This window comes from Paracoccaceae bacterium (genome assembly GCA_019454225.1).
GTDB lineage: Bacteria > Pseudomonadota > Alphaproteobacteria > Rhodobacterales > Rhodobacteraceae.
Genome location: CP075370.1, coordinates 1 through 110,082, shown reverse-complemented (window position 1 = coordinate 110,082; position 110,082 = coordinate 1). Strand labels below are relative to the sequence as shown.

The window sequence follows — 110,082 nt, the reverse complement described above, 5'->3', positions numbered from 1 at the left end:
CGTCTGCGCGCCATCGAGGTCAGGCTGCCGCCTGCGGCGCCTGTCTCCGGGCCACTCGGACCGCCGGCGCAGGCGGACCTGCCCGGGATTGCATCTGATGACGCGCCCGTGATCGGGGACAAGACCGTTTGAGCTTTGCCAAACCGGCGAACCGGTCTATCGGCTTGGAAAAAGATCGGGCAGGCGGATGCGGGTGATACGGTTTCTGATCGGGTTGTGGCTCGTGGCGCTGCTGGCGTCCTGCGGGCCGCCCTCCAAGTTTCGCAGCTACTCCGGCCCCGAGGTCACGCGCGTCGTCGTCTACAAGGCCGACCGCCGGATGCAGCTTTTCCACCACCATGACGTGCTGCGCACCTATCGCATCGGTCTCGGCTTCGCGCCGACGGGCCACAAGCAGTTCGAAGGCGACGGCAAGACGCCGGAGGGCTGGTACACCATCGACCGCCGGAACCCCAACAGCCGCTTCCACCTGTCCATCGGCATCTCCTATCCGAACGCAGATGACCGCGCCTATGCCAAGGCGCAGGGCAAGAACCCGGGCGGCGACATCTTCATCCATGGCAAGGGTCAGCGTCACGCCCGCCATCGCGGCGACTGGACGGAAGGCTGCATCTGGGTGACCGACCGCGAGATGGAAGACATCTACGCCATGGTGAAGGATGGCACGCCCATCCTGATCCGCCCCTGACGTCCGGGCGGGCGGCCCTTCAGCCGCCCGTCACCATCGTCCACCAGATCTTGCCGTTCGCTTCCTGGAACCAGGCAAACCCCATCTCGCGCGCCGCAGGGTCAAGCACGATGGCCCGCGTGTCGGGCTGCGCCATCCAGGCCGACAGCGTCTGCAACTCGGTCTCGAAGGTTTCCGACAGCAGCTCGCCCCGCAACTGCCCCGGATAGCCCACGCGACGCACCCGGTCGAAGGGCGACGACCCGTCCGACCCGAAGTGCCAGGGGCGGTTCTGCACCGACATGTCGCGGGCATGCGTGGCGGCGGCGGCGTTCAGTTGCGCGTTCAGTGACAGCGGCGGAGCCCCCCCGGCCGACCGCAGCGCGTTGACCGAATCGAGCATCCGGAAGGGGATGCGCGCGTTCTGGTCGGCTGTGATCCGGTAGACCTGCGGCAGAGGCTTGCCGTCCGGGCCGATCCTGACTGCCGGCGCGGTGGCACACCCCGCAAGCAAGACCGTCACCGTCAACGCTGCCCAGACACCCTGCATGATGGCCCCACCTGCTGCGGAACCTGTCCGGCTCCCGGTTTTCCGCTGCATATCCCGGCAGGGCGGGTGATTCAAATGCCCTTCGCGGGAATTGGCCCAAGGGGTCTGCTGACGGGCGCGTGTGTTGCCGCGCCGCTGCGGCACGGGTAGAATGCAGCCAAAAGAGCAGAAGGAAACACCCGAATGTCATCCAGTCCGGTTCCGCGGATCACGCGGCGCGGCGTCATACTCGGATCGGCCGCGACGGCTGCGGTGGGGCTTGCCGCACCCGCGCTGGCGATGGACGGCTCGACCGAGTTCGTTCCCGGCGCCTCGTCCAGCGTCCGCAACAACGTGTCGAGCTTCCGGATGCTCGACTGGCGGCAGTATTTCGACAGCACGCGCGGCGGCGCCGTCCTTGTCGACCTGACCTCGCGCGCCCTGCATTTCTGGTCCGAGGACCAGTCGATCTATCGGCTTTATCCGACCTCCGTGCCGCTCAGCGAGGATCTGACGCGGCGCGGCCGGACCGAGGTGGTGCAGAAGGTGGTGAACCCGCCGTGGCGTCCGACGCCCGCGATGCGCGAACGCAACCCCGAATGGCCCGACATGGTGCCGGGCGGGGCGCCGGACAACCCGCTGGGCGTGCGCGCGCTGTACCTGTCGTGGACCTACTACCGGATTCACGGCACCCACGACACGCGCAAGATCGGGCGCCGGTCATCGAACGGCTGCATCGGGCTCTACAACGAGCATATCGTCGAACTGTTCGACCTGACGCGCGTCGGAACGCAGGTTCTGCTGATCTGACTCCGGCCGATCCGCAAGGTCCCGCCAAAGCGCCGCGATTCCCTCGCGCGGCGTGCCTTTGCCCATCGGTTGGGCAGTCGTGCAGCCATTCGCGTTCCACCCGGGCACATAGTCGGGCCAAATGTCCGAAAAATCGGCGGCTCGCATCCAGACTGCGCAAAGGTGTTGCGGATTTGACGACAGCTTGCGCGCGCCCGCCTGCCGTCCATCTGGCGCATTGCTTTCTGCGCAAACCTCTGGTTACACACCACTTACGAGGTATTCACTTGGGAGCGCGCAGCCGCCTCTGAAACCACCGGCTGCGTGCGAAAACTGGAGGTTACTATGAAGAAACTCGCGCTCGCCGCCGTTCTGGCCGCTGCCGCCACCACCGCCTTCGCCGGCGGCCTGACCGAGCCGGTCATGGAAGCTCCCGTGATCGCGGCGGAAACCGCCGGTTCGTCGGGCGGCATCCTGATCCCGCTGCTGCTCCTGCTGCTCGTTGCCGCCGCTGTGGCTTCGAACTGATTTCCTGCGCGTCAAGCGCCTGGAATGCGAAAAGGCGGCAGGTTTCCTGCCGCCTTTTTCGTTTTTTCCGGCAAGGGGATGGTGCCCGGCCGCAGGGCCACTGACGGGCCCGCCGGTCAGCGCAGCCAGCCCGCCAGATTCTCCTCGATCACCGCCGACAGGGCGGCGACATGCGCCGCGTCGTCGTTCAGGCAGGGAATGTAGGTAAAGCTCTCGCCACCTGCATGTTCAAAGGCCTCGCGGATCTCTCCGTTGATCTCTTCGAGGGTCTCGATGCAATCGGCGCTGAAGGCGGGCGCGATCACCGCGATTCGCTTCTTCCCGGCCTTCGCAAGCTCGGCGACATGTTCCACCGTATAGGGCCGCAGCCATTCCTCGGGGCCGAACACCGACTGGAACGTGGTGTCGATCGTCCCCTGCGCCCACCCCATCCGCTCGCGCAGCAGGCGCGAGGTCTTGGCGCACTGGCAGTGATAGGGATCGCCCGACATCAGATACCGCCTGGGCATCCCGTGATAGCTGGCGACCAGCACGTCGGGCCTGTGGTCAAGCCCCGCATAGGCGCGTTCGACCGACTGGGCGAGCGCGTCGATGTACAGCGGATGGTCGAAGTATTCCGGCACCGTCCGGGCGGCAGGCTGCCGCTTTTCCTTCATCAGCGCCCGGAAGAACGCATCGTTCGCGGTGGCCGAGGTGGCGCCCGCGTAATGCGGATACAGCGGAAAGAACAGGATCTTCTCGCATCCCGACTCGACCATCGCGCGGACCTTCGATTCGGTCGACGGATTGCCGTAGCGCATGCAGAAATCGACCATGACGCGGTTGCCGAACCGGTCGGCCATCGCCTGCGCCACCCCGGCGGTCTGGTCCCGGGTGATCGTCATCAGCGGGCTCTCGCCCTTCTCGTGGTTCCAGATCAGCTTGTAGTTGGCGCCCGAACTGAAGGGCCGCTTGGTCAGGATCACGAGCTGCAGCAGCGGCTGCCACAGCCAGGCGGAATAGTCGATCACCCGCTTGTCCGACAGGAACTCGTTCAGGTAGCGGCGCATCGACCAGTAGTCGTAGTTGTCGGGCGTCCCGAGGTTGGCCAGCAGGATGCCCACCTTCGCCTCGCGCACGGCGGGGTGGTCGGCGGGGGCATGGGCAAGCCTGCCCTGTCCGGCAGGCAGGGTGCGGGCGGCTTCGGCGGGAATTTCGGCGCGGGTCATCGCGGTGGCATGGGCCACGCCCGGCTTGGCGTCAAGCATCGCGGTCATTCCGTTCCTGGGGTTCCTGCCCCGTCAGATAACCCCGGATGCCGCGCGGTCAACCGTGCGGCGGTGTCGCAGGGGTGGCCGGGCCGGGCAGGGGGCGTTCCGCCGTGCCCAGCACATCCGCCAGCCGGGCCGCGGCCGACCCGGGGCGCAGCGGCCTCGGCTGGTCCGGATGGGCCGCCCAGCCGGTCAGCCAGACAAGCTCGAACGTCGCCGGAATCCGGCCCTCCGCATCGCCATGCGCGGCGCCATAGCGCGCGGCCGTCTCGCCCACCACCGCGCGCCGCGTCGGTCGGCGCAGCCGTGCGGCAAGCGCGTTGCCCTCGCCCATCGCGCGCAGGTCCGCCATCAGGTGCCCGGCATCCCGATACAGCACGCGCCGCGTCGTGGCGTCAGCCACCGGCAGCGCCAGTCCCGCCCGCCCCGGCAGCGCGCCCAGATCGCGGATCTCCGCCATCGGCAGCACGCGCGGCGACAGGCCCCCGGTCACCGCAACCTCGGCTTCCGCCATGCAGGCGCGCAGCTCGTGCAGCGTCTGGCCGCCGAACAGCACCGCCAGGAACAGCCCGTCGGGCCGCAGCGCCCGCGCGCATTGCACCACCTGCCCCACCGGGTCGTCCGCCCAGTGCAGGCACAGCGCATGGATCACCAGGTCATGCGACCCGGGCGCCAGATCCAGCACCGGGTCGTCCCCGACGATGCGCGCCTGCGGCATCGCGGCCTGCCACAACCCCGGAAAAGGCGTCACCACGGCGGGGGCCGTAAAGGTTCTGTTAACCTCAGCCAGTCTCTCCTGCACCTCGGCGATCACCTCGTCCTGCAGGAAGGTCGCCAGGCCCTGACGCGCTGCCCGCGCGCGGTTGCGGGCAAGCGCCGTGCGGTCGGTCAGGCGGGGTGGCGTGCTCATGGCGCGGACCATAGGGGGGCCGGATGGGTTTGCAAGCGGTGCTTCGCGCGGTCTATCCGCCGCAATGCCTGACATGCGACGCGATGGTGACCGAAGATTTCGCGCTCTGCCCCGCCTGCTGGCGCGACACGCCCTTCATCGGCGGCCTTGTCTGCGATCTCTGTGGCGTGCCGCTGCCGGGCACCGACCCCGGGCATCCCGTGCATTGCGACGACTGCCTGACCATCGCGCGTCCCTGGTCGCGTGGCCGCGCCGCCGTCCTGTACCGCGACAACGGGCGCAAGCTCGTGCTGGCGCTCAAGCACGGCGACCGGCTGGACCTTGCCGCGCCTGCCGCCCGCTGGATGCTGCGCGCGGCGGCCCCCGTCATCGAACCCGGCATGATCGCGGCGCCGGTCCCGTTGCACTGGTTCCGCCTGCTGCGGCGGCGCTACAACCAGTCGGCGCTGCTGTCGGCGGCGCTGGCGCGGACCGCGGGCATCGACCACTGCCCCGACCTTCTGCTGCGGTCCCGCGGCACCCCCACGCAGGATGGCCGCAACCGCGACGGCCGATTCGCCAATGTGCGGGGGGCCATGCGCATCCATCCCCGCCGGGCGCATCTGCTGCGCGACCGGCCGGTGCTGCTGGTCGATGACGTGATGACCTCGGGCGCGACGCTGGCGGCGGCGGCGGATGCCTGCCTGGCCGCCGGGGCGACGCATGTTGCCGTTGCCGTACTGGCGCGCGTTGCGAAGGACCGCTGAAAGCCTGTAGGGTCTGGCCGAACCGCCAGAGGCCCGTCCCGTGAAGCCCGTCGAAATCTACACCACCCCCTTCTGCGGCTATTGCCATGCCGCCAAGCGCCTGCTGTCGCGCAAGGGCGTCGCCTTCACCGAAATCGACGTCAGCGCCGATCCCGCGCAGCGCGCGGCGATGCTGGCACGGTCGAACGGGCGGCGCACCGTGCCGCAGATCTTCATCGGCGGGCAGCATGTCGGCGGATCGGATGACCTGCACGGACTGGACGCGGCGGGCCGGCTTGATCCGCTGCTGGCCGGCTGATGCGGGCCGCGCTGATCCAGCTTTCGGTGACCGACGATCCGGCGGCGAACCTGCCCCTGACGGTGGCGGCCGTGCGGCAGGCTGCGGCCGGCGGGGCCGACCTGATCCTGACCCCCGAATGCACCAACATCCTGTCCTCGGTGCGCGACCATCAGCGCGCCACCCTGCGCCACGAGGCGGATGATCCCACCCTCGCCGCCCTGCGGGCCGAGGCGGCGCGCGCCGGGCGCTGGCTGCTGATCGGATCGCTCGGCGTGCTGACGGGCGATGCCGACGGACGGTTTGCCAACCGGTCCTTCCTGATCGCGCCCGACGGCGCCATCGCCGCCCGCTACGACAAGATCCACATGTTCGACGTCGACGTGACCGAGACCGAGCGCTACCGCGAATCGGCCGCCTACCGCCCGGGCGCCCGGGCGGTTCTGGCCGACACGCCGCTGGCCTGCATCGGCCTGACCGTCTGCTACGACATCCGCTTTCCCCACCTCTACCGCCGCCTGGCGCAGGCCGGCGCGCAGGTGATCACCGTTCCCGCCGCCTTCAACCACCTCACCGGGGCCGCGCATTGGGAAACCCTGCTGCGTGCCCGCGCGATCGAGACGGGGTGCTTCATCCTCGCCCCCGCCCAGACCGGCCACCACCCGGAACCCGCGGGCGGCGGCAAGGGGCGCCAGACCCACGGGCACAGTCTGGCCGTGGCCCCCTGGGGCGAGGTTCTGGCCGATGCCGGAACCGCCCCCGGCGTCACCCTTGTCGAGATCGACCTCGCCCAGGTCGACCGCGCCCGTGGCCGCGTTCCCTCGCTGCTGCACGACCGCGCGTTCGAGGGTCCGTGATGGCCGAGAAATCCGAGGATATTGCCGTCGCCCTGTTCGGTGAACTGTTCATGGCCGACCAGCTTGCCCGCAACCGCATCTCCAGGGTGCTGCCGAAGGGGATGGAACTGTCGCATTTCGGCGTGCTGAACCACCTCGCCCGCCTGAACGAGGAACGCACCCCCGCGCAGCTTGCCCGCAGCTTTCATGTCACGCGCGGGGCGATGACCAACACGCTTGCCCGGCTGGAATGGGCCGGGCACATCCACATCCGCCCCGACTGGGACGATGCGCGCCGCAAGTTCGTCGCGATCAGCCCCGCCGGACGCGCCGCGCGCGATGCGGCCGTGCAGGCCGTGGCCCCGCTGATCGGCGATCTGGTCGACGATCTCGGGGCCGAACGGGTGCGCTCGGTGCTGCCCGTGCTGCGCGCACTGCGCATCCGGCTGGAGGGGGGCGAATAGGTGCCGCCGCTTCTGGTCCTCGGCGCCACGGGCCGGATCGGCACCGCCCTGCGCCGCTTCTGGCCGGATGGCGGGCCGCTGGCGCCGGTCTGGCAGGCCCGCGACACCCGCCCCGGCTTCGTGCCGTGGAACATCCTTGCGGCACCCTGCCCGGTGCCCCTGTCGCAGGGCGTGGTCCTGTGTCTTGCCGGGGGCCGGGCCGACGATCTGGACGCCAACACGCACCTCGCGCTGGCCGCGCTCGACGCCGCCCGTGACGGCGGCGCCCGGCATGTGTTCCTGGCCTCGTCGGCTGCGGTCTACGCCCCGGGCGAAGACCTGGACGAGGATGCGCCCCTGCGGCCGCCCTCGGCCTATGGCGCGGCCAAGCTGGCGATGGAATCCGCCGCTGCCGAACGCATGGCGCGCGGTGGCGGGCCGGGGCTGACCTTCCTGCGCATCGGCAATGTCGCGGGCTGCGACGCGCTGCTCGGCCGTGCCCGCCCGCCGGGTCAGCCCGTCACGCTCGATCCGGTTCCGGGCACGTCGGGCGGGCCATTGCGGTCCTACATCGGCCCGCGGTCGCTGGCCGCGGTGCTGGCCGCCCTTGCGGCCCGGGCGGCGGCGGGCAAGGCCCTGCCCCGGGCGCTCAACATCGCGGCACCGCGCCCCCTTGCGATGGCCGATCTGTTGCGGGCGGCCGGTCTGCCCTGGGCCTTCGGCCCGCCCGATCCCGCGGTCATTCCCGCCGTCACCTTCGACACCGCGCGCCTGCGGGCGCTGGTGCCGCTTCCCGGTGATGCCTCCGACCCTGCGGCCATGGTGCGCGAGTGGCGCGACCTGACCGGGGCCCCGCCATGACCCCCGCCAAGCGCGCCCTCGATCTGGCCAGCGCACTGCTGCTGGCGGCCGTGCTGGCGCTGCCGTTCTCGCTGGTCCTGCTTTGGCTTGTGATCACGCAGGGCCGCCCGCTGTTCTACGTGGCCGAACGGATGCACGCCCCGGGCCGGCCGTTCCGCCTGTGGAAACTGCGGACCATGACGCTGGCCCCCGACGAACGCGGCGTGACCGGCGCCGACAAGTCCGCGCGCATCACCCCCGCAGGCCGCTTCCTGCGCCGCACCCGGCTCGACGAGGTGCCGCAGCTGTGGAACGTGATCCGGGGCGACATGTCCTTTGTCGGTCCGCGCCCGCCGCTGCGGGAATATGTCGAACGCTTCCCCGATCTCTACGCACAGGTCCTGCGGTCCCGGCCCGGCATCACCGGTCTGGCCACCCTGCGCTATCACCGGCATGAAGAGATGCTGCTGGCCCGCTGCCGCACGGCCGCCGAAACCGATGCGGTCTATGCCCGGGCCTGCGTGCCCCGCAAGGCCCGGCTCGACCTGATCTACCAGCGGCGGCGCAATCTCTGCCTCGACATCTGGCTGATGCTGCAAACCGGAATTCCGGCACTGCGGCGCCACCGGCGGACCGGGGCGGCCCGGCACCGCTGACCGGGGCAGGGCCGGTCGCGCTGCCGCCCCGCGATGGACAATCGCCACCCCTTCCCCTAGCGATGGCGGCATGACGTGGGATGCCGAACTCGATGCCTCGGGGCTGCTTTGCCCGCTGCCGGTGCTCAAGGCGCGCAAGCGCCTGCTGGGCATGGCCCCGGGCCAGGTATTGCGGCTGATCGCCACCGACCCTGCGGCGCTGGTCGATGTTCCGCATTTCTGCCGCGAGGCCGGGCACGACCTGCTGTCGACCGAGGAAACGCCCACCCACCGGTCATGGCTGATCCGCCGGGGCTGATCCGACGGGGCTGACCGGTCCCCCGACCACCGCGCGTTGCGTTGACACCCCCGCCCCCGCGCGCCCTGTCGGGACGGAAGCCATACGCAGACCAGACGCGAACCGGACGGATGCCGGACACGGAAAATCCAGCCGTTTCCGGCATTAACCCCGATTCGAATCACCCCCGTGGCGGATGTCCTCCGCCACGCCGCGCAACAGCGCCTCGGCGCCCACCCCCAGGATCCAGCCTTCCTCGGCCAGCACCCCCGGCGCGGCCCCGGGTTGCAGCAACCGGCCCATCCGGCCCTGCCGCCCCAGCCGGAACAGGCATTCGGCCAGCAGCCGCACCTGAACCTCGTCCGGCACGCTGTCCGGCCCCGACGCCGCCCGGACCTCCCGGGCCAGCAGTGACGGATAGACCTCGGCCAGCACCACCTGCGCTTGCCCGCAGGGCTCGAAGGGCCAGACCGCCACCCGTCCCGCATGCCGGTTCCGCAGCCGCCACAGCACCGGAATCCCCGTCAGCGCCTGCGCCCCCACCGCCCCGGCCCCGGCCAGTTGCCACACCGATTTCGGCTGGGCCCCGCCGGCCCGCGCCGCGATCTCGGTCACCCGATGCGGGGCCAGACCGGCAGGAACCGGCGGGCGGGTGCGCGGCAGCCCGGGCGTGTCCGCCCGCTCGCCATTGCCCCAGAACGGCCCGGCCGCCGCCAGCGAACGATTGGCAAGCGCCGCTATATCCCTGAAATTGCTGCCGTCTCCGGGCAGCTCCTGCACCCGCGCCGCCAGCCAGCCCCACAGCGCAAGCGCCTGGTCCTGCCCGGTCAGCGCCCGGGCGAACCCCGCCGGATAGCCAAAGGCGAAATCCGCTCCGATCAGCATCCGTCCGCCGCCTCCGGCAATCATGGCGTCCAGCCGGGCCTCGGCTGCGCTGCGCGTCGGCAGGTTCTCGGCGCTCACCCCCGCCGCGTCGGCCACCCCGATCCAGATCGAATCCCGACCGCGCCGCCGTCCCCGCGCCGCCGACCAGTCAACCACCGCCACCCGGTCGAAGGTCACAGCCCCAGCTCGCGCAGGATGAATCCGGCGACCCCGGCGACATCGTCCAGATCGAACCGCGGAACCCCTGCATCCGGCGTTCCGTTCGACGCGACCGCGCGAATGCTGGGATGGTCGGGGGCCAGCAGGGGCTGGCCGGTTTCCACGCGGTGTGTCTCGACCTTGGGATGCGCCGCGTGCTTGTAGCCCTCCACCAGCACCAGATCGACGGGCGCCAGCCGTGCCAGCAGTTCCGCCAGCGGCGGCTCGCCACCTGCCCGCAGCTCGGTCATCAGCGCCCAGCGGACTGGCGAGGACAGGATCACCTGCGCTGCCCCCGCCTGCCGGTGCCGGAAACTGTCATGGCCCGGATGGTCCACCTCCGCCGCATGGTGGGTGTGCTTCACCGTCGAAACGGTCAGACCCCGCGCCACCATCTCGGCCACCAGCCGCACCGTCAGCGTGGTCTTGCCCGAGTTCTTCCATCCGACGATCCCGAAGACCTTCATGACCGTGCCATTTCCTCTGCCAGAACAAGGTCTTCCGGTGTATTGACATTGAAGAACGGGTCATGGGGCAGGGCCGGGAACACCGCTGTTCCCGCCCCGTGGCCATCCGCCCAGTCCATCACCTTGCGCAATCCGCCGCGCAGCGCCGCCCGAAGGTCATCGCGCAGCGCGACCGGCCACAGGCCGAAGGTCGGATGCCGCTGCACCCGCGCCCCGACGTCCGCGCTGGCCGCAAGGCACAGGCCCGAGGGCCCGGCAAAGGCCCGCAGCCGTTCCGCCAGGTCGCGCGGCAGGAACGGCGTGTCGGCCGCCGCCGTCACGATCGCCCCGGCACCCCGCGCAAAGGCCCAGTCCATCCCCGCCAGCACCCCGGCAAGCGGCCCGGGGTGGCCGGGCAGGCTGTCGGCCAGCACCGGCAGCCGCAGGTCCGAGAACCGCGCCGGATCGCCGTTGGCGCTGATTGCCAGGGGCGCGCACTGGCCTGCCATGCGCTCCGCCACATGCTCGATCAGCCGCCGCCCGGCCACCACGCGAAAGCCCTTGTCGCCCCCGCCCATCCGCGTGGCACGTCCCCCCGCCAGGATCACCCCGGGCAGCATCGCCGGACCCCTTCCGTCAACCGCACCCGCCAAGGCTAGCGCCAAGGCCCGCCGCCCGCCACCCGCGTTCCGGCGCCGGGTTGCGCTTGGGCGCCACCCGTGAAACGCTGATGCTGCACCGCCGCGCGCCAGGGGCCCTCATGCTGCCGATCCTTCTGAAAACCCTGCCCTTCTTCGCGCTGATCGGGCTTGGGTATTGGGCGGGCCGGGTGCGGTTCTTCACGCCCGAGGCCACGGCCTACCTGACCAAGTTCGTGTTCTACTTTGCACTTTCGGCCATGCTGTTCCGCTTTGCCGCGAACCTGTCGCTGGCCGAGATCTGGGATACCCGCTTTGCGCTGGCCTATCTGTGGGGCTGCGGGGTTGTCTATGCCATCGCGATGGGTGTCGCGTTCTGGCGCGGCATCACCACCGAGGAGGCGGCGGTCGAGGCGCAGGTGGCGGTCATCGGCAACACCGGGTTCCTGGGCGTGCCGATGCTGGTGGTCCTGCTGGGGCCGCAGGCGGCGGGGCCGGTGCTGCTGGTCCTGGCCATCGACCTGATCGTGTTCTCCTCGATCATCACGCTGGTGATGACCGCCCGGCGCGAGGGGCGGATGTCGCTGGCGATCATCCGGGTTCTGGGGGTCGGGCTGCTGAAGAACCCGATGATCGTGTCGATGTCGCTGGGCCTGTTCTGGGCCGCAACCGGGTTTCCGGTTCCCGGCCCGCTGAACGATTTCCTGGGCATTCTGGGTGCCGCAGCGACCCCGGGCGCGCTGTTCGCCATCGGTGCATCGCTGGCCACGAAGTCGGCCGAACGGATGCAGGTGGCGGCCTGGCTGTCGTTCTGCAAGCTGGTCCTGCATCCCGCCGCCGTTGCCTTTGGTGCCTTCGTGCTGTTCAACGTCGATCGGGAACGCGCGGGCGTCATGGTGGCCGCGGCAGCGCTGCCGGTTGCAGGGAATGTCTACATCCTGGCGCAGCACTATGGCGTGGCGCCGCAGCGCGTCTCGGCCAGTATCCTGATATCTACGGCGGTCAGCATCGTGACCGTCTCAGCCGTGATTGCCTGGGTGACAGGGAGTGAACCATGAAAACCATCAGCGAAAACCGTGCCTTCGGGGGCGTTCAGGGGGTCTATTCGCACCGCAGCGAGGCCACGGGCTGTGACATGACCTTCGGCCTGTTCCTGCCCGAGCAGGCCGAGGATGGCGCCGTGCCGGTGCTGTGGTACCTGTCCGGCCTGACCTGCACGCATGAGAACGCGATGGTCAAGGCGGGCGCGCAGGCCCACGCGGCGGAACTGGGTGTCGCGCTCGTGTTTCCCGACACCTCGCCCCGGGGCGAGGGCGTGGCGGACGATCCGGCCTTCGACCTGGGGCAGGGCGCAGGCTTCTACGTGAACGCGACCGAGCGGCCCTGGGCGCCGCATTACCGCATGTGGGACTATGTGACCGAGGAACTGCCCTCAGCGATCTTTTCGGCCTTTCCCGTCGACGAGGCGCGGCAGGGCATCACCGGGCATTCGATGGGCGGCCACGGCGCGCTGACCGTGGCCATGTCGTTCCCCGGCCGGTTCCGCTCGGTGTCCGCCTTCGCCCCGATCGCGCATCCCACCGCGTCCGACTGGGGCCGCAAGCAGTTCGCGGCCTATCTGGGCCAGGATGACGGGAAATGGGCGGTCCACGATGCCACGCTTCTGATGCGCCGGCGCGGCTTTGACGGGCCGGTGCTGATCGACCAGGGTGCCAAGGACCAGTTCCTTGACCTGCTGAAGCCCGAGGCGCTGGCCGAGGCCATGGCTGCCAGGCGCCAGCAGGGCGTGTTCCGCATGCAGCGCGGCTATGACCACAGCTATTTCTTTGTCTCGACCTTCATGCAGGATCACGTCGGCTTTCATGCCGAGGCGCTCTATGCCTGAGAGCCGACTGTTCCTCGATGCCGACGCGTGCCCGGTCAAGGCCGAGGCCGAGCGCGTGGCGTCCCGATTGGGGGTGCGGGTGCTGGTCGTGTCGAACGGCGGCATCCGGCCCTCGGCGAATCCGCTGGTGGAAAGCGTGTTCGTGCCCGATGGCCCGGACGAGGCCGACAAGTGGATTGCGGAGCGTGCGGGACCCGGAGACGTGGTGGTGACCGCCGACATCCCGCTTGCCGCGCGATGCGTGGCGGCCGGGGCGCGGGTGGTCCGGCATGGCGGTGACCTGCTGGACGGGCGCAACATCGGCCAGGTGCTGGCCACGCGCGACCTGATGGCCGACCTGCGGGCCGCCGATCCGTTCCGGCAGGGTGGCGGACGCCCTTATTCAAAGGCCGACCGGTCACGGTTTCTCGACACCCTGGATCGCGTGTTGCGGGCGGCCATCGCGACGCCGCGCTGATCCCCCCCCGGTGCAGCGCGTCGGGCGGTCGGTCGTGGTGGCGCAAACCCCGCGCGGTGTCGCCTTCGGAACAGACGCGCGCCGCACGCCGGGGTGTTCTGCCCGCATGACCACTGTTCCTGCCCCCGACATATCGCGCCAGACCCGCATCGGCATCCTTTGCGCCATTGGCGCCTCGGTTGCCTTCTCGGTCAATGACACGGCCATCAAGTTCCTGTCGGGCGACTATGCCCTGCATCAGGTGGTGATGACCCGCACGGTCGTCGGCCTGGTGTTCATGCTGCTGTTCATCCTGCCTTTTCACGGGGGGTGGCGTGCGCTGCACAGCCGCCATCTGGGGCGGCAGTTCCTGCGCGGCGGCTTCGTGGTCTTTTCGAACCTGTGCTACTTCCTGGGGCTTGCGGCGCTGCCGCTGGCGGACACCGTGGCGATCTTCTTTGTCGCGCCGCTGCTGATCACTGCGCTTTCCGTGCCGCTGCTGGGCGAAAGGGTCGGCCCCCGCCGGTGGGCGGCGGTGACCATCGGCCTTCTGGGGGTGGTGGTGATGCTGCGCCCGGGCGGGGCTTTCGCCTGGGCGGTCATCCTGCCGCTGGTTTCTGCGCTGGCCTATGCCCTGATGCACATGATGACACGTCTGATGAAGGGATCGGAAAGCGCGGTCTCGATGACCTTCTACACCCAGATCACCTTCCTGATCGCGTCGGGGGCGATGGGACTTGCCTTTGGCGACGGGCGGCTTGCCGGGTCGTCGGACCCCTCGCTGGCCTTCCTGTTCCGCGCCTGGATCTGGCCTGCAACAGCCGACTGGCCGATCTTCATCGCCACAGGCCTGGGTTCCGCCATCGGCGGCCTGCTGATCGCCCAGGCCTACCGGCTGTGCGAGGCCGGGCTGGCCGCGCCGTTCGAGTATGTGGCGATCCCGCTGTCGATCGGCTGGGGCCTTGCCGTGTTCGGGGAATGGCCCGACGGCACGGCCTGGGCCGGCATCGCCCTGATCTGCGGGTCCGGGCTGTATGTCTTCTGGCGCGAGACGCGCCGCTAGAGCGTCAGCGCCAGTTCGTCCAGTTGCGCCGCCGCCGCCCCCCAGCCGTCATGGAAGCCCATCGCCTCGTGCGCGGTCTTTCCCTCCGGTGTCGCGTGCAGGGCGCGGGCGTGATAGATCGTGCCGCCTTCGGGCGCGTCGCGGAAGGTCATGATCGCGGTCATCGCAAAGCCTTCGGGCGGTGTCAGGACCGGCCGCCAGCCAGGGCCGAGCGCACTTGTCCAGGCCAGGCGGTCCATCGGCTGCACGTCCAGGAAACACCCGGGCGCGTTGTCGAACACCTCGCCCTCGGGTCCGCGGATGATGCTGCGGAACCTGCCGCCGGGGCGCAGGTCGATCTCGATGTCGGTCGCGCGCCAGGGTCGCGGGCAAAACCACTGCTCCATCAGCGCAGGTTCGGTCCAGCACCGCCAGACCGCTGCCCGGCGGGCCTTGAGGTGGCGGGTGATTTCCAGATCGTAGGGGCCGAGCGGTTCCATCAGCGTCTCCATCGTGTCGAGTGTCGCGGCCAGCCGGTCCATGCGGTCCAGCCGGGCCTCCCATTCCGCCGCCCGCGCGGCGATCCAGCCCTCGGTGTCGCGCAGGGCCTGCGCGTTCAGCCGGCAGAGGCGCTGTCGCCCTGCCTTGCCGGTCGTCACCAGCCCTGCATCCTCGAGCACCCGCAGGTGCCGCAGCACCGTCGGCAGCCGAAGGCCGGTTGGTGCCGCCAGTGCCCCCACCGGTGCGTCGCCCGCCGCAAGCTGCGCCACGATGGCGGCCCGCGTGGGATCGGCAAGGGCATGAAAGCGGGAGGCGGGCGAATGGTTAGTCATTTTGCTAAGTAATATGATCTGCGGCGTCCCGTCAACCCTTGCCTCGGCGCGCGTGGGGCGCCAAGGTCGGCCCGGCATCGGCGGAGCGGGGGCAGGCATGCGGCACGGCGGACAGATCCTGGTGGACCAGCTGCGCCTGCGCGGCGTGTCGCGGGTGTTCTCGGTTCCGGGCGAGAGTTTCCTCGCGGCGCTCGACGGTCTGCATGACAGCGGCATCGCCAACATCGTGTGCCGACACGAGGGGGGTGCCGCCATGATGGCCGAGGCGACCGGAAAGCTGACCGGGCAGCCCGGAATCCTGTTCGTCACGCGCGGCCCCGGCGCCACCAATGCGGCATCGGGCCTGCATGTGGCACGGCAGGACAGCACACCGCTGATCGCCTTTGTCGGGCAGATCGCGCGGGGCCACCGCGACCGCGAGGCGTTCCAGGAACTCGATTACCGGGCTGCATTCGGCCCTGTGGTGAAATGGGCGGCCGAGGTGGACGACACCGCCCGCCTGCCCGAATACATCGCCCGCGCCTTTGCCGTGGCGACCTCGGGGCGCCCCGGCCCGGTGTTGCTGGCCCTGCCCGAGGACATGCTGTCGGCGCAAGCCGATGTGCCCGACATTCCGCCTGTGGTGCGGATCCCCGATGCCGCCACCCCGGCGCAGGTCGCGGCTGTCACGCGGGCGATGGCCGAAGCCAGCCGGCCGCTGGTGGTGGTGGGCGGTCCGGACTGGTCATCGCAGGCGGCGCGCGATCTTGCACGGTTTGCCGAACACTGGGATGTGCCCGTCGCGGTCTCGTTCCGGCGGCAGGACCGGATGGACAATGCGCATCCGAACTATGCGGGCGACCTTGGCGTGGGCATGAACCCGGCGCTTGGGCGGCGGCTGGCCGCAGCGGATCTGATTCTGGCACTTGGCACCCGGATGGGGGACATCGTGACAGGCGGGTACGAGATCATGGATCCGGCACGCCCCCATCCCCGCCTGATTCACGTCCATGCCGACGCGGGCGAGATCGGCCGCGTTTTCCGGGCCGATCCCGGAATCGTCCTGCCGGCCCCTGCCATGGTGGCGGCGCTGTCGCAGACCGCGCCGCCCGCCCGGCCCTGGGCCGACTGGACCCGCGCCGCGCGCGCCGAGTACGAGGCCTGGCAGAGACCCGTCCCCACGCCCGGAGAGGTTCGGCTGGAACGGGTGATCGGTTGGCTGGCCGCAAACCTGCCCGAGGATGCCATCCTGACGAACGGCGCGGGCAACTATGCCGCCTTCCTGCACCGCTACCACCGGTTCCGCCGCCATGGCACGCAGCTGGCGCCCACATCGGGCTCGATGGGCTATGGCTTTCCGGCTGCGGTCGCGGCCAGCCTGCATCATCCGCAGCGCACCGTCGTCTGCCTTGCAGGGGACGGCTGTTTCCAGATGACGCTGAACGAGATGTCCACCGCGATCCAGCATGGCGCCACCCCCATCGTGATCGTCGCGAACAACGGGCGCTATGGCACGATCCGCATGCATCAGGAACGCCATTTCCCGGGCCGCGTATCGGGCACCGACCTTGCCAACCCGGATTTTGCCGCCCTTGCACGTGCCTATGGCGGGCATGGCGAAACCGTTCTGCACGACGACGAATTCGGACCCGCATTCGCGCGCGCGCAGGCCGCGGGCTGCCTTGCCGTCATCGAACTGCGCCTCGATCCGCAGATGCTGACCACCGGCGCCACCCTGGACCAGGTACGCGCGCAGGGGATCGCGGCACGGCAGGCTTGATTTTCGGGCGATTGCGCGGCCCAATTCACCGATGGACCCCGACCTGAACGCCGCCTACGCCCTGCAGACACCCGAGGACAACCGGCGCCTCTATGCCGAATGGGCGGCAACCTATGACAGCGACTTTGCCGCCCGCATGGCCTATCGCCTGCCCGATCTGGTCGCAGGCGCCTATGCGGCCGCAGGGGGCGAGGGGCCGGTGCTCGATGCAGGTGCGGGCACGGGCCTGCTGGGCCTTGCCCTGGCTGCGCGCGGCATCGGCCCGGTGGACGGCCTGGACCTGTCGCCCGAGATGCTTGCGGCGGCGCGGGCCAAGGGCGCCTATCGCCACCTCGCCGAGGCAGACCTGACCCGCGCCCTGCCCGTCCCCGTCACGCCCTATGCGGGTGTGGCAAGCTCGGGCACCTTCACCCATGGCCATGTCGGGCCGCAGGCCATCGGGCATCTGATGGCGGTGATGCGGCCGGGCGGCGTGTTTGCCGCATCAATCAATGCGCAGGTCTGGAAGGCCGCGGGTTTCGCCGCCGCCATCGACGGGCTGACGGATCGCATCGCCGATCTGCGACTGACCGAGGAACTGATCTACGCCGACGCGCCGGACCCCGCGCACCGCGCCGACACTGCGATGATCCTGACCTTCCGCCGCCGCTGATACCGCCCTGTCATGCCGATCGGGCAGGAACATGCGACCCCGGGGCTTGCGGCCCCGCCCCCCGGCTGTCTAGATGCCGGATCACCTTGCGAGATACCGATGCACGACGAAACGCACGCCCCCCTGACCCCTGGCCATGCCGCCCCCGAGGCGTTCACCGACGCGACGGCCGCCGTCGACAGGCTGGAGGCGCTTTATGCCGAGGCGACGGGGTTTCTGCTGGACCATTTCCGGGCCATCGTGGCGGGGCGCCGGCCCCCGGCCCGTATCCGCGCCTTCTATCCCGAGGTGCGGATCGCGGTGACCAGCTTCCGCAAGGCCGATTCGCGGCTGAGCTTTGGCCATGTGGCGCATCCGGGCGTCTATGCCACCACCATCACCCGCCCCGACCTGTTCCGGCAGTACCTGATCCAGCAACTGGGCCTGCTGATCGAGAACCATGGCGTTCCGGTCGTGGTTGGCCCGTCGGATACACCGATTCCGGTGCATTTCGCGGTGGCTGGCAACCCCGGCGTATCCGTGCCGCAGGAAGGGGTGCTGGATTTCTCGCTGCGCGACCTGTTCGACGTGCCGGACCTTGCCACCACGAACGACGACATCGTGAACGGCCAGCGGATCATCAACGCCGACGGGTCATACCCGCTGGCCCCTTTCACGGCGCAGCGGGTCGACTATTCGCTGGCACGGCTGTCGCACTATACGGCGACCGACGCGGGGCATTTCCAGAACCATGTCCTGTTCACCAACTACCAGTTCTATGTCGACGAGTTCGAGGCCTATGCCCGGATTGCCCTGGCCGACCCCGCGCTTGGCTACACCGCGTTTGTCGCACCGGGGAACCAGGCCATCAGCACCCCGGACCAGGATCTGCCGATCCTGCCCAAGATGCCGCAGATGCCAGCCTACCACCTCAAGCGGGCGGACGGGCAGGGCGTGACCCTGGTCAACATCGGGGTCGGCCCATCGAACGCCAAGACGGCGACAGACCATATCGCCGTGCTGCGCCCGCATGCGTGGCTGATGGTCGGCCACTGCGCGGGTCTGCGCAACTCGCAAAGCCTGGGCGACTTCGTGCTGGCCCATGCCTATCTGCGCGAGGATCACGTGCTGGACGACGACCTGCCGGTCTGGGTGCCGATCCCCGCGCTCGCCGAGATCCAGATCGCGCTGCAGGAATCGGTGGCCGACGTGACGCAGCTTGACGGGTATGAGCTCAAGCGGATCATGCGGACCGGGACGGTGGCGACCATCGACAACCGCAACTGGGAACTGCGCGACCAGTCCGGCCCGGTCAAGCGCCTGTCGCAATCCCGCGCCATCGCGCTGGACATGGAATCTGCGACGATTGCGGCCAACGGGTTCCGGTTCCGTGTGCCCTACGGCACGCTTCTGTGTGTTTCCGACAAGCCGCTGCATGGCGAGCTGAAGCTGCCCGGCATGGCGTCCGAATTCTACCGCACGCAGGTCAGCCGCCACCTGCAGATCGGAATCCGGGCGATGGAGCGGCTGCGCGAGATGCCGCTGGAACGCATACACAGCCGCAAGCTGCGCAGTTTTGACGAAACGGCGTTCCTTTGAACCCGAAGGAAACCGCGGGCCTCTTCGTTTTTCGGCTTGATCGCGCGCGGAAAAACCTGTGTAGCAAGCGAATCCGTCCGTGCGCCATCGCGCAGGGCGAACCCCATCCGCCGACGGCGCACAGGCGCCGCCCGGCCCCGCGCACAGGAGATGACGCATGACCGACAAACCGATGACCAAGGCACAGCTTGTGGCCGAACTGGCCGAGACGATGGGCGCAGACAAGAAGACCGCCGCTGCGGCGCTTGATGCCATCGCGGCCGTCGCCGCGCGTACCGTGGCCGCCGGCGGCACGCTGAACCTGCCGGGCCTGGGCAAGCTGGCCTGCCGCGCCCGTCCTGAACGCCAGGTCCGCAACCCGGCGACGGGCGAGACCATCACCAAACCCGCCGACCGCCAGGTGAAATTTGCCCTGGCCAAGGCGCTGAAGGACAGCGTCAACGCCTGACCATCGCTGCCATCGCCCCCGTCGCAGGGGGCGGTGGCTATTCCTCGCCGACGCCGAGGTTGTCGATCAGCCGCACGCCGTCCAGCCAGGCCGCCGCAAAGATCCGGGCAGGGCCCGGCCCCGGCGGACCCAGCGACGCTGCATCGCGCAGGTCCAGATAGTCGATCTCTGAAAACCCTGCAGCCAGCACCATTCCGCGTGCGGCCTCCATCGCCGCGCCGGGGGGGGTTCCGTCGCGGATCGCCGACGCAGCCTGCCGCATGGCGCGGTGCAGCGCCGGGGCGATGGTGCGCGCCGCCGGCGACAGCCGGGCATTCCGTGAACTCATCGCCAATCCGTCGGGATCGCGCAGGGTGGGGCAGCCGATGACCTCGACCGCAAGATCCAGGTCGGTGGCCATCCGGCGGATCACCTGCAACTGCTGCCAGTCCTTCTCGCCGAAATAGGCGCGATCGGCCTGCGTCATGCCGAACAGCTTGGCGACCACGGTCGCAACGCCGGCGAAGTGGCCCGGCCGGTGCGCACCTTCCAGCGGGTCGGACACGCCCGCCACCGCGACGGTCGTGGCAAAGCCGGACGGATAGACCTCATCCACCGGGGGGGACAGCACAGCATCAACGCCGCATGGCGACAGCAGCGCAAGGTCGGCCTGCTCGGTTCGCGGGTACTTCAGCAGGTCTTCGGGGTTGTTGAACTGGGCGGGGTTCACGAAGATCGTCACGATCACGCGGTCGCATCCGCGCCGTGCTGCCCGGACAAGGCTGAGATGGCCCGCGTGAAGCGCGCCCATGGTGGGCACGACCCCGACGCGCGCGCCTGCCGCCCGCCACCCCGCCACCGCAGCGCGCAGGTCTGCGACGCGGCGGAACACCGGCGGTGTCATGCCGCGCCCTTGGGTTTCGGGGCCTCGTCGCCAAAGGCGTGTTCCGGCCCGGGAAAGCTGCGGGCCCGCACCTCGGCCGCGAAAGCCGCGATGGCCTGGCCTGCGGCTTGTCCGAGGTCGGCATAGCGTTTCACGAACTTCGGGCGAAAATCGGTGAACATGCCCAGCATGTCATCCACCACGAGAACCTGCCCGTCGCAATCGGCCCCGGCACCTATGCCGATGGTCGGAATGGGAATTTCTGCGGTGATCCGGCCTGCGAGCGTGCCCGGCACCTTTTCCAGCACGATCGCGAAGGCGCCCGCGTCCGAAACCGCCCTCGCATCGGCCAGCATCGAGTCAGCCTCGGCCCCCCGGCCCACGACACGATAGCCGCCCAGCGTGTTCACCGCCTGCGGGGTCAGTCCGATATGGGCCATCACCGGAATCCCCCGGGCGGTCAGGAAGGCGATGGTCCCGGCCATGGCGCGGCCGCCTTCCAGCTTCACGGCCGGGGCGCCGGTTTCGGCAACGATCCGGGCGGCATTGCGGAATGCCTGTTCCGGGCTTTCCTCGTAGCTGCCGAACGGCATGTCGATCACTGCCATCGCACGCGACAGGCCGCGCGTCACGGCGCGGCCATGCAGGATCATCATCTCCATCGTCACGCCGATGGTCGAGGGCAGTCCGTGAACCACCATGCCAAGGCTGTCACCCACGAGCGCCACGTCGCAATGCGCATCCACGAGGCGGGCCATCGGTGTGGTGTATGCGGTCAGCACGACCAGCGGGGTGGTGCCCTTGCGGGCGCGGATGTCGGGGGGCAGCACGGCGCGGGTGGCGGCGGAGGCGCTCATGGTCCGGGTCTCCCTCGGGCATTGTCGATGCGGTTATATCGGCGGCCCGGGCGGGGCACCAGACACTTTGCCCCGCGCGGGCCGGGGCTTGACCTGCGCGGGGCAACCGGGGCGAATGGGCGGGAACAGAAACCGAGAGGCCCGCCATGACCGACCATCCGCTGATCCTGCGCGTCACCCGCGACGGCACCGCACCCGAGGTCGAACGCCCGGATCCCGCAAAGGTCGTCGCCGGCGATCCCGTTCATTCCACGTGGAATCTCGAAGATGACGGCGGGCTCTACTGCGGTCTGTGGCAGTCCACCCCAGGCGCCTGGCGGGTGGACTATGCGGAATGGGAGTATGTCCACATCCTGCAGGGACATTCGATCCTGACCGGAGAGGATGGCAGCGTCACGCATCTGCGGGCCGGGGATGGCTGGATCATCCGACCCGGGTTCCGCGGCACATGGGAGGTCGTCGAGACCACACTGAAGGAATACGTGATCCGCAGCTGATCGGCGGCGGCGGCAGGGATCTGACGCGCCTAGATCGGAACGTTGTCGCCCGCCGTCACCGGCATGCCATCGCGGGGGTCGTCGAACACCGGCGGCGGATCGTTCGCCACGGCCTCAGCCCCGTAGATCAGTGCAGGGTCGACCGGACGCGCCGGTATCTCGACGCCGCGTCCGAAGTTTTCCGGATCGACGCGCAGCGATTCCGCCTCGCCCCGGACATGGACGGGTGCACCGAGCGGGATCAGTTCATACAGGTGGATGATGTCATGGTTGAACATCCGGATGCAGCCGGCCGAGCTGGAATTGCCGATGGATTCCATGTCGTTGGTGCCATGGATGCGGTAGAATGTGTCGCGACCGCCGCGATAGAGGTACAGCGCCCGTGCCCCCAGCGGGCTGCGCTTGCCCCCCGGGATCCCGCGTGAGAACGGGCCGTAGATATGCGGCTCGGACCGCAGCATGTTGCGGGTCGGCGTCCAGCCGGGCCATTTGCGCTTGACCTGGATCGTGCCTCGACCGGAGAACGACCGCCCCGCCCGTCCCACACCGATGGGATAGCGCAGCGTCTCGGCCCCTTCGCGCACGAAGTACAGGAACTTGGCATAGGGATCGACGTCGATCGTGCCGACCGGCTGTTCGCCCAGATAGGTGCCGGTCATGCGGCGGTTCACACCCTCGGTGAACTGTGCCGGAACGGCGGGTAGCGCATAGCCGCTGTCATAGATCGGGGCGTATATCGCCAGATGGCCGCCCCCGCCTGCCGGCGCGTCAGAGGTCGGCACGGGCGCGGCGCAGGCCGTCAGCGCGGCGGAACCCGACATGGTGAGGAAGAGGCGGCGGGAGATCGGCTCGAACGACATGTGCACTCCGTCAGACGGTGGTCGCGCCTGCGTAGCACGATGATCAGCACGGCGGAAAGGTCCGGGCGGCGACATTCCGCCCGGACGTTGACCTGCCTGTGACCCGTCAGCCGGTCAGGCCGACGCCACGTCGCGCAGCCGGGCCACCCGATGCAGGATCAGCGCATAGGTCGCGGCGTAGACACCCACGACGACAAGCCCGACCCACTGGATCTCGAACGGCGTGTAGAAATACGCCCCCACGAGCGCCAGCTGCAGCAGGAAGTGCAGCGGATAGTAGACTTGCGACCCGAGCCTCTCCCGTGACCAACCGAGGTTGGCGGAATAGAGCCGGATCAGGCTGTCGAGCGAGTTGATGACAAAGACGATGCCCACGAAGATCATCAGCCAGTTCAGCCAGCCCGGGATCACGATGGCGTTCTGGTGATAGAGGAACAGCACGCAGAACCACAGCCCGAGCGGAATCGCGGGCAGCACGACCATCGCCACCGCCAGCTTCCAGGCCCGCATCCCGCCGACGAAGCGCGCGACGAACTGGCCGATCATGATCGACCAGGCGAACCACCAGAACAGATAGAACTCATGGTAGTCCGAAATCGGTGTGGCAAAGCGGTGCAGGTGGGCGAAATACTCCAGCAGCAGGCCGATGTTCGCCATGAACCCGCCCAGCCCCACCCCGGCATAGGTGAATGCCACGACCGCAAGCGCCGTGAAGGCCAGCATCCCGAATCCATAGGTCGACACGATGGCCAGCCATTTCATGATGTGAAGGTCGCCCGAGGAGACCACCGAAAAGCCGATCACCGCGATCGCAAGCGCCCAGATCGACCAGCCGGGCAGGTCTGGCGCATAGGCTGGAAGGTTGATCATGAACAGATAGCAGGTGAATGAACAGGTGGCGATCACGGTCAGGTTGTAGACCCATTTGACGGCCGGCACCTCGAATATGCGCAGACGCGGCTCAAGCGCCACGAAGTAGAAGGTGGTGACGAAATACATCAGCCAGACCAGCGGCCCCCACATGCCGAATTCCACCGCAAGTGCGTTGGTGAAACCGAAGGCCGGGTCGCCCTCGTAGACCGGGAACTCGGTGAGCGGCAGCATGATCAGCCCCATGTCGAGCCCCGCAGTGAACAGCAGCGCGACCAGCGTCAGCGTGCCGACCGGCGTATCGCCGGTGCAGCGCAGCATGGGCCAGCGGATCAGGACGAAAAGCGCGCAGGCCAGCACGCTCAGATAGGCGACGGTGATGATGGGTGTCATGGGAACCTCGCTGTGGCGGCCGAACAGGGTATGTCCGTGGGCAAACAGGGGTCCGCCACGGCCGACGTTCTGGCGCGTCGTGCTGCGAGGGTAACAGAAGTGTGAAGGACCAGCCAAGGCTGGCCGGTCCTTCGTGGTCGGAAAACGACATCCGGCAGGCGCCGGAGGCCGGATCAGTTCTGGGCGTCGACCGCACCGACCGACCAGAAAAGCGTCTCGCCCGAGGCATCGTCGATGCCGTCGTTGTCGGTGACGATCCAGCCGATGCCCGCCGCGTCGATGGCGAAGCCCTCGACCTTGTCCATCGTATAGCCGTTCAGCACCATCAGGTCGGGCAGAAGGTCGCGCACCTCTTCCTTGGTCACGACCGGCAACGGCCCACCAAGCGGTGCGGGCTGCATCGCCGCAGCCGGCACACGATAGAGTTTCTTCGTGCGGGCGGCGGCAGCGATCTGGTTGTCACGCTCGATGATATAGACCCAGTCGCCACGGGCGGTGATCTCGGACAGGCCCATCCAGGCACCCTCGGCCGGGGTGTCGAGCGGATAGTGCACCGCACCCCAGGTCTTTTCGGCCGTGTTGTAGCCCAGCAGCTTCACCATCCCCTTGGGATCGTCCTTCCACTCGCGCTGCACCGCCATCCACAGCCAGTCGCCCGCAACGGTGATGCCTTCAAAGCCGAAGCGGATTTCATGCGCCAGCAGTTCGGGCGGCAGGGCGATTTCCTGCCGGATCAGGCCCTTGTCGTTGACCTGATAGATCGCATGCGGGATCAGACGGTCGCTGCGCCCTTCCGAGGCCAGCCAGAACCCGCCTTTGCCGTCGGGTGCGATCCCCTCGATGTCGAGCTTCTGCGCGGCATCGCCGAAGCGGTTGATGATGCGCTTTTCGGTGATGCGCGCCGGGGTCTGCGTCGCGTCGATGCTGTAGATCGCGGGCGCCATGCCGTAGATCGAGTCCGACACGGCGTAGAGCATGCCGGGCGTTTCCGCATCGGCGGTCAGGCCCGACAGCGCACCCCAGCCGATCAGAGGATCGGACCCTTCCGAGGTGATCATCGGATAGGCGGCGGAACCCTCGGCGCGCTCGTAGATCATGACATGGGCCGGTGCCAGGCCGTCCTCGCGCAGGTCGACCTCGTTGGCCGAGGCGATGAGGTTGCGCGACGGGATCGCGACCATGCCCTCGGGGCTGACGCCCGACGGCAGCAGCTGCTTCAGGACCGGGCTTGCCGGGTCCGTCAGGTCGTAGACGGCAATGATCGAGGCGCGCTCCGAGGCGACGAAGGCCATGGGCGTTCCGTCGAACGTGGCGATCTCCACCGACTCCAGCTCGATGCCCTTGGTATGGCTGCGGTGTTCGGGATAGTGGCCGATGGCGACGATGGCGCGTTCAAGCGTGTTGCCCGAATCCCAGACCAGCGTGCCGTCCTTGCGGAAGATCGACCAGGTGCGGGTGCCGCCCTTCCAGTCGCCTTCGTTGGCCATGGCGAAATGGTCGCCATCAATCCATTTCACCGCATCGGGTTCGCGCGGCACGGCGGGCTTGGTGTCCACCGGGTTGATGCGGCCGTCGCGCTTCGTGTCGATGCCCGACACCTCGACGCTGCCCGCGCTGAAATGGCTGGCGATGGTGTTGTCGGCGCCGATCACCACGATGTGGTTGTTTTCCTGCAGCGTCACGACGATCTCGCCCGCCGCGTTCACGTCGAGGTATTCGGGTTCGGGGTCTTCGGGGAAAACTTCGGCAAGGCCCGTCATCTCGATGCGCACCTGGCCCGCGCAGTCGGCCGCGCCGCCCGTCACCGGCACCTTGACCACAAAGCCCGCGGGCATCTGCGGCAGGCCACCGTCGCCCGCACCCTCATCGCGTTCGTTCTCGATGGCGATCGCCACGAAACTTCCGTCACGCGCCCGCGCCACGGCGTCGGGCTGACCGCCGATGTCGCATTCCGCGATCACCGCCTTCGTGCCCGGGTCCACGGTGACCAGCTTGCCCGAGGGGTTGGTATAGCTTTCCGACGTATTGACGCCGACAAAGATGCGGTCGCCGATGTAGACCGCCGTCGTGGGTTCGCCGCCCATGTCGATGTTGCCCATGGCCACCGGCGCACGCGGATCGGTGATGTCGATCATCCCGATCACGCCCAGCGGGCTGTCGGTGTAGACCAGCGTCATGCCGTCCTCGGAGGCCGAGATGATCTCGGCCGAGGTCTCGCGCGACCGGTCCTCGCCCTCGGCCATGTTCTCGGGCACGGGGAAGGTCGCGATCCGGTTGAAGTTCGCCTCGGCAAGGGCGGGAAGCGCAGCGCAAAGCGCAAGGGCCGACGTCAGGCCGGTCAAGCGAAGGGACATGGGCGACATCCTTTGTGGTTCGGGATGTCGCCGGACATGGCGGGCTATCGTGTCGGTCAGGTAATGGCTGCGTGAAACTTAGATGAACCGCTCGCGACGTCGTGCGTCGGCGTCGGCGTCGCCCTGGCGACCTCACGCGAAGGCCGTCGGCACGTGGGCCTGGCGGGCAATACCGCTGGCCTCCGCGATGGTTGCGCCGTTGCCACCCATGCCCGGGGTTTCCTTCCCGACCTGACGCCGGAACGCGGCGCGCTTGCCCGCCGCGCCGCCCGCTGTCGCGTCGGTCTACCGGCCGACGATGTTATGCGCCGGGCCGTAGGGGAAGCCCGTGATGTTCTCGGCGCCGTCCTCGGTAATCACCAGGATGTCGTGTTCGCGGTAGCCCCCCGCGCCGGGCTGGCCTTCTGGAATGGTGAGCATGGGTTCCATGCTGATCACCATCCCGGGCTCCAGCACGGTGTCGATGTCCTCCCGCAGTTCCAGCCCCGCCTCACGGCCGTAGTAGTGGCTGAGGATGCCGAAGGAATGGCCATAGCCGAAGGTGCGGTATTGCAGCAGGTCGCGGGCTTCGAGGAAGGCGTTCAGTTCGGCGGTCACACCCGAACAGGTGGCGCCGGGTTTCAACAGGGACAGGCCCAGTTCATGCGTGGCCACGTTCGCCTCCCATACCCCGAGGCTGGCGGCGTCCGGGGAGCCCAGGAACAGCGTGCGTTCAAGCGCGGTGTAATAGCCGTGGATCATCGGAAAGCAGTTGAGCGACAGGATATCGCCCCGTTGCAGGCGACGCCCCGTGACCGGGTTGTGCGCACCGTCGGTGTTCAGCCCCGACTGGAACCAGACCCAGGTGTCGCGGTATTCGGCGTCGGGGAAACGTCTGGCGATTTCCAGTTCCATGGCATCGCGGCCCGCCATGGCCACGTCGATCTCGCGCGTGCCTTCGCGGATCGCGTCGCGGATCGCGCCGCCCCCGATGTCGGCGACCTGGGCACCGTGACGGATCAGGTCGATCTCGGCGGGTGATTTCACCATGCGCTGCGCCATGGTGCCGGGCGCGATGTCCATGCCCCGTTTCGGCTTCAGGAAGTGGTTCAGCTTCTCGGCCTGCACCATGGTCAGATGATCGGCCTCGCATCCCACGGCCCGGCCGGTGCCGGTGATCGAGGCCACCGCACGCCAGAAGTTGTCGCGCGTCCAGTCGGTGTAGGTGATGGCCTCGCCATGGCTGCGGCGCCAGGGTTGTCCGGCGTCGATCCCCGCACCGACTACCACGCAGTCCGCTGCGGTGACGACGCAGGCATAGGGGCGACCGAAGGAACAGTACAGGAAGCCAGAGTAATAGGCGACGTTGTGCATTGACGTCAGCACGACGGCATCGAGCGCATGCAACTCCATCAGGTCGCGCAGGCCCGACAGGCGGTCGGCGTATTCTTCGGCGGCAAACGGCAGGGGTGCCCGGGCGCCGTTCGGGAAGGCATAGCGTTCGGGGCGGGAGGTGGTGTTCATGTCAGACCTCACAGGGGGGTCCGCCATGCGGATGGGGACCCCTAAAGGTCCCGGCGTTCAGGACGGAGGGGCCTTGCGTTGCAGCGACGCCATCGCCGCGGCCCGCGGCAGGATGCCAGAGACACTCGCCGTCGGCAAGGCGCCCCGGCGCAGGCGGCGCCTCGACAGTCCGACGTCGCGCGGTCAAGGTGATCGGGGCACCCGAGCGGAGGGAAGGATGCGTCTGGCAGGCAAATGTGCGGTGGTCACCGGTGGCGGATCGGGGTTCGGCGCGGGGATCGCGCGCCGCTTCGCGCGCGAAGGGGCGCGGGTTGTCGTGGCCGACATCGACGCCGACGCGGCCCGTGCCGTCGCGGCCGAGATCGCCGGAACCGCCGTGCAGGTCGATGTCAGCAGGGGTGACAGCGTGGCGGCGATGGCGGCGGCGGTGCTGGCCGGGGGCGGCATCGACATTCTCGTGAACAACGCGGGCATCACCCACCTGCCGCAGCCGATGGAAGACGTGACCGAGGACGAGTTCGACCGTGTGCTTGCGGTGAATGCCAAGTCGGTCTACCTGACGGCCCGCCATGTCGTGCCCGCGATGAAGGCTGCAAGGCACGGCACGATCCTGAACATCGCGTCCACGGCCGGGGTCAGCCCGCGCCCGCGGCTGAACTGGTACAATGCCTCGAAGGGCTGGATGATTACCGCCACCAAGGCGATGGCGGTCGAACTGGCGCCCTGGGGCATCCGGGTGAACGCGCTGAACCCCGTCGCGGGCGAGACGCCCCTGCTGAAGCGCTTTCTGGGCGAGGACACGCCCGAGATGCGCGCGAAGTTCCTTGCGACGATCCCGCTGGGGCGTTTCTCGACGCCCGACGACATGGGCAACGCCGCGCTGTTCCTGTGTTCCGACGAGGCCGCGATGGTCACAGGTGCCGCGCTCGAGGTCGATGGCGGACGCTGCATCTGAACGTCCGGCAACATGGCAGGTCAGAAAAAGGTGGACACGAAGGGGATACCAAAGGAAGTTTGTGTCGTTGTTCAAGCAATTGAGGGCCGACCATGGCAAACTTCTTTATCACGGGTACCAGCACGACCACACAGTCGCTGACCGGTTCGGAATCTGGCTTCGTCACACTGGGTTCGACGCTCTACAGCATCGCGTCCTCGCCCGTGACGATGACGGATACCGCAACCCTTCAGGTGTTCGGTTCGGTGGCCAGCGGAAACGCCGTCGGCGTGACAGTCGCCGGCGGTTCGAACAACTCGATCACGGTCGGTGCCGCAGGCAGCATTACCTCCGGTTCCAGCATTGCGATCTCGGGCAACTTCTTCAACGTCTTTACACTGCACAATGCCGGGTTCATCTCGGGGCGTTCGGGCGGCGTGTTCCTGGCCAACACCGCTGGCAACACATCCAATTCGGCGGCGCTCATCCACAACTCGGGCACGATCGAAACCTCGTCCGTGCAGCCCGCCATCCGCACTGGCACCGGCGCCAACATAACCCTGTTTCTCACAAACACCGGCATGATCGGCTCGCAGGGGGGGGTTGCCGCCGTTCAGGTGGGACAGGGTTCGCTGGACATGGCGAACACCGGCGCTGTGTTCGGCAACGTGCTCGGCGGCGGCCTGATCGATACGGTCGACAACATCGGCAGCATTGTCGGCACCGTGAACCTGTCGACGGGCGATGACATCCTGATCAACAGCGGCACGATTCATGGCCTTGTCGACCTGGGGGGCGGAAACGATACCCTGCAGAACACCGGCGAGATCATCGGCATCGTCCGTGGCGGAAACACCGAGACCGCAGGACAGGGCAACGATACCATCCTGAACGACGGCCGGATCCTCGGCGATATTGTCGCCGGTGCCGGAGACGATGTGATCCGCAATACCGCCACGATCATCGGCAGTGTCGACATGGGATCCGGAAACGACACGCTGCGCAACAGCGGCACCATCAGCGGTTCCGTATCGATGGGCGTCGCCGAATCCGGAAGCCTTGGTCACGACGTCATCATCAACACTGGCCTGATCGATGGTGACGTGCTGATGGGGCCGGGCAACGACCTCTTCGACGGTCGGGGCGGGCAGGTCACCGGAATTGTCTATGGCGGTGCAGGCGACGACACCTATTACATTGATGATGCCGCCATCACGATTTCCGAGAGTTCGAACCAAGGGTTCGACACGGTCTATTCCTCGGTCAGCTACTCCCTGACGGGCAATGTCGAACGTCTGATCCTGACAGGCGCGGCAGCGGGGCTGGTCGGGACGGGCAATGGCAGCTCGAATTCGATCACCAGCGAGGCATTCGTGGGTGTCACGCTCAGAGGCCTCGGCGGAGATGACAACGTCATCGGCAACTCCAGTGGTGACCTGCTTTTCGGGGGTGCGGGCAACGACCTGATCCTCAGCGGAAGCAACGGCAGCGCAACGCTCTATGGCGGCGCGGGCAATGATACGATCTACGGCAACGCAGAGGATGGCATCCTGACCTATGGCGGGGCCGGGAACGATGTGTTGGTGGGCGGCGCCGGCGATGACGTGCTGGATGGCGGCGCCGGAAGTGACGTGATCTATGCCAACTCCGGCAATGACTCGGCCTTCGGCGGCGCGGGGGATGACGTCATCTACTACGACACCACCTTTGGGTCGGGCTCGGGCGCCAAACTGTTCAACGGAGGCAGCGGTTTCGACATGGTCGAACTGTTCGGCCATGTCGCGCCGTTCGTTGCGAACCTTCAGACCGGGACCGGCCTTGACGGTGCGGGCAATGTGCAGACCTTCGTGTCGATCGAGGGCTTGCGCGGCTACACCGCGAACGACACGCTGACTGGCGACAACGGTGCCAACTATCTGGATGGCAGCTACGGTGATGACGTGTTGTCGGGGGGCAATGGCGCCGACACGATCGTCGGCGGCTTTGGCCAGGATACCATGACCGGTGGTGGCAACCCCGACGTCTTCGTGTTCAACGCGATCGGCGAGAGTATTGCCGAGGCGCCCGACCGCATCACCGATTTCAACCGCAATCAGGATTTCATCGACCTGTCGCAGATCGACGCCGATCCACTGACCGGCGGGGATCAGGCGTTCGTCTTCATCGGGATCAATCCGTTCAGCGGCGCCGGTGGCGAGGTGCGTGCGGTCCGCAGCAACCAGACCGGGCTGACCACCATCGAGGTGCAGCTGGTCGGCAGCGAAGCGAGCGACATGGTCATCGTGCTGGACGGTGTGATCGCGATGCTCGAATCGAACTTCATCCTCTGAGCGCGTCGGGCCGGTGGCAGCCGGCCGGCGGGCCGATGCGGGTGACCGCCTCGGCCAGCGGCTCGACGACGACGGCCATGTGGTGGCCGTTGGCGTGGATGATCGTCGCCTCGTCGACGGCAATCGCGACATGGCCCTTCCAGAACAGCAGGTCGCCGCGCCGGACTGTGCCAGAGACCGCGGGAAACGCGGCCCTCTGAAGATCGCTGTCGCCGGGGCAGGGCCATCCGCAGGCCAGCAGGGCTGCCTGCACGAGGCCCGAGCAATCCAACCCGTCGCGGCTGTTGCCACCCCAGAGATAGGGCACCCCCAGGAACATCGCCGCCACCTCGACCGGATCGGAGTGCCATGACCCGAGCGGGCAGAGATGCGCGGCGGGTACGTGCCCGTGCGGGGTTTCGGCGAAGGCGCCAGTCTGTCCGGTCACCCGCAGCCGCGCGCCCATCGTCAGGCTGCCCAGCACCGGCGCCTGCACCCGCGCCGCCGCATAAAGATGCGTGCCCAGCGTCGCCACCCAGTGCGAGACACCGGTTGGCGTGCCAAGCGCGCCCTCGGCCAGCCAGCCGCAATAGCCGTCCCTTGCCACCTGCCCGAAGGCAAAGCCCGCCATCCGGTCGATCACCGTCACGCCTTCGCCCAGCAGGACCTGTCGGTCGATCGCCCCCCCGGGCGACGCCAGAAGATCGGCCAGGGGCACCCGCACCTCGAACCGCTCACCCGCCGTGAAGACGGGGGCATCGACCTGCCCGCGCAGCAACTCATGCGCGACGCGGGCGGTGGCCGGGGTCAGCCGCCGGTCGGTCATGTCCGTGCAAGCCCCGGCAACGCGGCAAACAGCGCCCGCGCCCCTTGGCCGACACCGCCCTTCGGGCGGCCGGGCGCGTCGGCGGGCTGATGGGCGTAGATGTCGAAATGCAGATAGCGGCGGCAGGTCACGAAGCGGCGCAGAAACAGTGCCGCCGTGATCGACCCCGCCATCCCGCCCGATGGCGCATTGTCGAGATCGGCAATGCCCGGCTCGATCAGCGGTTCATAGGCGTCCCAGAACGGCATCCGCCAGACAGGGTCGCGCACCTGCGCGGCGGCCCGTTCCAGGCCGTCGGCAAGGGTATCGTCGGTCGCGTAGAACGGCGCCAGATCCGGCCCGAGCGCCACCCGCGCCGCGCCGGTCAGCGTGGCCATGGAAACCACGATGTCGGGCGTCTCCTCGCAGGCCAGGGCCAGTGCGTCGGCCAGCACCAGACGCCCTTCGGCATCCGTGTTGTTGATCTCGACCGTCAGGCCCTTGCGCGAGGTCAGGATGTCGCGCGGGCGCATCGCGTTGCCGGACACCGCATTCTCGACCGCCGGGATCAGCACCCGCAGGCGTATCGCCATGCCCGTTGCCATGATCATGTGCGCGAGGCCCATGACCGTCGCCGCGCCGCCCATGTCCTTCTTCATCAGAAGCATCCCGGCCGACGGCTTGAGATCGAGCCCTCCGGTGTCGAAGCAGACACCCTTTCCGACCAGCGTGACGGCGGGTCCGGCGGCGCCCCACCGAAGGTCCAGGAGCCTGGGCGCGCGCGGGCTGGCGCGACCGACCGCATGGATCATCGGCAGGTTCTCGGTCAGCAGGTCGTCCCCGCGGATCGCCGTCACCTGCGCCCCGTGGCGCCGCGCCAGATCGCGCAGCGCGATTTCCAGCTCGTCCGGCCCCATGTCGGCGGCGGGGGTGTTCACCAGGTCGCGGGTCAGCGCCTCACCCGTCGCGATGGCGATCAGACGTTCCGTATCGACCGCCGGCGGCGGCACCAGCAGCGCCGGTTCGCGGGGTTCCTTCGGCATGCGGTAACGGTCGAACCCGTAGCCCGCCAGCAGCCAGGCCAGTGCGGCCTCTGCCAGGTCGTCGGCGTCGCCGAGTCCTTCGATGCGCCACGGCCCTGCCGGCAGACCGCCCGCCGCGCGGGCCATCAGGAAGCGATGGCGGGGTCGGGCGGCGGCGGCGCCAAGGCCCATCACCGCGCCCGCCGGTATCCCGTCGGGCCCCGGCAGCACCCGCAGATCGCCCGCCGCCGCCGTCCAGCCGGTGGCCGAGAGCCAGGCGGATTGCGCGGGCGGCAGCGAGGCCAGAACCTCTGCAAGCTTGTCCGACCCCGCCACATGCAGGGTCAGGGCGTTGGCATCGGGCGGGGCGAAGCGGAGAGTGGAGAGGGGCATGGATGAACCTGATCGGGCAAGGCGGCCAGTGCCGCGCCCCACGACCCTATCCTGTGCCGTCCGCGCCGCAACCCCCTCAGGGCCGCTGGTCGAGCCATCCCTTGTCGGCCGCGAGCGAGCATTCCGCCACCCGCATCAGCCGGGCCCAGACGGCGGCGAAGGCGGTCGGGTCGCCCTGGTCGAGGCAGCGGCGGATGTCGGCCGCCACATGGCCCAGGCTGACCATGCCCAGCTGTTCCGCCATCCGCTGCAGCCGCCGCAGCTGGCGCGACAGGTCCTGCCGTTCGCGGGCCCGCACCTGGTCGGCCAGGCCCGCCATGGTCATGGCCAGTTCGGCGAGGGCCCGCGTGACCACCTCTTCCGCCGCCGATGTGCCCATGTTGCGATACATCAGCGCGATCGGCTCGCTGTCCTGACGCACGCGTTCGATTGGCCGGAAGGCCAGAATTTCAGCCGCCATGTCACCCGCACCTTCGCATCGCACCCCGGGGGCCAGACTGTGCCCGCCGTGCTGAAGAAATGGTTGCGGCGGCGCGGCGAAACGTCTCGAATTCTCGGCAAAGCCCGCGTATCTGGGGGCAAGCTGCGAAGGACCAATGGCATGGATCACGTCAGACCGCTTCCCGCCTATCTGGTCGGCCGCTTCCACGGCTGGCATGCGACGACCTATCAGGAGAACCGCGCCTGGTATCGACGTCTGGCCTCGGGCGGGCAGCATCCGCGCGCCATGGTGATTTCCTGCTGCGACAGCCGGGTGCATGTGACCTCGATCTTCGGGGCGGACGAGGGCGAGTTCTTCATCCACCGCAACGTCGCCAACCTGGTGCCGCCCTACAACCCGGACGGCGAGTACCACGGCACCTCGGCGGCGGTGGAGTATGCGGTAACGGCGCTCAGGGTGGCGCATGTGATCGTGCTGGGGCATTCGAACTGCGGCGGGGTGAAGGGCTGCCACGACATGTGTTCGGGCGCCGCGCCGCATCTGGAGGAGCGGTCGAGCTTTGTCGGCCGCTGGATGGACATCCTGCGGCCGGGCTACCGGCGGGTCGAGGGGCTGCCCGGCGGGGAACGGCTGGCGGCGCTGGAGCGGCAGGCGGTGCTGGTCAGCCTGGAGAACCTGATGACCTTTCCCTTCGTGGCCTCCGAAGTCGCCTCGGGCAACCTGACGCTGCACGGGCTGTGGACCGACACGGGCGAGGGCGGGCTGGAACAGTACGACCCGGCCAGGGGCGGCTTCGTGCCGGTCTAGCCGGGGGCGTCCCACCGTGGGACGCTTTTTGAATCCAATGATTTCAAGGGTTTGACCCTTTGGGATTCATCCTTTGTTAGGGATTGGGGGGTGGGTCAGGTGGGAATGTCGCGTCATACCAGCGGTCGATCCAGCCCAGCCGATTGGGAAAGCGACGCGACAGGCGCCGAAGCGGTGCTTCCATTCTTTTCATGACGTGCAGCGGCAGACCGAGCGGGGCGACGAAGTTGCGGTCGACGTAGTCGCCGCCCTTGCGTGCAAGATCGGCATTGCGGCGCTTGCGCGCGATGTCTTCTGTGCCGCGTTCGGCCAGGGCGCGGGCGACTTCGCCGGTCGAGGCGATGACGGCCTTCGCGGCGGCTTCGTCCGGCCGATCACCGATCGCGGCTTCCACCTCGGACCGGTATTCCTGCTTCACGTCCTCTGCGGCTTCGGGCGTCCTGGCCAGGATGCCCTCGATTTCGCGCAGGTCGGCCCTGGCCGCCCTGGCTGCTTCGGGTGACAGGTCATCCGGGTCAGCCTCGTCGCGGTAGGCCACCCAGTCAGGGAAGCGCCGCACGTAGAGGTCGATGGCAGCGGCGAAGGCGACAAAGTCGGTGTCGGCGCCGATGGGCAGCATGCCGCAGAATGACGCGTTCCGTGACAGCGCGAGCAAACGCTGGCCCTGCACACCAATCGCGATGACACGCGCGGGGTCATAGGCATCGCCCATGGCGGCGTCGAAATCCTGCAGATAGGCAGGAAGCGGCTGATAGTTGTGAACCGAGAAGGCACGGGAAAATCCCTGCCGGTGATCCCGAAGCGCGGCCCAACCGAGGGCGGCGCGGGCGTTCGCATCGCTTTGTGGCAGCCCTGCCGCACCGGCGCGGCGGATCGCCGTGTCGGTGACGACAATCTCAAGCGGTGCGGGACGACGGGGGGGAACCGGGTCGGGGTCGGGCGCACCGGCATCCCCGCCCACCGGCATCGCCAGATAATCGAACAGCGCCCGCGCCCGTTCGCCGGGTTCCTCGATGTCCGCAATCTCGGCGATGCGGCGGTCTTCGCGGGCGGCGGCGCAATAGGCGATGCGCAGACCCTTGTGCTTGGGTCGGCGGTCGGCTGGCCCCGGGTGGGTCACCAGCCGTTGCAGCCGCGCCAGATGGCGCAATCCGTCACGGGTGACGGGGGTTCCGGCAAGATCGAGCCGGGTTAGTCCGGTGAGCCCGGAGATCGGGGAGAGGTCGGTGACCCGCGTGCCCGAGAGGAAGAGCGTGGTGAGGGCGAGGAGGGTGGCGAGGGGGGAAAGGTCGGTGACCTTCGTGCCCGCGAGGGAGAGCGTGGCGAGGGCGGGGAGGGTGGCGAGGGGGGAAAGGTCGGTGACCTGCGTGCCCGAGAGGGTGAGCGTGGTGAGGGCGGGGAGATTGCCGAGGGGAGAGAGGTCGGTGACCTGCGTGCGCGAGAGGTCGAGCGTGGCGAGCGCGGGCAGGGTGGCGAGGGGAGAGAGGTCGGTGACCTGCGTGCCCGAGAGGTCCAGCGAGGCGAGCGCGGGCAGGGTGGCGAGGGGGGAGAGGTCGGTGACCTGCGTGCCCAAGAGGATGAGCGTGGCGAGGGCGGGGAGGGTGGCGAGGGGGGAGAGGTCGGTGACCTGCGCGTGCGAGAGGTCGAGCGTGGCGAGGGCGGGGAGGGTGGCGAGGGGGGAAAGGTCGGTGACCCGCGTGTCCGGGAGGGAGAGCGTGGTGAGGGCGGAGAGGGTGGCGAGGGGGGAGAGGTCGGTGACCCGCGTGAACGAGAGGTCGAGCGCGGCGAGCGCGGGGAGGGTGGCGATGCTGTCGGGGATACGGTCGAGGGGGTACAGCGCGTCTGTCGAGTGACCAGACAGGGTGAGACGGGTTGCCCCGCGCTCGCGCGCCTGCGCGATCAGGCGTTCGGCCTCGGCGTGGGCTTGGTCTGCGGGGGTCATCGGCGGCTCCGTTCGGCGGGGGCAGGATGCCCGGGGGGCGGCGGCGCGGCAAGCGGAATGGCGGGCGCGGGGGCTTGCCATGCCGGAGCGCGCGGCACATATCGCGGCGCGGGGCCGCAACCGGAGGCGCATCTTGCAGGACATCCTTGCCCTGGCGCAGGCCAACCTTCTGACGCCGATGATCCTGTGCTTTGCGCTGGGCCTGGCGGCGGCGCTGGCGCGGTCGGACCTTTCGGTGCCCGAGGCGGTGGCCAAGGGCATGGCGCTGTACCTGCTGTTCGCGATCGGGTTCAAGGGCGGGGTGGCGGTGGCGGGCCACGGCGCCGACCTGCGGCTGATCGCGGCGCTGGCGCTGGGGGTGGCGCTGTCGGCGGCGCTGCCGGTGGTGGCCTTCGTGCTGCTGGGGGCGATGACGCGGCTGTCGGTGACCGACCGGGCGGCGGTGGCCGCGCATTACGGGTCGATCAGCATCGTCACCTTCGTGACCGCGACCTCGGTGCTGGAGGCGCAGGGGATGGCGTTCGAGGGCTACATGGTCGCGGTGGCGGCGGCGATGGAGGCGCCCGCCATCGTCTCGGCACTGTGGCTGGTGGCGCGCGGCGGCGGCGGCGCCCGGATGGACGGGCACCTGTGGCGCGAGATCCTGCTGAACGGGTCGATCGTGCTGCTGGTGGGGGCCTTCCTGATCGGGATGGCCACGGGCGAGCCGGGCAAGGCGCGGATCGACGCCTTCATCACCGCGCCCTTCCAGGGGGTGCTGTGCCTGTTCCTGCTCGACATGGGGCTGGTGGCGGGGCGGGGCCTGCGCGGGGTGCGGGGGTCGCTGGGCGCCGGGGCGGTGGGGTTCGGCCTGCTGATGCCGGTGGCCGGGGCGGCCGCGGGGCTGGCGGGGGGGCTGGTGCTGGGCCTGTCGGCGGGGGGCGTGGCGCTGATGATGACGCTCTGCGCCAGCGCGAGCTATATCGCGGTGCCCGCGGCGATGCGCGTGGCGCTGCCCGAGGCGAACCCGTCCGTCTACCTGACGCTGAGCCTGGGGGTGACCTTTCCGTTCAACCTGATCGCCGGGATACCGGCCTATGCGGCGGTCGCGGCGGCGACCGCGGGGGGATGAGATGCGGACGCATGACGCCAAGCGCGTGGAGATCATCATCGAGGCGCCGATGGAGGGGCGGCTGACCGGGGCGCTGACGGCGGCCGGGGTGACCGGATTCACCGTGCTGCCGGTGCTGGGCGGTTCGGGGCGGTCGGGCACCTGGAGCCGCGAGGGGCAGGTGGGCCGCGCCGGGATGGTGGCGGTGGTCTGCCTGATCCGGCCGGAGCGGCTGGAAGGGCTGCTGGAGGCCGCCTTCGCGGTTGTCGAGCGGCATATCGGCGTGGTCAGCGTGACCGATGCGCAGGTGCTGCGGGCGGAGCGGTTCTGAGGCCGGGCATCCCGGCCCCCAGCGGGGCCGGGCGGGATGCGGCGGTCAGGCGCGGTCGGTGTGGCCGGTATTCGGCCGGGCGGCGAGTGCGATCAGCCGGTTCTGGCGGGCCTTGGCGAGAAGCGTCATGGTCATGTCCTCCGGCGTCAGGCGGCGCGGATGGCCGCGAGCGGCGCGTGGTTCAGGTTGTCGGCGGTGCGGCGCGACTTGAACGCGGGGACGGCTTCGGCGGCGCGGCGCTTGCGCAGTTCGGCGGCGACGGCGATCGCGGTGAGGCGGTTCTGGCGGGCCTTGGCGAGCAGGGTCATGGCGGTGTTCCTTCGGTCTGTGCTGGGATGAGGGTTCTGCGGCGCGATCAGACGGCGGCGTAGAGATCGGCGGCGAACAGCGCGGCGATCTCGTCGCGGGTCACGCGGTCGGTGCGGCGGGCGGCGCCCGAGGGGCGGCGCGGCGCGGCATTCGCGGCCGTGAGCGTGGCGCAGAATTCCGGCGAGGCACGGAAGGCCGAGGGGAAAGCCGGGCGGCAGGCAGCAGCGATGGTCATCTTGTGTCACTCCGTCGTTGTCTGTTTCAGCCCACCCGAGCCCAAGAACGGACGGATTGCAGACAGAGTTTCGCCCCAGCAAAATTTTTCTCGACTTTTTTCGACTTTCTTTGAGCCATGATCGCGAGAGCGTTCAGGCGGTTCACATGTATATGAAATATAATGATAATTTGTCTTCGCAGCCGGGATGACGGCCGGCGGTGGGGCGGTTTTCCGGCGCGGGCGCCCCGCGCCAGCCACATTTTCCGTGCCTGTCGGTCCGGCGTGGCCGGTGCGCCCGGCCGCTAGCCGCGGCCGACAAAGGGCATCTTGGTGGCCATGATCGTCATGAACTGCGTGTTCACGTCGAGCGGCAGGTCGGCCATCTGGACCACCGCCCGGGCAACGAGCGCGACATCCATCACGGGCTCGGGGCGCAGCGATCCGTCGGCCTGCGGCACGCCCTTGACCATGGCCTGCGTCATGTCCGAGGCGGCGTTGCCGATGTCGATCTGGCAGCAGGCAATGTCATGGGCGCGTCCGTCGAGCGAGATCGACTTGGTCAGGCCGGTGATCGCGTGCTTCGAGGCGGTATAGGCCGCCGAGCCCGGCCGGGGCGCATGGGCCGAGATCGAGCCGTTGTTGATGATGCGCCCGCCCTGCGGGCTCTGGTCGCGCATCATCCGGAACGCGCCGCGCGCGATCAGGAACGCGCCATCAAGGTTCACCCCGACGACGCGCCGCCAGTCGGCAAAGCCGATGTCGCCCAGCGGCGTCGACAAGAGCGCGGCACCCGCGTTGTTGAACACCACGTCCAGCCTGCCGAACCGTGCGGCGATCTGCGCGAACATCGCATCGACCTGCGCCTCGTCGGTCACGTCGCAGGCGCAGGCCATCGCGGCAGCGCCGTAGGGGGCCGCAATCTCGGCCAGACGGTCGGCCCTGCGGGCGACAAGGACGACCCTGGCACCGGCCTGCAGGAAGGCCAGCGCCGTGGCGCGTCCGATGCCCTGGCTTGCGCCCGTGACCAGAACCACGTTGTCCGTCAATGCCATGCGGTTACTCCCCTTCGATCCGGCCGCCATGCGGCGGCGCGCGAGTTTGACCATGACCGCCCGGGTGGTGCAATCCCCGCGGGCAGCGCGGTTTCAGGGGGTGGTGGTGATCACGGCCTCGACCCGCCGGTTTGCCTGGCGGCCCTCATCGGTCGCGTTGCTGGCGCGGGGCGACAGATAGCCCACGCCTTCGGCGCTGACCTGGGAGGCCGGAATGCCATGGGTGCCGATCAGTTCGGCGCGAACCGCGTCCGCCCGGCGGCGCGAGATCACGATGTTCGTGTCCAGCCCGCCGGAGGCGTCGGTGTGCCCCACAAGCGCGACGTGGCGGGACGGATCGGCACGCAGCCAGTCGGCCAGCGCGGCGAGCGAGCCATAGTCGCCGTCGGCGAGCCGCGTTGCGCCGCTGTCGAAGACCAGATCGTCAAGCACCGCGCGCCCATGCGTTTCCAGATCGGCCATGACGCGGGCGGGCATGTCCGAGGGTGCGTTCGAACCGGACAGCGACACCGCAGCCCCGGGTGCGGCCTGTGGACCGGCGGGGGTGCCGCCCGGGTCGGGCGCGAACCGGGGCGTCCCCGCGTCGGCCAGGAGAAGGGTGGTATCCGGGGCCGCATCGGCGCCCCGTGGCCGGACCCGCGTGACCTGCACGAACCCGGCCAGAGCCGAGCGGCTGACGATCAGCGCCAGCATCTCGGGGCCGCGTTCGGCGGCGAGATAGCGGAAATCGCCCAGGTCGACGTGCATCTCGGGTTCCGGCAGCAGGTCGGCCGCGTAGCGGAAATCGAACCCGCCGCAGGCCCGGGTGTCGCATTCATAGATCGCGGTGAAACCGGCGGCGGCGATCTGGTCGCGCAGCGGTGCCATCAGCGCCAGCGTGGACAGGCCGGGCGTCTCGACCCGCCAGGCCCGGCGTTCGACGCGCCCCTCGGCGGCGCGGGTGGGCAGGGCGCCCGCGATCCAGGGACCGACGGGGACATCGACGCTGCCCGCCGGTTCCTGCGCAAGGGCGGTGATCCGGGCCGGGCCGGGAAAGGCGAGATCGATTGCATGCGCCGGACCCGCCTGCCCGCAGGCAAGAGCGAGAATCGCGATCCGCGCCGCTGATCTGATCCGTCGTGTCAACTGCTCTGGCCTCTGCGGGCTCACTTCGTGCGATAGTGATACATTCCCACAACTTCCATGCCCTGTGAAGCGTAGAGCGCGCGGGCCCCGGCATTCGCGCGGGTTACCGCCAGCGCCAGACGGGGTGCCCCTACCGATCGTGCCCAGTTGCCTGCCGCCCACAGGATATCGCGGGCGCAGCCCTGGCGGCGCAGGGCTGGCACAACGGCAAGGCCGTGCAGGAAGGCGGTATCGTCGGCCACGGCAACAAAGGCGGCGCCCGCGGCCCGGTCCGACACGCGGCCGAGAATCGCCACCTTGGGCCCGCGCACGCGATCCATCACGGCGATACGGGCGGGGCCGATGCCGCCGTCGGCCCAGATCTGCGTCTGCACGGCCAGTGGCGGCCAGATGGCGAAGGTGGCCATCGGCGGCGCTTCGGGGAAGGTCTCGGAGGGCGCGAGGTACAGCACGGTCTCGTCCTGCATGTGCCAGCCCGCCTCGGCCAGCAGCGCGTCCACCGCGCCGTCGCCCGGGCGCAGCATCACGATGGGTTTCTGGCCCAGCCGGGCGGCGGCCTGCTCCAGGAGGGGCAGGTCGGCCGGACCCACCGGCCCCTCGGCGATCGCCGAGGACACGCGGCTGCCGCCGCCGCCGCCCTCGCGCAGGCGCCAGGGGCCGACACGGTGCTCGGCCAGCGGCGGCCAGCTGTCGCCCATCGCGGCGATCAATCCCAGGGCGAGGTCGGTCATTGCGGGGGGAACAGCGCCGCAAGACGTGTCATCGCCGCATCAAGCCGCGCGGGTTCGGTGCCCCGGATGACAAGGTTGGTGCCATGCGCGCCGTTGCGGATGAACGGATAGGACCCCATCGACAGATCGGGGAACTCGGCCGCGAGCGCACCGAAGGCGCCCGCGATCTCGCCCTCGCCGCGGTGGACGGTCAGCGACTGCGACAACAGCGGCGAACCGCCGGTAATGCCCGGCAGCACACCGGCCAGCATCGCCTGGAAGATGTTGGGGACGCCGGCCATGACATGCACGTTGCCCAGCGTGAAGCCGGGCGCGGCGCTGACCGGGTTGTCGATCAGGCTGGCGCCATCGGGAATCCGCGCCATGCGCTGACGCGCCTCGTTGAAGGGCAGGCCCGCGCGGTCGTAATGCGCCGCAAGGATCGCCATCGCATCGGCGCGGCAGGAGATCGGCACGCCGAAGGCGGCGGCGATGGCGTCGGCGGTGATGTCGTCATGCGTGGGGCCGATGCCGCCCGAGGTGAACACATGGTCCCAGTTCGCGCGCAGGGCGTTCACCGCGGCGACGATGGCGCCGTGATCGTCGGCGACGACGCGCGCCTCCATCAGGCGGACCCCGTGGCGGGTGAGTTCGCCCGCCAGGTGGTGCATGTTCGAATCGCGGGTGCGGCCCGACAGGATTTCGTCGCCGATCACCAGCATGGCGGCTGTCGGATTGGTCATCGCGGTCACTCCCCCTCGCGGCGATGCGACATTGGCACCGACGCGGGCGGGTTCCAAGCCCCCCGGGGCCGCGTGGCCCTGCCCCGGGGGCGGCCTCTGGCAAATCCATTTCAGCCTCATTATGTTGCGGACATGGACGAAACGCGCGGCAGGATCACGAGAGACGGGATCCGCATCCACGAGGATGCGGATTTCGCGGGCATGCACGGCGCTGGCCGCGTCGCCGCCGAGATTCTGGATGCCGTGGCGCCGCTGGTGGTGCCGGGGGCCACGACCGAGGCCATCGACCGCTTCATCACCGACGAGATCGCACGGCGCGGCGTCACCTCGGCCACCATCGGCTACAAGGGGTATCGCCACGCGTCCTGCATCAGCGTGAACCATGTGGTCTGCCACGGCATCCCCGGCCCCAAGGTGCTGAAGGACGGCGACATCCTGAACATCGACGTCACGGTGATCGTCGACGGGTGGTTCGGCGACACCAGCCGGATGTATGTGGCGGGCACTGTTCCGGTGAAGGCCAGGCGGCTGGTGCAGGTGACGCATGACGCGCTGATGAAGGGGATCGAGGCGGTGCGCCCCGGCGCGACCTTCGGCGACATCGGCCATGCCATCCAGAGCCATGTCGAAGCGAACCGCATGTCGGTGGTGCGCGACTTCTGCGGCCATGGGCTTGGCCGCGTGTTCCACGCGCCGCCGAACGTGCTGCACTACGGCCGCCCCGGCACCGGCGCGGTGCTGGAGGAAGGCATGTTCTTTACCATCGAGCCGATGGTGAACCTTGGCCGCCCCGAGACCAAGGTGCTGGCCGACGACTGGACGGCCGTGACGCGCGACAAGTCGCTGTCGGCGCAGTTCGAGCATTCGGTGGGCGTGACGGCGACGGGGGCCGAGATATTCACCCTGTCGCCCGCCGGGCTGTTCCACCCCACATGGGGATGACGCGGCCTGCCCCGCCACGGCCGGCAGGCGGGCACCCCCCTGCCGCCGCCTTCCCGAACCCGCCGCAGAACCGGCAGAATGCCCACGGGATTTCCGGGCCGCGATGACATGAGCAGGCGGCGCTGGCTGATCCTGTCGTTCGCCTTTGCGATGATCGCGCTTGCGATCTTCCGGCTGGAGGCGGCGCGCGAGGGGATCGAGCGCACGGACTTCGCCGTGGGCGGGACACCCGCGACGGCGTGGCGCCTGCCGGGGGCCGAGCCGGCGCCTGCGGTGGTCATCGCGCATGGCTTTGCCGGATCGCGGCAGCTGATGGAGGGGTTTGCGGTCACGCTGGCCCGGGCGGGCTATGTGGCGGTGGCCTATGACCTGGCAGGCCACGGCCGCAACCCCGTTCCGATGTCGGGCGACCCCACGGTGATCGAGGGCACGACGCAGGTTCTGATGGACGAACTGGCGCGGGTGGCGGACGCGGCGCTGGCACTGCCCGGCGTGGACGGGCGGCTGGCACTGGTGGGGCATTCGATGGCCTCGGACATCGTGGTGCGGCAGGCGATCCGTGACCCGCGCGTGGGCGCGGTGGTGGCGGTGTCGATGTTCAGCGCCGCGGTGACGCCCGAGATGCCGCGCAACCTTCTGGTCGTGGCCGGGGCCTGGGAGCGGTTCCTTTCTGCCCAGGCGCTGGCGGCGGTGACGATGCGCGATCCCGCCGCGGCCTTTGGCCAGACCCTGGGTGAACCGGTGTCGGGCAGCGGACGGCGGGCGGTGCAGGCCCCGGGCGTCGAGCATGTGGGCGTGCTGTATTCCGCAACCACGCTCGGCGAGACGCGGGGCTGGCTGGACGCGGCCTTTGGCCGGGAAAGCCGGGGCGCGGTGGCGCTGCGCGGCGGCTGGATCGTGCTGCTGCTGGGGGCGGTGATGACGGTGTGCTGGATCGGGTTCGGCGCGATGGACCGGCGGGGGCCCGCGCCACAGCCCGTGGGCCAGCTGTCACCGCAACGCTTTGCGGGGTTGCTGGCGGCGGCGGGCATCGCGGTGCCGGTCGCCCTGCGCGGGGTCGAGGTCGGGTTTCTTCCGGTGCTGGTGGCGGATTACCTGATGCTGCACATGTCCCTTTACGGCTTTGTCGTGGTGGCGGGCACCTGGCGGCTGGGCCTGTGGCGGGCGGTCTGGCCGTCGCGCGAGGGGCTGCGCGTGGCGGCATTGGTCGCGCTTTTCGGGATCGGGATGTTCGGCTGGGTGCTGGAAACCTATGTCGCGTCCTTCTGGTCGGTGGACGCGCGCGGGCCGGTGGTCGTGGCGATGATTGCGGGGGCCGTGCCCTTCATGATCGCCGACGCCATCCTGACCGAGGGCGGGCGCGCGCCGCTGGCGCGGCGGATCGTGGCGCGGTCGGTCGCGATCCTGTCGCTGGGGCTGGCGGTGGCGCTGGATTTCGAGCGGCTGATGTTCCTGGTGATCGTGCTGCCGGTGATCCTGCTGTTCTTCCTGCTGTTCGGGGCGCTGGGGTCAAGGGTGGCGCGGGCCACCGGGCGGGTGCTGCCGGCGGGTGCGGGGCTTGGCCTGTATCTGGGCTGGGCGCTGGGGGTGACGTTCCCGCTGTTTCAGGGCTGAAGGCCGATGCGTCCGGGCACCTGATCCAGCCGATGGATCACCTCGGCCCCCACGGCGGCCAGCCGCGCGCCGTCGCCGTGTTCGGCGAGGCCGAGGCAGCGGATGCCCGCGCGCGCGGCGCCAAGGCAACCCGTCGGGCTGTCGTCGATCACCACGCAATCGGCGGGCGGCACACCCAGATGCGCCGCGCAATGCAGCCATAGCCCCGGATCGGGCTTCGGGCAGCCGAGCGTCTGGCCCGAGAACAGCCGCCCCTCCAGCCGCGCCCACATCGCGGGATGCTGGCCCAGGGTGACCTGCATCTTGCGGGGCGCCCCGTTCGAGCCGACGGCATAGCGGATGCCTGCGGCGTCCAGCCGGTCGAGCAGCGCCTCGGCCCCGGCGATCAGGGCGCAGCCCTGCGCCAGACGCGCGTAGAGCCGGGCGTAGAAATCATCCACCCAGTCGTCCGGCAGGTTGGTGCCCAGATCGCGGGCGGCCTGCCACAGGCCGCGAATCGTGCCACCGAGGAACCGCGCCTCCATCTCGGCCTGCGACAGGTGCAGGCCGTGGCGCGACAGATCGCCCGCCAGCAGGTCGAAGGCTTCGGGCTCGCTGTCCACCAGCACGCCGTCGCAGTCGAACAGGATGGCGCGGGGGGGCGTCATGCGGGGCCTCGCAGCAGGGTGATCCAGGTGTCGCCATAGCGGCGCTGGTCCACCAGTTCCAGCCCGGGCGGCGGCAGGGGGCGGGTGCCTTCCTCCCAGACCACCACGGCGCCGGGGGCCAGCCAGCCGCCGGCCAGCGCCGAGGCCAGCGCGGCCTCGCCCAGGCCCTTGCCATAGGGCGGGTCGAGGAAGACCAGCCCGTAGCCGGGCCCCCGGTTCTGCCCCAGGCTGGTCGCATCGCGCCGCCACACGTCGGTTTCGCCCATGCTGCGGGTGATCTCGATGTTGCGCCGCAACAGCGCGCGGGCCGCCGTGCCGTCATCCACGAAGGCCACACGCGCCGCGCCGCGCGACAGCGCCTCGAGCCCGAGCGCGCCGGTGCCGGCAAAGAGGTCGAGCACACGGGTGCCGTCGAACCGCAGGTGCAGGCTGTTTTCCAGCAGGTTGAACACCGCCTCGCGCACCCTGTCGCCGGTGGGGCGCAGATGCGCGGCGGGGTCGCCCGCGCCGACCGGGGCCAGATGGGTGCCCCGGAACCGCCCGCCGATGATCCTCATGCCTTCAGCAGCGCCTTGAGATCGGTCGCGGGATCGGACAGCAGGGCGGGCGCGGGGCTTATCCCGGTCTCGATCAGCCGCTTGCCCACCATGTAGGCGCGCGCGTCGTTCATCGCGTCGACCGAGATCAGCCGGTCGCCCGCGAAATACCAGTGCGACCGCCCGTCGCCCGAATTCCGCACCGCCACATCGGTGTATCCGGTGTTCAGGCCGGCGATCTGCAGCTTGACGTCATACTGATCCGACCAGAACCAGGGTTTCGGCTCGTAGGGCTGGGCGGCGCCCATGATGTTGGCGGCGACCGCCTCGGCCATGTCGATCGCGTTCTGCACCGATTCCAGCCGAAGCCTGCCATCCGGACCCGGGAACGAGGCGCAGTCGCCCGCCGCCCAGATGTCGGGTTCGCTGGTCCGGCCAAGCGCATCGGTCGCGATTCCGTTCGAGATCCGCAGGCCCGCCGCCTCGGCAAGGTCGGTTGCGGGTGTCACGCCCACGCCCGCGATCACCAGGTCCGCCGCGATGTCGCGTCCGTCGGGCAGGATGGCGCCGCGCACCCGGTCGGCGCCCCGAAGCCGCGCAAGACCCTGGCCCTCCATGATCGTGACGCCGTGCCCGCGGTGCAGGTCGCGGAACCAGGCCGAGGTTTCGGGCGCTGCCACCCGTTTCAGGATGCGGTCCGCCAGTTCGATCAGCGTGACCTCGAGCCCGAGCTTGCGCGCCACCGCGGCCGCCTCGAGCCCGATGTACCCGCCACCGACCACCAGAAGCCGCGCGCCGCGCCGGAAGGCCGGGCGCATCGCCTCGACATCCGCGATGCCGCGCAGGGTGAAGACGCCGGGCAGCTCGCCCCCGATGGCGCCCGCCAGGCGGCGCGGCACCGCCCCGGTGGCCAGCACGAGCACGTCATAGGGCACCGGGCCGCCGGTGGTGTCGACCACCCGCGCAACCCGGTCGATGGCGGTGGCGCGCGTGCCGGTCCGCAGCAGGATGTCGGCCTGCGCATAGAACTCCAGCGGGCGCAGATACAGCCGATCCTCGGCGATCTCGCCCATCAGGAAGGCCTTGGACAGCGGCGGGCGCTGATAGGGCGGGGACGGTTCGTCGCCGATCAGAGTGATCGGGCCGGCATGGCCCAGGCTGCGCAGCCTTGCAGCCAGCGCCGCCGCCGCCTGCCCCGCCCCGATCACCACGACCCTTGTCATGCGCCCCGTCTTTCTGCCGCCGCCACTGGCCGCAGCCCCGGCGCTACCCTATAACCCGGCGCAACCCCTACGCAACGCAGGAGCGTGACAAGATGACGATTTCACCCGGCGACCGCCTGCCCGATGCCAGCCTGCTGCGCCTTGGCGCCGAGGGGCCCGAGGCCGTGACGCTTTCGTCGATGATCGCGGGGCGCAAGGCGGTGATCTTCGCGCTGCCCGGCGCCTATACGCGCACCTGCACCGCCGCCCATGTCCCGAGCTTCATCCGCACCCGCGCGGGCTTTGCCGCGAAGGGTGTCGATGCGGTGATCTGCATCGCCGTGAACGATCCGTTCGTGATGGCGGCATGGGGCGAATCCACCGGGGCGACCGCTGCCGGAATCACCATGCTGGCGGATGCCGATGCCGGGTTCACCAAATCGGTCGGCATGGCCTTCAGCGCGCCGCCCGCCGGGTTCTACGACCGTTCGATGCGCTATGCGCTCTATGCCGAGGATGGTGTGGTGAAGGTGCTGCATGTCGAGGAAAGCCGCGGCAGTTGCGACATCTCGGGCGGCGAGGCGCTGCTCGCCGCAATCTGAGGCCGGCGCCCCGCGGCGCGCCGTGTCACGCCCCGAGGTGCCGCGTGCCGCGCGCGGCCGCCAGGGCCATTTGCCGGTGGCGCTCGCGGAAACGCGCGCGGTCTGCGGCGCCGTATTCCGCCGCGCAGGCCGGGCAGGCGACGCCTTCCTCGAAGGCCGGGTTCGCGCGGTCGGCTGCCGACAGCGGGCGGCGGCAGGCGCCGCAGGTCGTGGCGCTGCCGGGGGTCAGGCCGTGGCCCAGCGTCACCCGGCCGTCGAACACGAAACACTCACCCTGCCAGCGCGAGTCTTCCGGGGCGATCTCGTCCAGATAGCGCAGGATGCCGCCCTGCAGGTGGTAGACCTCGGGCACACCCTGGGCGACCAGCCAGGCGGTGGCCTTCTCGCAGCGGATGCCGCCGGTGCAGAACATCGCGATCCGGCGCCCCGCCAGCCGGTCGCGGTTGGCCTGCCACCAGAGGGGAAAGTCGCGGAAACGGTCGGTGGCGGGGTCGAGTGCGCCGGGAAAGGTGCCGACCGACACTTCATAGGCGTTGCGGGTGTCGATCAGAACCGTCGCGGGGTCGTCGACAAGCCGGTTCCAGTCGGCCGGGGGCACATGGGTGCCGGTGCCGCGCAGCGGATCGGCGGCGGGCTGGCCCATGGTCACGATCTCGCGCTTCAGCCGCACCTTGAAGCGTCCGAAGGGCGGGGTTTCCGCGCCGGACAGGCGCGGCGCGATGCCCTCCATGCCAGGCTCGGCGGCAAGGCGGCGCAGGATTTCCGCAACATCCTCCGCCGGACCGGCGATGGTGCCGTTCACCCCCTCGGGCGCGACAAGGATCGTGCCGGAAAGGCCAAGGGGCCCGCCCGTCTCGCGCAGTGCGGCGACGATGGCGGCAGGGTCCGGAACGGGTGCGAAGCGATAGAAGGCGGCAACGGTCAGCATGGCTGGCAGGTGCGCGCGGCGGCGGCAAAGATCAAGGGCTTTCCATCGGCCCGCATGCCATGCCAAGCTTGGCGCCGGACCGCAGGAGGAACCCGATGCAGGCCGATGGCAGCGCCCTGATCGTGATCGACGTGCAACTGGATTTCTGCCCCGGCGGTGCGCTGGCGGTGGCCGATGGCGATGCGGTGGTGGGGCCGGTCAACGCGCTGATGCAGGATGCGGGCGCGGTGATCCTGACGCAGGACTGGCACCCGGCGGGCCACCTGAGCTTTGCGGCGAATCATCCGGGCGCTGCCCCCTTCAGCCTGACCCGGATGCCCTACGGCCCGCAGGTGCTGTGGCCGGTGCACTGCGTGCAGGGCACGGCCGGGGCGGGGTTCCACCCCGGGCTTGCCACCGACCGCGCCGATCTGGTGATCCGCAAGGGGTTCCGGCCCGGCATCGACAGCTATTCCGCCTTCTTCGAGAACGATCGCACGACGCCCACGGGGCTGGAGGGGTATCTGCGCAGCCGTGGCATCACGCGGCTGGTGCTGGCGGGGCTGGCCACCGATTTCTGCGTGGCCTATTCGGCGCAGGATGCCGCGCGGCTGGGGTTCGACGTGACGGTGGTGATGGACGCCTGCCGCGCCATCGACCTTGATGGATCGCTGGCGGCGGCGATGACGGCGATGCGGGGGGCGGGCGTGACGCTCGCCTGATCCGCGACGGCGCGGCGGCTGCCGCGATTGCGACGCAATCCTTTGCGAAGGTTTCTGCCGGATTCTTCGCGCAGCAGGATGACGGCGGACAGCACATGACCAGGGCTGAAGACAACGGTGTATCGCGGGACGCGCTGGAACGGTTCGAGCGGCGTTCCAGCCGGAACGGCCTGTTCCTGCGCTATGCGGCCGGGCGGATCAGGGGATTCGCCGCGCGCCAGGTTCTGACCGTGGTCGGCGCCGGTGCCCTGGCGGTGATCGAGGCCCCGTGGATCGGCGTTCTGGCCTTCCTGCTGGGTTTCGTGGGCGATGCCGTCGATTCGCTGTTCCTGCGGGCACTGCTGGCGCGGTTCCGCGACCGCGAGGTGCCCCGGCGCTGGCGCCGCGCGGCCCTGGTGATCGGCACCGCGCAGGGGGTGACCATCGCCGCCTCGGTCGTGCTGGCCTGGACGCAGTCGGCCGATCCGGCGATCGCGTTCTTTGCCACGGCCTTCCTGATCGGCGCCACGATCAACGCGGGCCTTGCGCGCCCCTATTGCGCACGGATGGCGGATCTGCGGCTGGCGCTGTTCGCCGTGACGCTGGCAGGGCTTCTCGCGCGCGATGCGCTGGCCGCGCCGGACCTTTCGGTCTGGCTGATGGGCGACGCCTATCACCTGATCGCCACGATCATGCTGTGCTATGCCAGCTGGAATTTCCTGCGGATCGCCGGGCGGGGGTTCCATCGCGGCATGGCGATGGAGCGGCAGCTGCTGGAGGATCAGCACGCGCTGGCGGTATCCACCGCCGCGCTGGCGCAGCGCGAGGCGCAGGCAAGAAAGCTGGCGCTGGTGGCCGAACAGGCGAATGACAGCATCATCATCTGCGATGCCGACGGCCGGATCGAATGGGTCAATCCCACCTTCACCCGGATCACCGGCTTTTCGGCGGAAGACGTGATCGGCCGCACCCCGGGCCAGGTGCTGACGTCCAACAGCAGCGCCCCGGAGGCGGTGAACGCCATCGTCGAGGCGCGCGCGGCCGGGCAGCCGTGGCGCGTGGAAATCCTGAACACCACCCGCGACGGACGGACCGTGTGGATCGAGACCAGCGGCACCCATGTGCTTGATGCCAACGGGCGCCCGCTGATGACGATCCAGGTCGAACGTGACATCACCGTGGCCAAGGAACATGCCGCCGCGCTGGCCGAGGCAAGCGCCCGCGCCGCCGCCGCGGCCGAGGCGCGGTCGCGGTTCCTGGCCACCATGAGCCACGAGATCCGGACGCCGATGAACGGTGTCATCGGCATGGCAGGGCTGCTGGCCGATACCGGGATCAATGACGAGCAGCGCGGTTACGTCAGCGCCATCATGGAATCGGGCCGGTCGCTGCTGGCGCTGATCAACGACATCCTCGACCTTTCCCGGCTCGAGGCCGGGGGGATGCAGATCGACGCGAAGCCGATGAACGCCACCGCCCTGGTGCAGGGCGTCGCGCGGCTGCTGCGGCCGCTGGCCGAGGGGAAGGGCCTTCAGTTCATCGCGCCCGGCCCCGAGGCGCCGGCGGTCTGGGTCAAGGGTGATGCCGGACGCATCCAGCAAGTGCTGACGAACCTGATCGGCAATGCCGTGCGGTTCACCCGCGAAGGGCAGGTCAGCATCGACCTGCGGGCACTGCCGGCGACCGGCGGCAGGGTCGCCCTGTCGATCGAGATCACGGATACCGGCGTCGGCATCCGGCAGGACCGGCAGGAGGCGATCTTTGAAAGCTTCACCCAGTCCGACAACTCGACCAGCCGCGAATTCGGCGGCACCGGTCTTGGCCTGGCCATTGCCCGGCAGCTCGCCCGGCTGATGGGGGGGGACATCACCCTGCGTTCGATCCCCGGCGTCGGATCGGTGTTCGTGCTGTCGCTTGTCCTTGCCAGGGCCGCCGCTCCGGGCGCGACGGCACCCGAGGTGGCGCCGGCGATCCCCCGGCTTGCGGGCCGCCGCATTCTGGTCGCCGAGGACAACGGCACCAACCGGCTGATCCTGCGCAAGCTGATCGAGCGCACCGGCGCGACGCTGGAAGAGGCGGTGAACGGCGCCGAGGCGGTCGAGGCCTATGCCCGGCAGCGGCCCGATTTCGTATTCCTCGACATGCAGATGCCGGTGATGGACGGGCTGGCCGCCGCCCGGGCGATCCGCGCCCACGAGGCCGGGGATGGCGGCGATCCGCTGCCGCGCTGCCCCATGGTGATGCTGACCGCGAACGCCTTTGCCGAGGATGCGACCGCCAGCCTCGGGGTCGGATGCGATGCCTTCCTGACCAAGCCCGTCATGCCCGCCGACATCTATGCCACACTCGACCGCTTCATCGGGCCGGACGTCATGCCGGTGCGCGGCGCTGCCTGAGGGCTTTTGACGCCGCCCGCTTCCATGGCTTATCACCGGTCATCCGAGGGAGAGGCCGAAGATGGATATCGCCGCGCGCGTCTGGAACCACCGCTGGAAGATCGACCCGATCGTCCGGTCGCTGATCGACACCGATTTCTACAAGCTCCTGATGTGCCAGTCGATCTATCGCAACCGGCCGGATACCACGGTGACCTTCAGCCTGATCAACCGCACCTCGGCGGTGCGCCTGGCCGATCTGGTGGACGAGGGCGAACTGCGCGAGCAGCTTGACCATGTCCGGTCGCTGCGCCTGACCCGCGGCGAAAGCACATGGCTGCGCGGCAACACCTTCTATGGCAAGCGCCAGATGTTCCGCCCCGATTTCATGGAGTGGTTCGAGGGCCTGCGCCTGCCGCCCTATCACCTGGAACGCCGCGACGGGCAGTACGAACTGACCTTCGAGGGCGCCTGGCCCGAGGTGATGATGTGGGAGATCCCGGCGCTTGCCGTGCTGATGGAATTGCGCGGCCGGGCCGTTCTGGAACGCATGGGCCGGTTCGAGCTGCAGGTTCTCTATGCCCGCGCGATGACCAAGCTCTGGGAAAAGGTCGAGCGCCTGCGCCGCATTCCCGGCCTGCGGATCGCCGATTTCGGCACGAGGCGGCGGCATTCCTTCCTGTGGCAGGACTGGTGCGTCCAGGCGATGATCGAGGGGCTGGAAGGGGCCTTCATCGGCACCTCGAACTGCCTGATCGCGCAGCGCCGCGACATCGAGGCGATCGGCACCAATGCCCACGAACTGCCCATGGTCTATTCGGCGCTGGCACGGGATGATGCGGAACTGGCGCAGGCGCCCTATCAGGTGCTGGCCGACTGGCACGAGGAACACGACGGCAACCTGCGCATCATCCTGCCCGATACCTATGGCACGGCCGGCTTCCTTGCCCGCGCGCCGGAATGGCTGGCGAAATGGACCGGAATCCGCATCGATTCCGGCGACCCGGCGGAAGGCGCGGAAACCGCGATCCGCTGGTGGCGCGACCGGGGCGAGGACCCGGCCACGAAGCTCGTGATCTTTTCCGACGGGCTCGACGTCGACCGGATCGAGGCACTGCACCGGCAGTTCGCCGGGCGGGTGAAGGTGTCGTTCGGCTGGGGCACCATGCTGACCAACGATTTCCGCGATCTGGTGGCGGGCGATGCGCTGGCGCCCTTCAGCCTGGTGTGCAAGGCCATCGCGGCCGACGGGCGGCCCACGGTCAAGCTGTCGGACAACCCCAACAAGGCGATGGGCCCGGCGGATGAGGTGGCGCGCTACAAGCGGGTGTTCGGGGTGGGCCCGCAGGTCGCGCGCGCCGTGGTGGTCTGACCGGGGGCAGGCGCGCACTGTCTTTCCCCGCCCGGACGGCGGCGGCAGGTCGTCCGGCTACCCGGCCGAGAGCGCGCGCCGGGCTGCCGCGAGCCCGGCATGCCGCCCGGTCGCCAGGCTGGCGGTCAGCAGATAGCCGCCTGTCGGCGCCTCCCAGTCCAGCATCTCGCCCGCGGCAAAGACGCCGGGCAGGGCGTGCAGGTCCAGCCCCGCGCCCAGACCCTGCGCCATGATCCCTCCGGCGGTCGAAATCGCCTCGTCCATCGGGCGTGGCGGTCCAAGCGGCACCGGCAGCGCCTTGATCCGTGCCGCCAGCGCGGCCGGGTCGGCGGGCAGCGGCCCGCCCCATTCGCGCAGCAGGGCGGCGGCAACCGGGCCGAGCCCCGCCTTGCGCAGGCGGTTGGCCAGGCTGTCGCCCGGCTTTGCCCGTGCCAGCCGCGCCGCGACGCCCGCCTCGGGCAGGTCCGCCATCAGGTCGACCGCAAGGCGCGCGCCATCGCGCAGGGCCCGCGATGCGGCATAGACGGCGCCACCCTCGATCCCCCGGGACGAGATCACGAATTCGCCGCGGTGGCGCATGCCGCCGGACACCACCAGGGCCGCACCCTTCACCGGCTGGCCGGCAAGCGCGGCCATATGCGGGGACCAGTCGATCCTGAACCCCATGTTCGCCGGCCGGAACGGTGCCAGCGGCACGCCGAGGCCGGCCAGCAGCGGCGCCCAGGCCCCGTCCGACCCCAGCCGCGCCCAGCTTGCCCCGCCCAGGGCCAGCACCGTGACGCGCGGCGCCAGCCGCGCGGGACCGGCGGGCGTGTCGAACCGGGCGGCGGTGCCGTCGAAACCGGTCCATCGCCAGCGCCGGTGCAGCACCACCCCCAGCCCGTCCAGCCGCGCGAGCCAGGCGCGCAGCAGCGGCGACGCCTTCATCGCCACGGGAAACACCCGGCCCGAACTGCCGGTGAAGACCGGCTGGCCAAGACCCCGGCACCACGCGGCGACGGCATCGGGTCCGAAGGAATCAAGGATCGGCGTCAGCCAGCCGGGCGGGTGATAGGCGGCGGCAAAGGCCGCCATCGGTTCGTCCCTGGTGATGTTCAGCCCCGACTTGCCCGCCATCAGGAACTTGCGCGCGGGCGAAGGCTTGGCCTCGGCCACCGTCACCGAAAGGCCGGCACCGGCCATCGCCTCGGCGGCCATCAGCCCGGCAGGGCCCGCGCCGATCACCACTGCCTCGGGCCTGCCCATCCGTCCTCCGCCGCGACGCTAGAGCGCCAGCGCCACCCGCCGCCCTTCATGAAAGGCGTATGGGGCCTGCCGGGGGGCGACGCAATCGCCGATCCGGTGCAGCCGCTTGCCCGGCAGGGTTTCGGGAAAGGGATCGAAGGCACGGTTCGTCGTGGCCACGACAAGGCCCGACGCGGCCACCGTCTCCTCCTCGCCGGTCAGCAGGCTGCGCAGCGTGGCGCCGTTGCCATGCCAGCGGGCGATCACGCTTTCGGTGCGGAAGCTCACCCCCAACCGGGCCAGCCGCGCCCGCGCCGGTCCGTCCGCCGAGGTGCGGACGATCTCGCGCCCGACGAACGGGTCGGGCGTGACCAGCGTGACGCGGTGCCCGCGTTCGGCCAGAGCCCAGGCTGTGCCCACCCCGCGCCAGTTGCCGCCCTCGTCCAGCACGACCACCGCATCGCCCAGCCGCGCCTCGCGCCGCATCGCATCCTCGGCCGACCATACGCCGCCCGCCTCGATCCCCGGCATCGGCCCGGCCCCCGGCAGCCAGCGCTGCCGCGCCTCGGGATCGGGCAGCGACCCGGTGGCGAGTATCACCTCGGTTGCCGGATGCGCCGCGATGTCGCTGTCCTCCAGGTAGGAATTCAGCCGCAGATCGACACCCAGCCGGGCAAGCTCGGCCTCGTACCAGCCCAGAAGGTCGATGATCTGGCCCCGGCGCGGCTGCATCCCGGCCAGCCGGAACTGCCCGCCGACGCGGGCGCCCGCCTCATGCAGTTCCACCCGGTGCCCCCGTTCTGCCGCGGCCCGCGCCGCCTCCAGCCCGGCGGGGCCGGCGCCCACCACCAGGATGTCGCGCGGGGTTGCGGCGGGGCTGAACCGGTCGCCGCCCCATTCCCATTCGCGCCCCGCAGACGGATTGATCAGGCAGGAAATCCAGTAGTCACGCGACCGCCGCCCCCAGCACATCTGGTTGCAGGAAATGCAGCCGCGCACCCGTTCGGCCCGTCCCGCCGCCACCTTGGCCGCCCAGTGCGGATCGGCGATCTGCCCCCGCACCACCGACACCAGGTCGGCCTGGCCCGCCGCAATCACCGCCTCGGCATTCTCGGGCGTGCGCACATGCGCCTCGGAGGTCACAAGCGCATGTGTCACCGCGCCCTTCAGCACCGCCGTCACCGGCGCCGTCAGCTTTTCTGCGAACAGGAAGGTCGGCATCAGCCGCTCGAAATCCAGATAGCCGCCATGGCCGCAGGTTACATAGTCGATGTGCCCGGTCGCATCATGCAGCGCCACGATCTCGGCCAGCGCCTCGACCCCCAGCGTGACGTCATGCGCGTCCGAGGTGGATACCGCCAGTCCGATCACGAAATCCTCGCCGCAGGCCCGGCGGATCCCCTCGACGATCCGGCGCGAGAACCGCGTGCGGTTCTCCAGGCTTCCGCCCCATTCGTCGTCGCGCGTGTTGCTCCAGGGTGTCCAGAACTGGTCAAGCAGCGAATGATAGGCCGCCCAGACCTCGACCCCCTGAAAGCCCCCGGCCTTGCAGCGGACCGCCGCCGCCACATGCGCCGCGATCAGTTCCTCGATCTCGGTCACGGTCATGGCGTGGCTGCCGTCGCTGTCGTGATAGCTGGGGTGGCCCGAGGGCGACCAGTGCGGCGCAAAGCTCAGGTCCGAATCGCCATGCGCCCCGATGTGGTAGAGCTGCTGCAGGATCACCGCGCCCGCGTCCCTGACCGGTTCGGTGACGGCCCGGAAATGCGGGATCACCGCATCGCTGGAATGCCGGAAGTTGCCGCGCGTCAGGACGCCCGTGCGGTGCACCGGCATCGGTTCGGCCACGATCATCGCGGCACCGCCCAGGGCCCGCTCCAGCAGGTAGGCCCCGAACTGCCGCCCGGGCAGGCCATCCACCGCCATGTTCGCGGTATGCGCGCCGAACACCACGCGGTTGCGCAGCGTGTGGCCCCGCAGGCGGACCGGCGACAGAAGGCGGGAATGCTGGGTCATGGCGGGCCTCGCGTTTGCATCATGATCGCCGGGGCGCCGCGCCGGGCTTGCCCGAAAGCGTCACGACAGGCGGCGATTGCGCGGTCTCAGAACGGCACCGGGCTGTCGAACACCACCGCCGCGCCGGTCGCGGGATGGGCAAATCCCAGCCGCGCGGCATGCAGCATCAGCCGGGGCTGGTCTGCCGCCGCCCCGCGCGCGTAAAGCGGGTCGCCCAGGATCGGATGGCCAAGTTCCAGGCAATGCACCCGCAGCTGGTGGCTGCGCCCGGTGCGTGGCCGCAACTCCAGCCGGGTCTCGCCGGGGGCCCGCCCGATCACCCGCCAGTCGGTCACGGCGGGGCGGCCCGTCTCGTGGTTCACATGCTGGCGGGGGCGGTTGGGCCAGTCGACGATCAGCGGCAGGTCGATGGTGCCGCCCTCGCCCGCCACGTCGCCCCAGACCCGGGCGACATAGACCTTTGCGGTCTCGCGCCGCTCGAACTGTCCGGCCAGCGCCACCTGCGCCGCGCTCGTCCGGGCAAAGACCATCACGCCGGACGTATCGGTATCCAGCCGGTGCACCAGCAGCACGCGCGGATAGGCCCGCATCAGCCGCGCGATCAGGCAGTCCGCCTTGTCCGGCCCCTTGCCCGGAACCGACAGAAGCCCCTCGGGCTTGTCCACCACAAGGACATGGTCATCGGCATGGATGATGACCGGATCGCCCGGCGGCGGGGCATAGCGATAGGTCATGCGATCTCGTGCCCGGCCGCGCGCAAGGCCCGGGCCAGCGTCGCGATATGCGCGGGCCCGACCTCGCAGCAGCCGCCGACGATGGTCGCCCCCTGCGCCACCCAGCCCATCGCCATCTCGGCATAACGCTCTGGCGTCAGGTCGTGGCGGGCGGTCAGGGCATCGACGGTCGGGCTGTTCTGCAGGAACGCCGGCGATATGTGGGTGAATCCGTTGGCATAGGCGCCGAAGGGCAGGCCCAGCACCGACAGCGCGTCCAGCGCCGCCGCCATCGCCTCGGGGACCGAGCAGTTGGCCAGAACCGCCGCCGGGCGGTGCGCGGCCACCAGCGGCGCCAGCTCGGCCACCGCCTCGCCCGACCGCAGGCGCGTGCCGTCGGCATCGTCCACCGTGACCGACAGCCACACCGGCCGTCCCGCCGCCACCGCCCCGCGCAATGCGCCCTCGGCCTGCGCGACCGAGGCCATCGTCTCGCACAGGATCAGGTCGACATGCGGCCCCAGCAGGCGGGCGATCTCGGCATATTTCGGCGCGGCAACCTCGGGGGGCGGGCAGGTTTCGGGCCGGTAGCTGGCGACCAGCGGCCCGAAGGACGCCGCCAGCCGCCCCGACCCGTGCGCGTCGCGCGCCGCCTGCGCCTCGGCCAGCGCGGCCATGTGCAGCTCGGCAAAGCGGTCGTCCAGACCGAAGCGTTCCAGCCGGTCGTGGTGGATCGCATAGGTGTTCAGCGTGGCCACCGTTGCCCCGGCGGCGAAATAGTCGGCATGGATCGCCCGCACCAGCCCCGGGTGATCCAGCATCACCCGCGTCGCCCACAGCGGCGTCGGCGCATCGCCCGATCGCGCCACCAGTTCCTGCCCCATGCCGCCGTCCAGAAGCGTGATCGCCGCCATGCCGCCCTCCCATGCCTGTCCGTGCTGCCTAACCCCGCGCGGCCCCGGGCTGCAACCGGCTTTCCCCACCGGGCCGACATCGCTGCCGCGCGGGGGTGCCGGCCGCGGGGGTTTGACAGGCGCGATCCGGCCCGCCACGGTCGCGGCATGGACTATGAAACCGCCCCCGCCCCCGTGTTCGGCCGGTCGCTGACCGGCATCACCCTGAACCTGCTGGTGCCCGATGCCGCACTGCATGCCGGGTTTCTGGCACGGGTGTTCGGCATGACCGTGCATCGCGCCAGCCGGGATTTCGCCATCGTGCTGCACGCGGGCCAGCCGCTGCAACTGCACGCCGACGCCACCTTCGCGGCGCATCCGCTGCATGCGCTCCTGCCCGAGGCGGGTCCGCGCGGCGCGGGCGCCGAACTGCGCCTGCACGAGGCCGATCCCGACGCGGCCTGCGCCCGTGCCGCGTCCGAGCCGGGCGCCATGGTGCTGGACGCGCCGCGCGACAAGGCGGCGCATGGCCTGCGCGAGGCGGTGATCCTCTGCCCGGCGGGCTATGCCTGGGTGCCCAGCCGCCGGTTGTAGGGTCAGGCGGCGTCGCGGAACAGCCGGTCCAGAATCGCCTGCAACGCAGCCGCGTCCGCCGCGTCAAAGGCGGCGGGCGTGTCGCTGTCCAGGTCCAGCACCGCGATCAGGTCGCCCCGGCCGTTGCGGACCGGCAGCACCAGTTCCGACCGGGTCGAGGCCGCGCAGGCGATGTGGTCGGGAAATGCCTCGACATCGGGCACGATCTGCGCCGTCCCGGTCCGCGCGCAGGCGCCGCAGACCCCGCGCGCGAAGGGGATGACCAGACAGCCGTGGCCACCCTGGTAGGGCCCGATCTTCAGCAGCTCCGGCGCTACCACACGGTAGAACCCCGTCCAGTCGGCCAGCGGATGTGCGTGGTGCAGTTCGCAGGCCACGGTCGCCATGATCGCCACCGCATCCGTCTCGTTGTGGCACAATGCGTCCAGCGTATCGGACAATCCCTTGTAATCCATATCCATTCCCCGTGTCAGCCGCGCCCGCCCGCGGTCATGGCCAGCCGCAGCAGCGCCCGTTCGACAAGCGCATGGCCCGGCGCCCGCGACGCCGATCGCAGCGTCAGGTCGGTCTCGATCAGCACCGACAGCGCCGCCTCAAGCCGCCGCGCGCCCCAGCGGCCCGCCTGCGCGACCATCGCATCGCGGGCCTTGAACGGCACGCCGCGCATCCGCGCGATGGCCTGCGCCGCGCCACCCGCGTCCGCCGCCGCCGCGTGCAGCATGCGGAAATACCGCAGCGCGCCGATGCAGATGGTTACCGGGGCCACGCCCTGTCCTTCCAGCCGCCGCATCAGCGGGCCCACCGCGCCGGCCTGTCCCTCGGCCGCCGCGCGGATCACCTCGTCCACCTCCGCCTCGACCGTCGCGGGCGCCAGTGCCGCGATCTCGTCCGGCGTCAGCGGCGTCGCGTCGCCCAGCTTGTACAGCGCGATCTTCTCCAGCGTCTGCCGGAAATCCCCGGGCTCCAGCGCACGCGCCAGCACCTCCAGTTCCGCCAGCGCCGCGGGGGCGATGGTGCGCAGTCCCGCGCGGGCCAGTTCGGCCTCGATCTCCTCGCGGCCCGGCGGATCGTCCCACAGCGCGATGAACACACAGTCGCGGCGGCCCTCGAACACCGCCTTCAGCGCCGACTTCGGCGTCAGCGCCCCGGCCGTCACCACCATCTGCGCATCGCCGGGGCGCCAGTCGGCCAGCGCCGCGCCAACCACATCCGCCAACCCGTCGCCCGCATCCTCGACCAGCACCGCCCGCCGCCCCGGAAAGAACCCCTGCGCCCGCAGCCCGTCCGACAGCAGCGCCGGATCGCGCCGCAACTCGGCGGCCGCAATCCGCGTCAGCCGCATCTCGGCCTCGCCCGACGGCCCGACGATGGCGGCCACGGCCTCCTGCCGCTTCAGCGCCACCCGCATCGGATCGGCCCCCGACAGCAGCAGCCCCGCATGGGCGGGGTCGGGCGCCGCGCAGTAGCGCGCGGCGGCGGCGCCCTTCAGGTTCACGGCGTCCCCGTCAGGCGTCGCGCATCGGCGATGATTCGCGTCACGATCTGGTCCGCCAGAATCCGCATCAGCCGCGCCTGGGCGTCCTCCTCGGCCGCCAGCGCGGCCACGGTGGACCCGGTCGTCGAATAGCTGGTGAAGCTTTCGGCGCGGCCCGAAAGCCGTTCCACCCCGGTCGCCTGCTCGACCAGCCGCCAGTCCACCCCCCCGGTCAGCGTATAGCGCGTCACCGCGCCCTCGGGGGTGATGCCCACGCCCAGCGGTTTCGTGCGGATGGCATAGTCGATCCGGAACAGCGGCGCCTCCGGGCTGCCCAGCCGGTCCTCCAGCCGCGCCACAAGGTCAAAGGCCGCCTTGTCGCCGGGGTCCGCGGTGCCGATGCGGCCCTGCAGCGCGGCCGCCCCGCCCTGCGGCGCATAGGCGGGCGCAAAGCCGCAGCCCGCGGCCGCCAGACACAGCAGCAGGGTGCGGCGGTCAGACCACGACATTGACGATGCGCCCCGGTACCACGATCAGTTTCCTCACCGGCTGTCCCGCCAGGAACCGGATCACCTGCTCGTCGGCCAGCGCCATCCGTTCCACATCGGCGGCGGCCATGTCGCGGGGCACGCGGATCTCGCCGCGCCGCTTGCCGTTGATCTGTACCGGCAGGACGATCTCGTCCTCGACCAGAAGCGCCGGGTCGGCCTTGGGCCAGGGGGCCATCGCCACCAGCCCCTCTCCCCCCGCCATCGCCCAGACATCCTCGGCCAGATGCGGCACCATCGGCTGCATCAGCTGCGCCATCACCCGCAGGCTGTCCCGCCGCGCCGCGGGGCCCGCGTCCGAACGCGCCACGGCGTTGGTGAAGGTATAGAGCGCCGCGACCGCCTTGTTGAAGGCAAACCCCTCGATCCCGGCCGTGACATCCACGATGGCGCGGGCGGTGGCGCGGGCCAGGTCCTGGTCGGCGGGCATCGCCGGGCCCTCGGCGCGCGATGCCTCGTCCGCCAGCCGCCACACCCGCGACAGATGCTTGGCGGCCGCCTCGGCCCCGGCCGAGGTCCATTCGACATCGCGTTCGGGCGGGCTGTCCGACATCACGAACCAGCGGGCGGTGTCGGCGCCGAAACTGGCGATGATGTTCATCGGATCGACGACATTCTTCTTCGATTTCGACATCTTGGCCGAGGGGATCACCTCGACCGCGGTGCCGTCCCGCAGCGTCGCGCCCTCCTCGCCGCGGATCACGTCCTCGGGCAGATGGTACACCGGGCGGCCCGCCGCGTCGGTCGTGCGGTAGATCTCGTGCGTCACCATGCCCTGCGTGAACAGCGCATTGAACGGTTCGGCGGCCGAGGCCGGCAGGTGGCCGGTCCTGACCATGGCCCGGGCAAAGAACCGCGAATACAGCAGGTGCAGGATCGCATGCTCGATGCCGCCGATATACTGGTCCACGTTCATCCAGTAGGCGGCTTCCTGCGGGTCGGTCGGCGTGGTCGCGCGGGGCGCGGTGAACCGGGCGAAGTACCAGGACGAATCGACGAACGTGTCCATCGTGTCGGTTTCGCGCTGCGCGGCCCCGCCGCATTGCGGGCAGGCGCAGTTGCGCCAGGTCGGGTGCCGGTCCAGCGGGTTGCCCGGCACGTCGAACGACACGTCATAGGGCAGTTCGACCGGCAGGTTCTCCTTCCGCTCGGGCACCACGCCGCAGGCCGGGCAATGCACCACGGGAATCGGGCAGCCCCAATAGCGCTGGCGGCTGATTCCCCAGTCGCGCAGCCGGTACTTGGTGACGCCCCGGCCATAGCCATGCGCCTCGGCATGGGCGATGGCGGCATCGACCGCCTGCTCGCCGGTCTGGCATTCCTGCCCGGCAAAGCCGCGCACATACTGCACGAGAAAGTCCTTGGCCGGCACCAGGGCGCAGGTGAAGGGGTTCATCGCGGCCTGCGGCGGTGTCAGGTCCATCGGCACGAAGACCGGGATGATCGGCAGGCCGTACTTCGTGGCAAAGTCGAAGTCGCGCTGGTCATGCGCCGGGCAGCCGAAGATGGCGCCGGTGCCATAGTCCATCAGGATGAAGTTGGCGATCCAGACCGGCAATTCCCAGTCGGGGTCCAGCGGGTGCTTCACCCGGATGCCGGTGTCGAATCCGATCTTCTCGGCCGTCTCGATCTCCTCGGCGCTGGTGCCGCCCCTGCGGCACTCGGCGATGAACGCCGCCACGCGGGGGTCTGCCTCCAGCGCCTTGGCCAGCGGGTGATCCGGGCTGATCGCGGCAAAGGCCGCGCCCATCAGCGTGTCGGGCCGGGTGGTATAGACCTCAAGACGTTCAAAGCCTTCCGGCGCCCCCACGGTGTCAAAGGCAAACTGCAGCCCGCGCGACTTGCCGATCCAGTTCGCCTGCATCAGCCGCACCTTCTCGGGCCAGGCGGTCAGCCCCTCCAGCGCGTTCAGCAGCTCCTCCGAATAGTCCGAGATGCGGAAGAACCACTGCGTCAGTTCCCGGCGCTCGACCGCCGCGCCCGACCGCCAGCCCTTGCCGTCGATCACCTGCTCGTTGGCCAGAACGGTCATGTCCACCGGGTCCCAGTTGACCACGGCGGCCTTGCGATAGATCAGCCCGGCCTCCAGCATGTCGAGGAACATCGCCTGCTGCTGGCCATAGTATTCCGGGTCGCAGGTGGCGAATTCGCGGCTCCAGTCGATCGACAGTCCCAGCGGCTTCATCTGCGCGCGCATGTCGGCGATGTTGCCCCAGGTCCAGTCCTTGGGGTGGCCGCCCCGTTCCATCGCGGCATTCTCGGCGGGCATCCCGAAGGCGTCCCAGCCCATCGGGTGCAGCACGCTGAACCCCTGCGCGGCCTTGGTGCGCGCCACCACGTCGCCCATCGTGTAGTTGCGCACGTGCCCCATGTGGATGCGCCCCGAGGGATAGGGGAACATCTCCAGCACATAGTACTTGGCCCGGGCCGGGTCGGCCTTGGCGCGGAACACGCCCGCCTGTTCCCAGGCTGCCTGCCATTTCGGTTCGGTGACGGCGGGATCGTAGCGCGACATCGGGCGTCCTTCGGTGCGGTTCCGGGGCGGAATTACACCCCCGGCCCGGCCCGGTCCACCCCTGCCGGCTGCGTGTCAGAGGCGGCTGTCCGCCACCCGCAACTGCCGGGCGCGCGTCAGGATCGCATCCTCGACCGCGCGATGCGTCTCGCGCGACACCGCGCCGCCGCCCCGCGCCTGCAACGCCACGCGCAGCGACCGCGCATCCAGCGCGGGGTCCTGGATGTAGATCGTCGCGCGATAGGCGCGGCCGCCGCCGGGCGGGGCGCCATAGCCGGTGACGATCACGCCGGTGAACGGATCGACGGCCTCGATCGGCAGGAAGTTCAGGATGTCGAGCGAGGCGCGCCAAAGGTACTTGTTGACCCCGACCGTCACGTTCGGGTCGGCATTGCCCGCGAACAGCTGGCCAAGCGTCGTGCGGCTGTCCAGGTGGCTCAGGCGTTCGTCACGGGGCACCGCCGATCCGGAACGGTCGTTCGGGTCGCGCGGGGTGCCGCCGATCCCGCCCAGGCTGCCGAATCCGCTGCCGATGCTGCCGCGCCCGCAGGCCGCGAGGGGAATCAGCACCAGCAAGACCAGGGCCATGCGCCCAGCGCGCGCAAATGTCATGCCTTCGACCCCGCAATTCCGCCGTGGCGCCCTGTCTAACGCGCGCCCGTCCGGGTGACAAGCGGTTGCGGGACAGACCGGATTCCGATGCCCGGCAATGCGGCGGCGGCGCGGCGGCGCCGTGCCCCCTCTGCGGCGGAAACATGGTGTTGCGTGACTGCACCATCGGGGGCCGGTTTTTGCGGAAGCTGCCGAGTTAACTTGCAATGACGGGTGCGCGGGATGAAACAGCGATCATTCCTGGCCCAATCTTCCAGGGTTGGGTGCACCTTTCTGACCATGAGGGAAAACATGAAAAAGGTACTCCTCGCCACCACAGCGCTGATGCTGTCGGCCGGCGTCGCCGCGGCGGACTTCAAGATCGGCGGGACGGCCCGCGCCGGTATCGTCTACAACAGCGACCCGGGCACCGGCGCGACCAAGACCCGCGTCAACATGCGCCTGCGCTTCAACATCGACGCGTCGAAAGAGCTGGACTCGGGCGTGACCCTCGGTGGCCGGATCCGGATGCAGTACGACCAGTCGCGCATCAACGACTCGGACGACATCTTCGGCAACCGTTCGGGCGCCGCGCTGAACGCCGCCTACCTCTACGCCACGGCCGGCGGCCTGCGCGTCGAAGTCGGTAACGTGAACACCGCCTTTGACTCGGCCGCGCTGCTGTACGCTGCGGAACTCGGCTATGTCGGCACCACCCAGGGCGGCTACAACCTGTCGTCCTACACCGCCTACGTGACCGGCCCGTACACCTACGGCACCCAGATCAACCGCATGGGCCTGTTCGCCTCCTACTCGGTGGGCGACCTGGTGGCGCGGATCTCGTATGTGAACCCGAACCAGAACGTGACCGACCTGCCGGTCGGCGTCGCTGAGGAAATCTCGATCTCGGCGAACTACAAGGCCGGCGCGTTCACCGTTTCGGCGGCCTTCGCTGCCAACGGCAACTTCATCGACGGCAACGACATCGGCTTCATCGGCGCCGAATACGAAATCCAGCCCGGCACCGCGATCGGTCTGCAGCTGTTCGACCACGGCAAGACCGGGGCCGGCGCTGACAAGGGTTCGTCGGTTTCGCTCTACGGCCGCACCAAGCTGGCCAACGGCCTGGGCCTCGGCGCCTTCGTGTCGAGCGCGAACAGCAAGACCGGCGTCGCCGAAAAGACTGCCTACGGCATCGGCTTCGACTACGACCTGGGCGGCGCGACCCTCGCGGGCACCATCCAGAAGTCGCACTCGGACACCACCTACGCCGACCTGGGTATCCGCTTCTCGTTCTGATCGGAACGACAGCACCCTCTGGAAGAGCGGGCCTCGCGCCCGCTCTTTCTATTCCCGGCGGCCCGTTCCCGGCTGCCGGTCTTTCCTTTCTGCCCGGCCGCGCATCGCTTTTCCCGGCACTGCCGAAAGCCTGTGCAGCGCGGCGGCGCGGCGATTTTCCCACCCCCGTCACATCCCCGTGGCATGATCCTGTTGTTGCGGCGGTGCCGCAGTGCCGCATGATCTGCCGTGCAGCAGGCACGCATCCTTGCGTCGCGGAATGCAAAGTATGAAGACTGTACGACAACGCGGGTTGCGCAGCGGCGACCTGCCCTCTGATAGAACAATGGGGCTCCAGATGAAGAAAATCCTCCTCGCCACCTCGGCGCTCGTGCTCTCGGCCGGTGTCGCGGCCGCTGACTTCTCGATCGGCGGCTCGGCCCGCGCCGGTATCGTCTACAGCGATCCCGTCGGCGCCGGTGAATCCAAGGCCACCGTCAACATGCGCCTGCGCTTCAACTTCGACGCATCCAAGGAGCTCGACTCGGGCGTGACGCTCGGCGGCCGGATCCGGATGCAGTATGACCAGTCGCGCATCAATGACACCGACGACATCTTCGGCGACCGTTCGGGCGCTACGCTCAGCGCGGCCTATCTCTATGCCGAAACCGGTGGCCTCTACGTGCAGATCGGTAACGTCGACACCGCGCTCGACTCGATGGCGCTGCTCTACAACTCCGAACTCGGCTATATCGGGTCCACCTTCGGCAGCTATGCCTTCGCGAACTACGCCGCCTATGAGACCTCGCCCTACGGCGCGGATCAGATCAACCGCATGGGTGTGTTCGCGTCCTACACGGTGGGCGACCTGACGGCGCGCCTGTCCTATGTGACGCCGAACCAGAACGTGCGTGCGCTGCCCGCGGGCGTGGAAGACGAGGTCTCGATCTCGTTCGACTACACGGCCGGCCAGTTCTCGATCGGTGTCGGTGCCTCGTTCAACGGCGGCTTCGAGGACGGCAACGACGTCTATGCGATCACCGGCGAATACGCGATCAACGACGATACCGCGATCGGCCTGCACTACATGGACAACGGCTCGGCCAACTCGGCCACCACCACGCTCTATGGCCGCACCAAGCTGGCCAACGGGCTCGGTCTGGGCGCCTACATCGCCGGGAACGATGACAACACGCTCGCCAAGGATTTCGCGATCGGCATCGGCTTCGACTACGATCTGGGCGGCGCGACGCTGGCCGGCACGATCCAGCGCGGCTTCAGCGACGAAACCTATGCCGACCTCGGCATCCGCTTCTCGTTCTGATCGCGTCGGAACAGTCTGACGGGGGGCGGGCCATCGGCCCGCCCTTTCCTTTTCGGCCGGGATGTCTAGGTTGCCCCCGGTTCCGGACCGGAGGCTTGCATGTCGCTTGACACCATCGTTGCACGGCTGGCCAGCGCGGTTTCGGCCGCGGGCAGGGCGCCCGGTTCGGTCACGCTGATCGCCGTTTCCAAGGTCCAGCCCGCGGACCGCGTCGAGGCCGTGCTGGCGCAGGGCCACCGCATCTTTGGCGAGAACTACGTGCAAGAGGCGCAGGCCAAGTGGCCCGCCTGGAAGGCGCGCTTCCAGGCTGTCGCGCTGCACATGATCGGGCCGCTGCAGACGAACAAAGCCAAGGCCGCCGTCGAGTTGTTCGATGCCATCCATACCGTCGACCGGCCCAGCCTCGCGGAAAAGCTCGCACGCCTCGCGCAGTCACGCGGGGCCTGCCCCGCGCTTTTCGTGCAGGTGAACACCGGGGCCGAACCGCAAAAGGCCGGGATCGCGCCCGAGGATGTGGATGCCTTCGTCGCATCGCTGCGCGGCATGGACCTGCCGGTGGCGGGCCTGATGTGCATCCCCCCGGACGAGGCCGACAGCACGCCGCATTTCGCCATGCTGGCCGGCCTCGCATCGCGCAACGGCCTGTCCGGCCTGTCGATGGGCATGTCGGGCGACTTCGAGGCCGCGGTGGCCCACGGCGCGACCCATGTGCGCGTCGGCAGCGCGATCTTTGGCGCGCGGGCGGCCAAAGGTTAACAGGTGATGAATCCGGACGGGTCAAGCCTTTGATATTGCTTGGCTTGCAAAGCGTCCCACGGTGGGACGCTCCGCTCAGGGGTCCAGATCGAAGCTGGCAAAGACCGGCGCATGGTCGGACGGCTGGTCCCATCCCCGCGCCGCCCGCAGAATCCGGCTGCCATGCGCCGCCCCCGCGATGTCCGGCGTGGCCCACACATGATCCAGCCGCCGCCCCTTGTCGGCCGTGTCCCAGTCGGCCGCGCGGTAGGACCACCAGGAATACAGCAGCCCCTCCGGGATGTCCCGCCGCGTAACATCCACCCAGCGCCCCGCCTCCTGCGCCTGGGCCAGATGGTCAACCTCGATCGGAGTGTGGCTCACGATCTTCAGCAGCGCCTTGTGATTCCAGACGTCATCCTCGCGCGGCGCGATGTTCAGGTCGCCCACCAGGATCGCCCGCCCCGGCCGCTCGGCCCGCGCCCAGTCCCGCATGTGGGTCAGGTAGTCCAGCTTCTGCCCGAACTTCACATTCTCCACCCGGTCCGGAATGTCGCCGCCCGCAGGCACATAGCAGTTGTGGATCACCACGCCCGACGGCAGCCGCGCCGCCACATGGCGCGCATGCCCCAGCCCCGCAAAGTCGCTCGACCCGGCATCCTGCAACGGTACCCGGCTCAGGATCGCGACGCCGTTGTAGCCCTTCTGTCCCCGCGCCACGAGATGCGGATAGCCAAGCGCCGCGAACTGCTCCATCGGAAACTTCTCGACCGGCGTCTTGCATTCCTGCAGGCACAGGATGTCGGGCGCCTCGTCCGCCAGGAAACGGGCGACCAGCCCCTCCCGCAGTCGGACCGAATTGATGTTCCAGGTGGCAAGGGTGAAGGGCATGTGCGGTCTCCGTCAGGCGACGCCACCCTAGGGGGGCAGCGCCCGACGCTCAACCGTCCCCGTCCCGGCACCACAAAAAAGGCCGGGCGTCGCCGCCCGGCCAGGTCCAACAGGGAGGTGCCACGCCATAACCCCGACGCGACAAGGGGAACTCTCAGATGCAACAGTAACGCACGCTAAAGATGATTGCATCCGATTGGGGCAACAATTTGTCGCTATGCGACCAATCGGTAACCACCCGATTCCGTCACCAGCAGCCGGGCGTTCGAGGGATCGGGTTCGATCTTCTGGCGCAGCCGGTAGATGTGGGTCTCGAGCGTGTGGGTGGTCACCCCGGCATTGTAGCCCCAGACCTCGTGCAGCAGCACATCGCGCGCCACCACGCCCGACTGCGCCCGGTACAGGAACTTCAGGATGTTGGTTTCCTTCTCGGTCAGCCGGATCTTCTTTTCCTTCTCGTCCAGCAGCATCTTCTGCGCGGGCTTGAAGGTATAGGGACCAAGCTGGAAGATCGCATCCTCGGACTGTTCGTGCTGCCGCAACTGGGCGCGGATCCGGGCCAGCAGGACGGGGAACTTGAACGGCTTGGTCACGTAGTCGTTCGCCCCGGCATCAAGCCCCAGGATCGTGTCGGCGTCCGAATCGTGGCCCGTCAGCATCAGGATGGGGCACTTGACCCCCGCCTTGCGCATCCGGCGGCAGAGCTCGCGCCCGTCGGTGTCCGGAAGCCCCACGTCCAGGATCACAAGGTCATAGAGCCCGGCCTTCGCCTTCTCCATGCCTTCGGCGCCGTTGGCGGCCTCGAACACGTCGAAGTCTTCGGTCATGACCAGCTGTTCCGACAGCGCCTCGCGCAGATCGTCGTCGTCATCGACCAGCAGGATTTTCCGCAAGGATGCCATGGCTTTGCCCTCCATCTTGCGGGTCAGATGCGATCAGGGCCGGGGCTGGGCAAGCATTCTTGCAGATCCTTCACGCGGACGTGTCGGCTGCGGGGGCAATGTTTCAATTTCCTGCGCGCGGCGCTAGGGAGAGATCGGAGGGGCCGCTGATGACGCTTTCGCTTTCGCTGACGGAAAGGCTGGCCCGCGCGCGTGGCGACCTGCGCATGGGCGTGCCCGTCGTGCTGACCGATGCGGGTGCCGGGGTGCTGGCCGTCGCGGCCGAGGCGGCGGGCGCCGCCCGCCTGGCCGACCTGCGCGCGCTTGGTCCCGTCGAACTGGCCATCACCGCACGGCGGGCGGAAACGCTGAAGGCGCGCGCCTATCATGGCGATGTGGCACGGCTTCTGGTGCCGGGCGATGCCGGGGCGCCCTGGGTGGCCGCCGTGGCCGACCCGGTGGCCGACCTGTCGGTTCCGATGAAGGGACCGTTCCGGTCGGTGCGCGAAGGGGGCGCCGAGCTTCACCGCGCGGCGCTGCTGCTGGCGAAATCGGCGCATCTGCTGCCGGCGGCGCTGGTGGTGGCGGTGGATGCGCCGCTTGCGGTGGCGGCGGCGCATGGGCTGACCGTGCTTGCCCTGGCCGAGGCGATGCCGGAACTCGCGCGCTTCGCGCCGCTGCATGCGGTGGTCTCGGCACGCCTGCCGATGGCGGCCTCCGACGCCGGACGGGTGCATGTGTTCCGCCCCGACGATGGCGGCGAGGATCACTATGCGATCGAGATCGGGCGCCCCGACCGGGCCCGCCCGGTGCTGGCGCGGCTGCATTCGGCCTGCTTCACCGGCGATGTGCTGGGCAGCCTGAAATGCGACTGCGGGCCGCAACTGCGCGCGGCGCTTGCGCAGATGGGCGCGGAAGGCGCGGGTGTCCTGCTGTATCTGAACCAGGAGGGGCGGGGCATCGGGCTGGCCAACAAGATGCGTGCCTATGCCCTGCAGGACCAGGGCTTTGACACCGTCGAGGCCAATCACCGGCTTGGGTTCGAGGATGACGAGCGCGATTTCCGCATCGGGGCGGCGATCCTGCGACGCATGGGATTTTCCGCGGTGCGGTTGCTGACGAACAACCCCCGCAAGATCGCGATGATGGAATCCTGCGGCGTGGCCGTGGCCGAACGGGTGCCGCTGCGGGTGGGGCAGACGGCCGAGAACGCCGGCTATCTGGCGACCAAGGCGGCAAAGTCGGGGCATCTGCTGTGAACCGGCTGGACATCGTCGTGACACGCTGGGGCGCCCGGTTCATGGGGCGCCGCTTTCCGGTCAGCATCGGGCGGGGCGGCATCGTGCCCGCCCGCGCCAAGCGCGAGGGCGACGGTGCCACCCCCGCCGGAACCCATCGTCTGGTCGGGATGCTGTACCGCGCCGACCGCATGGCCCGCCCGGCCGACTGGGCGCTGCCGGTGACGCCGGGGGATCTGTGGTCCGACGATCCGCGCGATCCCCGCTACAACCTGCCGGTGCGGGTGCCGCACGGGTATTCGCACGAACGCCTGATGCGCCCCGATCCGGTCTATGACCTGCTGCTGCTGACCGACTGGAACTGGCCGCAGGCCGAACCCGGGCGAGGCTCGGCGATCTTCGTGCATGTGTGGCGGCGACCGCGCTTTCCGACCGCCGGTTGCGTGGCCTTCGACCGCGCCGACCTTGGCTGGATCGCGCCGCGCATCCGCCCGGAAACGCGGCTGGTGGTGCAGGGCTAGAGCCTGCGAATCCCTTTCCAAACCGCTTTGGAACCCCTATCGTCGGCACAGGTCGAAGGGGGGATACCATGGCCAAGGCAACCCGCGCGGCGCGACCCGCCGATGATCACGACATCTTCGACCTGCGCCTTGCCCGGTCCGCCCCCGATCTGTGGCCGATGCTCGACGCGCTCTACGCCATGCGGGCGGACTATCCGGCGTTCCGCAAGCGTCTGCTCGGTGCGATGCGCAAGGCCTGGGACGGCCGCGCGGCCGACCTGAGGCGGCTGGACCTGCAGCGCGACCTGGAGCCCGACTGGTTCCAGCGGTCCGACCGGGCGGGCTATGTGTTCTACATCGACCGCTTCGCGGGCAGCCTGAAGGGGGTGCTGGACCGGCTTCCCTATCTCGAGGATCTGGGCGTCACCTATGTCCATCTGATGCCCTGCCTGAAGCCCCGCCCCGACGACAGCGACGGCGGCTATTCGGTGATGGACTACCGCAAGGTGAACCCCGCCTATGGCACGATGGACGATCTGGAGGACGTGGCGCGCGCCTTCCGCGCACGCGGCATCAACCTGTGCGTCGATCTCGTGCTGAACCACACCGCCAAGGAACATGCCTGGGCACGGAAGGCGGCCAGGGGCGACGCGGCCTATCAGGACTATTACCTGATGTTCCCCGACGACACCCTGCCCAGGCAGTACGAACGGACGCTGGTCGAGGTGTTTCCCGACAACGCGCCGGGCAACTTCACCTTCTACCCTGCGTTCGGCAAATGGGTCTGGACCACGTTCAACGAACATCAGTGGGATCTGAACTGGGCCAACCCGCAGGTGTTCCTCGAGGTGGCCGAGATCATGCTGTTCCTCGCCAACCGGGGGGTGGATGTGCTGCGGCTGGATGCCGTGGCCTTCATGTGGAAGCGGATGGGCACCCGCTGCCAGTCCGAGCCCGAGGTTCACATGCTGCTGCGGGCGCTGCGCGCGGTGTGCCGGATCGTCTGCCCGGCGGTGATCCATCTGGAAGAGGCGATCGTCGCGCCCGCCGAGATGCTGCCCTACCTGGGCCGCGGCGAGCATGACGGGAAAGAGGGCAATCTGGCCTATCACAACAGCCTGATGGTGCAGTTCTGGTCGTCGCTGGCCACACGCGACACGCGGCTGATGACGCATGTGCTGGGAACGCATTTCCCGGATCGGCTGACGAATGCCACCTATGCGACCTATCTGCGCTGCCATGACGACATCGGCTGGGCGATCACCGACGAGGATGCGGCCGCGATGGGCCTGACCGGGCAGGGCCACCGGGCCTTCCTGTCGGATTTCTACGAAGGCGTGTTTCCCGGCAGTTTCGCCCGGGGCGCGCTGTTCCAGGTGAACGAGGCAACGGGCGACAAGCGCATCTCGGGCAGTTTCGCCTCGCTCGCCGGGCTGGAGCGGGCAGAGGCGGCGGGCGATGCAGGCGCCGCCGAACTGGCGGTGCAGCGCATCCTGATGGGTCATGCGCTGATCGCGGCCTGGGGCGGCATCCCCCTGGTCTACATGGGCGACGAACTCGCCCTGCCGAACGACCACGGCTATCTCGGCGTGCCGGAACACGCGCATGACAGCCGCTGGGTGCACCGCCCGCGGATGGACTGGGCCACGGCAGAGGACCGCGAGACCGGCCAGTCGCCCGCCGCCCGCGTGTTCCGGGGGGTGCGGCACATCCTGGCCCGTCGCCGGGCGACGCCCGGCCTGCACGCGGGCCATCCGACGGTCGTCTGCGACACCGGCAACCCCGCGCTGTTCGCGGTGGCGCGCCGGGCACCCACCGGCACGATCCTGTGCCTGTTCAACTTCACCGAGGGGTGGCAGCACCTGCCCGCCACCTTCGCCCGGACGCTGGGCGCGGCCCGGATGCATGACGCCCTGTCGGATGCCGCCGTGGCCACCTTCCACGACAACATCGCCCTGCCACCCTATGCCCGGCTGTGGCTGACCTGACCCGCCCGCCCGGTGCCGCGCTCAGCCCAGGGCGCGTTCGGCTGCCGCAGCCAGCCGCAGCAGGCGTTCCTCGTGCCCCGGACCGGCCATCATCATCAGACCGCAGCTTGGCTGGCCGGTCGGCAGGGTGACGGCCGCCGACCCCATCAGGTTGCCGATGCGGGTATTGCGCAGCGCCAGCAGGTTCTCGGTGACATAATAGCCGTCATCCTCAAGCAGCCGCTTGGCGTCGGGCGGCAGGATCGGGGCGGTGGGCAGGATCACCGCGTCATAGCCCGCCACGCGGGCCGCCCATGCGGCGCGCAGTTCCTCCAGCCGCCGCCAGCCCGATACGTAATCCGCCGCGCTGACCGCGCCACCCGCGCGGAACCGATCGAGGATGCGGGGAAACATCAGTCCGGGGGCAAACTCGATGCGGTCGCGCCACAGCCCGTAGGCCTCGGCGGTGAACAGGGCGCCTGCAAGGCCCATCGCCTCGGCCACTTCGGGCGCGGCCAGCCGGTCGATCCGCGCACCCGCCCGCGACAGCCGGTCGGATGCCGTGTCGAACCCGGTGCCCGGTGCGTCGCGCAGGTCGTCCATCGCAACGGTATCCAGGACCGCAAGGCGCGCACCGCGCAGCGACGCGCCGGTCAGGTCAGGGGCAACGCGCCCCTCAAGTGCGGCAAGGATCAGTGCGCAATCCTCGACCGACCGCGCCAGCGGCCCGGGCGCGTCGAACCGCAGGCACAGCGGCACGATCCCGGTCAGCGGCAGGCGCCCATGCCCGGGCTTGAACCCCACCAGATCATTCCACGCCGCCGGAATGCGCACCGAACCGCCGGTATCGGTGCCGACAGCCGCCGGCGCCAGGCCATGCGCCACCGATGCCGCCGCGCCCGAGGATGATCCGCCCGGCACGGCGCCCGGGAAGTTCGCGCAGGGCGGCGTCGCGATGACCGGGTTCAGCCCCAGGCCCGAAAAGGCAAGCTCGGACATATGCGTCTTGCCCAGGCAGACGGTGCCCTGCGCCGTGGCGGTGTGCAGGATGGTGGCGTCCTGTTCGGGGATGCGGCCCTTCAGCAGCGCCGATCCCGCCTCGCAATAGGCGCCGGCCGCGTCGATGTTGTCCTTCCATGACAGCGGCACGCCATCCAGCGGCCCGATCCGCCGCCCGGCCTTGGCCCGGTCGGCCGCCGCCATCGCCATCGACCGTGCCCGGCGGGGGGTCATGCGGGCATAGATGCGCCCGCCCTCGGGATGCGCGGCGATGGCGTCCAGAAACGCCTCGGTCAGTTCCATGGCGTTGATCCGGCCCGCGCCGATCGCCCGCCCCAGATCGCCCGCCGTCATCCACAGCCAGTTCATCGCCCACCCCGCCCCCGCACCATGCGCGAAAGCTAGCGGCACCTCGGCGCATGGACAATCCCGCGCCCCGCGCCATAGTCCGGGTCATGGAACATGATGCCGATATTCTCATCGTTGGTGGCGGGCTGAACGGCCCGGCCCTGGCGCTTGCGCTGGCGCATGCCGGTCTGACCTCTGCCATCGTCGACGCGCGGCCCGCGCAGATGCGGCGCGAGCGCGGCTTCGACGGGCGCGCCTATGCGCTGGCCGCCGCATCGCAGCGGCTGCTGTCCGCGCTCGGCGTCTGGCCGCTGGTGGCAGACCACGCGCAGCCCATCCTGCAGGTCAAGGCCAGCGACGGGCGCGCGGGCGAGGGTGCCGCCCCGTTCTTCCTGCACTTCGATGCGGCAGAACTGGATGACGGCCAGATGGGTGCGATGCTGGAGGACCGGTTCCTGCATGGCGCGCTGATGGACCGGGTTGCCGCCACGCCCGGCATCGCCCGCCATCCCGGCCAGACCGTGACCGCACAGGAGGTGACGGCCAGGGGCGCATCGGTGACGCTGGCCTCGGGCACACGGGTGTCGGGGCGGCTGATCGTGGGCTGCGACGGGCGCGGGTCCGGCACCGCGACCCGGGCGGGGCTGCGGCGCCGGGGCTGGGCCTATGGCCAGACGGCGCTTGTCACCGCCATCGAACACGACCTTCCCCACCACGGCATCGCGCATCAGTTCTTCATGCCCGAGGGACCGCTGGCCATCCTGCCCCTGCCCGGCAACATGTCGTCGCTCGTCTGGTCGGAAACCGATGCCCGCGCCGCCGCGATCCAGGCGCTGCCCGACGATGCCTACCTTGCGGCGGTCCGTCCCCGCGTGGGCGAGTTCCTGGGGGCGCTGAGACTGGCGGGCGACCGCTTCACCTATCCCTTGTCGCTGTCGCTGGCCGAACGCTGGGTCGCGCCGCGCGTCGTGCTGGTGGGCGATGCCGCGCATGGCGTCCACCCGATCGCCGGGCAGGGGCTGAACCTTGGCCTGCGCGACGTGGCCGCGCTGGCCGAAACCCTGGTCGAGGCACAGCGCCGGGGCGAGGACATCGCAGCCCCCGACGTGCTGGACCGCTATCAGCGCTGGCGGCGGTTCGACACGACCGCGCTGGCCCTGGGCATGGATGCCGTCAACCGTCTGTTTTCCAATGATAACCCGATCCTGCGCCCGCTGCGTGATATCGGCATGGGGCTGGTATCGGCCACGCCTGTCCTGCGTCGCGCCTTCATGCGGCAGGCGGCCGGGCTGTCGGGCGACCTGCCGCGCCTGCTGCGCGGCCAGCCGCTCTGACCCGCGCGTTCAGCCGATGTCGCGCGCCTCGATCACCAGCATCACGGGAATCCCGTCGCGGATCGGAAAGGCCAGGTTCGCGGCCTTGGACACCAGTTCCTGCCGTTCGGCATCATAGGTCAGAACCGCCTGCGTGACCGGGCAGACCAGGGCCTCCAGCATCCGGCGGTCGATCGGCTGGGTGCCCGGCGCGACACTCGTCATTGCACGATCTTCTCGCCGGAATCGCCGTGCAGCGCAAATTCGATCAGCGTCACCATCGTCTCGCGCCGGGTGGTCAGGGATGGCGCCTCCAGCAGCGCCTGCTTGTCCTCGGGCGAGAACGGCAGCAGCATCGACAGCGAGTTGATCAGAAGCTCGGTATCCGCCTCCTTCAGGCTCGACCAGTCGGTCGAAAGCTCCATCGCCCGGAAGAACCGCCCCAGCAGGTCCAGGAAGGCCGGGCGGTCAAAGCGCGGGTCGTCCTCGGCCGCGCCAAGATCGCGCGCGAACGGGGCCCAGTCCACCGTGCAGCGGCGATAGGGCGTGAAGCCCGCCACCTCCTCCCGCACCCGGAACCGCGACACCCCGGACAGCGAGATCATGTAGCGCCCGTCCTCGGTCTCCGAAAACCCGGTCAGGCGCCCGGCGCAGCCGATGGCATGAAGCCGCTTCTCGCCATGCCCGTTCGGCACCTCGCGCGGCTGGACCATCCCGATCAGCCGGTGCGCCGTCTTCATCGTGTCGTCCAGCATCTGCAGGTAGCGCGGCTCGAAGATATGCAGCGGCAGGCGGGCGCGGGGCAGCAGCAGCGCACCCGGCAGCGGAAAGACGGGGATGGTGTCAGGCAGGTCGATGGGTTTCATGATGCCTTCAACCTAGGCCGCGCGCCGTGTTCGGCAAATGTCGCGGCGGGGCAGCACGCCCCGCCCGCGCCGTTCCTACACCAGGACCATCGAGGCCAGCCGCCGCCGCCCCTTCAGCACGATGGGGTCGTTCGGCTTCAGCGCCTCGAAGATCGTCAGAAGCTGCGCCTTGGCGGCGCCCTCGTTCCAGTCGCGGGCACGGCGGAACAGGTCAAGCAGCTCGTCCACGGCCGCAGCGACATCGCCCTTGGCATGCAGTGCCGTGGCCAGGTCGAACCGTGCCTGATGGTCGTCCGGGTCGGCCTCGACCCGGCGGCGCAGCTCGGTCACCGGGCCGGCCTTCGACGCCTGCCGCGCAAGCTCGATCTGCGCGCGCGCCGCCTCGACCTCCTGCGCGTTCCTGATCTTGGCCGGGGCCGCATCGGCCAGAGTCTGCGCACGGTCGATCTCGCCCAGCGCCAGATGCGCCCGGATCAGACCGCCATAGGCGCCGGGGTTCTCGGGCTCCTCGCCCAGAATGGCGGCAAAGGTCTCGGCCGCATCAACCGCCGCACCCTCGGCCAGCATCGCATCGGCGGCCGCAATCGCCTCGGCCAGCCCGCCGTCACCGCCCAGCGCGGCAATCCGGTCGACGAAGGTCTTGACCTCGGACCCCGGAAGCGCCCCCTGGAACCCGTCGACCGGCTGGCCCTGCCAGAATGCATAGACGGTCGGGATCGACTGGATGCGCAGCTGCCCGGCGATCATCTGGTTCTCGTCGACATTGACCTTGGCCATCCGGACGCGCCCCTTGGCCGCGTTCACCGCCGCTTCCAGTGCCGGGCCAAGCTGCTTGCAGGGCCCGCACCAGGGCGCCCAGAAGTCAACGATGACCGGAACCTCGCGACTGGCCTCGATCACGTCTTTCATGAAGCTCTTTTCAGAGGCATCGAAGACCCATTCAGACCCTGTCGCCGGTGCCGAAGCGGGTTTCGCCCCCTTGTCGCCAAAGCCGAACATCGCATTCCCTCGTGGCTGCCTTGATTGCGCTCTATATGTGCCGCAAGACACGAAAGTGGAAGGGGCAAGGCACCGACAGCCGTGTCTTGAACCGGTCCCGACGAAAGGAAAGCCATGCCCAGGCTACTGTGTTTCGGTGACAGCAACACCCACGGCACCCCGCCGATCGCGGTGCGCGGGCCCTATTTCCGCTATGATGCCGCGATCCGCTGGCCCACGCGGCTTGCCGACCACCTCGGTTCGTCCTGGGACGTGGCCGAGGAGGGGCTGCCCGGCCGGACCGCGCAATTCGCCGATCATGTGATGGGCGATCACATGGACGGGCGCATCGGGCTGAAGATCGCGATGCAGACGCACGGGCCGCTCGACTGGCTGGCGATCATGCTGGGCACGAATGACGTCAAGACCCGGTTCGGCGCGACGCCCGCAAAGATCGTCGCGGGCATCGCCGGGCTTGTGGACTATGCCATGTCGATCGACATGGCGGCACGCCATCCGGGCATGCGGATCCTGCTGATCGCGCCCGTCCCGGTGATCGAGACGGGATGCCTGCGCGGCGAGTTCATCGGTGGCGCGGCAAAGTCGGCGGCCCTCGTGCCGCTGATCGCGGGGCTGGCGCGGGCCCGCGACTGCGCCTTCCTCGATGCGGGCATGCATGCCCATGTCAGCCCTGTGGACGGCGTGCATCTGCCGCCCGCCGGACATGCCGCGATTGCCGAGGCGGTGGGCCGCATCCTGGCGCACTGACCTTCGGCCAATGGGCGGAAATGTCACAATTTCCGCGGACGCGCCTGCCACGGCGCGGCGAAATTGTGGACCGATGGCCTGCGGGCGGCTATCGTGGCGGAAACGCGGGGCGACAGACCCCGGACCTTGAGGCACGATCCGAACAGATGGACACCCCCGCGCGGTTCCAGAGCCTGCCCGACTATGCCTTTCCGCGTTTGCGGAGGCTGCTCGACGCCCATGCGCCGGGCGGTCAGCCCATCGCCATGACGATCGGCGAACCTCGCCACCCGATGCCCGGTTTCGTCGGTCCGATCCTTGCCGATACGCTGGCAGGCTTCGGCCAGTATCCGCCGAACGACGGCACGCCGGAACTGCTGGCGGCCATCGCCGCCTGGCTGCACCGCCGCTATGGCGTGGCCCTGACGCAGGATCGGCTGATGGTGCTGAACGGCACGCGCGAGGGGCTGTTCAATGCCTGCGTCGCGCTCTGCCCCGAAGACAAGCGCGGCAAGCGGCCCGTGGTCCTGATGCCGAACCCGTTCTATCAGGTCTATGCCGTCGCGGCCCTGGCAATGGGGGCCGAGCCTGTCTACGTGCCCGCCACCGCGGCCACCGGCTTCCTGCCCGACTATGCCGGGCTGCCCCGCGACATCCTCGACCGTACCGCCATCGTCTATGTCTGCTCGCCCGCCAACCCGCAGGGCGCCGTCGCCTCGCGCGACTGGTGGGCCGATCTCGTGGCGCTGGCGGAAACCCACGACTTCCGCATCTTCGCCGACGAATGCTATGCCGAGATCTGGCGCGATGCGCCCCCCCCGGGGGTCCTGCAGGCCGACGCGGATCCGGAACGGGTGCTGTCGTTCCACTCGCTGTCCAAGCGGTCGAACCTTCCCGGCATGCGGTCGGGCTTCGTCGCGGGCGGACCCCGCGCGATCGCGGCGATCCGGCAGCTGCGCGCCTTCGCCGGTGCCCCCCTGCCGCTTCCCCTGCAGCGCGTGGCCGAGGCCGCCTGGAACGATGAGGCGCATGTCACCGAAAACCGCGCCCTCTACGCCGCCAAGTTCGCCGACGCCGACACCATCTTTGCGGGCGTGCAGGGCTATCGCGCGCCCGAGGGCGGGTTCTTCCTCTGGCTTCCGGTGGCCGACGGGGAAGCGGCGGCGCTGCGGCTGTGGCGCGAAACCGGCGTGCGCGTGCTGCCCGGCGGCTATCTGGGCCGCGAGGTGAACGGCGACAATCCGGGGCGTGGCTACATCAGGGTCGCGCTCGTGGGCGACCGGCAGGAAACGACGACGGGGCTGACAAGGCTCCGCGAATGTCTTTACGGGTGAGGCACATGGCAAGCTATCAGACGCGGCAGCGCGACCCCCTGCTGGACCAGGGCACCCAGGCGATGCTGGAACGGCGCGGGCGCGAGTTGATGGGCCTTGGCCTGATCCTGGCCGCCGGGTTCTTCGCGGCCCTGCTGGCGACCTATTCGCCCGACGATCCGGGCTGGATGGTGGCCACCGACACGCCTGCACAGAACGCCATGGGGCGGCTCGGGGCGGCGATCGCCTCGACGCTGATGATCATCGGCGGGCTGGGCAGCTGGGGCATCCCGGCGATCCTGCTGGCCTGGGGTGTCCGTTTCGTCACCCACCGCGGCGAGGATCGGGCGCTGTCCCGCATGGTCTTTGCGGTGATCGCCGTGGCCTGCGGCTGCGTCTTCGCCGCCACCCATGTGCCGGGCTCCGGCTGGCCGCATCCCGCCATCGGGCTGGGCGGGCTGTTCGGCGACACGGTGCTGGGCGCGATCCTGACCTTCCTGCCGCTCGGTATCGGCTTCGGGCTCAAGCTGCTGTCGGCGCTGTTCGGTGCCGGATGGCTGGCGATGTTCCTCTATGTCATGGGCTTCTCGCGCGATGAACTGCGCGGCCTGTGGCGGTTCCTGCTGCGCGGGCTGGTGATGACCTACGCGCTGATCCTGTCTCTGGCCGGGCAGGGCGCCAGCGGCACGCTGCGCGCCGCCACGGCGATGCGCGAACGGCAGGCCGCCCGGCGCGAGGCCGCGGCCATCGCGCGCGAAGCGGCGCCGGCCGTCGAACCGCCGCCCGCCCGCCGCCCCGCCGTCGTGGCGCGTGCGACAACCGCCGATGCCGCGTTCGGTGCCCCTGCCAGCCTCCAGGCCGCCCCGCCGCCCGAACCCGCGCCGCGCCCCGGGCTGCTTTCCGGGCTGATGCGCCGCCCGGTGGCCGAGCCGCCGGTCACCGCCCCCCCGGCCCTCGCCGAAGACGGGGATGACCGGCTGCGCGCGCGCATCGCCGATGTCATCCGCGCCCGCGTGCGCGGCGGCCCGCTGACCGCCGCCGCCCCCGGACCGACCGGCCTGATCCAGGCGGCGATCGCCCGGCGCGAACCGCCCGTGATGCGTGCGACGGCGCCACCCGCCGCCATGCCCGCTGCGCGCCCTGCGCCCGCGCCCGCACCCGTCGCGGCGGCCCCCGCCGCCCGCACACCCGATCCGGTGATCGAGGATGACGCGGATGACGACGACACCTGGGATCCCGCGGCCTTCGCGGCCGAGGAACCGGCCTTCACCCGCCATCCCGTCCCCGGGCCCGAGATGCGCCGCGTGGTCGTCCAGCCTGCGGCAACCCGTCCTGCCACCCCGTCCCGCCAGGCCCTGGCCGAGGCCCAGCCGCGCCTGCGGTTCGATGAAACGGGGGTCGCCTACGAACTGCCGCCGCTGTCGCTGCTGTCCAATCCGGCGACAATCCAGCGCCACGCCCTGCCCGAGGAGGCGCTCGAGGAAAACGCGCGCATGCTGGAAAACGTGCTCGACGACTATGGCGTGAAGGGCGAGATCGTCAGCGTCCGCCCCGGCCCCGTGGTCACGATGTACGAACTGGAACCCGCCCCGGGGCTCAAGGCCAGCCGCGTGATCGGCCTTGCCGACGACATCGCGCGGTCGATGTCGGCGCTGTCGGCGCGCGTCTCCACCGTGCCAGGCCGCAGCGTGATCGGCATCGAACTGCCCAACGCGACGCGGGAAAAGGTCGTGCTGCGCGAGATTCTCAGCCATCGGGACTTCGGTGATTCGAACCTTCGCCTGCCGCTGGCCCTGGGCAAGGACATCGGCGGCGATCCGGTGGTCGCGAACCTGGCCAAGATGCCCCACCTGCTGATCGCGGGCACCACGGGGTCGGGCAAGTCGGTCGCCATCAACACGATGATCCTGTCGCTCCTCTACAAGCTGACGCCCGAGGAATGCCGGCTGATCATGATCGACCCCAAGATGCTGGAACTCTCCGTCTATGACGGGATTCCGCATCTGCTGTCCCCCGTGGTCACCGACCCGAAGAAGGCGGTCGTCGCGCTCAAGTGGACCGTGGGCGAGATGGAGGAACGCTATCGCAAGATGTCCAGGATGGGCGTGCGCAACATCGAGGGCTACAACGGCCGCGTGCGCGAGGCGCTGGCCAAGGGCGAGATGTTCAAGCGCACCATCCAGACCGGCTTTGATGACGACACCGGCGACCCGGTGTTCGAGACCGAAGAATTCGCGCCGGTCGCGATTCCCTACATCGTCGTCATCGTCGACGAGATGGCCGACCTGATGATGGTCGCGGGCAAGGAAATCGAGGCCTGCATCCAGCGGCTTGCCCAGATGGCCCGGGCCAGCGGCATCCACCTGATCATGGCGACGCAGCGCCCCTCGGTCGATGTCATCACCGGCACCATCAAGGCGAACTTCCCCACCCGGATCTCGTTCCAGGTGACATCGAAGATCGACAGCCGCACCATCCTGGGCGAACAGGGCGCCGAACAGCTTCTGGGCATGGGCGACATGCTCTACATGGCGGGCGGCGCCAAGATCACCCGCATCCACGGACCCTTTGTCAGCGACGAAGAGGTCGAGGAAATCGTCAACCACCTGAAATCCTTCGGACCGCCGCAGTACATGTCGGGCGTTGTCGAGGGCGTGGACGAGGAAAAGGCCGACGATATCGACGCCGTGCTGGGTCTTTCGACCGATGGCGGGGATGACACGCTTTACGATCAGGCGGTCGCCATCGTGGCCAAGGACCGCAAGTGCTCGACCAGCTACATCCAGCGCAAGCTGGGCATCGGCTACAACAAGGCTGCGCGCCTGGTCGAGCAGATGGAGGAACAGGGCGTCGTCACCCGCGCGAACCATGTGGGCAAGCGCGAGATTCTGGTCGAGGAACGCTAGCGGTGGCGGGCGTCCGCGGCCGCCCGACTCCTTAACAAACCCTTACCTCGGCAGGGTCAAGTCATTGAAATTGCTGGGGTCGAAAAGCGTCCCATCGTGGGACGCCCCGAATGACCCGCCGGCTCCGCCTAGGCCTGAAGCGTCCGCCGCAGCAGCAGGATGTCATCGGCCAGCTGGCTGTCGATGGCCATCAGTTCCTCGATCTTCTTGACCCCGTGCATGATCGTGGTGTGATCGCGCCCGCCGAACCGGCGGCCGATCTCGGGAAGCGACCGTGTGGTCAGCTGCTTGGACAGGTACATCGCCACCTGCCGCGGCCGCGCGATGGTCCGCAGCCGCTTCGGCCCGATCATGTCGGACAGCCGCACGTTGTAATGCTCGGCCACCCGCCGCTGGATCTCGTCGATGGTGATCTTGCGATCCGAGGCGCGCAGGATGTCGGCCAGACATTCCTGCGTCAGGTCCAGCGTGATCTCGCGCCCCACCAGCGTCGCAAAGGCGAACAGCCGCGTCAGCGCCCCCTCCAGCACCCGGATGTTGGCGGTGATCCGATGCGCCACGAATTCCAGAACCCCCGGCGCCAGCGTCAGCCCCGGATACTGCACCCGGTAGGCATCGGCCTTGGCCTGCAGCACCCCCAGCCGAAGCTCGTAGTCGGTGGGATGCAGGTCGACGACCAGACCGCATTGCAGGCGGCTCTTGATCCGCTCCTCCAGATCCTTGATCTCGCCGGGCGAGCGGTCGGCAGAGATCACGATCTGCTTGTTCTGGTCGACGAGCGCGTTGAACGTGTGGAAGAACTCTTCCTGCGTGCTGTCCTTGCCCGCGATGAACTGCACGTCATCCACCATCAGCACGTCGACCGAGCGGAACATCTCCTTGAAGTCCATCACCGACCGTTCGCGCAGCGCCTGCACGAAGCGATACATGAACTGCTCCGCCGACAGATAGAGCACGCGCAACTCGGCATGGCGGGCGGTCAGGTCATTGGCGATGGCATGCATCAGATGCGTCTTGCCCAGCCCGACGCCACCATAGAGGAACAGCGGGTTGAACGTGACCGGGCCGCCTTCCGAAACGCGGCGGGCGGCGGCATGGGCCAGTTCGTTGGGCTTGCCCACGACGAAGGAATCGAAGGTATAGCGCTGGTCAAGCTGCGCGCCGGGCAGGTCGTCGGTGCCGGTGGGCCGGCCACGCGCCGGGCGGGGTGCCGGGCGTTCGGCCGGAAGCGGAGCGGGCGCCGGAGCGGCGCGGCGTCCGGCCGCGGGCAGCGCGAACTCGACCCGCTCCACCGGCTGCCCGCTGGCAAGCAGGTGGCGCAGGATATGGTCGGCAAAGTTGCGCGACACCCAGTCGCCGAAGAACGAGGTCGGAACGTCGAAACGCGCCACGCCGTCTGCCATGTCGCGCAGGCGCAGGGGTTCAATCCAATGGGCAAAATTCTCGCGGCCGATCCGCGCTTTCAGACCTTCGCGCAGCTCCAGCCATGTGTCGTGCGTCATTCCCTCAACTCGCTCCAGGGCCATTCTTGACTGACGGTCGCGTCCACCATGGCAGGGCGGCGCGCCGCGCTTCGCGAGTCAAGGCCAAGACCACACCCCCGGGGGCTTGCCCCGGCAGCGTCAAACCGACGCAAGATCGCGCAGCGGCCAAATCGGAAACGCGCCCCGGTTGCCCGGTTCGACAGTTCAGACCGTTCTTCGCCACTGCGCGGGCGCAGACCCCTAAGGCATTGGATGCAAACGGTTCCCTGTCCGCGAATTGGCAGTCGGCGTTTGGCCGGGACCCTTGATCGCACCCACGCCCATCCCCCTAGACGACGTGAATCGCCCAAGAACGCTAGCGCCGCCGGACGGGCGGCTGCAACCGAACTTCGTGGTTGACAGGATTTTGACGGCGCGAATCCCGTGGCCTGTGCAAGCCCGCCACGGTCGGGCCCGACAGCATCGGCAAAGCGAAAGGGGCGCCACCTTGCGGGGCGCCCCTTCCTGGATGTTCGGGATGGCCCGGAACGCTCAGGCGGTCGGGGCGGCGCCCACGGCCTTCACGCGCGAGGCAAGGCGCGACATCTTGCGCGCCACCGTGTTCTTGTGCAGCACGCCCTTGGTCACGCCGCGCGCCAGTTCGGGCTGCGCGTTGCGCAGCGCGGTCGCCGCGGCGGCCTGGTCGCCCGAGGCGATCGCCTCTTCCACCTTGCGCAGGAAGGTACGGATGCGCGACCGGCGTGCCTTGTTGATGGCATAGCGGTCTTCGGACTGGCGGGCGCGTTTCTTGGATTGGGCGGTATTGGCCATGGGTCGATCTTGTCCTTGCGGTCTTTCGTTGCGTTCTGTCGCGCGAAAGACCCAAGCACCCGTCAGTGTGACGGGATCGGATCATGCCTTAAGCGGGCCCACGCGCATGTAGACCGGGCGCATACACCAGCCCGGACGGAAAGAAAACAGGGATTCGGCGTGTCAGCGGTCGCGGAACTGCGGTTGCCGTTTCTCGAGGAACGCCGCCATGCCCTCTTTCTGGTCTTCGGTGGCGAACAGCGCGTGGAACAGGCGGCGTTCGAACAGCAGCCCTTCGCGCAGGGTGGTTTCCTGCGCGCGGTTCACGGCCTCCTTGACCGCCATCACGGTCAGGGCGGATTTTTCCGAGATCTTCTGTGCGGCCTTCATCGCCTCTTCGATCAGGCTCTTGGCCGGAACCACGCGGCTGACAAGGCCGCAGCGTTCCGCCTCGGCCGCATCCATGTTGCGGCCGGTCAGATGCATGTCCATCGACTTTGACTTGCCGACGAACCGGGTCAGCCGCTGGGTCCCGCCCATGCCTGCCACGACGCCCAGGTTGATTTCCGGCTGGCCGAACTTTGCCGTATCCGCCGCGATGATGAAGTCGCACAGCATGGCAAGCTCGCATCCGCCGCCCAGGGCGTAGCCGGCCACCGCCGCGATGATCGGCTTGCGCACCCGCAGGATCATGTCGGCCTCGGCGCCGAAGAGGTCGGCGCCGAACACATCCACGAATGACCGCTCGGCCATTTCCTTGATGTCGGCACCGGCCGCGAAGGCCTTTTCCGACCCCGTGATGACGATGCAGCGCACCCGGTCGTTCTGGTCAGCGGCGGTCAGCGCAGCTGCGAGTTCGGACATCAGCCTTGCATTCAGCGCATTCAGCGCTTCAGGCCGGTTCAGCCGCACGAGGGCCACGTAATCCTCGATCTCGACGACGATGGTCTCATAGGCCATGGCTTGTTCCCCATACAATGCGCCTGCGCCGGACTCCTAGCACCCCGCCCGGCGGGATCAAGTCACCTCTGGCAGCGCGGGCAGCAGAACGACGACCGGCCCGACTGGACGATGCGCAGGATCGTCCCGCCGCAGTGGGGGGTCAGGCAGGGTTGCCCCTCGCGGCCGTAGACGCGGAAGGCGTGCTGGAAATAGCCAAGTTCACCATCGGCCTGCCGGTAGTCGCGCAGCGATGACCCACCCGCCTCGATCGCCTCGGACAGCACGTCGCGGATGATCGGAACCAGCCGCGCGGCGCGCGTCGACCCGATGTTGGCGGCCAGACGTCGGGGCGAGATGCGGGCGCGGTAGAGCGTTTCACAGACATAGATGTTGCCCAGACCCGCTACCACGCGCTGATCCAGAAGCGCCGCCTTGATCGGCGTGCGCCGACCTTCCAGCCGTTCGGCCAGCCATGTTTCCGAGAACCCGTTGCCAAGCGGTTCCGGGCCCAGGGATGCCAGCAGCGGATGGGTGCCCTCCGTGCCGGTCGGCATCAGGTCCATCGCGCCGAACCGGCGCGCGTCGTTGAAGGTGATCCGCGCGCCGCCTTCCATGTCGAGCACGACATGGTCATGCCGGTCGGGCGCGGGGTGGTCATGGTGGAACGCACCCAGCATCGCACCCGACACCAGCATTCGGCCCGACATGCCGAGATGGGTCAGCAGCGTCTCGCCGGTGGACAGGTCGGCCAGGATATATTTCGACCGGCGGCGCAGGTTCAGCACGGTCGCGCCGGTCAGGCGTTCTGCCATGCGGAGCGGAAGCGGCCAGCGCAGGTCGGGGCGGTTGACCTGGGCATGAAGGATGCGCCGTCCCTCCATCACCGGAAGCAGGCCGCGCCGGACCGTCTCGACCTCAGGCAGTTCGGGCATTCCGCGCAGCGTTCCTGTCCAGCACCTCGCGCACAAGGGACAGGAAACCCCGGGCGCCCACAAGGTGTTTCGGCACCCGCACGGATCCGCCCGGCGCGAAATCAAGCCGCCAGAGATATCCGCCATCGTCCCGGATCGCCGTCAGCGCGGCCCAGCGGAACTCTCGCCGGAAGTGTCCCATGTATTCGACCACCAGTCGGTCCCGGTCGGCACGTGCCTCGAAACCGAAGGTCGAGCCGAGCGAGAGGGCCACGACGCCGGCCGCCGCGGCCGAGGGCCAGCCGAGCGGCAGGAAAGCCCCCGCCTGCGGACCATAGAGCAGCCAGAGGATCGCCGCACCCACGACCACGGCCACCAGCCGCAGCCCCGGCGTGGTGCGCAGCACCGCGGCATCGCCGGACTGGTGCGCGGCCGCCGCCTCGCCGGCGGCGGCGATGACAAGGATCGCATCGGGCAGCGGTTGCTGCAGCCGGGACCGCAGGGTGGGCGATGCCGCAGCCCCCAGCCGCCCGATACGCGCCGTGGCTGCGCGCCGTGCCGCGCGCCACAGGACGAAGGACAGCAGCATCGCGCCGAGGGCCCAGGGGGAAAGCAGGCCGAAGCCGGTGCCCTCTGCCAGGGTCGCGGGCGGGATGGACTGTGGCGAAAGGGTTGCGGGCAGGTTGGGAAACATCGGTTGGCTCCTTTGCCGCAGGGGGTGGCGGCGCGGACTGGTTTTCCTTTGCCCGCCCGGTCTATATCCGGTTGCAGGGCGACAATGGGGCGGAACCGTGATGGACGACCGGCAGGGCAGCACACATTTCGGCTTTCGCGAGGTTCCCGAGGGCGAGAAGGCGGGCCTTGTGCATGGCGTCTTTTCCCGCGTGGCGTCGAAGTATGACCTGATGAACGACCTGATGTCGGGCGGAGTCCATCGGCTATGGAAGGACGCGATGATGGACTGGCTGGCGCCGCGTCCGGGCCAGCGCCTGCTGGATGTGGCCGGCGGGACCGGTGACATCGCGTTCCGGTTCCTGCGGCGTGCACCGGGTGCCACGGCCGTGGTCTGCGACATGACCGAGGGGATGCTGGTCGAGGGTCGTGCCCGGGCCGATGCCGAGGCGATGGCGGCGCGGCTGGACTGGGTGGTAGGTGATGCGATGGCGCTGCCATTTCCCGATCGCAGCTTTGACGTCTATACGATCAGCTTCGGCATCCGGAACGTGACCCGCATCGACGCGGCGCTGCGCGAGGCGCATCGCGTGCTGAAGATCGGCGGGCGGCTGATGGTGCTGGAGTTCAGCCGCGTCCCGAACGATCTGCTGCAATGGGCCTATGACCGCTATTCCTTCAACGTCATCCCGGTGATGGGCCAGGTGGTGGCGGGCGACCGCGAGAGCTATCAATATCTCGTTGAAAGCATAAGGAAGTTTCCAGATCAGGACGCATTTGCCGCGATGATCGGGGCGGCAGGTTTCGAACAGGTGGCCTATCGCAACCTGACCATGGGCGTCGCTGCGCTGCATTCGGGCTGGAAGCTGTGACGGCGCGGGGGCGCGGCTGACATGCGCGGGCCGCACAACATTGTCCGTCTGGTGCGCACGCTGGCCACGCTGGAACGGACCGGGGCGATCGGCGTCGTGCTGGAGGCATTCCATGCCCCGCCGCGCCTGCGGTTCGTCGCGCGGGTCCTGGGCTGGCCGTTCAAGTGGCTGGGCCTCAGCGGCGACCCGGCCCTGCCCCCCGCGACCCGGGCACTGACGGCGCTTGGCCCGGCCTACATCAAGTTCGGCCAGATCCTTTCCACCCGGCCCGACATCGTGGGCGACGATCTGGCGCTGCAACTGAAATACCTGCAGGACAAGTTGCCGCCATTTCCGATCGAGACCGCGAAGGCGATGATCGAGGCTGAACTGGGCATGCCCGTGGACAGCGTGTTCACCGAATTCTCCGAACCCGTTGCCGCCGCCAGCATCGCCCAGGTGCATCGCGCCCGCCTGGCCGAGACCGGCGAGGAGGTGGCGGTGAAGGTGCTGCGCCCGGGGATCGAGCGTGCGTTCCGCAAGGACATCGATGCCTTCTATCTGGCCGCCCGAATCATCGACACGCTGGCCCCGTTCTCTCGCCGTCTTCGGCCGATGGAGGTGATCGCCCATTTCGAGGGGGTGGTGCTGGGTGAGCTTGACCTGCGCCTGGAAAGCGCGGCCTGCGCCGAGTTCGCCGCCAATACCGAGAAGGACGAGGGATTCCGCGTTCCCCGCCCCATGTGGTTCCTGTCGTCCCGCCAGGTAATGACGCTGGGATGGGCCGAAGGTGCCAACATGGCCGACAACGCGGCCATCGACGCGGGCGGGCATGACCGGCGGGTGCTTGCCGCGCGTGTCCTGTCCTTGTTCCTGCGCCATGCGCTGCGCGACGGCTACTTCCATGCGGACATGCACCAGGGCAACCTCAAGGTAGCTGCCGACGGCGCGATCATCGCCTTCGATTTCGGGATCATGGGGCGGCTGGATGACTATACGCGACGGGTCTATGCGGAAATCCTGATGGGTTTCATCCGCCGCGACTATCGCCGCGTCGCAGAGGTGCATTTCGAGGCCGGTTACGTGCCGGCCGACCGCGACATCGACGAATTCGCCCGGGCGTTGCGGGTCGTGGGCGAGCCGATCTTCGGCATGGATGCCAGCCGGATCTCGATGGCGCGGCTGCTCGCCTATCTGTTCGAGGTGACGGAACGGTTCGGGATGCAGACGCGCACCGAGCTGATCCTGTTGCAGCGCACCATGGTGGTGGTCGAGGGCGTGGCGCGGTCGCTCGACCCGCACATCAATATCTGGCAGGTCGCCCGGCCCGTCGTCGAAGGCTACATCGCCGAGAATGTCGGCCCGAAGGCTGCGCTGCGCGACCTTGGCCAGACCCTGCGGGTGCTTGCCCGGTTTGGGCCGCGGCTGCCCCGGCTGGTCGAGACCATCCTGATCCGCCAATCATCGCCCCCGGGCCCCGAAGCGCCGCGTCGGCCCTGGCTGTCAGCTGCAATCTGGGTGCTGCTGGGCGCGGCGCTGGCGCTGGCCGGGGTAGCCGCTGGCCGACTTCTCTGACGCTAGGTTGCGCGCCGCAGGGCAGAAACCGCGGCGACCGCAACCTCGACCCCGCCGGCCAGCACGAGCTGGACACCGGTGGGCGTGCTGCGCACCTCATCCACCCGCGCATAGGTCTCGGCTTCGATCGTCGAGATCAGGCGGTCACCCTGCATCCGCTCGACCGAAAGGCTGTAGGTTCCGGGGTTCAGCTGGGTGCCGGTCGGCCCGGTGCCTGACCAGTCATGGGCCGTGGCGCCGATATCGAGTTCCTCGCGCGCAACGACGGCGCCCCGCGCATCACGCACCACCAGCACGGCACGGTCGGCGGCAGGATCGGGCTGTCCGGTATGGAATGTCACGGGGGTGCCGGTGAAGGCCACCGGGGCCGTGCTGCGCGCCTCCTGCCCGACCCATCCGGCGAACTGTGCCAGACCCTGCAGGTCGAACCGTTGCAGAAGCGTGTCGAGTGTCTGGTTCATGCGGGTCTGCTGTTCCACCCCGGAGAAGGTCGCGAGCTGGACCGCGTAGTCGGCCGACTCGATCGGGTTCAGCGGATCCTGATGGCGCATCTGCGCCGTCAGCATCTTGAGGAACGTGTCGAAGTCCGCGTTGATCCGCGTTTCCGATGAAACCCGCCCGGCGCTGCTGGGGGATGCGGTGGTGCCGGTGGCTGCTGCAGCTATCTCCATGGTCCTGTCCTGTGGTCAGAGGCGAAGGTTGAGCCCGGCCGTGCCGATTGCGGATGCCATGGCAACGGCGTCCGCTGCCGAAGGGCGATGGGCCGCCCAGGCGGCATCGCCGGATGCCGCCGGGGTGTGCTGGGTCGGCTGGCGTCCGCGCCCGCCGCCGGAGCCGAAGTTGAGTGTGGCACCGCCGAGGCCTGCCTGCCGCAGGTCGGCCAGCAACTGATCGCCGTGCCGCCGCAACAGATCAAGCGTGTCGGGGCGCTCGGCCTGGATGGTCAGGCTGAGCGCCCCACCCTCGCCGGACACGGTGATCGACAGGCGGCCCAGCTCGACAGGATCGAGCATGACCTCAGTCGTGTCCCCGGAAGTGCCGGTCGCCGCCGCGTGCAAGACCTGGGCAAGCATCGCCACGGGCACCGGCAATGGCGCCGCGGCGGCGGGCGGCAAGGCGTTGGTCTGCGCCGCGGTTCGGTGCGTTGGTGCGCATGTATCGACCGCTTCGGGTCCCGCCATGCCATCGTCGCGCGCGGCCGCGAATGCCAGCGGCAGGTCGGCCGATGGCGGGGCCGGGGCGGCGGCGGTCGCGGCCGTGTCTGCCGGGACAAGGGATCGTGTGCGAAGGAAGCGTTGCGACGCGCGATCTGCATCCGTTGGCGCTGCGAAAGGTTCTCCGGCAGCGATGTCCGCGGCTGGCGGCAGATGGGTCGCTGGATCGGAGGCAACCCGCCTGCTCGCGGTCTCCGTGGCGCGGACCGTTGCAGGTTCGTCGATTGCAGGGGCTGCTGGCGGTGCGGCGTCGGGCGTCGGTGCGGATATGTCCGCAACCCTGTTGTATTGGGACGGCGCGGGCGGCTGGCGGATGCCGGACGGCGTGGCCGATTCCCCGCCAATGGCGAGAGCGACGTTTGCGCGATCGCGCACGTCCGGCGCGGACACCGGCACCGGAGGGGCCGCAGGGGTTGGTGCCGCGGATATGCCCTGCCGCCGTGGAGGTGGCGAAACGAATGAGGTCGCTGCTGCCTGATCGTCTCGCGCGGTTTGCGATGGTGCAGGCGACTTTTCCGGCGGAGCAACGGCTTCGGGGGTCGGCTGCCGCCCGTCTTGCGGTGCCCCTGTGCGGTGCGGCGGCGCGTCAGGCTGGGGAACTGCAGCGATACCGGCCGACCAGACCGGCGCGCGCGTGTTCGTTGACGGTGGCTGCGCCGCGGTGGCGGGTCCGTCGGTGACGGTGACGGTGACGGTGACTGAGGCGTCGGGCCCGGCCCGGTCGCCCGGTGGCACGCTTGACCGGTCTGCTGCGGGTGGGTTTGTCCATGGTCCGGGGGCCAACTGCGGCGGTGACGCCTGCCGACCCCCGGGTGCTACGGCAACCGGCCTGCCGGGCACAGGTGCCGTCTGTTGGGATGCGGTCGACCGGTGCGATCCCGGCCGCGAATCCTGCCCCGGTGCCTGGCGTGGCAAGATGTTGGACACTTCGGTGGCGGTGCGCGGTCGTGCCGGTTCGTTTGCCGATGCTGTGGCCTGCTGCCCGGTGGCAGGTGACCGCGACACCTCGGGCGCCATTGGAGCGGCCGGTGCCAGACCGAGTTCCTGCGGCTGCGGCGTCGTCACATGCCGGTTGGGTTCGACAGCGGGAATCACGATGGCTGAGGCGGGCATCGCGACATTGCGCGGCGGGAGGGGGCCCGTCGCGGTCTGTCTGCTGGTTGCTTCGGTGCCGGCGGCTGGCAGGTTCGTCGTGGCGGTCCCGGCGGCGGGGTGCGGGGCCGAGGTCGGAAGAATCGGCGCGGTTCCTGCCCTGGTTGCGATCAGCGGGGCCTGCAACGGCAGGGTCGGGAGCGGCAGGGATGGGTGTTCCGCGACGACTGCACGGCCTGGTCGCTGCGTCACGTCCTCGCCTGGGGGGGAGTGCGTCGTGCTGCCAGGCGCGGCAGTACTCGGCGCCAGCGGTGCATCCGTGGTGGTGCGCGGCGGCGCGGCGACAGTGGTCGTGCCAGCCAACAGCACGCGGCGGTCCGCAGCGTCTGGAACGCGAACGCTTCGACGTTCATCCGTTGCGCCGGGTGGTGCGACAGTCGGCCGATCGGATTGCGCAGGCTCGGCGGTAGGCGATGGCGCTGCGCCCTGGTGCGAAGGTGGTTCGGTGTCAGTGGGTTGCAAAGCCGAGGATGCGCCGTCGGCGGGTTCGTGTGGCGGCACCAGGGGAAGGGGCGGCGCAAGGGCCGCGCGATCGGGGCGCCAGGGTGCCGCCGGATCGACCGGTGCAGTCGGTTCCCCTGGTGAAGGGTCAGTCCGGGTGATGGGCGGGAATGACGGTGGTATCTGCGGGGCGGGCACCATGAGGGGCATCGCCACCTCGGACGTCTGCATGTCCCTCGGACGGGCCATGGCGGGTCTGTCCTGCGGCATGGCAATCGGTGAATCGGCCGTCATCCATGCGGCGAACCGGTCGTCGAACGGCAGGACCGTCGCGGGCGCCTCGGCCGCCGGGGTGGCCCCGGCCGGAATGGCAACGGCTGCATTCGCAATGGCAGGTGTCATGCTGGCCCCGACTTCTGTCCCGGTCGGGACAATCTGGGGGCAACTGGTTACCGGGTGTTTACCCGGCGCACCGAGACTGCTGCGGATTGTTCGATTCCGCTGTCCGGAGGTGCTGTCAGTGATCCCCCCTGTATCCGGTGCCGCCCCGGCACCCAGACACGCCACCGGTGGCTTCGCAGACAATGCGACCCGGACGGAGGTGCTTCGCGCGCGTGCGGACGAGATGGAAGCGGTCTTTCTGGCGGAAATGCTTGGCCATGCCGGTCTGGGCAGGTCGCCGGATGCCTTTGGTGGCGGGATCGGCGAGGAGCAGTTCGGTTCCCTTCTTCGGCGGGCACAGGCAGATGCCATTGTCGCCGCGGGCGGCATCGGCCTTGCCGAGGCGATCTTCCGGTCGCTCGTGACGCGCGATGACGGCTGATCCCTGGTTCCGGGTCGAGCGGATGCTGGACCTCGTGCACGTCGCGCTGATCACGGGTGATCTGGCCGCCTTGCCCTCACTTGCCGCCGAGATCGAGGCTGCGGTGCCAGGCGAGGTGCCGATCCCGGCGGCGATGGCGGGTCGGCTGCGCGCGAAGGCTGATCGCAACGCGCGCTGCCTTGAGGCGGCCGGGCGCGGGTTGCGCGCGGCGCGCAAGCGCCTGTCGGACATCACCGCCGCCAGGGGCGGGCTCAGCACCTATGACGGCAGCGGGCAGCGCCATGTCCTGGCTGCCGACGCTGGCGGGACCGCGCGCCGCTGCTGACGCGCGCCGTTGCGCAGATGCCATCCGCTCGAATGCCGCGGATTTTGCCGGGACGGGGGAAGGTGGATTAGCGAAGCCTTAGAGGTTCACCCGCATCAATCCCCTCCGCATCCCAAGGGGTGGCGCGGTCGGGGCAGGGTGTTCCGGCGCAGGGCAAGAACGCCATCAGAGCCGCCGCAGGGCGGCACCCCCATCCGCCGGGAAAAGGCCCGTGCGCAGGAAAGGAAACCTTATGTCCTCGATCATGACGAACACCAGTGCGATGGTCGCCCTTCAGACGATGAAGGGGATCAACGCCAACATGAACAAGACCCAGAGCGAAATCTCTACCGGCAAGACCGTGGCCACCGCCAAGGACAATGCCGCGATCTGGGCCATCTCGAAGGTCATGGAGTCCGACGTCAAGGGCTTCAAGGGCATCGCGGACAGTCTCTCGCTGGGCTCGTCGACCATCTCGGTCGCGCGCCAGGCATCGGAAACCGTCACCAATCTGCTGACCGAGATCAAGGGCAAGATCGTTGCCGCGCAGGAGGAGAACGTCGACCGGACCAAGATCCAGGCCGACATCTCGAAACTCCGGGATCAGATCGCCTCGGTCGTCGGCGCGGCCCAGTTCAACGGCCTGAACCTTGTGAACGGCACGCAGGGGACGGTGAACGTGCTGTCCTCGCTTGACCGGGGCACCGGCGGCACCGTGGCAACCTCGTCGATCTCGGTCGCAGCCCAGGATCTGACGGCAGGTGGCTATACCGCGGCGGCGGTGCTGGGCAGCAACACCACCGGCGTTTCCACCAACGGCGATACGGCTGGCTTCGCGCTCGATTCGGGCGGTGGCACGGGCACGCTGGAATTCGATGGCGCGAACTTCGCCGCGGGTGACAGCGTGGGCGTCACGATCGGCGGAAAGACGGTCAGCTACACGCTGTCGGATGCCGATGTGGCCTCTACCAGCCCCGGCGACATCGTCGCCGTCGCGCTGAAGCAGAAGATCGAGGCCCTGGGTTTTGCCGATCTGGCGGTGGACTACGACTCGGGCACGGCACAGACACTGTCCTTCACCAATGACGGGACCAACGACCTTGCGGTCAGCGTGCAGTTCAAGAACGCCGGGTCCGGCGGGCTTGCCGCGCTTGCAGGGATCGACGTGACAACGCAGTCGGGCGCCGCCGCCGCCCTGGGCAACATCGAGGCACTGCAGCAGACGGCGATCAACGCGGCTGCCGAATTCGGCTCGGTGCAGGGACGGATCGACATCCAGAACGACTTCGTCTCGAAACTGTCCGATGCGTTGAAGGCCGGGATCGGCACGCTGGTCGACGCCGACATGGAAGAGGCGTCCGCCCGGCTTCAGGCGCTGCAGGTTCAGCAGCAGCTTGGCATCCAGGCGCTGTCGATCGCCAACCAGCAGCCGCAGAACATCCTGGCGCTCTTCCGCTGAGTCCGCCCGGCGGGAAGGTCAAGGCCTTCCCGCCGTCTCACCCCCCTAATCAGAGCGGAAGGAATTCCCGATGCAAACCGCCCAAGTGGCGCGGGCCGCCTATGCACGCCCCGACGCCCCCCTGCGCGATCCGCGCACCGTCGAGTACGATATCTTTGCCCGCGTCACCCGCGCTCTGGCCGAGGCCTGGGACAGGCGCAAGGTCGACCACTCAGGCCTCGCGCAGGCACTTCACGCCAATGCGCGGCTCTGGCGCACCCTGGCGGCCGACCTCGCCGAGCCCGGCAACGCGCTGCCGGCCGAACTGCGGGCGCGGCTGTTCTACCTGCACGAATTCTCGGTCGCGCACGGCCGCAAGGTGCTGGAAGGTACCGCAGATGCGGGTGTGCTGGTCGACATCAACACTGCCGTGATGCGCGGTCTGCGCGGCGAGGTGACACAGGCATGACCGGGCTCGTCCTGAAGCTGGGTCCCGGCGAGCGGGTTCTGATCAACGGCGCCGTGATCGAGAATGGCGAGCGCCGGTCCCGGCTGGCGATCCGGTCTCCCAACGCCCATATCCTGCGCCTGCGCGACGCGATCCATCCCGAGGAGGCGAACACACCGGTCCGGCGTGTCTGCTACGTGGCGCAGCTTGTCCTGTCGGGCGATGTCACCGCAGCAGAGGCGCGGATGCAGCTCCTTCGGGGGATCGAGCAGCTCAGCCAGGTGCTCACCGATCATGACAGCCGCAGCCTGCTGGCCACCGCGACGACCGCCGTTGTCGACAACCAGCACTACCAGGCACTCAAGGCGCTTCGCGGACTGCTCCCGCGGGAGGAGCGGCTGTTCGCCGCCGGGCGCGCATGACATTCCAGCCGGCATTGCCCCTTGGTGGATATGCCGGCTGGGCGTTCCTGAAACGGACGGCACCGATACAGCGCGCCGCCTTTGAGCGTGCGCCCGAAGTCACCCGCGACGAGGCCTATTTCCGCCAGAAGATCGGATCTGTCCGGACGGCGGAGCAGCTGGTGTCGGATCGTCGGCTCCTGAAGGTCGCACTCGGCGCATTCGGGTTGGACGGCGATCTCGGCAACAAGGCTTTCATCCGCAAGGTGCTCGAGGATGGCACGCTGAACGAGACTGCGCTTGCCAACCGGCTTGCCGACAAGCAATACGCAGCCATGTCGGCCGCCTTCGGGTTCGGCGACTTTGCGACACCGCGAACCCAGCTGTCGGACTTTGCCGACGGTATCGTCGCAGCCTACAAGACCCGCGGGTTCGAGGCTGCGGTGGGCCAGCAGGACGGTCGGCTCCGGCTTGCGCTGAACGCCGAACGTGAACTGAAAGCACTGGCGGACCGATCGATCTCGGACGATGCGAAATGGTTCACCGTGATGGGCAGCAGGCCCCTGCGTGCAGTCTTCGAGGCTGCGCTGCGGCTGCCGACGAGCTTTGGTGCGCTGGATATCGACCGGCAGTTCGACACGCTGCGCGAAAAGGCGCGCGCTGCCTTTGGGGATGACAGGGTCGCGCAGTTCTCGGAACCGGCAAGGCTGGAGGGCCTGATCCGCCGCTACCTTGTGATGTCGGATCTTGCCCAGACCGCGGGCCCGGCGGGGATGTCGGGCGCGGCCGGGGCACTGGCCATTCTTCAGGCAGGCCAGCTCAGGTAGGCGGCGCCACACCAAGACAGTCGGCCAGCCGTGCAAAACTGGCGGCGATCCCACCCTGGGCATCTTCCGCAAGAAAGGCATCCAGGGCGGGCCAGACGGCGATTGCGGCATCCACCTGCGGGTCGGACCCCTTGGCATAGAGCCCCGACTGGATCATCAACTCCGCCCGATCCCAGGCGCCCAGCAGTGCCCGTGCCTGCGCGATCAACGCGTTCTCGCGATCGGTTGCGCATGCAGGCAAGCTGCGCGAGACGGATCGAAGCAGGTCGATTGCCGGATAGCGCCCGCGCTCGGCAATCCGGCGGTCCAGCACCACGTGGCCGTCCAGGACCCCGCGCAGGATGTCGGCCACGGGTTCCTCCATGTCCGATCCGGGGACCAGCACGGTATAGACGGCGGTGATGTCGCCCGCCCCGTCGTCACCCGGGCCGGCGCGTTCTGCCAGGGACGTGATCGCAGGCGCGGTCGAAGGTGGATAGCCGCGCATGCCCGCGCTTTCCCCGGCTGCCAGCGCAACCTCGCGATGCGCCTCGGCGAACCGTGTGATGCTGTCGGCAAGCAGCAGGACATGCAGCCCACGATCGCGGAAATGCTCGGCCACCGCCGTCGCCGCCCACGCGCAACGCCGGCGAACCAGTGGCGACTGGTCGGATGTCGCGGCCACGACAACCGTGCGCGCCATGCCCGCCGACCCCAGGACGACCTCGGTGAACTCCCGCAGTTCGCGCCCACGCTCGCCGATCAGCGCGATCACCACCACATCGGCCTCGACGCCCCGCGCGAACTTGGCCAGCAGCGACGACTTGCCGACGCCCGATCCGGCGAACAGTCCGATCCGCTGTCCGCGCACCAGCGGCAGGAGCGTGTCGAACACCGCGACACCGGTAGCCATGCGCGGCCCCAGCGGCCGCCGCCGCGCAGCCGTCGGGGGACGCGCACGCAGCGCCCGTGGACAAGATCCGGGCATCAGTGGGCGGCCGTCCAGCGGTTGGCCGAAAGGGTCTATGATGCGTCCGATCCAGCTGTCGGCGGGCGACAGGTCAGATCGGCCCCGCAGTTCCACGGCATCACCGATGGCCAGCCCCTCCACCGTCTCCTCGACCAGAACGCCAAGGCCACGGGAGGAGAGCGCGACGACCTCGCCGCCCACCAGCCCGCCCGCCGCGTGGATGGCGACCCGGTCTCCCAGCGCGGCGTCGGTGGCAAGCCCGGCCACACACACGGTCGCAGGTCCGACCTCGGTGATGCGCCCGACCGGAACGACGGCGGCAACGTCAGCGATGCGCGCCCGCAGGCCGTCAAGAATACCGTCCACCTCGATCTCCCTTTGTTCACGCTTACACTTCCTAAAGGAATCGCTCTTAAGCCTTGGTGAAACAGGTCGAGGGAGAAGCCCCGATGTTCGAGAAGCTGAAGCTGACCGCGATGGCACAGGCCCTGGCCGCCCATTCCGGCGCGCGCACCGGTGTCGTCGCGCAGAACATGGCCCATGCCGACACCCCCGGCTACAAGGCGCGCGACGTGCCGGAGTTTGCCGCCGTCTGGCACGAGAGCGCCGATCTGCGGGCGACACGACCGGGCCACCTGACCGGAGGCGCCGGAGCGCGACCTGCCGAACCCTTTGCCGATTTGCGGTTCGGCGCCCCCAACGGCAATACCGTCTCGCTGGAGGCCGAGATGGTGAAGGCTGCCGAGGCACGGCAGTCGCACGACATGGCACTGGCCATCTATCGCAGCACGTCCGACATCATACGGTCGGCGCTCGGGCGGGGGCGCTGATCGTGGCCGATCTGATACAGGCACTCGGACTGTCCGCCTCGGGGATGGAAGCGCAGGCGCAGCGGCTGCGCCACCTGTCCGAGAACATCGCAAATGCCGATACGCCGGGATACCGGCGCAAGACTCTGGGCTTCCGTGCGGCGCTGGACGGCAACCGGGTGGAAGCGGGGCCTGTGCGGCTCGATCCGCGCCCCCCCGCCCGACTGTACGATCCTGGTCACCCGATGTCGGACGCCGAAGGTTACCGCGACGGCTCGAACGTGGATCTGATCATCGAGATTGCGGACTCACGTGAGGCACAGCGCAGCTATGAAGCGAACCTGCGCCTGTTCGACCAGGCCCGCCAGATGACGCAGAGCCTGTTCGAGCTTCTGCGCAGGTAAGTGCACCATGGATATCCGCAGTTCACTCGTCGCCCAATCCTATGCCCAGGCCCGGGCAGCGGCAGCCCCGGCAGCCTCCGGCCCGGCCGACGCCGGCTTTGCCCGCATCGCCGGCGGCTTTGCCGAAACCCTGACACGCGCCGAAACGACTGCCCGCGCCGCGATGACGGGCACTGCCGACCCGCACGCGCTGGTCGAGGCGCTTGCGGCCTCGTCCCTTGCGGTCGAGACTGCGGTGACGGTGCGGGACAAGGTGGTCGAGGCCTACCAGGAAATCCTGCGGATGCCGGTGTGACCATGTCCGACGCGCTGATTTTCGACACCCTGAGGCAGGCGTTGTGGATCGCCGTGCTGATCTCGACGCCGATGCTTGCGGCCGCATTGGTTGTCGGCCTCGTCATCGGCCTGTTGCAGGCGCTGACCTCGGTGCAGGAGATGACATTGACCTTCGTGCCCAAGGTCGGCGCGATGATCGCGGTGTTCTGGGTTTCGATGAGCTTCATGACTGCGACGCTGGTTGCGTTCTTTTCCGATCGCATCGTTCCCCTGATTGCCGGAGGACCGTGATGGACGCGGCCGTCTATGCGACGCTGACCCGCCAATCCGGTCTGATGCGCGAAATGCAGATCGTGGCGAACAACATCGCCAACCAGTCCACTGCCGGTTTCCGGCGCGAGGGAACGGTCTTTGCCGAACACGTCGCGCGGCTGGACGACGGACCCTCGCTGTCGATGGCCCATGCCACGGCCCGCCACGTCGATCTGACGCAGGGCGGGCTGACACAGACCGGCGGCGCCTTCGACCTGGCGATCCAGGGCGACGGGTTCTTTCTGGTCGAAACGCCGCAGGGCCAGCGTCTGACCCGGGCAGGTGCGTTCTCCCCTGACGCGCAGGGCGAACTCGTGACCGCCGATGGGTATCGGCTGCTCGACATAGGCGCCGCCCCGGTATTTCTGCCGCCCGATGCGGGGCCGGTGGGCATCGCGGCGGATGGCACCGTTTCGGCCGGGGGGCAGCCTCTGGCGCGCATCGGCCTGTGGGCTCCGTCCGATCCTGTCGCGCTGCGGCATCAGAGCGGCCTGCTGTTCGACGGTGGGGTGCTGCAGCCGGTGGACGGTGCCGCCATCCTGCAGGGCTTTCTGGAGGATGCGAACGTGAACCCGGTGGCCGAGATCGCACGGATGATCGCCGTGCAACGCGCCTATGAGCTGGGTCAGGCCTTCCTCGACAACGAGGACCGGCGCGTCCGCGCCGTAACCCAGACGCTCGGCCGATAGGAGGTCCGGATGAAAGCTCTCCAGATTGCCGCCAGCGGGATGAGCGCGCAGCAGATGCGTGTCGATGTGGTTGCCAACAACCTCGCCAACATGTCGACCACAGGCTACAACGCCCGCCGCGCGGACTTCGCCGACCTGCATTATCAGCAGATGGCCCGCCCAGGTACCGTGGCGGCCGAGGATGGCACGATGCTGCCAACCGGTATTCAGATCGGCCTCGGCGTGCGGCCGGCGGCGGTTTCGGTGATGCTCGCGCAGGGACCTCTGGCACAGACCGGCGGGGACCTCGACATCGCGATCGAAGGCAAGGGATACTTGGAGGTCACGCTGCCCTCGGGTAGCCCTGCCTATACCCGCGACGGATCGCTGAAACGATCGGCGGAAGGACTGATCGTCTCGACCGATGGCCATCAGCTGAGCCCGGGGATCACCATTCCGCCCGAGGCCCGCAGCCTGTCGATCAATGCGGCGGGCGAGGTGTGGGCCTATTTCGCGGACCGGGTGGAACCGGAAAGCCTTGGCCAGATCACGCTGGTCGGCTTTGCGAATGACAAGGGGCTCGAGGCGATCGGATCCAACCTCTACCTTGAAAGCCCTGCCTCGGGGCCGCCCGCGACCGGAACTCCGGGCGTGGATGGCCTGGGAACGCTTCGGCAGGGATATCTCGAGGAAAGTTCGGTTGACGCCGTGCGCGAGGTGACCGAGCTGATCAAGGCGCAGCGCGGATACGAGCTGAACGCCAAGGTCATCACGGCCGCAGACCAGATGCTTTCGGCTACGACGCAGGTGCGCTGATGCGGTGGATATGCCTTCTGTTCCTTCTCTCCGGTCCGGCTGTCGCGGACAGCCTCGTTGCCTCGCGGACGATCCGCGCTGCTGCGGTGATCGGGCCGGAGGATGTCGCTCTTTCCGCCGCCGACCAGCCAGGCGCGCTGAGCGATCCGGCCGATGCGGTGGGGCTGGAGGCGCGCGTCACCATCTTCGCGGGGCGGGCGATCCGCGCGGGCGATCTCGCCCTGCCCGCAGTGGTCGAGCGGAACCAGATCGTGCCGCTGCTCTTCCGGTCTGACGGCCTGGTGATCCAGACCGAGGGCCGCGCGCTGGGGCGCGGCGCGGTGGGCGATACGCTGCGGGCGATGAACCTCACGTCACGGGTTGTGGTGGCAGGCCGGGTGGCACCGGACGGCACGATCCGGGTTGGAGACCGGTGATGACGGACATGCAGATGATGCGGTGGCTCCCCGTGCTGCTCTGCATGGCGGCATGCGGCCCGTTGCGCGACGTGGGCAGGGCGCCCGCATTCACCGCGCTGGAGGGAAGCTATCAACACCATGCGATGTACGCGACGCCCCTGCCGGAAAGCCTCGATCAGCCCGGGCCGGGTACGGGGTCGTCTCTGTGGTCGGCCTCGTCGTCGTCGCTGCTCGGAGACCGCAGGGCTGCGCGACGGGGCGATATCCTGACCGTCGTGATCGAGATCGACGATCGCGCCGAGATATCGAACGCGACCGACCGGAGCCGGTCGGGGACGGACCGCATGGGAATCCCGTCGCTCTTCGGCATTCCGCAGCGGATCGACCGCAAACTACCCGAGGGCGCCAGCATGGCGGAGGCGGTGGATGCCTCGTCGGCCTCGACCTTCTCGGGTGACGGATCCGTAGCCCGGAAGGAGCGTCTGAAGCTGCGCGTCGCCGCCACGGTGGTCGAGGAGCTGCCGAACGGCGTGCTGCGCATCGAGGGCTCGCAGGAGGTGCGGGTGAACTTTGAGCTGCGGGAACTGGTCGTGTCGGGCTATGTGCGCCCGGCGGACATATCGCGGCAGAACGAGATCGCCTATGACCGGATCGCGGGCGCGCGCGTCAGCTACGGTGGACGCGGCCAGATCACGGATGTGCAGCAGCCGCGTTGGGGCCAGCAGGCTGCCGATGCGATCCTTCCGTTCTGAGGTGGCGATGCGCGGGCTGGTGCCCTTCGCCCTCGGGCTCATCGGAATTGCGGCGGGTGGCGGCGCAGGCCTTGCGCTGCGTCCTTCGCCGGATGCTGGCGAGCAGATCCTGGCGGCGGCGCCAGAACCAAGTGCGCAGCCTGAATATGTGAAGCTCTCCAACCAGTTCGTCATTCCGGTGCTGGAGGGCGGCCGGGTATCGGCGATGGTGATCCTGTCACTCAGCCTGGAAGTGGCGCCGGGCAGCACCGAAGCGGTCTACGCCCGTGAGCCCAAGCTGCGCGATGCCTTTCTCCAGGTGTTGTTCGACCATGCCAATGCGGGTGGCTTCCGCGGGTCCTTTACCGATGGGTCGAACCTGATCATCCTGCGCGTTGCCCTGCGCGAGACGGCGGCGCGCGTGCTGGGATCGTTGGCCACCGATGTCCTGATCTCGGACATCGTGCGCCAGGACGCCTGACGCCGGTCAGCGCTTCCGGGCCAGGGCATCGGATCTGCCGACCGCCTGGGCGGCGGCGGCGCGCGCCTCGATCCAGACTGCGGTCTGGCCGGCAAGCGCGAGGTTGAGCTCGGTCCGTTGCCTGGCGGCCCATGTCTGGTGGCGCAGCGCATTCACATGATCCGCGGTGTCGGCGTCGGCTGCGATCTTCGTCGGCGCAAGCGCTGCCAGCGCGGCAAGCGAACTGTCCCGTGCCTTCGCAGCAAGGCGCAGGTCGGACAGCGCACGGTCGCGCAGAAGATCGGCGACCATCGCCAGGCGTTCGACACGGTCGGTCATGGCGCCGTCCGTCGCCACAGGTTGCGGCGGCGCATGGCCTCGGCGAACCGAATGGCCGCGGCGACCGCCTGATAGTGCTCCGGGCGGATCTCCGCACCGATGTCCACGGTTGCATGCAGTGCGCGCGCCGTGGCCGGATCGCGATGCAGGGGAACGCCGTGCTCGGCCGCGCGGCTGCGGATGCGGGCCGCCACCTCGTCGACGCCCTTGGCCACGCAGACCGGCGCGCGGCGTGCGGCACGATCCCATTTCAGGGCGACGGCGTAATGCGTGGGGTTCACAACGACGACGTCGGCCGTCGCGACGTCGGCGATCATCCGGTTTGTCGCAATGTCATAGCCACGTTGCCGCCGCCGCGCCTTCATGTGCGGATCACCCTCCGCGCTCTTCATCTCGTCCGCCATTTCCCTGCGCGACATGCGGTGCGATCGCAGGTGATCGGCACGCTGCCAGAGGTAGTCGATCAGACCGAGCGCCGCCGCCAGCATGCAGACCGGCCACAGGAAGACCGCCAGCTGCCGCATCAGTTCTGCCGCCGCGATGCCTGGGGCGAAGGAAACCGTTGCGGCGATACGTCCGGCTTCCGCCATCAGGAAGGTGCCGAGGATCACGCAGGTCAGGGTGAGCTTGGCCGTGCTCTTGGCGAACTCGAACAGGCCCCGGCGCCCGAACTTGTTGCGCAGGCCGGCCAGAGGGGAAATACGGTCCAGCCGGGGGGCGAGGTTTCCGGGTGTCACCACCACCGCGCGCTGCGCGACGAGCGCAAGCCCCGCCGCTGCCCCGGGTATCAGGAAAATCGGGGCCACAGCGAGCATGGCGGAGCCGATCAGGCCACCCAGCGGGGCAGATGCCGCCTGCGACAGGGACGGCGCCAGCCGATCGGCCTGCGCCAGCAGGACCATGCCCAGGTCGCCGAGGCGCTGCGCGGCATTCGCGCCGAACGCTGTGGCAGCCAGCGCGAAGCCGGCATAGGCCGCGGCCGTCGTCAGGTCGGGTGATCGCGCGAACTGGCCCTTTTCCCGCGCCTCCCGCAGCCGCTGCTCGGACGGGTCGAACTCCTTTTCGGCGGCGCTCTCCTCGGTCACGGCGCGGAACCTGACTGGCCGAAGGGCGTGGCGAGGTGATCCTGCATCGCGCCGAGCCAGACCGAGAGCAGAAGCGGGGCGACCACCGCCAGCAGAGCAAGGCCACCCAGCGTCAGCGCGGGCGCGCCGACAAAGGCGACCATCAGTTGCGGCATCGCGCGGTTGATCACGCCCAGTGCCAGATTGTAGACCGTCGCCGCGATGACGAATGGCGCGGCGAGCGTGAAGGCCAGCCCGAAGCTCTGTGCCACGCGGGCCAGGCCCCAGGCCGCCATGCCGGCGGCATCGGGCATCTGTCCCGCAGGTACAATCTCGTATGTCCCGATGATGAGCCGCGCAACGTTCACATGCAGCCCCACGCTGACAGCCAGCGCCAGACCGGCCATTGCCAGCAGGTTCGCCATCGCCGGCTGGGGTTCGCCGCCGACCCCGCCGAATACCTGCGAAAGCGATGTCGCGGTGGCGGCGATGGTTCCGGCCACCTGCAGCGCCACGATCATCAGCCGCAGGCCCGCGCCCACCGCCAGACCGGCCGCCACTTCGACCCCGATCGCCATGAAGCCCGGGGCGGGTAGCGGCCGGTCCGTGATCGCCGGGGCGCAAACCAGCGTGAAGGCCAGCGTCAGGGCCAGGCGGATCCGCACCGGTACTGACTGTTCACCGAATGCCGGGAGGAGGGCCATGGATGCGCCGACCCGCAGGAACACCAGAAAGGCCGGCCACGCGGCCGCCTGTCCGATGCCCGCGAGGTCCGCCGCGATCCCGTTCACGCCGGGACCTGGCCCAGGAGGGCTGGTCGGGCCTCGACCCCGATCTCGTCATAGGACAGGACCGGCGCCGACAGGCCCTTCGCTGCCATCACCGTCCGCAGGAACCGCCGGCGCAGGGTGGACGTGACGATAGCCGGGCTTACCCCGGTTTCGGCCGCACGGTTCAGCCGGTCCGCGATACCTGCGGCGAGCCGACCGAAAACCTCGGGCGGCAGGGCGACGTCACGCGTGCCGCGGTCGCCGTCGATCTGGTGCGCGGCAAAACTGCGCTCCCATTCGGGCGCGAGCTGGATCAGCGGGATCGTGCCGTCGTCACGCTTCAACTCGGCGACGATCTGGAAGGCGAGCCGTTGGCGCACATGCTCGCAGACCGCCTCCGCTCCTCCCAGGCCGCGCCCTTCTGCCACCGCCTCGAGGATCAGGGGCAGGTTGCGGATCGAGACGCGTTCTTCCAGGAGCAGCCGCAGGACGGCAAGCAGCAGGTCCAGCGGAACCTTTTCGGGGATCAGTTCGTCGAGCAGGCGTCTGTTCGCCGCCGCGCGCTCCGGGTCCGAGAGGTTGACGAATTCGTCGAGCAGCCGCCGCAGGCCCCGCAGCGTCAGCAGTCTGCCAAGATTTCCGCGTATGACCTCGAGCATGTGCGTCGCGAGAACTTCGGTCGGTGTCACAACGGTCAGGCCCGCAAGTGCGGCCGCCTCGTGATCGTCCGGAAGTATCCAGCGGGCGGCGGCGCCGTAGACGGGTTCGCGCACATCCTCACCGGGCGGCGGATGGGTTCCGTCGGACAGCAGCACCAGCACCCGGTCCGGCATCAGCCGGTCGCGCACCCGCTCCACGCCCTGCAGGCGGATCCGATAGGTGCCCGGCGGCAGCATCGGTTCATCGGTCAACCGGATTTCCGGAAGGATGAGGCCGTAGCCGGCGGCCACATGCTGCCGCATGTTGCCGATGCGCGTGTCGAGCCCGGTCGCCGGATCGAGCACCATGGCCACGAGATTGGGCGCAAACTCGATGTGGATGTCGTCGAAGTCGAGCACGTCACCCAGCGGCCGCCCCCGCGTCGTGGCGGGTTCGGGCGTGTCTGCAGGCTGGGGCAGGGCGGCCCTGCGCGCGACCATCGCCGCGGCGGCGCCAAGCGCCAGCGCACCCAGCATGAAAGGCACGAACGGCAGTCCCGGAACCAGCGCGAACAGCGCCATCAGCACCGCGACCGTGCCCAATGCACCGGGATACCGGCCGAGTTGCGCGAAGAACGAGATGTCCGCCGCCCCGGTCGCGCCACCCCGTGCCAGGAGCAGGGCGGCGGCGATCGAGATGATCACGGCCGGGATCTGGCTGACGAGGCCGTCGCCGACCGTCAGGATCGCGTAGGTCTCAAACGCGCGAGCCATGGGCATGCCATGCACCAGCGTGCCGATGATGAGACCAACGACGATGTTGAGCAGGGTGATCAGCAGGCCGGCGACCGCGTCGCCCTTGACGAACTTGGACGCGCCGTCGAGCGAGCCGAAGAAGTTCGTCTCGGCCAGTTCGCGTTCACGCCGCGCCTTGGCCTCGGCATGGTCGATGGCGCCCGCCGACATGTCGCTGTCGATGGCCAGCTGCTTGCCCGGCATCCCGTCCAGGGCGAAGCGCGCGCCCACCTCGGCCATACGCCCGGCCCCCTTGGTGATCACGACGAAGTTCACGATCATGAGGACGCAGAAGATCACCACGCCGATCAGCACGGACCCGCCCATGATGAAATTCGCAAAGCCCTCGATGACCTCGCCCGCCGCATCCGTTCCGGTGTGGCCCTGCCCGATGATCAGCTTGGTCGAGGAGACGTTCAGCGACAGCCGAAGCATCAGCGACGCGAGCAGTATCGTCGGGAAGGCCGAAAAATCGAGCGGGCGCTCGATGAACAGCGTGACGGTGAACATCAGGATGGCCAGCGCGAAGGACAGCGCAAGACCGATATCCAGCAACCATGCGGGGACCGGCAGCACCATCATGACGATCACGGTCATGAGCGCCAAGGCAAGCAGCACCGTGGGCCGAAAGAAGGCGCGCAGGTACAGGGTCATGAACCGGACCCGATCAGCGGCCGCAGGCGCCGGTCGAACCGGATGAGCGGCTCTGTCCGCCTTTCTGCAGGTGGCGGCTCATGTTCGGCCACGACCTGTTGGGCCGAGGCGTGCAATGCCTCAAGCCGACGGACATAGGATTCGGCGCGGTCCGGATCGCGCGAATGGTACTGCCCGGCAGCGCGCCGCCAGTCGCCGGTTCGGGCATGGAGGTCGCGCAGGTAGCCGGCGGCGTGGCGCGCGTTGGTCAGCGGGTCGAGCAGCGCGGCGGCGGCGGGATAGGCGGCGCCGTGCCAAAGCAGGTTTATCTGGAAGCAACCCACGTCGATGTTCGTCACCCCGACGGCCTGCAGGTCGGCGAGTTGCCGTCGCGCCTCGTCCTCGGTGGAGGGATGGCGGCCCTGGCCCGCGGCATTCAGTGCCCATGGCCAGCCTTGCGGGCCCCGTCCCCTGCCCCGGCCGGACTCGGCCGCGAGTATGGCTGTCAGGATCGGCAACGGCACCCCGGTTTCCGCCGCCGCGGTTGCAGCGGCCGCCTCGCACAGCGCTGCCGGACCCGCTTCAACCGTCGTGTGGGCAGCCGTCGCCAGCGCCGCGAAGAGCAGCCAGGACGATCTCGACATGCTGTCCTCCCGTGGTGTCGCCGCGCCGCATGCCGCGGTCGGTGGTGGCCTGCAACGGAAGCTAGGGCGCGAATCTTGCCAACCCGTTAGCGTTGCCGGGTCAGGGCCCGGGCGGCACCTGCGTTGCGGCCAGAAGTGCGCCGAGGATCGCGCGGGCCGTACCGGATTCGTCGCGCAATGCCCAGCCTCGTGCCAGCGGTCCGTCGCCCGCGATCGTCGGCTCGCCCGCCAGCGCCGCCGCGGCCGACCAGCTTGTTTCGTCCTCGATCGCTACGATCTCCCACTGAGCGGCGCGGCGGGCCCGTCGGGCGGTGGCGGTCGCATCGGCGACGGTCTCTGTTTCCGCGACGGGGGATTGCCCCGGCGCCATGGGCACGACCGGAAGCGCAAGTCGCAAGGCCGCCGCGTCGCGCAGGGGTGCCGCTTCATCCGACTCCAGCCCCGCGAGGTCGCGCAGTGCGGCGCGGGGATCGCCCGCCGCCAGATGCGCGCGCGCCAGAAGCAGCGCATCCGCGGCGCGGGATTCGCCCCTCGTGCGCCGCGCCGCCGCGAGCCAGGGCAGCGCCGCATCCGGAAATCCGAGCGCGATCAGCCGTTCGGCAATGGCGCGATCAGTCGCGGCGGAAACACCGGATGGCAGGTCGATGTCGGCCCGTATCGCATGGGCCATGAACAGACCGTCATCATTGATGTGTGCAACGAGGTCCCAGACCCGGGCAACCGTCGCCGCATCCCTGCCGGCAAGCTGCAGCGCCCGGTCCAGATTGCCCGCCATGGCATGGGCGGCGGCAAGTTGCCGCGCAAGTTCCGCCGCCAGGTCGGTTCCCCGGTGTTCCGTCAGCATCGCCTCGGCCGCTGTCATCGTTGAGGCATCGGGCGCCGTGCCTGCGGTCGCTGCCGTGCGGATCGCCAGTGTCACCGCACGGATGCCGTCGGGCCCTGGCGCAGCCTGCAGCCCCGCAAGGGTTGCGGTGTCCGGCGCCTGCCCCCCGGCCTGTCCGATCTCCATGCCCAGCAGGTCGGTGGCTGCGGTTGCGCCGTCCGGTGCCCGCAGGATCGCCTCACGCAGGGACCGCGCCGTCTCGGTGTCGCCCTGCGCCAGGAACCGCTCGGCAAGCATCGGACCGACGTGACGACGCAGGTGCAGCGGCAGGCCCGAGAAGGTGCGCAGTACCGCGTCACGCGCCACCGCATGGCCCGGCGGGCCGGGCAGCGCCAGAACCGACCAGAGCGCGGCGGCGCCGTCGCAAGTCTGCATTCCCTCCAGGGATCGGAGGTCCTGCGGTGGCGTCTCGCCGTCCACCAGATGGCCGAGCAGCCGCAGCAACGGCGCATCGGGCACCTGGTTGCCCGTCGCCTCGATCAGGCGCCGCGCCTCGGCGCCAAAGCCGATGTGCAACAGATAGCGGACGGCCGACGCCGTCGCGTCCGTATCGGGGCGGTCGAACTCGCCGAACGTTCGTGCGACGCGCGGCCCGATCGCAAGGGAAACGGGCTGCGTGTCGCCCCAGCCCGCCAGATCAAGCGCGGTGTCAGGCAGGCAGCGGCGTCCGGCATCGGTGAGGTTGCCGGGATCGGCGCGGTTGCCGGTTCCGTCGGGACTGCCGGCATCACCGATCCGCAGTTGCGGCAGGTCCCCCAGACCGGCCGTCCGTGGCAAAGGACGTTCCTGCGGCAGCCTCATGTCCACGACGCCGCGCGCCGCGCCGCGCCCCAGTTCGGCAAGCAGGGCTGCCCGGATTTCGTGCAAGGCATCGGGTGCCGCAATCTCTCCCGGGAGCGAAGGGATCGGCGCGGTCGCCTGTGCTTCCGCCGGCGTCCCGGCCCGGTCCGCCATGGCATCCAGCCAGTCGTAGCCTGCGGCCGCCCCGTCCGCGCCCCACGCGGCCGGCCGGCGCCGCGGCCGCATCGCGTCACGCGGGGTCAGGGCCGCCATCACTGCACCGTTCTTGTCCGTCTCGAAGACAGAACCCGGGGGCGGCGGGCCGTCATGCAGGTCGATGACCAGGATTCCGGGGCGGAATTCGAAGGCTGTGGCGTGACATCGGCAGCCGAGGCCGAGCTGCAGCCATCCGGTTGCAGGCTCCGCCCAGATCGCGGCCAGGCGGGTGCGGGGTATGAGCCTGAACACCCCGGCCAGATCGTATCGCGCCGACCGGTCGAGCCGCAGGGCATAGCCCTGGTCGGTGCGCCAGAGGTGCCATCCGGTGCCCTGGGGCAATGTCAGGACCAGCCGCGAGAACCCCTCGTGCTCCCCCGAACGAACGGGGATCGTCTGCGCCATGGCGGCCGACCAGCCGATGACCAGGATCAGCACTGCGGCAAGCCCGGCAGCACGGTGGGGTGTCATGCCGCCCTGCCCTTGTTCTGCGCTTCGGCTTCTGCCGTTCCGGGGGCATGTTCCGGGGATGGCAGGGACGCGGGGACGCGTATCATGCAGGCTGCCCGCGATGGCTCAGATGGCATCTCCCCCCGCTTCCGAGGTCCGTTTCGACCGCTGGTCTGGCTGCGCGATCCCTCGCCCCGCAGGGCGACGACGGCGAGGGCGGGCTGCCCCGGAGGGACACCGCGACGGAGGGAGGAACGGATCTCTTCATCGGGATCGACGTGGCCAGGGATATCCAGCGGGCGTGCGTCATGGACCGCAACGCGCGGGTGCTGTTCGGACATGCGGTGGACAATGATCCGTCCGCAATCGGGTCGTTGATCGGCGAGATCGAGACGCTGGAGGCCCGGGCCACGCGGACCGCCGTCGACATGCTTGGCGGTGCGGCGCGCCCCGTCTGCACGATGTTCGCCGAGGCCGGGCTGCCGCTCGTCCACACGCCGGGCCTGGCGGTGAACCGGGCGCGGCGGGGCATCCGGCGTGGCAAGCGCAAGTCCGATCAGAAGGACGCGGCCGTCATGGCCGAGCTGGCCCGCGCGCGGCCCGATCTGCCCGCGGCGGGCCCGCCCGATCCGAAGGACGCCGAGATCCGCCTCCTGGTCAGCCGCAGCTGTGAGCTCGTCACCAGGCAGGCCCGGCGCGCGGCACGCCTGCGCGACCTGCTTTCCGGCCTCTTTCTGGCGCTGAAGCGGCGCATCGACCCCACCACCCGCACCGGTCTCGTGCTTCTCAGCCGCTATGCCGCGCCCGATGACATCCACGCCGCCGGGGCGAAGCGCTTCGTCCGCAGCCTGACCAGGCCGGCGACTGGCATGCGCGGCCTCGAGGGCCTGGCCAAGGACGCCGTCCGGGCCGCTCAGGCGCAGGTCGTCACGATCCCGGGGGCCCGTCTGCGGGCCGAGATCTTCGCCGACATCGACCGTGAGGCGCTCGTCACCTGCGACCGGCTCAAGGGCACCGACATGGCGATCCGGGAGCGGCTTGCGACCCACC

General features: G+C 69.3%; 116 protein-coding genes and 1 pseudogene (1 of these 117 only partly in view). 60 read left to right on the top strand and 57 right to left on the bottom strand.

The window, feature by feature from the left end; genetic code table 11:
* Positions 1-132, top strand: the 3' end of a protein-coding gene (locus tag KF887_00585) for an ion transporter (GenBank protein QYK41676.1). 726 nt of this gene lie to the left of the window's left edge; only the last 132 of its 858 coding nucleotides appear in the window; its start codon lies off the left edge, out of view; it ends in the stop codon at positions 130-132.
* A 55-nt stretch (positions 133-187) separates the two neighbouring features.
* Positions 188-688, top strand: coding sequence for a L,D-transpeptidase family protein (locus KF887_00580; GenBank protein ID QYK41675.1), 501 nt, complete (start codon positions 188-190; stop codon positions 686-688).
* 19 nt (positions 689-707) lie between these two features.
* Here the strand turns inward: KF887_00580 and KF887_00575 are convergent, their stop codons facing one another.
* Positions 708-1,217, bottom strand: coding sequence for a CAP domain-containing protein (locus KF887_00575; protein QYK41674.1), 510 nt, complete (start codon positions 1,215-1,217; stop codon positions 708-710).
* 183 nt (positions 1,218-1,400) lie between these two features.
* Here KF887_00575 and KF887_00570 point away from each other — a divergent pair, with 183 nt between their 5' ends.
* Positions 1,401-2,006 carry a L,D-transpeptidase gene (locus tag KF887_00570; protein QYK41673.1) on the top strand — a complete coding sequence of 202 codons (606 nt, stop codon included), beginning with the start codon at positions 1,401-1,403 and terminating at the stop codon, positions 2,004-2,006.
* Between the two features lie 324 nt (positions 2,007-2,330).
* Positions 2,331-2,513 (top strand): hypothetical protein, encoded by a 183-nt coding sequence (locus KF887_00565; GenBank protein ID QYK41672.1) that lies wholly within the window; start codon positions 2,331-2,333, stop codon positions 2,511-2,513.
* A 116-nt stretch (positions 2,514-2,629) separates the two neighbouring features.
* Here KF887_00565 and hemH read toward each other — a convergent pair whose 3' ends face one another.
* Together hemH and KF887_00555 are read right to left on the bottom strand one after the other, a co-directional pair.
* Positions 2,630-3,721, bottom strand: a complete 1,092-nt coding sequence (gene hemH / locus KF887_00560; protein ID QYK43376.1) for a ferrochelatase — start codon at positions 3,719-3,721, stop codon at positions 2,630-2,632.
* Positions 3,722-3,818: 97 nt separating this feature from the next.
* Positions 3,819-4,673 carry a methyltransferase domain-containing protein gene (locus KF887_00555; GenBank protein QYK41671.1) on the bottom strand — a complete coding sequence of 285 codons (855 nt, stop codon included), beginning with the start codon at positions 4,671-4,673 and terminating at the stop codon, positions 3,819-3,821.
* Between the two features lie 23 nt (positions 4,674-4,696).
* Between KF887_00555 and KF887_00550 the strand changes: the two genes are divergently transcribed.
* From KF887_00550 to KF887_00520, 7 genes are all read left to right on the top strand, one after another.
* Positions 4,697-5,419, top strand: coding sequence for a ComF family protein (locus tag KF887_00550; protein ID QYK41670.1), 723 nt, complete (start codon positions 4,697-4,699; stop codon positions 5,417-5,419).
* A gap of 40 nt (positions 5,420-5,459) precedes the next feature.
* Entirely contained in the window at positions 5,460-5,717 is a 258-nt protein-coding gene (gene grxC / locus KF887_00545; GenBank protein ID QYK41669.1) for a glutaredoxin 3, read from the top strand.
* Positions 5,717-6,553 carry a carbon-nitrogen hydrolase family protein gene (locus KF887_00540; protein QYK41668.1) on the top strand — a complete coding sequence of 279 codons (837 nt, stop codon included), beginning with the start codon at positions 5,717-5,719 and terminating at the stop codon, positions 6,551-6,553. The genes grxC and KF887_00540 overlap by 1 nt, the downstream gene beginning before the upstream one ends.
* Positions 6,553-6,996: a MarR family transcriptional regulator gene (locus KF887_00535; protein ID QYK41667.1), complete on the top strand. Its 444-nt coding sequence runs from the start codon at positions 6,553-6,555 to the stop codon at positions 6,994-6,996. The genes KF887_00540 and KF887_00535 overlap by 1 nt, the downstream gene beginning before the upstream one ends.
* On the top strand, positions 6,997-7,836 hold the full coding sequence (locus tag KF887_00530) for an NAD-dependent epimerase/dehydratase family protein (protein QYK41666.1): 840 nt from the start codon (positions 6,997-6,999) through the stop codon (positions 7,834-7,836).
* Positions 7,833-8,471 carry a sugar transferase gene (locus KF887_00525; GenBank protein ID QYK41665.1) on the top strand — a complete coding sequence of 213 codons (639 nt, stop codon included), beginning with the start codon at positions 7,833-7,835 and terminating at the stop codon, positions 8,469-8,471. Before KF887_00530 ends, KF887_00525 begins: the two co-directional genes overlap by 4 nt.
* Positions 8,472-8,541: 70 nt before the next feature.
* Complete coding sequence (locus KF887_00520) at positions 8,542-8,769, top strand: sulfurtransferase TusA family protein (GenBank protein ID QYK41664.1); 228 nt, start codon at positions 8,542-8,544, stop codon at positions 8,767-8,769.
* A gap of 144 nt (positions 8,770-8,913) precedes the next feature.
* Here KF887_00520 and KF887_00515 read toward each other — a convergent pair whose 3' ends face one another.
* From KF887_00515 to mobA, 3 genes are read right to left on the bottom strand one after another with little or no spacing between them, the layout of a single operon-like run.
* Positions 8,914-9,810, bottom strand: coding sequence for a molybdopterin guanine dinucleotide synthesis (locus tag KF887_00515; protein QYK41663.1), 897 nt, complete (start codon positions 9,808-9,810; stop codon positions 8,914-8,916).
* Complete coding sequence (mobB, locus tag KF887_00510) at positions 9,807-10,298, bottom strand: molybdopterin-guanine dinucleotide biosynthesis protein B (protein QYK41662.1); 492 nt, start codon at positions 10,296-10,298, stop codon at positions 9,807-9,809. Before mobB ends, KF887_00515 begins: the two co-directional genes overlap by 4 nt.
* A complete protein-coding gene (mobA, locus tag KF887_00505; protein QYK41661.1) occupies positions 10,295-10,897 on the bottom strand; it encodes a molybdenum cofactor guanylyltransferase MobA in 603 nt (200 codons plus the stop codon). Before mobA ends, mobB begins: the two co-directional genes overlap by 4 nt.
* A 140-nt stretch (positions 10,898-11,037) precedes the next feature.
* Between mobA and KF887_00500 the strand changes: the two genes are divergently transcribed.
* From KF887_00500 to KF887_00485, 4 genes are all read left to right on the top strand, one after another.
* Positions 11,038-11,973 carry an AEC family transporter gene (locus KF887_00500; GenBank protein QYK41660.1) on the top strand — a complete coding sequence of 312 codons (936 nt, stop codon included), beginning with the start codon at positions 11,038-11,040 and terminating at the stop codon, positions 11,971-11,973.
* Positions 11,970-12,800 carry an S-formylglutathione hydrolase gene (gene fghA, locus KF887_00495; GenBank protein QYK41659.1) on the top strand — a complete coding sequence of 277 codons (831 nt, stop codon included), beginning with the start codon at positions 11,970-11,972 and terminating at the stop codon, positions 12,798-12,800. The genes KF887_00500 and fghA overlap by 4 nt, the downstream gene beginning before the upstream one ends.
* Positions 12,793-13,257, top strand: coding sequence for a YaiI/YqxD family protein (locus tag KF887_00490; GenBank protein QYK41658.1), 465 nt, complete (start codon positions 12,793-12,795; stop codon positions 13,255-13,257). The genes fghA and KF887_00490 overlap by 8 nt, the downstream gene beginning before the upstream one ends.
* 106 nt (positions 13,258-13,363) lie before the next feature.
* Complete coding sequence (locus KF887_00485) at positions 13,364-14,299, top strand: DMT family transporter (protein ID QYK41657.1); 936 nt, start codon at positions 13,364-13,366, stop codon at positions 14,297-14,299.
* Here KF887_00485 and KF887_00480 read toward each other — a convergent pair.
* Together KF887_00480 and KF887_00475 are read right to left on the bottom strand one after the other, a co-directional pair.
* Positions 14,296-14,778, bottom strand: coding sequence for an SRPBCC family protein (locus KF887_00480; protein ID QYK43375.1), 483 nt, complete (start codon positions 14,776-14,778; stop codon positions 14,296-14,298). The genes KF887_00485 and KF887_00480 overlap by 4 nt on opposite strands.
* Before the next feature lie 36 nt (positions 14,779-14,814).
* Positions 14,815-15,111: pseudogene (locus KF887_00475) on the bottom strand (winged helix-turn-helix transcriptional regulator).
* 97 nt (positions 15,112-15,208) lie between these two features.
* Between KF887_00475 and KF887_00470 the strand changes: the two are divergent.
* The 4 genes from KF887_00470 to KF887_00455 all read left to right on the top strand — a co-directional run bounded on the left by KF887_00470 (position 15,209) and on the right by KF887_00455 (position 19,548).
* Positions 15,209-16,870 carry a thiamine pyrophosphate-binding protein gene (locus KF887_00470; protein QYK41656.1) on the top strand — a complete coding sequence of 554 codons (1,662 nt, stop codon included), beginning with the start codon at positions 15,209-15,211 and terminating at the stop codon, positions 16,868-16,870.
* 31 nt (positions 16,871-16,901) lie between these two features.
* On the top strand, positions 16,902-17,522 hold the full coding sequence (locus tag KF887_00465; protein ID QYK41655.1) for a class I SAM-dependent methyltransferase: 621 nt from the start codon (positions 16,902-16,904) through the stop codon (positions 17,520-17,522).
* A gap of 99 nt (positions 17,523-17,621) precedes the next feature.
* The gene (locus KF887_00460) at positions 17,622-19,100 is read left to right on the top strand and encodes an AMP nucleosidase (protein QYK41654.1); all 1,479 of its coding nucleotides are present in this window, start codon (positions 17,622-17,624) and stop codon (positions 19,098-19,100) included.
* A gap of 157 nt (positions 19,101-19,257) precedes the next feature.
* Positions 19,258-19,548: an HU family DNA-binding protein gene (locus KF887_00455; protein QYK41653.1), complete on the top strand. Its 291-nt coding sequence runs from the start codon at positions 19,258-19,260 to the stop codon at positions 19,546-19,548.
* 37 nt (positions 19,549-19,585) lie between these two features.
* On the opposite strand, the gene panC is transcribed toward KF887_00455, so the two are convergent.
* Together panC and panB are read right to left on the bottom strand one after the other, a co-directional pair.
* Positions 19,586-20,431, bottom strand: coding sequence for a pantoate--beta-alanine ligase (panC, locus tag KF887_00450; protein ID QYK41652.1), 846 nt, complete (start codon positions 20,429-20,431; stop codon positions 19,586-19,588).
* On the bottom strand, positions 20,428-21,267 hold the full coding sequence (gene panB, locus KF887_00445; protein ID QYK41651.1) for a 3-methyl-2-oxobutanoate hydroxymethyltransferase: 840 nt from the start codon (positions 21,265-21,267) through the stop codon (positions 20,428-20,430). The genes panC and panB overlap by 4 nt, the downstream gene beginning before the upstream one ends.
* 146 nt (positions 21,268-21,413) lie before the next feature.
* On the opposite strand from panB, the gene KF887_00440 reads away from it, so the two are divergent.
* Positions 21,414-21,764 (top strand): cupin domain-containing protein, encoded by a 351-nt coding sequence (locus KF887_00440; GenBank protein QYK41650.1) that lies wholly within the window; start codon positions 21,414-21,416, stop codon positions 21,762-21,764.
* A 29-nt stretch (positions 21,765-21,793) separates the two neighbouring features.
* Here KF887_00440 and KF887_00435 read toward each other — a convergent pair whose 3' ends face one another.
* The 4 genes from KF887_00435 to KF887_00420 form a co-directional block, all read right to left on the bottom strand.
* On the bottom strand, positions 21,794-22,585 hold the full coding sequence (locus tag KF887_00435) for a L,D-transpeptidase (protein ID QYK43374.1): 792 nt from the start codon (positions 22,583-22,585) through the stop codon (positions 21,794-21,796).
* Between the two features lie 153 nt (positions 22,586-22,738).
* Positions 22,739-23,887 carry a BCCT family transporter gene (locus tag KF887_00430; protein ID QYK41649.1) on the bottom strand — a complete coding sequence of 383 codons (1,149 nt, stop codon included), beginning with the start codon at positions 23,885-23,887 and terminating at the stop codon, positions 22,739-22,741.
* Between the two features lie 173 nt (positions 23,888-24,060).
* Complete coding sequence (locus KF887_00425; protein QYK41648.1) at positions 24,061-26,241, bottom strand: esterase-like activity of phytase family protein; 2,181 nt, start codon at positions 26,239-26,241, stop codon at positions 24,061-24,063.
* A gap of 285 nt (positions 26,242-26,526) precedes the next feature.
* Positions 26,527-27,744: an aminopeptidase P family protein gene (locus KF887_00420; GenBank protein ID QYK41647.1), complete on the bottom strand. Its 1,218-nt coding sequence runs from the start codon at positions 27,742-27,744 to the stop codon at positions 26,527-26,529.
* A gap of 217 nt (positions 27,745-27,961) precedes the next feature.
* Here KF887_00420 and KF887_00415 point away from each other — a divergent pair, with 217 nt between their 5' ends.
* The gene (locus KF887_00415; protein QYK41646.1) at positions 27,962-28,699 is read left to right on the top strand and encodes a glucose 1-dehydrogenase; all 738 of its coding nucleotides are present in this window, start codon (positions 27,962-27,964) and stop codon (positions 28,697-28,699) included.
* Between the two features lie 92 nt (positions 28,700-28,791).
* Positions 28,792-31,008, top strand: coding sequence for a calcium-binding protein (locus KF887_00410; protein ID QYK41645.1), 2,217 nt, complete (start codon positions 28,792-28,794; stop codon positions 31,006-31,008).
* Here the strand turns inward: KF887_00410 and KF887_00405 are convergent.
* From KF887_00405 to KF887_00395, 3 genes are all read right to left on the bottom strand, one after another.
* Entirely contained in the window at positions 30,998-31,813 is an 816-nt protein-coding gene (locus KF887_00405; GenBank protein QYK41644.1) for a C40 family peptidase, read from the bottom strand. The genes KF887_00410 and KF887_00405 overlap by 11 nt on opposite strands.
* A complete protein-coding gene (locus KF887_00400) occupies positions 31,810-33,207 on the bottom strand; it encodes a leucyl aminopeptidase family protein (GenBank protein ID QYK41643.1) in 1,398 nt (465 codons plus the stop codon). The genes KF887_00405 and KF887_00400 overlap by 4 nt, the downstream gene beginning before the upstream one ends.
* A 76-nt stretch (positions 33,208-33,283) precedes the next feature.
* Positions 33,284-33,667: a hypothetical protein gene (locus tag KF887_00395; GenBank protein ID QYK41642.1), complete on the bottom strand. Its 384-nt coding sequence runs from the start codon at positions 33,665-33,667 to the stop codon at positions 33,284-33,286.
* A 141-nt stretch (positions 33,668-33,808) separates the two neighbouring features.
* Here KF887_00395 and KF887_00390 point away from each other — a divergent pair, with 141 nt between their 5' ends.
* Positions 33,809-34,456, top strand: a complete 648-nt coding sequence (locus KF887_00390; protein QYK41641.1) for a carbonic anhydrase — start codon at positions 33,809-33,811, stop codon at positions 34,454-34,456.
* A 76-nt stretch (positions 34,457-34,532) separates the two neighbouring features.
* On the opposite strand, the gene KF887_00385 is transcribed toward KF887_00390, so the two are convergent.
* Positions 34,533-36,398 (bottom strand): leucine-rich repeat domain-containing protein, encoded by a 1,866-nt coding sequence (locus tag KF887_00385; GenBank protein QYK41640.1) that lies wholly within the window; start codon positions 36,396-36,398, stop codon positions 34,533-34,535.
* 133 nt (positions 36,399-36,531) lie between these two features.
* Between KF887_00385 and KF887_00380 the strand changes: the two genes are divergently transcribed.
* Entirely contained in the window at positions 36,532-37,509 is a 978-nt protein-coding gene (locus KF887_00380; GenBank protein QYK41639.1) for a sodium-dependent bicarbonate transport family permease, read from the top strand.
* 1 nt (position 37,510) lies between these two features.
* Positions 37,511-37,819, top strand: a complete 309-nt coding sequence (locus KF887_00375; protein QYK41638.1) for a transcriptional regulator — start codon at positions 37,511-37,513, stop codon at positions 37,817-37,819.
* Between the two features lie 146 nt (positions 37,820-37,965).
* Here the strand turns inward: KF887_00375 and KF887_00370 are convergent, their stop codons facing one another.
* The 6 genes from KF887_00370 to KF887_00345 all read right to left on the bottom strand — a co-directional run bounded on the left by KF887_00370 (position 37,966) and on the right by KF887_00345 (position 41,975).
* On the bottom strand, positions 37,966-38,127 hold the full coding sequence (locus tag KF887_00370) for a hypothetical protein (protein ID QYK41637.1): 162 nt from the start codon (positions 38,125-38,127) through the stop codon (positions 37,966-37,968).
* Between the two features lie 47 nt (positions 38,128-38,174).
* On the bottom strand, positions 38,175-38,363 hold the full coding sequence (locus tag KF887_00365; protein QYK41636.1) for a hypothetical protein: 189 nt from the start codon (positions 38,361-38,363) through the stop codon (positions 38,175-38,177).
* 284 nt (positions 38,364-38,647) lie between these two features.
* On the bottom strand, positions 38,648-39,397 hold the full coding sequence (locus tag KF887_00360) for an SDR family oxidoreductase (protein ID QYK41635.1): 750 nt from the start codon (positions 39,395-39,397) through the stop codon (positions 38,648-38,650).
* Positions 39,398-39,490: 93 nt separating this feature from the next.
* Complete coding sequence (locus KF887_00355) at positions 39,491-40,522, bottom strand: OmpA family protein (GenBank protein ID QYK41634.1); 1,032 nt, start codon at positions 40,520-40,522, stop codon at positions 39,491-39,493.
* A 20-nt stretch (positions 40,523-40,542) separates the two neighbouring features.
* On the bottom strand, positions 40,543-41,253 hold the full coding sequence (locus KF887_00350) for a GNAT family N-acetyltransferase (GenBank protein QYK41633.1): 711 nt from the start codon (positions 41,251-41,253) through the stop codon (positions 40,543-40,545).
* Complete coding sequence (locus KF887_00345) at positions 41,250-41,975, bottom strand: competence/damage-inducible protein A (protein ID QYK41632.1); 726 nt, start codon at positions 41,973-41,975, stop codon at positions 41,250-41,252. Before KF887_00345 ends, KF887_00350 begins: the two co-directional genes overlap by 4 nt.
* A 132-nt stretch (positions 41,976-42,107) precedes the next feature.
* On the opposite strand from KF887_00345, the gene map reads away from it, so the two are divergent.
* Positions 42,108-42,917: a type I methionyl aminopeptidase gene (gene map, locus KF887_00340; GenBank protein ID QYK41631.1), complete on the top strand. Its 810-nt coding sequence runs from the start codon at positions 42,108-42,110 to the stop codon at positions 42,915-42,917.
* A gap of 108 nt (positions 42,918-43,025) precedes the next feature.
* On the top strand, positions 43,026-44,531 hold the full coding sequence (locus tag KF887_00335) for an alpha/beta fold hydrolase (protein ID QYK41630.1): 1,506 nt from the start codon (positions 43,026-43,028) through the stop codon (positions 44,529-44,531).
* On the opposite strand, the gene KF887_00330 is transcribed toward KF887_00335, so the two are convergent.
* Genes KF887_00330 through KF887_00320 form a run of 3 tightly spaced genes read right to left on the bottom strand, consistent with a single transcriptional unit; the run spans position 44,522 to position 46,937 of the window.
* Positions 44,522-45,178, bottom strand: a complete 657-nt coding sequence (locus KF887_00330; GenBank protein QYK41629.1) for an HAD-IA family hydrolase — start codon at positions 45,176-45,178, stop codon at positions 44,522-44,524. The two genes, KF887_00335 and KF887_00330, sit on opposite strands and share 10 nt — an antisense overlap.
* A complete protein-coding gene (rsmD, locus tag KF887_00325; protein QYK41628.1) occupies positions 45,175-45,735 on the bottom strand; it encodes a 16S rRNA (guanine(966)-N(2))-methyltransferase RsmD in 561 nt (186 codons plus the stop codon). Before rsmD ends, KF887_00330 begins: the two co-directional genes overlap by 4 nt.
* On the bottom strand, positions 45,732-46,937 hold the full coding sequence (locus KF887_00320; protein QYK41627.1) for an NAD(P)/FAD-dependent oxidoreductase: 1,206 nt from the start codon (positions 46,935-46,937) through the stop codon (positions 45,732-45,734). Before KF887_00320 ends, rsmD begins: the two co-directional genes overlap by 4 nt.
* A gap of 92 nt (positions 46,938-47,029) precedes the next feature.
* Between KF887_00320 and KF887_00315 the strand changes: the two genes are divergently transcribed.
* Complete coding sequence (locus KF887_00315) at positions 47,030-47,518, top strand: peroxiredoxin (protein QYK41626.1); 489 nt, start codon at positions 47,030-47,032, stop codon at positions 47,516-47,518.
* Positions 47,519-47,543: 25 nt separating this feature from the next.
* Here KF887_00315 and KF887_00310 read toward each other — a convergent pair whose 3' ends face one another.
* Entirely contained in the window at positions 47,544-48,446 is a 903-nt protein-coding gene (locus KF887_00310; GenBank protein QYK41625.1) for a rhodanese-related sulfurtransferase, read from the bottom strand.
* A gap of 95 nt (positions 48,447-48,541) precedes the next feature.
* On the opposite strand from KF887_00310, the gene pncA reads away from it, so the two are divergent.
* The 3 genes from pncA to pncB all read left to right on the top strand — a co-directional run bounded on the left by pncA (position 48,542) and on the right by pncB (position 52,873).
* Positions 48,542-49,147 carry a bifunctional nicotinamidase/pyrazinamidase gene (gene pncA, locus KF887_00305; protein ID QYK41624.1) on the top strand — a complete coding sequence of 202 codons (606 nt, stop codon included), beginning with the start codon at positions 48,542-48,544 and terminating at the stop codon, positions 49,145-49,147.
* 95 nt (positions 49,148-49,242) lie between these two features.
* Positions 49,243-51,522: a response regulator gene (locus KF887_00300; GenBank protein QYK41623.1), complete on the top strand. Its 2,280-nt coding sequence runs from the start codon at positions 49,243-49,245 to the stop codon at positions 51,520-51,522.
* Between the two features lie 61 nt (positions 51,523-51,583).
* Positions 51,584-52,873, top strand: coding sequence for a nicotinate phosphoribosyltransferase (gene pncB / locus KF887_00295; GenBank protein ID QYK41622.1), 1,290 nt, complete (start codon positions 51,584-51,586; stop codon positions 52,871-52,873).
* 57 nt (positions 52,874-52,930) lie between these two features.
* Here the strand turns inward: pncB and KF887_00290 are convergent, their stop codons facing one another.
* From KF887_00290 to KF887_00275, 4 genes are all read right to left on the bottom strand, one after another.
* Positions 52,931-54,118, bottom strand: a complete 1,188-nt coding sequence (locus KF887_00290) for a TIGR03862 family flavoprotein (protein ID QYK41621.1) — start codon at positions 54,116-54,118, stop codon at positions 52,931-52,933.
* Positions 54,119-54,136: 18 nt separating this feature from the next.
* Positions 54,137-56,113 (bottom strand): FAD-dependent oxidoreductase, encoded by a 1,977-nt coding sequence (locus KF887_00285; GenBank protein ID QYK41620.1) that lies wholly within the window; start codon positions 56,111-56,113, stop codon positions 54,137-54,139.
* Between the two features lie 86 nt (positions 56,114-56,199).
* Positions 56,200-56,847 (bottom strand): RNA pseudouridine synthase, encoded by a 648-nt coding sequence (locus tag KF887_00280; protein ID QYK41619.1) that lies wholly within the window; start codon positions 56,845-56,847, stop codon positions 56,200-56,202.
* Entirely contained in the window at positions 56,844-57,740 is an 897-nt protein-coding gene (locus KF887_00275) for a homocysteine S-methyltransferase family protein (protein ID QYK41618.1), read from the bottom strand. The genes KF887_00280 and KF887_00275 overlap by 4 nt, the downstream gene beginning before the upstream one ends.
* 147 nt (positions 57,741-57,887) lie before the next feature.
* Here KF887_00275 and KF887_00270 point away from each other — a divergent pair, with 147 nt between their 5' ends.
* Entirely contained in the window at positions 57,888-58,313 is a 426-nt protein-coding gene (locus KF887_00270) for a glyoxalase (protein ID QYK41617.1), read from the top strand.
* 2 nt (positions 58,314-58,315) lie between these two features.
* Here KF887_00270 and KF887_00265 read toward each other — a convergent pair whose 3' ends face one another.
* The 5 genes from KF887_00265 to KF887_00245 all read right to left on the bottom strand — a co-directional run bounded on the left by KF887_00265 (position 58,316) and on the right by KF887_00245 (position 63,462).
* Complete coding sequence (locus KF887_00265; protein QYK43373.1) at positions 58,316-58,768, bottom strand: GAF domain-containing protein; 453 nt, start codon at positions 58,766-58,768, stop codon at positions 58,316-58,318.
* A 14-nt stretch (positions 58,769-58,782) separates the two neighbouring features.
* Entirely contained in the window at positions 58,783-59,808 is a 1,026-nt protein-coding gene (locus KF887_00260) for a DNA polymerase III subunit delta (GenBank protein QYK41616.1), read from the bottom strand.
* The gene (locus tag KF887_00255) at positions 59,805-60,296 is read right to left on the bottom strand and encodes a hypothetical protein (protein ID QYK41615.1); all 492 of its coding nucleotides are present in this window, start codon (positions 60,294-60,296) and stop codon (positions 59,805-59,807) included. Before KF887_00255 ends, KF887_00260 begins: the two co-directional genes overlap by 4 nt.
* Positions 60,283-62,850 carry a leucine--tRNA ligase gene (leuS, locus tag KF887_00250; GenBank protein ID QYK41614.1) on the bottom strand — a complete coding sequence of 856 codons (2,568 nt, stop codon included), beginning with the start codon at positions 62,848-62,850 and terminating at the stop codon, positions 60,283-60,285. Before leuS ends, KF887_00255 begins: the two co-directional genes overlap by 14 nt.
* 75 nt (positions 62,851-62,925) lie before the next feature.
* Positions 62,926-63,462, bottom strand: a complete 537-nt coding sequence (locus KF887_00245) for a DUF3576 domain-containing protein (GenBank protein ID QYK41613.1) — start codon at positions 63,460-63,462, stop codon at positions 62,926-62,928.
* Between the two features lie 291 nt (positions 63,463-63,753).
* On the opposite strand from KF887_00245, the gene KF887_00240 reads away from it, so the two are divergent.
* From KF887_00240 to KF887_00230, 3 genes are all read left to right on the top strand, one after another.
* Positions 63,754-64,740, top strand: a complete 987-nt coding sequence (locus KF887_00240; GenBank protein ID QYK41612.1) for a porin — start codon at positions 63,754-63,756, stop codon at positions 64,738-64,740.
* Between the two features lie 337 nt (positions 64,741-65,077).
* The gene (locus tag KF887_00235) at positions 65,078-66,043 is read left to right on the top strand and encodes a porin (GenBank protein QYK41611.1); all 966 of its coding nucleotides are present in this window, start codon (positions 65,078-65,080) and stop codon (positions 66,041-66,043) included.
* A 99-nt stretch (positions 66,044-66,142) separates the two neighbouring features.
* Entirely contained in the window at positions 66,143-66,799 is a 657-nt protein-coding gene (locus tag KF887_00230) for a YggS family pyridoxal phosphate-dependent enzyme (GenBank protein QYK41610.1), read from the top strand.
* Positions 66,800-66,874: 75 nt separating this feature from the next.
* Here KF887_00230 and KF887_00225 read toward each other — a convergent pair whose 3' ends face one another.
* Both KF887_00225 and KF887_00220 read right to left on the bottom strand, forming a co-directional pair.
* On the bottom strand, positions 66,875-67,669 hold the full coding sequence (locus tag KF887_00225; protein ID QYK41609.1) for an endonuclease/exonuclease/phosphatase family protein: 795 nt from the start codon (positions 67,667-67,669) through the stop codon (positions 66,875-66,877).
* Between the two features lie 215 nt (positions 67,670-67,884).
* Entirely contained in the window at positions 67,885-68,571 is a 687-nt protein-coding gene (locus KF887_00220; GenBank protein ID QYK41608.1) for a response regulator transcription factor, read from the bottom strand.
* 149 nt (positions 68,572-68,720) lie between these two features.
* On the opposite strand from KF887_00220, the gene ribA reads away from it, so the two are divergent.
* The 3 genes from ribA to KF887_00205 all read left to right on the top strand — a co-directional run bounded on the left by ribA (position 68,721) and on the right by KF887_00205 (position 72,276).
* Positions 68,721-69,809: a GTP cyclohydrolase II gene (gene ribA / locus KF887_00215; protein QYK41607.1), complete on the top strand. Its 1,089-nt coding sequence runs from the start codon at positions 68,721-68,723 to the stop codon at positions 69,807-69,809.
* Between the two features lie 41 nt (positions 69,810-69,850).
* Complete coding sequence (locus KF887_00210; GenBank protein ID QYK43372.1) at positions 69,851-70,309, top strand: L,D-transpeptidase family protein; 459 nt, start codon at positions 69,851-69,853, stop codon at positions 70,307-70,309.
* 68 nt (positions 70,310-70,377) lie between these two features.
* A complete protein-coding gene (locus tag KF887_00205; protein ID QYK41606.1) occupies positions 70,378-72,276 on the top strand; it encodes an alpha-amylase family protein in 1,899 nt (632 codons plus the stop codon).
* A 21-nt stretch (positions 72,277-72,297) separates the two neighbouring features.
* Here KF887_00205 and KF887_00200 read toward each other — a convergent pair whose 3' ends face one another.
* Positions 72,298-73,623 (bottom strand): amidase, encoded by a 1,326-nt coding sequence (locus KF887_00200; protein ID QYK41605.1) that lies wholly within the window; start codon positions 73,621-73,623, stop codon positions 72,298-72,300.
* Positions 73,624-73,709: 86 nt separating this feature from the next.
* Here KF887_00200 and KF887_00195 point away from each other — a divergent pair, with 86 nt between their 5' ends.
* Positions 73,710-74,936 carry a UbiH/UbiF/VisC/COQ6 family ubiquinone biosynthesis hydroxylase gene (locus KF887_00195; protein ID QYK41604.1) on the top strand — a complete coding sequence of 409 codons (1,227 nt, stop codon included), beginning with the start codon at positions 73,710-73,712 and terminating at the stop codon, positions 74,934-74,936.
* Positions 74,937-74,945: 9 nt separating this feature from the next.
* Here the strand turns inward: KF887_00195 and KF887_00190 are convergent, their stop codons facing one another.
* The 3 genes from KF887_00190 to KF887_00180 form a co-directional block, all read right to left on the bottom strand.
* Positions 74,946-75,140 (bottom strand): Trm112 family protein, encoded by a 195-nt coding sequence (locus KF887_00190; GenBank protein ID QYK41603.1) that lies wholly within the window; start codon positions 75,138-75,140, stop codon positions 74,946-74,948.
* The gene (locus KF887_00185) at positions 75,137-75,784 is read right to left on the bottom strand and encodes an LON peptidase substrate-binding domain-containing protein (protein ID QYK43371.1); all 648 of its coding nucleotides are present in this window, start codon (positions 75,782-75,784) and stop codon (positions 75,137-75,139) included. The genes KF887_00190 and KF887_00185 overlap by 4 nt, the downstream gene beginning before the upstream one ends.
* Positions 75,785-75,856: 72 nt before the next feature.
* The gene (locus tag KF887_00180; protein QYK41602.1) at positions 75,857-76,780 is read right to left on the bottom strand and encodes a co-chaperone YbbN; all 924 of its coding nucleotides are present in this window, start codon (positions 76,778-76,780) and stop codon (positions 75,857-75,859) included.
* A gap of 114 nt (positions 76,781-76,894) precedes the next feature.
* Here KF887_00180 and KF887_00175 point away from each other — a divergent pair, with 114 nt between their 5' ends.
* The 3 genes from KF887_00175 (at position 76,895) to KF887_00165 (ending at position 81,725) form a co-directional block, all read left to right on the top strand.
* Entirely contained in the window at positions 76,895-77,527 is a 633-nt protein-coding gene (locus KF887_00175; GenBank protein QYK41601.1) for a lipolytic enzyme, G-D-S-L, read from the top strand.
* A gap of 146 nt (positions 77,528-77,673) precedes the next feature.
* Positions 77,674-78,840, top strand: a complete 1,167-nt coding sequence (locus KF887_00170) for an aminotransferase class I/II-fold pyridoxal phosphate-dependent enzyme (protein QYK41600.1) — start codon at positions 77,674-77,676, stop codon at positions 78,838-78,840.
* A gap of 5 nt (positions 78,841-78,845) precedes the next feature.
* Complete coding sequence (locus KF887_00165) at positions 78,846-81,725, top strand: DNA translocase FtsK 4TM domain-containing protein (protein QYK41599.1); 2,880 nt, start codon at positions 78,846-78,848, stop codon at positions 81,723-81,725.
* 128 nt (positions 81,726-81,853) lie between these two features.
* Here the strand turns inward: KF887_00165 and dnaA are convergent, their stop codons facing one another.
* The 5 genes from dnaA to KF887_00140 all read right to left on the bottom strand — a co-directional run bounded on the left by dnaA (position 81,854) and on the right by KF887_00140 (position 86,545).
* Positions 81,854-83,227 (bottom strand): chromosomal replication initiator protein DnaA, encoded by a 1,374-nt coding sequence (gene dnaA / locus KF887_00160; GenBank protein ID QYK41598.1) that lies wholly within the window; start codon positions 83,225-83,227, stop codon positions 81,854-81,856.
* Positions 83,228-83,740: 513 nt separating this feature from the next.
* Positions 83,741-84,019 carry a 30S ribosomal protein S20 gene (rpsT, locus tag KF887_00155; GenBank protein ID QYK41597.1) on the bottom strand — a complete coding sequence of 93 codons (279 nt, stop codon included), beginning with the start codon at positions 84,017-84,019 and terminating at the stop codon, positions 83,741-83,743.
* A 162-nt stretch (positions 84,020-84,181) separates the two neighbouring features.
* Positions 84,182-84,958, bottom strand: a complete 777-nt coding sequence (locus KF887_00150) for an enoyl-CoA hydratase (protein QYK41596.1) — start codon at positions 84,956-84,958, stop codon at positions 84,182-84,184.
* Positions 84,959-85,020: 62 nt separating this feature from the next.
* Positions 85,021-85,872, bottom strand: coding sequence for a bifunctional DNA-formamidopyrimidine glycosylase/DNA-(apurinic or apyrimidinic site) lyase (gene mutM, locus KF887_00145; protein QYK41595.1), 852 nt, complete (start codon positions 85,870-85,872; stop codon positions 85,021-85,023).
* Complete coding sequence (locus KF887_00140; protein QYK41594.1) at positions 85,856-86,545, bottom strand: hypothetical protein; 690 nt, start codon at positions 86,543-86,545, stop codon at positions 85,856-85,858. The genes mutM and KF887_00140 overlap by 17 nt, the downstream gene beginning before the upstream one ends.
* 100 nt (positions 86,546-86,645) lie before the next feature.
* Here KF887_00140 and ubiE point away from each other — a divergent pair, with 100 nt between their 5' ends.
* Both ubiE and ubiB read left to right on the top strand, forming a co-directional pair.
* Complete coding sequence (gene ubiE, locus KF887_00135; GenBank protein QYK41593.1) at positions 86,646-87,395, top strand: bifunctional demethylmenaquinone methyltransferase/2-methoxy-6-polyprenyl-1,4-benzoquinol methylase UbiE; 750 nt, start codon at positions 86,646-86,648, stop codon at positions 87,393-87,395.
* A 21-nt stretch (positions 87,396-87,416) separates the two neighbouring features.
* The gene (ubiB, locus tag KF887_00130) at positions 87,417-88,949 is read left to right on the top strand and encodes a 2-polyprenylphenol 6-hydroxylase (GenBank protein QYK41592.1); all 1,533 of its coding nucleotides are present in this window, start codon (positions 87,417-87,419) and stop codon (positions 88,947-88,949) included.
* A gap of 2 nt (positions 88,950-88,951) precedes the next feature.
* Here ubiB and flgD read toward each other — a convergent pair whose 3' ends face one another.
* The gene (gene flgD, locus KF887_00125; protein ID QYK41591.1) at positions 88,952-89,620 is read right to left on the bottom strand and encodes a flagellar hook assembly protein FlgD; all 669 of its coding nucleotides are present in this window, start codon (positions 89,618-89,620) and stop codon (positions 88,952-88,954) included.
* A 15-nt stretch (positions 89,621-89,635) separates the two neighbouring features.
* Positions 89,636-90,130: a flagellar hook-length control protein FliK gene (locus KF887_00120; GenBank protein ID QYK41590.1), complete on the bottom strand. Its 495-nt coding sequence runs from the start codon at positions 90,128-90,130 to the stop codon at positions 89,636-89,638.
* A gap of 2,227 nt (positions 90,131-92,357) precedes the next feature.
* Between KF887_00120 and KF887_00115 the strand changes: the two genes are divergently transcribed.
* The 6 genes from KF887_00115 to KF887_00090 all read left to right on the top strand — a co-directional run bounded on the left by KF887_00115 (position 92,358) and on the right by KF887_00090 (position 95,997).
* On the top strand, positions 92,358-92,579 hold the full coding sequence (locus tag KF887_00115; protein ID QYK43370.1) for a rod-binding protein: 222 nt from the start codon (positions 92,358-92,360) through the stop codon (positions 92,577-92,579).
* The gene (locus tag KF887_00110) at positions 92,569-92,904 is read left to right on the top strand and encodes a hypothetical protein (GenBank protein QYK41589.1); all 336 of its coding nucleotides are present in this window, start codon (positions 92,569-92,571) and stop codon (positions 92,902-92,904) included. Before KF887_00115 ends, KF887_00110 begins: the two co-directional genes overlap by 11 nt.
* A gap of 232 nt (positions 92,905-93,136) precedes the next feature.
* The gene (locus KF887_00105; protein QYK41588.1) at positions 93,137-94,342 is read left to right on the top strand and encodes a flagellin; all 1,206 of its coding nucleotides are present in this window, start codon (positions 93,137-93,139) and stop codon (positions 94,340-94,342) included.
* A 70-nt stretch (positions 94,343-94,412) separates the two neighbouring features.
* Positions 94,413-94,790, top strand: a complete 378-nt coding sequence (gene flaF / locus KF887_00100; GenBank protein QYK41587.1) for a flagellar biosynthesis regulator FlaF — start codon at positions 94,413-94,415, stop codon at positions 94,788-94,790.
* On the top strand, positions 94,787-95,191 hold the full coding sequence (gene flbT / locus KF887_00095) for a flagellar biosynthesis repressor FlbT (protein QYK41586.1): 405 nt from the start codon (positions 94,787-94,789) through the stop codon (positions 95,189-95,191). Before flaF ends, flbT begins: the two co-directional genes overlap by 4 nt.
* On the top strand, positions 95,188-95,997 hold the full coding sequence (locus KF887_00090; GenBank protein QYK41585.1) for a DUF1217 domain-containing protein: 810 nt from the start codon (positions 95,188-95,190) through the stop codon (positions 95,995-95,997). Before flbT ends, KF887_00090 begins: the two co-directional genes overlap by 4 nt.
* On the opposite strand, the gene KF887_00085 is transcribed toward KF887_00090, so the two are convergent.
* Positions 95,990-97,312, bottom strand: a complete 1,323-nt coding sequence (locus KF887_00085; protein ID QYK41584.1) for a FliI/YscN family ATPase — start codon at positions 97,310-97,312, stop codon at positions 95,990-95,992. The two genes, KF887_00090 and KF887_00085, sit on opposite strands and share 8 nt — an antisense overlap.
* Before the next feature lie 83 nt (positions 97,313-97,395).
* On the opposite strand from KF887_00085, the gene KF887_00080 reads away from it, so the two are divergent.
* From KF887_00080 to KF887_00040, 9 genes are read left to right on the top strand one after another with little or no spacing between them, the layout of a single operon-like run.
* Entirely contained in the window at positions 97,396-97,776 is a 381-nt protein-coding gene (locus KF887_00080; protein ID QYK41583.1) for a FlgB family protein, read from the top strand.
* Positions 97,777-97,778: 2 nt separating this feature from the next.
* Positions 97,779-98,159: a flagellar basal body rod protein FlgC gene (gene flgC / locus KF887_00075; GenBank protein ID QYK41582.1), complete on the top strand. Its 381-nt coding sequence runs from the start codon at positions 97,779-97,781 to the stop codon at positions 98,157-98,159.
* Positions 98,160-98,166: 7 nt separating this feature from the next.
* Positions 98,167-98,454: a flagellar hook-basal body complex protein FliE gene (gene fliE / locus KF887_00070; protein ID QYK41581.1), complete on the top strand. Its 288-nt coding sequence runs from the start codon at positions 98,167-98,169 to the stop codon at positions 98,452-98,454.
* Positions 98,455-98,456: 2 nt separating this feature from the next.
* A complete protein-coding gene (locus tag KF887_00065; protein QYK41580.1) occupies positions 98,457-98,726 on the top strand; it encodes a flagellar biosynthetic protein FliQ in 270 nt (89 codons plus the stop codon).
* Entirely contained in the window at positions 98,726-99,436 is a 711-nt protein-coding gene (locus KF887_00060; GenBank protein ID QYK41579.1) for a flagellar hook-basal body complex protein, read from the top strand. The genes KF887_00065 and KF887_00060 overlap by 1 nt, the downstream gene beginning before the upstream one ends.
* A gap of 9 nt (positions 99,437-99,445) precedes the next feature.
* Positions 99,446-100,231, top strand: coding sequence for a flagellar basal-body rod protein FlgG (gene flgG, locus KF887_00055; GenBank protein QYK41578.1), 786 nt, complete (start codon positions 99,446-99,448; stop codon positions 100,229-100,231).
* Positions 100,231-100,647 carry a flagellar basal body P-ring formation protein FlgA gene (gene flgA / locus KF887_00050; protein ID QYK41577.1) on the top strand — a complete coding sequence of 139 codons (417 nt, stop codon included), beginning with the start codon at positions 100,231-100,233 and terminating at the stop codon, positions 100,645-100,647. Before flgG ends, flgA begins: the two co-directional genes overlap by 1 nt.
* 14 nt (positions 100,648-100,661) lie before the next feature.
* On the top strand, positions 100,662-101,381 hold the full coding sequence (locus KF887_00045) for a flagellar basal body L-ring protein FlgH (GenBank protein QYK43369.1): 720 nt from the start codon (positions 100,662-100,664) through the stop codon (positions 101,379-101,381).
* Between the two features lie 7 nt (positions 101,382-101,388).
* Positions 101,389-101,841: a flagellar basal body-associated FliL family protein gene (locus KF887_00040; protein QYK41576.1), complete on the top strand. Its 453-nt coding sequence runs from the start codon at positions 101,389-101,391 to the stop codon at positions 101,839-101,841.
* 6 nt (positions 101,842-101,847) lie between these two features.
* Here KF887_00040 and KF887_00035 read toward each other — a convergent pair whose 3' ends face one another.
* The 6 genes from KF887_00035 to KF887_00010 form a co-directional block, all read right to left on the bottom strand.
* Positions 101,848-102,159, bottom strand: a complete 312-nt coding sequence (locus tag KF887_00035; protein ID QYK41575.1) for a hypothetical protein — start codon at positions 102,157-102,159, stop codon at positions 101,848-101,850.
* Positions 102,156-103,244, bottom strand: coding sequence for a flagellar biosynthesis protein FlhB (locus KF887_00030; protein QYK41574.1), 1,089 nt, complete (start codon positions 103,242-103,244; stop codon positions 102,156-102,158). The genes KF887_00035 and KF887_00030 overlap by 4 nt, the downstream gene beginning before the upstream one ends.
* Positions 103,241-103,927, bottom strand: coding sequence for a flagellar biosynthetic protein FliR (locus KF887_00025; protein QYK41573.1), 687 nt, complete (start codon positions 103,925-103,927; stop codon positions 103,241-103,243). Before KF887_00025 ends, KF887_00030 begins: the two co-directional genes overlap by 4 nt.
* 83 nt (positions 103,928-104,010) lie before the next feature.
* On the bottom strand, positions 104,011-106,080 hold the full coding sequence (locus KF887_00020) for a flagellar biosynthesis protein FlhA (GenBank protein ID QYK41572.1): 2,070 nt from the start codon (positions 106,078-106,080) through the stop codon (positions 104,011-104,013).
* Positions 106,077-106,703: a lytic transglycosylase domain-containing protein gene (locus KF887_00015; protein QYK41571.1), complete on the bottom strand. Its 627-nt coding sequence runs from the start codon at positions 106,701-106,703 to the stop codon at positions 106,077-106,079. Before KF887_00015 ends, KF887_00020 begins: the two co-directional genes overlap by 4 nt.
* A gap of 100 nt (positions 106,704-106,803) precedes the next feature.
* Positions 106,804-109,053 (bottom strand): hypothetical protein, encoded by a 2,250-nt coding sequence (locus KF887_00010; protein ID QYK41570.1) that lies wholly within the window; start codon positions 109,051-109,053, stop codon positions 106,804-106,806.
* Positions 109,054-109,310: 257 nt separating this feature from the next.
* Between KF887_00010 and KF887_00005 the strand changes: the two genes are divergently transcribed.
* A partial coding sequence (locus KF887_00005; protein ID QYK41569.1) for a transposase occupies positions 109,311-110,082 on the top strand: 772 nt, incomplete at its 3' end.

Bases quoted from the DNA above. Each gene is read 5' to 3' on its own strand.
- KF887_00580 (QYK41675.1), top strand. From the start codon at position 188: ATGCGGGTGATACGGTTTCTGATCGGGTTGTGGCTCGTGGCGCTGCTG.
- KF887_00575 (QYK41674.1), bottom strand. From the start codon at position 1,217: ATGCAGGGTGTCTGGGCAGCGTTGACGGTGACGGTCTTGCTTGCGGGG.
- KF887_00570 (QYK41673.1), top strand. From the start codon at position 1,401: ATGTCATCCAGTCCGGTTCCGCGGATCACGCGGCGCGGCGTCATACTC.
- KF887_00565 (QYK41672.1), top strand. From the start codon at position 2,331: ATGAAGAAACTCGCGCTCGCCGCCGTTCTGGCCGCTGCCGCCACCACC.
- hemH (QYK43376.1), bottom strand. From the start codon at position 3,721: ATGACCCGCGCCGAAATTCCCGCCGAAGCCGCCCGCACCCTGCCTGCC.
- KF887_00555 (QYK41671.1), bottom strand. From the start codon at position 4,673: ATGAGCACGCCACCCCGCCTGACCGACCGCACGGCGCTTGCCCGCAAC.
- KF887_00550 (QYK41670.1), top strand. From the start codon at position 4,697: ATGGGTTTGCAAGCGGTGCTTCGCGCGGTCTATCCGCCGCAATGCCTG.
- KF887_00540 (QYK41668.1), top strand. From the start codon at position 5,717: ATGCGGGCCGCGCTGATCCAGCTTTCGGTGACCGACGATCCGGCGGCG.
- KF887_00535 (QYK41667.1), top strand. From the start codon at position 6,553: ATGGCCGAGAAATCCGAGGATATTGCCGTCGCCCTGTTCGGTGAACTG.
- KF887_00525 (QYK41665.1), top strand. From the start codon at position 7,833: ATGACCCCCGCCAAGCGCGCCCTCGATCTGGCCAGCGCACTGCTGCTG.
- KF887_00520 (QYK41664.1), top strand. From the start codon at position 8,542: ATGACGTGGGATGCCGAACTCGATGCCTCGGGGCTGCTTTGCCCGCTG.
- mobB (QYK41662.1), bottom strand. From the start codon at position 10,298: ATGAAGGTCTTCGGGATCGTCGGATGGAAGAACTCGGGCAAGACCACG.
- mobA (QYK41661.1), bottom strand. From the start codon at position 10,897: ATGCTGCCCGGGGTGATCCTGGCGGGGGGACGTGCCACGCGGATGGGC.
- KF887_00500 (QYK41660.1), top strand. From the start codon at position 11,038: ATGCTGCCGATCCTTCTGAAAACCCTGCCCTTCTTCGCGCTGATCGGG.
- fghA (QYK41659.1), top strand. From the start codon at position 11,970: ATGAAAACCATCAGCGAAAACCGTGCCTTCGGGGGCGTTCAGGGGGTC.
- KF887_00490 (QYK41658.1), top strand. From the start codon at position 12,793: ATGCCTGAGAGCCGACTGTTCCTCGATGCCGACGCGTGCCCGGTCAAG.
- KF887_00485 (QYK41657.1), top strand. From the start codon at position 13,364: ATGACCACTGTTCCTGCCCCCGACATATCGCGCCAGACCCGCATCGGC.
- KF887_00480 (QYK43375.1), bottom strand. From the start codon at position 14,778: ATGGAACCGCTCGGCCCCTACGATCTGGAAATCACCCGCCACCTCAAG.
- KF887_00470 (QYK41656.1), top strand. From the start codon at position 15,209: ATGCGGCACGGCGGACAGATCCTGGTGGACCAGCTGCGCCTGCGCGGC.
- KF887_00465 (QYK41655.1), top strand. From the start codon at position 16,902: ATGGACCCCGACCTGAACGCCGCCTACGCCCTGCAGACACCCGAGGAC.
- KF887_00460 (QYK41654.1), top strand. From the start codon at position 17,622: ATGCACGACGAAACGCACGCCCCCCTGACCCCTGGCCATGCCGCCCCC.
- KF887_00455 (QYK41653.1), top strand. From the start codon at position 19,258: ATGACCGACAAACCGATGACCAAGGCACAGCTTGTGGCCGAACTGGCC.
- panC (QYK41652.1), bottom strand. From the start codon at position 20,431: ATGACACCGCCGGTGTTCCGCCGCGTCGCAGACCTGCGCGCTGCGGTG.
- panB (QYK41651.1), bottom strand. From the start codon at position 21,267: ATGAGCGCCTCCGCCGCCACCCGCGCCGTGCTGCCCCCCGACATCCGC.
- KF887_00440 (QYK41650.1), top strand. From the start codon at position 21,414: ATGACCGACCATCCGCTGATCCTGCGCGTCACCCGCGACGGCACCGCA.
- KF887_00435 (QYK43374.1), bottom strand. From the start codon at position 22,585: ATGTCGGGTTCCGCCGCGCTGACGGCCTGCGCCGCGCCCGTGCCGACC.
- KF887_00430 (QYK41649.1), bottom strand. From the start codon at position 23,887: ATGACACCCATCATCACCGTCGCCTATCTGAGCGTGCTGGCCTGCGCG.
- KF887_00425 (QYK41648.1), bottom strand. From the start codon at position 26,241: ATGTCCCTTCGCTTGACCGGCCTGACGTCGGCCCTTGCGCTTTGCGCT.
- KF887_00420 (QYK41647.1), bottom strand. From the start codon at position 27,744: ATGAACACCACCTCCCGCCCCGAACGCTATGCCTTCCCGAACGGCGCC.
- KF887_00415 (QYK41646.1), top strand. From the start codon at position 27,962: ATGCGTCTGGCAGGCAAATGTGCGGTGGTCACCGGTGGCGGATCGGGG.
- KF887_00410 (QYK41645.1), top strand. From the start codon at position 28,792: ATGGCAAACTTCTTTATCACGGGTACCAGCACGACCACACAGTCGCTG.
- KF887_00405 (QYK41644.1), bottom strand. From the start codon at position 31,813: ATGACCGACCGGCGGCTGACCCCGGCCACCGCCCGCGTCGCGCATGAG.
- KF887_00400 (QYK41643.1), bottom strand. From the start codon at position 33,207: ATGCCCCTCTCCACTCTCCGCTTCGCCCCGCCCGATGCCAACGCCCTG.
- KF887_00395 (QYK41642.1), bottom strand. From the start codon at position 33,667: ATGGCGGCTGAAATTCTGGCCTTCCGGCCAATCGAACGCGTGCGTCAG.
- KF887_00390 (QYK41641.1), top strand. From the start codon at position 33,809: ATGGATCACGTCAGACCGCTTCCCGCCTATCTGGTCGGCCGCTTCCAC.
- KF887_00385 (QYK41640.1), bottom strand. From the start codon at position 36,398: ATGACCCCCGCAGACCAAGCCCACGCCGAGGCCGAACGCCTGATCGCG.
- KF887_00375 (QYK41638.1), top strand. From the start codon at position 37,511: ATGCGGACGCATGACGCCAAGCGCGTGGAGATCATCATCGAGGCGCCG.
- KF887_00370 (QYK41637.1), bottom strand. From the start codon at position 38,127: ATGACCCTGCTCGCCAAGGCCCGCCAGAACCGCCTCACCGCGATCGCC.
- KF887_00365 (QYK41636.1), bottom strand. From the start codon at position 38,363: ATGACCATCGCTGCTGCCTGCCGCCCGGCTTTCCCCTCGGCCTTCCGT.
- KF887_00360 (QYK41635.1), bottom strand. From the start codon at position 39,397: ATGGCATTGACGGACAACGTGGTTCTGGTCACGGGCGCAAGCCAGGGC.
- KF887_00350 (QYK41633.1), bottom strand. From the start codon at position 41,253: ATGACCGACCTCGCCCTGGGATTGATCGCCGCGATGGGCGACAGCTGG.
- KF887_00345 (QYK41632.1), bottom strand. From the start codon at position 41,975: ATGACCAATCCGACAGCCGCCATGCTGGTGATCGGCGACGAAATCCTG.
- map (QYK41631.1), top strand. From the start codon at position 42,108: ATGGACGAAACGCGCGGCAGGATCACGAGAGACGGGATCCGCATCCAC.
- KF887_00335 (QYK41630.1), top strand. From the start codon at position 43,026: ATGAGCAGGCGGCGCTGGCTGATCCTGTCGTTCGCCTTTGCGATGATC.
- KF887_00330 (QYK41629.1), bottom strand. From the start codon at position 45,178: ATGACGCCCCCCCGCGCCATCCTGTTCGACTGCGACGGCGTGCTGGTG.
- rsmD (QYK41628.1), bottom strand. From the start codon at position 45,735: ATGAGGATCATCGGCGGGCGGTTCCGGGGCACCCATCTGGCCCCGGTC.
- KF887_00320 (QYK41627.1), bottom strand. From the start codon at position 46,937: ATGACAAGGGTCGTGGTGATCGGGGCGGGGCAGGCGGCGGCGGCGCTG.
- KF887_00315 (QYK41626.1), top strand. From the start codon at position 47,030: ATGACGATTTCACCCGGCGACCGCCTGCCCGATGCCAGCCTGCTGCGC.
- KF887_00310 (QYK41625.1), bottom strand. From the start codon at position 48,446: ATGCTGACCGTTGCCGCCTTCTATCGCTTCGCACCCGTTCCGGACCCT.
- pncA (QYK41624.1), top strand. From the start codon at position 48,542: ATGCAGGCCGATGGCAGCGCCCTGATCGTGATCGACGTGCAACTGGAT.
- KF887_00300 (QYK41623.1), top strand. From the start codon at position 49,243: ATGACCAGGGCTGAAGACAACGGTGTATCGCGGGACGCGCTGGAACGG.
- pncB (QYK41622.1), top strand. From the start codon at position 51,584: ATGGATATCGCCGCGCGCGTCTGGAACCACCGCTGGAAGATCGACCCG.
- KF887_00290 (QYK41621.1), bottom strand. From the start codon at position 54,118: ATGGGCAGGCCCGAGGCAGTGGTGATCGGCGCGGGCCCTGCCGGGCTG.
- KF887_00285 (QYK41620.1), bottom strand. From the start codon at position 56,113: ATGACCCAGCATTCCCGCCTTCTGTCGCCGGTCCGCCTGCGGGGCCAC.
- KF887_00280 (QYK41619.1), bottom strand. From the start codon at position 56,847: ATGACCTATCGCTATGCCCCGCCGCCGGGCGATCCGGTCATCATCCAT.
- KF887_00275 (QYK41618.1), bottom strand. From the start codon at position 57,740: ATGGCGGCGATCACGCTTCTGGACGGCGGCATGGGGCAGGAACTGGTG.
- KF887_00270 (QYK41617.1), top strand. From the start codon at position 57,888: ATGGACTATGAAACCGCCCCCGCCCCCGTGTTCGGCCGGTCGCTGACC.
- KF887_00265 (QYK43373.1), bottom strand. From the start codon at position 58,768: ATGGATTACAAGGGATTGTCCGATACGCTGGACGCATTGTGCCACAAC.
- KF887_00255 (QYK41615.1), bottom strand. From the start codon at position 60,296: ATGTCGTGGTCTGACCGCCGCACCCTGCTGCTGTGTCTGGCGGCCGCG.
- leuS (QYK41614.1), bottom strand. From the start codon at position 62,850: ATGTCGCGCTACGATCCCGCCGTCACCGAACCGAAATGGCAGGCAGCC.
- KF887_00245 (QYK41613.1), bottom strand. From the start codon at position 63,462: ATGACATTTGCGCGCGCTGGGCGCATGGCCCTGGTCTTGCTGGTGCTG.
- KF887_00240 (QYK41612.1), top strand. From the start codon at position 63,754: ATGAAAAAGGTACTCCTCGCCACCACAGCGCTGATGCTGTCGGCCGGC.
- KF887_00235 (QYK41611.1), top strand. From the start codon at position 65,078: ATGAAGAAAATCCTCCTCGCCACCTCGGCGCTCGTGCTCTCGGCCGGT.
- KF887_00230 (QYK41610.1), top strand. From the start codon at position 66,143: ATGTCGCTTGACACCATCGTTGCACGGCTGGCCAGCGCGGTTTCGGCC.
- KF887_00225 (QYK41609.1), bottom strand. From the start codon at position 67,669: ATGCCCTTCACCCTTGCCACCTGGAACATCAATTCGGTCCGACTGCGG.
- KF887_00220 (QYK41608.1), bottom strand. From the start codon at position 68,571: ATGGCATCCTTGCGGAAAATCCTGCTGGTCGATGACGACGACGATCTG.
- ribA (QYK41607.1), top strand. From the start codon at position 68,721: ATGACGCTTTCGCTTTCGCTGACGGAAAGGCTGGCCCGCGCGCGTGGC.
- KF887_00210 (QYK43372.1), top strand. From the start codon at position 69,851: ATGGGGCGCCGCTTTCCGGTCAGCATCGGGCGGGGCGGCATCGTGCCC.
- KF887_00205 (QYK41606.1), top strand. From the start codon at position 70,378: ATGGCCAAGGCAACCCGCGCGGCGCGACCCGCCGATGATCACGACATC.
- KF887_00200 (QYK41605.1), bottom strand. From the start codon at position 73,623: ATGAACTGGCTGTGGATGACGGCGGGCGATCTGGGGCGGGCGATCGGC.
- KF887_00195 (QYK41604.1), top strand. From the start codon at position 73,710: ATGGAACATGATGCCGATATTCTCATCGTTGGTGGCGGGCTGAACGGC.
- KF887_00190 (QYK41603.1), bottom strand. From the start codon at position 75,140: ATGACGAGTGTCGCGCCGGGCACCCAGCCGATCGACCGCCGGATGCTG.
- KF887_00180 (QYK41602.1), bottom strand. From the start codon at position 76,780: ATGTTCGGCTTTGGCGACAAGGGGGCGAAACCCGCTTCGGCACCGGCG.
- KF887_00175 (QYK41601.1), top strand. From the start codon at position 76,895: ATGCCCAGGCTACTGTGTTTCGGTGACAGCAACACCCACGGCACCCCG.
- KF887_00170 (QYK41600.1), top strand. From the start codon at position 77,674: ATGGACACCCCCGCGCGGTTCCAGAGCCTGCCCGACTATGCCTTTCCG.
- KF887_00165 (QYK41599.1), top strand. From the start codon at position 78,846: ATGGCAAGCTATCAGACGCGGCAGCGCGACCCCCTGCTGGACCAGGGC.
- dnaA (QYK41598.1), bottom strand. From the start codon at position 83,227: ATGACGCACGACACATGGCTGGAGCTGCGCGAAGGTCTGAAAGCGCGG.
- rpsT (QYK41597.1), bottom strand. From the start codon at position 84,019: ATGGCCAATACCGCCCAATCCAAGAAACGCGCCCGCCAGTCCGAAGAC.
- KF887_00150 (QYK41596.1), bottom strand. From the start codon at position 84,958: ATGGCCTATGAGACCATCGTCGTCGAGATCGAGGATTACGTGGCCCTC.
- mutM (QYK41595.1), bottom strand. From the start codon at position 85,872: ATGCCCGAACTGCCTGAGGTCGAGACGGTCCGGCGCGGCCTGCTTCCG.
- KF887_00140 (QYK41594.1), bottom strand. From the start codon at position 86,545: ATGTTTCCCAACCTGCCCGCAACCCTTTCGCCACAGTCCATCCCGCCC.
- ubiE (QYK41593.1), top strand. From the start codon at position 86,646: ATGGACGACCGGCAGGGCAGCACACATTTCGGCTTTCGCGAGGTTCCC.
- ubiB (QYK41592.1), top strand. From the start codon at position 87,417: ATGCGCGGGCCGCACAACATTGTCCGTCTGGTGCGCACGCTGGCCACG.
- flgD (QYK41591.1), bottom strand. From the start codon at position 89,620: ATGGAGATAGCTGCAGCAGCCACCGGCACCACCGCATCCCCCAGCAGC.
- KF887_00120 (QYK41590.1), bottom strand. From the start codon at position 90,130: ATGGCGGGACCCGAAGCGGTCGATACATGCGCACCAACGCACCGAACC.
- KF887_00110 (QYK41589.1), top strand. From the start codon at position 92,569: ATGACGGCTGATCCCTGGTTCCGGGTCGAGCGGATGCTGGACCTCGTG.
- KF887_00105 (QYK41588.1), top strand. From the start codon at position 93,137: ATGTCCTCGATCATGACGAACACCAGTGCGATGGTCGCCCTTCAGACG.
- flaF (QYK41587.1), top strand. From the start codon at position 94,413: ATGCAAACCGCCCAAGTGGCGCGGGCCGCCTATGCACGCCCCGACGCC.
- flbT (QYK41586.1), top strand. From the start codon at position 94,787: ATGACCGGGCTCGTCCTGAAGCTGGGTCCCGGCGAGCGGGTTCTGATC.
- KF887_00090 (QYK41585.1), top strand. From the start codon at position 95,188: ATGACATTCCAGCCGGCATTGCCCCTTGGTGGATATGCCGGCTGGGCG.
- KF887_00080 (QYK41583.1), top strand. From the start codon at position 97,396: ATGTTCGAGAAGCTGAAGCTGACCGCGATGGCACAGGCCCTGGCCGCC.
- fliE (QYK41581.1), top strand. From the start codon at position 98,167: ATGGATATCCGCAGTTCACTCGTCGCCCAATCCTATGCCCAGGCCCGG.
- KF887_00065 (QYK41580.1), top strand. From the start codon at position 98,457: ATGTCCGACGCGCTGATTTTCGACACCCTGAGGCAGGCGTTGTGGATC.
- KF887_00060 (QYK41579.1), top strand. From the start codon at position 98,726: ATGGACGCGGCCGTCTATGCGACGCTGACCCGCCAATCCGGTCTGATG.
- flgG (QYK41578.1), top strand. From the start codon at position 99,446: ATGAAAGCTCTCCAGATTGCCGCCAGCGGGATGAGCGCGCAGCAGATG.
- flgA (QYK41577.1), top strand. From the start codon at position 100,231: ATGCGGTGGATATGCCTTCTGTTCCTTCTCTCCGGTCCGGCTGTCGCG.
- KF887_00045 (QYK43369.1), top strand. From the start codon at position 100,662: ATGATGCGGTGGCTCCCCGTGCTGCTCTGCATGGCGGCATGCGGCCCG.
- KF887_00040 (QYK41576.1), top strand. From the start codon at position 101,389: ATGCGCGGGCTGGTGCCCTTCGCCCTCGGGCTCATCGGAATTGCGGCG.
- KF887_00035 (QYK41575.1), bottom strand. From the start codon at position 102,159: ATGACCGACCGTGTCGAACGCCTGGCGATGGTCGCCGATCTTCTGCGC.
- KF887_00025 (QYK41573.1), bottom strand. From the start codon at position 103,927: ATGGCCCTCCTCCCGGCATTCGGTGAACAGTCAGTACCGGTGCGGATC.
- KF887_00020 (QYK41572.1), bottom strand. From the start codon at position 106,080: ATGACCCTGTACCTGCGCGCCTTCTTTCGGCCCACGGTGCTGCTTGCC.
- KF887_00015 (QYK41571.1), bottom strand. From the start codon at position 106,703: ATGTCGAGATCGTCCTGGCTGCTCTTCGCGGCGCTGGCGACGGCTGCC.
- KF887_00010 (QYK41570.1), bottom strand. From the start codon at position 109,053: ATGACACCCCACCGTGCTGCCGGGCTTGCCGCAGTGCTGATCCTGGTC.